This is a genomic window from Allobosea lathyri (genome assembly GCF_900108245.1).
GTDB classification, from domain to species: domain Bacteria; phylum Pseudomonadota; class Alphaproteobacteria; order Rhizobiales; family Beijerinckiaceae; genus Allobosea; species Allobosea lathyri.
Map to the genome: position 1 here is coordinate 113,259 of NZ_FNUY01000005.1, position 112,216 is coordinate 225,474.

Annotated in this window: 101 protein-coding genes, 1 tRNA gene and 1 riboswitch (2 of these 103 only partly in view); of the genes, 42 read left to right on the top strand and 60 right to left on the bottom strand. The window is 66.0% G+C overall.

What is annotated here, in order from left to right:
- The 3 genes from C4S73_RS28665 to thiC all read left to right on the top strand — a co-directional run.
- Positions 1-195: the end of an OmpA family protein gene (locus tag C4S73_RS28665; RefSeq protein ID WP_244595604.1), read on the top strand. Its footprint begins 960 nt before the window's first position; only the last 195 of its 1,155 coding nucleotides appear in the window; its start codon lies off the left edge, out of view; the stop codon is at positions 193-195.
- 116 nt (positions 196-311) lie between these two features.
- Positions 312-512, top strand: coding sequence for a hypothetical protein (locus tag C4S73_RS13470; protein WP_103873025.1), 201 nt, complete (start codon positions 312-314; stop codon positions 510-512).
- A 423-nt stretch (positions 513-935) separates the two neighbouring features.
- Positions 936-1,039, top strand: a riboswitch (TPP riboswitch).
- A 77-nt stretch (positions 1,040-1,116) separates the two neighbouring features.
- On the top strand, positions 1,117-2,979 hold the full coding sequence (gene thiC / locus C4S73_RS13475) for a phosphomethylpyrimidine synthase ThiC (RefSeq protein ID WP_103873026.1): 1,863 nt from the start codon (positions 1,117-1,119) through the stop codon (positions 2,977-2,979).
- 45 nt (positions 2,980-3,024) lie between these two features.
- Here thiC and C4S73_RS13480 read toward each other — a convergent pair whose 3' ends face one another.
- Positions 3,025-3,909, bottom strand: coding sequence for a hypothetical protein (locus C4S73_RS13480; RefSeq protein ID WP_146071349.1), 885 nt, complete (start codon positions 3,907-3,909; stop codon positions 3,025-3,027).
- A gap of 326 nt (positions 3,910-4,235) precedes the next feature.
- Here C4S73_RS13480 and dnaK point away from each other — a divergent pair, with 326 nt between their 5' ends.
- Both dnaK and dnaJ read left to right on the top strand, forming a co-directional pair.
- Entirely contained in the window at positions 4,236-6,167 is a 1,932-nt protein-coding gene (gene dnaK, locus C4S73_RS13485; protein ID WP_103873028.1) for a molecular chaperone DnaK, read from the top strand.
- Between the two features lie 154 nt (positions 6,168-6,321).
- On the top strand, positions 6,322-7,464 hold the full coding sequence (gene dnaJ / locus C4S73_RS13490) for a molecular chaperone DnaJ (RefSeq protein WP_103873029.1): 1,143 nt from the start codon (positions 6,322-6,324) through the stop codon (positions 7,462-7,464).
- 205 nt (positions 7,465-7,669) lie between these two features.
- Here dnaJ and C4S73_RS13495 read toward each other — a convergent pair whose 3' ends face one another.
- Positions 7,670-7,861 carry a CsbD family protein gene (locus C4S73_RS13495; RefSeq protein WP_103873030.1) on the bottom strand — a complete coding sequence of 64 codons (192 nt, stop codon included), beginning with the start codon at positions 7,859-7,861 and terminating at the stop codon, positions 7,670-7,672.
- A gap of 107 nt (positions 7,862-7,968) precedes the next feature.
- Positions 7,969-8,805, bottom strand: coding sequence for a helix-turn-helix domain-containing protein (locus tag C4S73_RS13500; RefSeq protein ID WP_103873031.1), 837 nt, complete (start codon positions 8,803-8,805; stop codon positions 7,969-7,971).
- 134 nt (positions 8,806-8,939) lie between these two features.
- On the opposite strand from C4S73_RS13500, the gene C4S73_RS13505 reads away from it, so the two are divergent.
- Together C4S73_RS13505 and C4S73_RS13510 are read left to right on the top strand one after the other, a co-directional pair.
- Positions 8,940-9,380, top strand: a complete 441-nt coding sequence (locus tag C4S73_RS13505; RefSeq protein ID WP_244595591.1) for a hypothetical protein — start codon at positions 8,940-8,942, stop codon at positions 9,378-9,380.
- A gap of 124 nt (positions 9,381-9,504) precedes the next feature.
- Positions 9,505-11,706, top strand: a complete 2,202-nt coding sequence (locus C4S73_RS13510) for an esterase-like activity of phytase family protein (RefSeq protein WP_103873033.1) — start codon at positions 9,505-9,507, stop codon at positions 11,704-11,706.
- A 212-nt stretch (positions 11,707-11,918) separates the two neighbouring features.
- Here the strand turns inward: C4S73_RS13510 and C4S73_RS13515 are convergent, their stop codons facing one another.
- The 5 genes from C4S73_RS13515 to C4S73_RS13535 are packed head-to-tail and all read right to left on the bottom strand — an operon-like array spanning position 11,919 to position 15,003.
- The gene (locus tag C4S73_RS13515) at positions 11,919-12,725 is read right to left on the bottom strand and encodes a MetQ/NlpA family ABC transporter substrate-binding protein (RefSeq protein WP_103873034.1); all 807 of its coding nucleotides are present in this window, start codon (positions 12,723-12,725) and stop codon (positions 11,919-11,921) included.
- A gap of 48 nt (positions 12,726-12,773) precedes the next feature.
- Positions 12,774-13,439 (bottom strand): methionine ABC transporter permease, encoded by a 666-nt coding sequence (locus C4S73_RS13520; RefSeq protein ID WP_103873035.1) that lies wholly within the window; start codon positions 13,437-13,439, stop codon positions 12,774-12,776.
- Positions 13,429-14,535 carry a methionine ABC transporter ATP-binding protein gene (locus C4S73_RS13525; RefSeq protein ID WP_103873275.1) on the bottom strand — a complete coding sequence of 369 codons (1,107 nt, stop codon included), beginning with the start codon at positions 14,533-14,535 and terminating at the stop codon, positions 13,429-13,431. The genes C4S73_RS13520 and C4S73_RS13525 overlap by 11 nt, the downstream gene beginning before the upstream one ends.
- Positions 14,536-14,542: 7 nt before the next feature.
- Positions 14,543-14,758, bottom strand: a complete 216-nt coding sequence (locus C4S73_RS13530; RefSeq protein ID WP_146071350.1) for a hypothetical protein — start codon at positions 14,756-14,758, stop codon at positions 14,543-14,545.
- Complete coding sequence (locus C4S73_RS13535; RefSeq protein WP_103873037.1) at positions 14,755-15,003, bottom strand: hypothetical protein; 249 nt, start codon at positions 15,001-15,003, stop codon at positions 14,755-14,757. Before C4S73_RS13535 ends, C4S73_RS13530 begins: the two co-directional genes overlap by 4 nt.
- Positions 15,004-15,486: 483 nt before the next feature.
- Between C4S73_RS13535 and C4S73_RS13540 the strand changes: the two genes are divergently transcribed.
- Positions 15,487-15,870 (top strand): hypothetical protein, encoded by a 384-nt coding sequence (locus C4S73_RS13540; protein WP_146071351.1) that lies wholly within the window; start codon positions 15,487-15,489, stop codon positions 15,868-15,870.
- Between the two features lie 102 nt (positions 15,871-15,972).
- Positions 15,973-16,458 (top strand): copper chaperone PCu(A)C, encoded by a 486-nt coding sequence (locus tag C4S73_RS13545; protein ID WP_103873276.1) that lies wholly within the window; start codon positions 15,973-15,975, stop codon positions 16,456-16,458.
- Between the two features lie 215 nt (positions 16,459-16,673).
- On the opposite strand, the gene C4S73_RS13550 is transcribed toward C4S73_RS13545, so the two are convergent.
- On the bottom strand, positions 16,674-17,603 hold the full coding sequence (locus C4S73_RS13550; protein WP_103873039.1) for a dihydrodipicolinate synthase family protein: 930 nt from the start codon (positions 17,601-17,603) through the stop codon (positions 16,674-16,676).
- Between the two features lie 159 nt (positions 17,604-17,762).
- Positions 17,763-18,449 carry a fumarylacetoacetate hydrolase family protein gene (locus tag C4S73_RS13555; RefSeq protein WP_103873040.1) on the bottom strand — a complete coding sequence of 229 codons (687 nt, stop codon included), beginning with the start codon at positions 18,447-18,449 and terminating at the stop codon, positions 17,763-17,765.
- A gap of 220 nt (positions 18,450-18,669) precedes the next feature.
- Between C4S73_RS13555 and C4S73_RS13560 the strand changes: the two genes are divergently transcribed.
- Entirely contained in the window at positions 18,670-18,879 is a 210-nt protein-coding gene (locus C4S73_RS13560; RefSeq protein WP_054210450.1) for a cold-shock protein, read from the top strand.
- Positions 18,880-19,061: 182 nt separating this feature from the next.
- Here the strand turns inward: C4S73_RS13560 and C4S73_RS13565 are convergent, their stop codons facing one another.
- Both C4S73_RS13565 and C4S73_RS13570 read right to left on the bottom strand, forming a co-directional pair.
- Entirely contained in the window at positions 19,062-20,300 is a 1,239-nt protein-coding gene (locus C4S73_RS13565; RefSeq protein ID WP_211200676.1) for a multidrug effflux MFS transporter, read from the bottom strand.
- Positions 20,301-20,446: 146 nt separating this feature from the next.
- On the bottom strand, positions 20,447-21,082 hold the full coding sequence (locus C4S73_RS13570) for a glutathione S-transferase family protein (protein ID WP_103873042.1): 636 nt from the start codon (positions 21,080-21,082) through the stop codon (positions 20,447-20,449).
- A 123-nt stretch (positions 21,083-21,205) separates the two neighbouring features.
- On the opposite strand from C4S73_RS13570, the gene C4S73_RS13575 reads away from it, so the two are divergent.
- Complete coding sequence (locus C4S73_RS13575) at positions 21,206-21,919, top strand: hypothetical protein (protein ID WP_146071352.1); 714 nt, start codon at positions 21,206-21,208, stop codon at positions 21,917-21,919.
- 182 nt (positions 21,920-22,101) lie between these two features.
- Here the strand turns inward: C4S73_RS13575 and C4S73_RS13580 are convergent, their stop codons facing one another.
- The 3 genes from C4S73_RS13580 to C4S73_RS13590 form a co-directional block, all read right to left on the bottom strand.
- Positions 22,102-23,067: a lysylphosphatidylglycerol synthase domain-containing protein gene (locus C4S73_RS13580; RefSeq protein ID WP_244595592.1), complete on the bottom strand. Its 966-nt coding sequence runs from the start codon at positions 23,065-23,067 to the stop codon at positions 22,102-22,104.
- A 295-nt stretch (positions 23,068-23,362) separates the two neighbouring features.
- Positions 23,363-23,929 (bottom strand): hypothetical protein, encoded by a 567-nt coding sequence (locus C4S73_RS13585; protein WP_200828015.1) that lies wholly within the window; start codon positions 23,927-23,929, stop codon positions 23,363-23,365.
- A 113-nt stretch (positions 23,930-24,042) separates the two neighbouring features.
- Complete coding sequence (locus C4S73_RS13590; protein WP_160115766.1) at positions 24,043-25,839, bottom strand: ABC transporter ATP-binding protein/permease; 1,797 nt, start codon at positions 25,837-25,839, stop codon at positions 24,043-24,045.
- A 197-nt stretch (positions 25,840-26,036) separates the two neighbouring features.
- Between C4S73_RS13590 and C4S73_RS13595 the strand changes: the two genes are divergently transcribed.
- Entirely contained in the window at positions 26,037-26,336 is a 300-nt protein-coding gene (locus C4S73_RS13595; RefSeq protein WP_103873046.1) for a plasmid stabilization protein, read from the top strand.
- Between the two features lie 95 nt (positions 26,337-26,431).
- Here C4S73_RS13595 and C4S73_RS13600 read toward each other — a convergent pair whose 3' ends face one another.
- The 3 genes from C4S73_RS13600 to C4S73_RS13610 form a co-directional block, all read right to left on the bottom strand.
- The gene (locus C4S73_RS13600) at positions 26,432-28,717 is read right to left on the bottom strand and encodes an NADP-dependent malic enzyme (protein ID WP_103873047.1); all 2,286 of its coding nucleotides are present in this window, start codon (positions 28,715-28,717) and stop codon (positions 26,432-26,434) included.
- A 141-nt stretch (positions 28,718-28,858) separates the two neighbouring features.
- A complete protein-coding gene (locus C4S73_RS13605) occupies positions 28,859-29,812 on the bottom strand; it encodes a methyl-accepting chemotaxis protein (RefSeq protein WP_103873048.1) in 954 nt (317 codons plus the stop codon).
- Entirely contained in the window at positions 29,739-30,692 is a 954-nt protein-coding gene (locus C4S73_RS13610) for a LytS/YhcK type 5TM receptor domain-containing protein (protein WP_103873049.1), read from the bottom strand. The genes C4S73_RS13605 and C4S73_RS13610 overlap by 74 nt, the downstream gene beginning before the upstream one ends.
- Positions 30,693-30,813: 121 nt before the next feature.
- Between C4S73_RS13610 and mutS the strand changes: the two genes are divergently transcribed.
- Positions 30,814-33,543, top strand: a complete 2,730-nt coding sequence (mutS, locus tag C4S73_RS13615; protein WP_103873050.1) for a DNA mismatch repair protein MutS — start codon at positions 30,814-30,816, stop codon at positions 33,541-33,543.
- A 3-nt stretch (positions 33,544-33,546) separates the two neighbouring features.
- On the opposite strand, the gene C4S73_RS13620 is transcribed toward mutS, so the two are convergent.
- The 5 genes from C4S73_RS13620 to C4S73_RS13640 all read right to left on the bottom strand — a co-directional run bounded on the left by C4S73_RS13620 (position 33,547) and on the right by C4S73_RS13640 (position 36,880).
- The gene (locus C4S73_RS13620) at positions 33,547-33,834 is read right to left on the bottom strand and encodes a type II toxin-antitoxin system RelE/ParE family toxin (RefSeq protein WP_103873051.1); all 288 of its coding nucleotides are present in this window, start codon (positions 33,832-33,834) and stop codon (positions 33,547-33,549) included.
- Positions 33,824-34,081 carry a type II toxin-antitoxin system ParD family antitoxin gene (locus C4S73_RS13625; protein ID WP_103873052.1) on the bottom strand — a complete coding sequence of 86 codons (258 nt, stop codon included), beginning with the start codon at positions 34,079-34,081 and terminating at the stop codon, positions 33,824-33,826. Before C4S73_RS13625 ends, C4S73_RS13620 begins: the two co-directional genes overlap by 11 nt.
- Positions 34,082-34,141: 60 nt before the next feature.
- The gene (locus C4S73_RS13630) at positions 34,142-35,014 is read right to left on the bottom strand and encodes a C40 family peptidase (protein WP_103873053.1); all 873 of its coding nucleotides are present in this window, start codon (positions 35,012-35,014) and stop codon (positions 34,142-34,144) included.
- Positions 35,015-35,060: 46 nt separating this feature from the next.
- Entirely contained in the window at positions 35,061-35,414 is a 354-nt protein-coding gene (locus C4S73_RS13635) for a MarR family transcriptional regulator (protein WP_103873054.1), read from the bottom strand.
- 80 nt (positions 35,415-35,494) lie between these two features.
- Positions 35,495-36,880, bottom strand: coding sequence for a leucyl aminopeptidase family protein (locus C4S73_RS13640; RefSeq protein ID WP_103873278.1), 1,386 nt, complete (start codon positions 36,878-36,880; stop codon positions 35,495-35,497).
- 114 nt (positions 36,881-36,994) lie between these two features.
- Here C4S73_RS13640 and C4S73_RS13645 point away from each other — a divergent pair, with 114 nt between their 5' ends.
- Positions 36,995-37,882 carry a tetratricopeptide repeat protein gene (locus C4S73_RS13645; RefSeq protein ID WP_146071353.1) on the top strand — a complete coding sequence of 296 codons (888 nt, stop codon included), beginning with the start codon at positions 36,995-36,997 and terminating at the stop codon, positions 37,880-37,882.
- A 133-nt stretch (positions 37,883-38,015) separates the two neighbouring features.
- Here the strand turns inward: C4S73_RS13645 and C4S73_RS13650 are convergent, their stop codons facing one another.
- The 9 genes from C4S73_RS13650 to C4S73_RS13690 form a co-directional block, all read right to left on the bottom strand.
- Positions 38,016-38,993 (bottom strand): type II secretion system F family protein, encoded by a 978-nt coding sequence (locus C4S73_RS13650; protein ID WP_103873055.1) that lies wholly within the window; start codon positions 38,991-38,993, stop codon positions 38,016-38,018.
- A 10-nt stretch (positions 38,994-39,003) separates the two neighbouring features.
- Positions 39,004-39,981 carry a type II secretion system F family protein gene (locus C4S73_RS13655; protein WP_103873056.1) on the bottom strand — a complete coding sequence of 326 codons (978 nt, stop codon included), beginning with the start codon at positions 39,979-39,981 and terminating at the stop codon, positions 39,004-39,006.
- A 27-nt stretch (positions 39,982-40,008) separates the two neighbouring features.
- Complete coding sequence (locus C4S73_RS13660) at positions 40,009-41,466, bottom strand: TadA family conjugal transfer-associated ATPase (RefSeq protein ID WP_103873057.1); 1,458 nt, start codon at positions 41,464-41,466, stop codon at positions 40,009-40,011.
- Positions 41,467-41,553: 87 nt separating this feature from the next.
- The gene (locus C4S73_RS13665; RefSeq protein ID WP_103873058.1) at positions 41,554-42,819 is read right to left on the bottom strand and encodes a CpaE/TadZ family protein; all 1,266 of its coding nucleotides are present in this window, start codon (positions 42,817-42,819) and stop codon (positions 41,554-41,556) included.
- Positions 42,819-43,562: a CpaD family pilus assembly protein gene (locus C4S73_RS13670; protein ID WP_103873280.1), complete on the bottom strand. Its 744-nt coding sequence runs from the start codon at positions 43,560-43,562 to the stop codon at positions 42,819-42,821. The genes C4S73_RS13665 and C4S73_RS13670 overlap by 1 nt, the downstream gene beginning before the upstream one ends.
- 34 nt (positions 43,563-43,596) lie before the next feature.
- Positions 43,597-45,027 carry a type II and III secretion system protein family protein gene (locus C4S73_RS13675; RefSeq protein ID WP_103873059.1) on the bottom strand — a complete coding sequence of 477 codons (1,431 nt, stop codon included), beginning with the start codon at positions 45,025-45,027 and terminating at the stop codon, positions 43,597-43,599.
- Positions 45,024-45,800 carry a Flp pilus assembly protein CpaB gene (gene cpaB / locus C4S73_RS13680; protein WP_103873060.1) on the bottom strand — a complete coding sequence of 259 codons (777 nt, stop codon included), beginning with the start codon at positions 45,798-45,800 and terminating at the stop codon, positions 45,024-45,026. The genes C4S73_RS13675 and cpaB overlap by 4 nt, the downstream gene beginning before the upstream one ends.
- A gap of 129 nt (positions 45,801-45,929) precedes the next feature.
- Complete coding sequence (locus C4S73_RS13685) at positions 45,930-46,442, bottom strand: A24 family peptidase (RefSeq protein ID WP_103873281.1); 513 nt, start codon at positions 46,440-46,442, stop codon at positions 45,930-45,932.
- Between the two features lie 154 nt (positions 46,443-46,596).
- Positions 46,597-46,770 (bottom strand): Flp family type IVb pilin, encoded by a 174-nt coding sequence (locus C4S73_RS13690; RefSeq protein WP_103873061.1) that lies wholly within the window; start codon positions 46,768-46,770, stop codon positions 46,597-46,599.
- Between the two features lie 414 nt (positions 46,771-47,184).
- On the opposite strand from C4S73_RS13690, the gene C4S73_RS13695 reads away from it, so the two are divergent.
- The 3 genes from C4S73_RS13695 to C4S73_RS13705 all read left to right on the top strand — a co-directional run bounded on the left by C4S73_RS13695 (position 47,185) and on the right by C4S73_RS13705 (position 49,235).
- Positions 47,185-47,718, top strand: a complete 534-nt coding sequence (locus C4S73_RS13695; protein WP_103873062.1) for a pilus assembly protein N-terminal domain-containing protein — start codon at positions 47,185-47,187, stop codon at positions 47,716-47,718.
- Between the two features lie 276 nt (positions 47,719-47,994).
- Complete coding sequence (locus tag C4S73_RS13700) at positions 47,995-48,606, top strand: TadE/TadG family type IV pilus assembly protein (RefSeq protein WP_160115767.1); 612 nt, start codon at positions 47,995-47,997, stop codon at positions 48,604-48,606.
- Positions 48,510-49,235: a TadE/TadG family type IV pilus assembly protein gene (locus C4S73_RS13705; protein WP_103873064.1), complete on the top strand. Its 726-nt coding sequence runs from the start codon at positions 48,510-48,512 to the stop codon at positions 49,233-49,235. Before C4S73_RS13700 ends, C4S73_RS13705 begins: the two co-directional genes overlap by 97 nt.
- 16 nt (positions 49,236-49,251) lie before the next feature.
- On the opposite strand, the gene C4S73_RS13710 is transcribed toward C4S73_RS13705, so the two are convergent.
- The 8 genes from C4S73_RS13710 to C4S73_RS13745 all read right to left on the bottom strand — a co-directional run bounded on the left by C4S73_RS13710 (position 49,252) and on the right by C4S73_RS13745 (position 56,603).
- On the bottom strand, positions 49,252-50,751 hold the full coding sequence (locus tag C4S73_RS13710; RefSeq protein WP_103873282.1) for a phosphomannomutase/phosphoglucomutase: 1,500 nt from the start codon (positions 50,749-50,751) through the stop codon (positions 49,252-49,254).
- Positions 50,752-50,886: 135 nt separating this feature from the next.
- Positions 50,887-51,411 carry a retropepsin-like aspartic protease family protein gene (locus tag C4S73_RS13715; RefSeq protein WP_103873065.1) on the bottom strand — a complete coding sequence of 175 codons (525 nt, stop codon included), beginning with the start codon at positions 51,409-51,411 and terminating at the stop codon, positions 50,887-50,889.
- A 140-nt stretch (positions 51,412-51,551) separates the two neighbouring features.
- The gene (locus C4S73_RS13720; RefSeq protein ID WP_103873066.1) at positions 51,552-52,460 is read right to left on the bottom strand and encodes a ribokinase; all 909 of its coding nucleotides are present in this window, start codon (positions 52,458-52,460) and stop codon (positions 51,552-51,554) included.
- Positions 52,457-53,353, bottom strand: a complete 897-nt coding sequence (locus C4S73_RS13725) for a 2-dehydro-3-deoxygalactonokinase (RefSeq protein ID WP_160115768.1) — start codon at positions 53,351-53,353, stop codon at positions 52,457-52,459. Before C4S73_RS13725 ends, C4S73_RS13720 begins: the two co-directional genes overlap by 4 nt.
- Positions 53,354-53,483: 130 nt before the next feature.
- Positions 53,484-54,071, bottom strand: a complete 588-nt coding sequence (gene pcaG, locus C4S73_RS13730) for a protocatechuate 3,4-dioxygenase subunit alpha (protein WP_103873068.1) — start codon at positions 54,069-54,071, stop codon at positions 53,484-53,486.
- Complete coding sequence (gene pcaH, locus C4S73_RS13735) at positions 54,061-54,771, bottom strand: protocatechuate 3,4-dioxygenase subunit beta (protein WP_103873069.1); 711 nt, start codon at positions 54,769-54,771, stop codon at positions 54,061-54,063. The genes pcaG and pcaH overlap by 11 nt, the downstream gene beginning before the upstream one ends.
- Positions 54,768-55,517 (bottom strand): CoA-transferase subunit beta, encoded by a 750-nt coding sequence (locus C4S73_RS13740; RefSeq protein WP_103873070.1) that lies wholly within the window; start codon positions 55,515-55,517, stop codon positions 54,768-54,770. The genes pcaH and C4S73_RS13740 overlap by 4 nt, the downstream gene beginning before the upstream one ends.
- A 213-nt stretch (positions 55,518-55,730) precedes the next feature.
- Positions 55,731-56,603 (bottom strand): CoA transferase subunit A, encoded by an 873-nt coding sequence (locus tag C4S73_RS13745; RefSeq protein WP_103873071.1) that lies wholly within the window; start codon positions 56,601-56,603, stop codon positions 55,731-55,733.
- A gap of 113 nt (positions 56,604-56,716) precedes the next feature.
- Here C4S73_RS13745 and C4S73_RS13750 point away from each other — a divergent pair, with 113 nt between their 5' ends.
- Together C4S73_RS13750 and C4S73_RS13755 are read left to right on the top strand one after the other, a co-directional pair.
- On the top strand, positions 56,717-57,454 hold the full coding sequence (locus C4S73_RS13750; RefSeq protein ID WP_210201404.1) for an IclR family transcriptional regulator domain-containing protein: 738 nt from the start codon (positions 56,717-56,719) through the stop codon (positions 57,452-57,454).
- Positions 57,455-57,469: 15 nt separating this feature from the next.
- Complete coding sequence (locus C4S73_RS13755; protein ID WP_103873073.1) at positions 57,470-58,354, top strand: aldose epimerase family protein; 885 nt, start codon at positions 57,470-57,472, stop codon at positions 58,352-58,354.
- Between the two features lie 184 nt (positions 58,355-58,538).
- On the opposite strand, the gene C4S73_RS13760 is transcribed toward C4S73_RS13755, so the two are convergent.
- From C4S73_RS13760 to trpA, 5 genes are all read right to left on the bottom strand, one after another.
- Complete coding sequence (locus C4S73_RS13760; RefSeq protein WP_103873283.1) at positions 58,539-59,189, bottom strand: L,D-transpeptidase; 651 nt, start codon at positions 59,187-59,189, stop codon at positions 58,539-58,541.
- 237 nt (positions 59,190-59,426) lie between these two features.
- Positions 59,427-60,272: an aldo/keto reductase gene (locus C4S73_RS13765; protein WP_103873074.1), complete on the bottom strand. Its 846-nt coding sequence runs from the start codon at positions 60,270-60,272 to the stop codon at positions 59,427-59,429.
- Positions 60,273-60,329: 57 nt separating this feature from the next.
- A complete protein-coding gene (locus C4S73_RS13770) occupies positions 60,330-61,652 on the bottom strand; it encodes a bifunctional folylpolyglutamate synthase/dihydrofolate synthase (RefSeq protein WP_103873075.1) in 1,323 nt (440 codons plus the stop codon).
- Positions 61,653-61,680: 28 nt separating this feature from the next.
- Positions 61,681-62,586 (bottom strand): acetyl-CoA carboxylase, carboxyltransferase subunit beta, encoded by a 906-nt coding sequence (accD, locus tag C4S73_RS13775; protein WP_103873076.1) that lies wholly within the window; start codon positions 62,584-62,586, stop codon positions 61,681-61,683.
- Between the two features lie 34 nt (positions 62,587-62,620).
- A complete protein-coding gene (gene trpA / locus C4S73_RS13780) occupies positions 62,621-63,469 on the bottom strand; it encodes a tryptophan synthase subunit alpha (RefSeq protein ID WP_103873077.1) in 849 nt (282 codons plus the stop codon).
- A 104-nt stretch (positions 63,470-63,573) separates the two neighbouring features.
- Here trpA and hrpB point away from each other — a divergent pair, with 104 nt between their 5' ends.
- On the top strand, positions 63,574-66,096 hold the full coding sequence (hrpB, locus tag C4S73_RS13785) for an ATP-dependent helicase HrpB (RefSeq protein ID WP_103873078.1): 2,523 nt from the start codon (positions 63,574-63,576) through the stop codon (positions 66,094-66,096).
- 6 nt (positions 66,097-66,102) lie between these two features.
- Here the strand turns inward: hrpB and C4S73_RS13790 are convergent, their stop codons facing one another.
- From C4S73_RS13790 to aroA, 3 genes are all read right to left on the bottom strand, one after another.
- A complete protein-coding gene (locus tag C4S73_RS13790) occupies positions 66,103-66,915 on the bottom strand; it encodes a DUF1194 domain-containing protein (protein WP_103873284.1) in 813 nt (270 codons plus the stop codon).
- Between the two features lie 139 nt (positions 66,916-67,054).
- The gene (gene cmk / locus C4S73_RS13795) at positions 67,055-67,708 is read right to left on the bottom strand and encodes a (d)CMP kinase (RefSeq protein ID WP_103873079.1); all 654 of its coding nucleotides are present in this window, start codon (positions 67,706-67,708) and stop codon (positions 67,055-67,057) included.
- Complete coding sequence (aroA, locus tag C4S73_RS13800; protein ID WP_425290345.1) at positions 67,705-69,075, bottom strand: 3-phosphoshikimate 1-carboxyvinyltransferase; 1,371 nt, start codon at positions 69,073-69,075, stop codon at positions 67,705-67,707. Before aroA ends, cmk begins: the two co-directional genes overlap by 4 nt.
- A gap of 244 nt (positions 69,076-69,319) precedes the next feature.
- Here aroA and C4S73_RS13805 point away from each other — a divergent pair, with 244 nt between their 5' ends.
- Together C4S73_RS13805 and C4S73_RS13810 are read left to right on the top strand one after the other, a co-directional pair.
- A complete protein-coding gene (locus C4S73_RS13805) occupies positions 69,320-69,712 on the top strand; it encodes a TIGR02300 family protein (protein ID WP_103873081.1) in 393 nt (130 codons plus the stop codon).
- A gap of 180 nt (positions 69,713-69,892) precedes the next feature.
- Positions 69,893-69,968: transfer RNA gene (locus C4S73_RS13810), tRNA-Ala, on the top strand.
- 712 nt (positions 69,969-70,680) lie between these two features.
- Here C4S73_RS13810 and C4S73_RS13815 read toward each other — a convergent pair.
- Positions 70,681-71,469 (bottom strand): class II glutamine amidotransferase, encoded by a 789-nt coding sequence (locus tag C4S73_RS13815; RefSeq protein WP_103873082.1) that lies wholly within the window; start codon positions 71,467-71,469, stop codon positions 70,681-70,683.
- 221 nt (positions 71,470-71,690) lie between these two features.
- On the opposite strand from C4S73_RS13815, the gene C4S73_RS13820 reads away from it, so the two are divergent.
- On the top strand, positions 71,691-73,112 hold the full coding sequence (locus tag C4S73_RS13820; protein ID WP_103873083.1) for a sodium:proton antiporter: 1,422 nt from the start codon (positions 71,691-71,693) through the stop codon (positions 73,110-73,112).
- A gap of 105 nt (positions 73,113-73,217) precedes the next feature.
- Here C4S73_RS13820 and C4S73_RS13825 read toward each other — a convergent pair whose 3' ends face one another.
- The 3 genes from C4S73_RS13825 to C4S73_RS13835 form a co-directional block, all read right to left on the bottom strand.
- Complete coding sequence (locus C4S73_RS13825; protein WP_103873084.1) at positions 73,218-74,228, bottom strand: Lnb N-terminal periplasmic domain-containing protein; 1,011 nt, start codon at positions 74,226-74,228, stop codon at positions 73,218-73,220.
- 37 nt (positions 74,229-74,265) lie between these two features.
- The gene (locus C4S73_RS13830; protein ID WP_103873085.1) at positions 74,266-75,876 is read right to left on the bottom strand and encodes a phosphoenolpyruvate carboxykinase; all 1,611 of its coding nucleotides are present in this window, start codon (positions 75,874-75,876) and stop codon (positions 74,266-74,268) included.
- 187 nt (positions 75,877-76,063) lie between these two features.
- The gene (locus C4S73_RS13835; protein WP_103873086.1) at positions 76,064-76,834 is read right to left on the bottom strand and encodes a HugZ family pyridoxamine 5'-phosphate oxidase; all 771 of its coding nucleotides are present in this window, start codon (positions 76,832-76,834) and stop codon (positions 76,064-76,066) included.
- Between the two features lie 141 nt (positions 76,835-76,975).
- Here C4S73_RS13835 and C4S73_RS13840 point away from each other — a divergent pair, with 141 nt between their 5' ends.
- The 13 genes from C4S73_RS13840 to trxA all read left to right on the top strand — a co-directional run bounded on the left by C4S73_RS13840 (position 76,976) and on the right by trxA (position 95,322).
- Entirely contained in the window at positions 76,976-77,677 is a 702-nt protein-coding gene (locus C4S73_RS13840) for a response regulator transcription factor (protein WP_103873087.1), read from the top strand.
- 118 nt (positions 77,678-77,795) lie between these two features.
- Positions 77,796-79,595, top strand: coding sequence for a sensor histidine kinase (locus C4S73_RS13845; RefSeq protein ID WP_103873088.1), 1,800 nt, complete (start codon positions 77,796-77,798; stop codon positions 79,593-79,595).
- 9 nt (positions 79,596-79,604) lie between these two features.
- Positions 79,605-80,072 (top strand): HPr kinase/phosphorylase, encoded by a 468-nt coding sequence (locus C4S73_RS13850; protein ID WP_103873089.1) that lies wholly within the window; start codon positions 79,605-79,607, stop codon positions 80,070-80,072.
- Positions 80,073-80,183: 111 nt separating this feature from the next.
- The gene (locus tag C4S73_RS13855; protein WP_103873090.1) at positions 80,184-80,585 is read left to right on the top strand and encodes a PTS sugar transporter subunit IIA; all 402 of its coding nucleotides are present in this window, start codon (positions 80,184-80,186) and stop codon (positions 80,583-80,585) included.
- A 24-nt stretch (positions 80,586-80,609) separates the two neighbouring features.
- Positions 80,610-80,939 carry an HPr family phosphocarrier protein gene (locus C4S73_RS13860; RefSeq protein ID WP_103873091.1) on the top strand — a complete coding sequence of 110 codons (330 nt, stop codon included), beginning with the start codon at positions 80,610-80,612 and terminating at the stop codon, positions 80,937-80,939.
- A gap of 77 nt (positions 80,940-81,016) precedes the next feature.
- Entirely contained in the window at positions 81,017-81,367 is a 351-nt protein-coding gene (locus C4S73_RS13865) for a hypothetical protein (RefSeq protein WP_103873092.1), read from the top strand.
- Positions 81,368-81,571: 204 nt separating this feature from the next.
- Positions 81,572-82,972 (top strand): adenosylhomocysteinase, encoded by a 1,401-nt coding sequence (gene ahcY / locus C4S73_RS13870; protein ID WP_103873093.1) that lies wholly within the window; start codon positions 81,572-81,574, stop codon positions 82,970-82,972.
- Positions 82,973-83,496: 524 nt separating this feature from the next.
- Positions 83,497-85,875, top strand: coding sequence for a sensor histidine kinase (locus C4S73_RS13875; RefSeq protein ID WP_200828016.1), 2,379 nt, complete (start codon positions 83,497-83,499; stop codon positions 85,873-85,875).
- On the top strand, positions 85,872-87,416 hold the full coding sequence (gene tsaE / locus C4S73_RS13880; protein ID WP_103873095.1) for a tRNA (adenosine(37)-N6)-threonylcarbamoyltransferase complex ATPase subunit type 1 TsaE: 1,545 nt from the start codon (positions 85,872-85,874) through the stop codon (positions 87,414-87,416). The genes C4S73_RS13875 and tsaE overlap by 4 nt, the downstream gene beginning before the upstream one ends.
- A gap of 175 nt (positions 87,417-87,591) precedes the next feature.
- The gene (locus C4S73_RS13885) at positions 87,592-88,335 is read left to right on the top strand and encodes a nucleotidyltransferase family protein (RefSeq protein ID WP_425290346.1); all 744 of its coding nucleotides are present in this window, start codon (positions 87,592-87,594) and stop codon (positions 88,333-88,335) included.
- Entirely contained in the window at positions 88,328-91,432 is a 3,105-nt protein-coding gene (gene addB, locus C4S73_RS13890; protein ID WP_103873097.1) for a double-strand break repair protein AddB, read from the top strand. Before C4S73_RS13885 ends, addB begins: the two co-directional genes overlap by 8 nt.
- Positions 91,429-94,893 (top strand): double-strand break repair helicase AddA, encoded by a 3,465-nt coding sequence (gene addA / locus C4S73_RS13895; protein ID WP_103873098.1) that lies wholly within the window; start codon positions 91,429-91,431, stop codon positions 94,891-94,893. The genes addB and addA overlap by 4 nt, the downstream gene beginning before the upstream one ends.
- 108 nt (positions 94,894-95,001) lie before the next feature.
- A complete protein-coding gene (gene trxA, locus C4S73_RS13900) occupies positions 95,002-95,322 on the top strand; it encodes a thioredoxin (protein WP_103873285.1) in 321 nt (106 codons plus the stop codon).
- Between the two features lie 87 nt (positions 95,323-95,409).
- On the opposite strand, the gene C4S73_RS13905 is transcribed toward trxA, so the two are convergent.
- The gene (locus C4S73_RS13905; protein ID WP_103873099.1) at positions 95,410-95,808 is read right to left on the bottom strand and encodes a DoxX family protein; all 399 of its coding nucleotides are present in this window, start codon (positions 95,806-95,808) and stop codon (positions 95,410-95,412) included.
- A 316-nt stretch (positions 95,809-96,124) separates the two neighbouring features.
- On the opposite strand from C4S73_RS13905, the gene C4S73_RS13915 reads away from it, so the two are divergent.
- Positions 96,125-98,296 carry a transglycosylase domain-containing protein gene (locus tag C4S73_RS13915; RefSeq protein WP_103873101.1) on the top strand — a complete coding sequence of 724 codons (2,172 nt, stop codon included), beginning with the start codon at positions 96,125-96,127 and terminating at the stop codon, positions 98,294-98,296.
- A 63-nt stretch (positions 98,297-98,359) separates the two neighbouring features.
- Here the strand turns inward: C4S73_RS13915 and C4S73_RS13920 are convergent, their stop codons facing one another.
- The 3 genes from C4S73_RS13920 to C4S73_RS13930 form a co-directional block, all read right to left on the bottom strand.
- Positions 98,360-99,556, bottom strand: a complete 1,197-nt coding sequence (locus C4S73_RS13920) for a multidrug effflux MFS transporter (protein WP_103873102.1) — start codon at positions 99,554-99,556, stop codon at positions 98,360-98,362.
- Between the two features lie 200 nt (positions 99,557-99,756).
- Positions 99,757-100,497: a M48 family metallopeptidase gene (locus tag C4S73_RS13925; RefSeq protein ID WP_103873103.1), complete on the bottom strand. Its 741-nt coding sequence runs from the start codon at positions 100,495-100,497 to the stop codon at positions 99,757-99,759.
- A 41-nt stretch (positions 100,498-100,538) separates the two neighbouring features.
- Complete coding sequence (locus C4S73_RS13930; RefSeq protein ID WP_425290347.1) at positions 100,539-101,855, bottom strand: polyhydroxyalkanoate depolymerase; 1,317 nt, start codon at positions 101,853-101,855, stop codon at positions 100,539-100,541.
- A 128-nt stretch (positions 101,856-101,983) separates the two neighbouring features.
- Between C4S73_RS13930 and C4S73_RS13935 the strand changes: the two genes are divergently transcribed.
- Positions 101,984-103,381 carry an ActS/PrrB/RegB family redox-sensitive histidine kinase gene (locus C4S73_RS13935; protein ID WP_103873105.1) on the top strand — a complete coding sequence of 466 codons (1,398 nt, stop codon included), beginning with the start codon at positions 101,984-101,986 and terminating at the stop codon, positions 103,379-103,381.
- Between the two features lie 80 nt (positions 103,382-103,461).
- Positions 103,462-104,028: an ActR/PrrA/RegA family redox response regulator transcription factor gene (locus C4S73_RS13940; RefSeq protein WP_146071354.1), complete on the top strand. Its 567-nt coding sequence runs from the start codon at positions 103,462-103,464 to the stop codon at positions 104,026-104,028.
- A 3-nt stretch (positions 104,029-104,031) separates the two neighbouring features.
- On the opposite strand, the gene C4S73_RS13945 is transcribed toward C4S73_RS13940, so the two are convergent.
- Positions 104,032-104,493 (bottom strand): MmcB family DNA repair protein, encoded by a 462-nt coding sequence (locus tag C4S73_RS13945; RefSeq protein ID WP_103873107.1) that lies wholly within the window; start codon positions 104,491-104,493, stop codon positions 104,032-104,034.
- A 124-nt stretch (positions 104,494-104,617) separates the two neighbouring features.
- Between C4S73_RS13945 and C4S73_RS13950 the strand changes: the two genes are divergently transcribed.
- Positions 104,618-105,643 carry an MraY family glycosyltransferase gene (locus C4S73_RS13950; RefSeq protein WP_103873286.1) on the top strand — a complete coding sequence of 342 codons (1,026 nt, stop codon included), beginning with the start codon at positions 104,618-104,620 and terminating at the stop codon, positions 105,641-105,643.
- Positions 105,636-106,595, top strand: coding sequence for an NAD-dependent epimerase/dehydratase family protein (locus C4S73_RS13955; RefSeq protein WP_103873108.1), 960 nt, complete (start codon positions 105,636-105,638; stop codon positions 106,593-106,595). The genes C4S73_RS13950 and C4S73_RS13955 overlap by 8 nt, the downstream gene beginning before the upstream one ends.
- On the opposite strand, the gene C4S73_RS13960 is transcribed toward C4S73_RS13955, so the two are convergent.
- The 3 genes from C4S73_RS13960 to C4S73_RS13970 are packed head-to-tail and all read right to left on the bottom strand — an operon-like array spanning position 106,489 to position 110,863.
- Entirely contained in the window at positions 106,489-108,483 is a 1,995-nt protein-coding gene (locus tag C4S73_RS13960) for a nucleoside-diphosphate sugar epimerase/dehydratase (RefSeq protein ID WP_244595593.1), read from the bottom strand. The two genes, C4S73_RS13955 and C4S73_RS13960, sit on opposite strands and share 107 nt — an antisense overlap.
- A gap of 60 nt (positions 108,484-108,543) precedes the next feature.
- Complete coding sequence (locus C4S73_RS29000; RefSeq protein WP_342210573.1) at positions 108,544-109,479, bottom strand: TetR/AcrR family transcriptional regulator; 936 nt, start codon at positions 109,477-109,479, stop codon at positions 108,544-108,546.
- A complete protein-coding gene (locus C4S73_RS13970) occupies positions 109,379-110,863 on the bottom strand; it encodes a cobyric acid synthase (protein ID WP_103873110.1) in 1,485 nt (494 codons plus the stop codon). Before C4S73_RS13970 ends, C4S73_RS29000 begins: the two co-directional genes overlap by 101 nt.
- 294 nt (positions 110,864-111,157) lie before the next feature.
- Between C4S73_RS13970 and C4S73_RS13975 the strand changes: the two genes are divergently transcribed.
- On the top strand, positions 111,158-112,216 hold the 5' portion of the coding sequence (locus tag C4S73_RS13975; RefSeq protein ID WP_103873111.1) for an aminotransferase. 93 nt of this gene lie beyond the right edge of the window; only the first 1,059 of its 1,152 coding nucleotides appear in the window; it begins with the start codon at positions 111,158-111,160; the stop codon falls past the right edge of the window.

Sequence of the window (112,216 nt, forward strand, 5' to 3'; positions counted from 1 at the left end):
TCGCTGTCGGACCGCCGGGCGCAGTCGGTCGGCGAGATCCTGACGCGCGACTTCGGTGTTCCCCCGGAGAACCTGACGACGCAGGGCTATGGTGAGCAGTATCTCAAGGTCGCGACTCAGGAGCCGGCCCGCGAGAACCGCCGTGTCACCCTGCGGCGCATCACGCCACTGCTTGCCGGGCAGAACGGCCAGTAAAAACCGGACGCTCCAGCGCGGCGGCAGCTCCGCCGCGCTGGAGCGCTTTTATCGTCAAGACGTTCAGGGATCGGTAGGGAACGCCGCCTAGTCTGTCCTCGCATGAGGAGACCGACATGAGCGATTCATCCATCGCCATCGCGCAGAGCCTTGCGACCAGCCAGGCGGCAGCGACGCAGCGCACCCTGCAAACCGAAATGCTGCGGCAGCAATCCCAGTCCGATCAGGCCGTGATCACCATGCTCCAGCAAAGCGCCGAACAGTCGAAGGCCACGCTGCCCGCAGGACAGGGCGAGAATCTCGACATCACCGCCTGAATCCATCTCTGCCGCGCGCCAGACTCGCTTGCCGTTTGCCTCTTTCAAGATCCGGCCCCGTTCCATCGACAACGCGGATTTTCGTCTCTTCCCACGACACGTCCAGTCCGGTATAATAGCTCTTGGCTGCTCCTTCCCGATGCTTGTGGCCGCTCAACACGGACCACGTTTCAGCATCCCGAACGGAGCAGCCGCCCTCCGGCCAAGCCTCCAATCAATCCATCTGTCTGAGAACTCGGCCCTCACTGAGGAGCTGCGAAGCAGCGTCTCGTTCGAGACGCCATTGACGAAATGGCTCCTGAGGATGAGGGCTGCAGGAATTTACCGAACAGTTTTTGGGACCGCCTGCTGGCTCCTCCCGATCTGACCGACAACTCCCGGCCTTTGCCGGTTGCGCGCGACATGCTTCCCGCCTAACCTCGATCCCGTTCCGAGGGGTGCTCGCAAGAGCTGAGATGGCCGCAAGGCTGAACCCATCGAACCTGATCCGGGTCATACCGGCGGAGGGACTGGAACGCGGCTTACGGCACCGCTGTATCCGCAGACAGCGACAAACCGTCTCGACACCCGGATCTCCTGAACCTTGGACCAAGGAGGAGATCCTATGAACGCCCCTACCAAACTCCCGAAAAACAGCATCAAGACCGCGCCGCAAAGCGTGACCACGGGCCCGATCATCGGCTCGCGCAAAATCTATGTCGCGCCGCCGGAAGACCCGACCATGCGCGTGCCCTTCCGCGAGGTGCAGCTCACCACGTATTCCGAACCGCCGGTGCGCATCTACGACCCGTCCGGGCCGTTCACGGAAACGGACGCCACGATCGACCTCAATGCCGGCCTGCCGCAGGTGCGCCGGGCCTGGCTCAATGCCCGCGGTTTCGAAACGGTTGCGGGCCGCGCCGTCACGGACGCCGATAACGGCCACATCTCTCCTGAGAATCTCGTTCCCGCCTGCCCGGCGCAGCGCCCCGTGCTGACGGCGCGCGACGGCCAGATGGCGACGCAGTTCGAGTTCGCCCGCGCCGGCATCATCACGCCCGAGATGATCTATGTCGCGCATCGCGAGAATCTCGGCCGCGCCGCCATGCTGGAGGGCGCCAGGGAGCGCCATGCCGACGGCGAGAGTTTTGGCGCCTCCGTACCGGAATTCGTCACGCCGGAATTCGTGCGCAGCGAGATCGCGCGCGGGCGCGCCATCATTCCCGCCAACATCAACCATCCCGAGCTGGAGCCGATGGCGATCGGCCGCAATTTCCTGGTCAAGATCAACGCCAATATCGGCAATTCGGCTGTGACCTCCGGCGCGGCCGAGGAGGTCGAGAAGCTGGTCTGGGCGATCCGCTGGGGCGCCGACACCGTCATGGACCTGTCGACGGGCCGCAATATCCACAACATCCGCTCCTGGATCCTGCGCAACTCGCCCGTGCCGATCGGCACCGTGCCGATCTACCAGGCGCTGGAGAAGGTCGGCGGCGACCCGATCAAGCTCGACTGGGAGGTGTTCAAGGACACGCTGATCGAGCAGGCCGAGCAGGGCGTCGACTACTTCACCATCCATGCCGGCGTAAGGCTTCCCTACGTGCCGCTGACCGCCAATCGCGTCACCGGCATCGTCTCGCGCGGCGGCTCGATCATGGCGCGCTGGTGTCTGGCGCATCACAAGGAGAGCTTCCTCTACGAGCGTTTCGAGGAGATCTGCGATCTCATGCGCAAATACGACGTCTCGTTCTCGCTGGGAGACGGCCTGCGTCCGGGTTCGATCGCCGATGCCAATGACCGCGCCCAGTTCGCCGAGCTGGAGACGCTGGGCGAACTCACCAAGGTCGCCTGGGACAAGGGCTGTCAGGTAATGATCGAGGGCCCCGGCCATGTGCCGATGCACAAGATCAAGGAGAACATGGACAAGCAGCTGCGCGAATGCGGCGAAGCGCCGTTCTATACGCTGGGACCGCTGACGACCGATATCGCGCCGGGCTACGACCATATCACCTCGGGGATAGGCGCGGCGATGATCGGCTGGTTCGGCTGCTCGATGCTCTGCTACGTTACGCCCAAGGAGCATCTCGGCCTGCCCAACCGCGACGACGTCAAGACCGGGGTTATAACCTACCGGATCGCGGCCCATGCGGCAGACCTCGCCAAGGGACATCCGGCGGCGAAGCTCAGGGACGATGCGGTCTCGCGGGCGCGCTTCGACTTCCGCTGGGAGGACCAGTTCAACCTGGCGCTCGATCCCGATACGGCGCGCGCCTATCACGACGAGACGCTGCCCAAGGACGTGCACAAGGTCGCGCATTTCTGCTCGATGTGCGGGCCGAAATTCTGCTCGATGAAGATCACGCAGGATCTGCGCGCCGAGGTTCTGGCGATGGGAGACAATGAGCGCCTGGCGCTGGAAGGCATGGCGGCCAAATCCAAGGAGTTCATGGACAAGGGCTCGCAGCTCTACCTGCCGGCGGCGGAATGAGCTGAACCAGCGGCAGGCCTTGGCGCGCTGCGTCCGGGCCTGCCCCTATTGCGGCGTCAGCGGCAATGGCGCGGGCTTGGCGACGGCGGGCCGGGCCGGCTTGGGGCGGGGCGGCTTCGGCTCGCTGGTGATGCCGAGCCTTGCCCGGATGGAGGCCGCCCTTGCCTCGGTGAGGCGCGCGCCGCAGAAGCCGAGCGAGCCTTCGCGCTGGAAATCCCTGCAGATGGTTTCGCGCTCGGCCGAGAAACCGGCCTGCTCGCGTGCGAGGCCACGTTGCTCGACAGCGTCATGCTTGGCGTTCAGCGCGCGGTAGCCTTCGCGGACCGCCCGCTCGGCCACGCCGCGCGCGGATTCGATTTCCTTGGCGCGACTGACGAGGGTCCGCGCATCCGGCCCCCAGAGGCCGCGCACATCGATCCGGCAGGCCGCCGCCTCGACCACGCAGGGCTGGGCGGGCTCCACGACCAGGAAAGCTCCGTCGAGCACATCGAAAACGATCGGGCAGATCGGGGCTTCCAGCCTGTAGCGCGGCACGCCGGCAGGGCGGCCGAGTGCCGTGACCGGCAGTGGCCCGTCCCCCAAGGAGACGGTGCAGGGCTCGACCAGATTGGCCGCCTGGAAACCTTCGGCATTGAGCTTGAGCCCATAGCCGGTCGCAGTCTTCTCGAAGGTCGCCTCGCCGAATCCGCCATTGCGCCGCAAGGTACGTCCGACGATCGCCTCCTCGCCGGCAACCTTGATCGCGGGCATGGTATGCACGCGCGGTGCGGCAGGCCCGCTGCTCGTGCCATGCGGGGCGGACTGCTGGGCGCCGGGCGCATTGAAGGGCTGCGCTCCCGGCAATTGCAGCGGCTGCGCGCGCGCAGAAACGCTTGCGCCGGCCAGAACCAGCAGCGCAAGGCAGAGGACAGGGGGCGTCAGTTGTCTCACAGGCGAACCATATTGGAACAATAACAGCCTGTTTGCATGAAATGTCATACGCCAGCGCGCAAGGGCACTTCCGCAACACCCGCCAGGAATGAGCACTCAACGCCATGCCAGCCAAGCCCGAGCGCCATTCTTAATCGGCTCGCCTGTCTTGCAAGGGCATGAACACCCTCACTATATACGCCCCCAAGAGGCGGTTTAACGACCGTCAAACGTGGAATGCCGGTTTGGTTCGCCGCAACAGGCGGGGGCGAGGCCGGTCCATGGGCCGAAAGACAGCGCCAAGCGTTGCCGGTCGGCGATCTGCTCAATCGAAAGGGATCCCATCCATGGGTAAAGTAATCGGTATCGACCTCGGCACGACCAACTCCTGCGTCGCGGTCATGGAAGGCTCTACGCCCAAGGTTATCGAGAATTCGGAAGGCGCGCGCACCACGCCCTCCATCGTCGCCATCACCGATGACGGCGAGCGTCTGGTCGGCCAGCCGGCCAAGCGCCAGGCCGTCACCAATCCGGAGCGCACGTTCTTCGCGATCAAGCGTCTCATCGGCCGGACATTCGACGATCCGATGACGCAGAAGGACATGAATCTCGTCCCCTACAAGATCAAGAAGGCGGCTGCAGGCGACGCCTGGGTCGAGGCCGACGGCACCGATTATTCGCCGTCGCAGATTTCCGCCTTCACCCTGACCAAGATGAAGGAGACGGCCGAAGCCTATCTCGGCCAGCCCGTCACGCAGGCGGTCATCACGGTCCCGGCCTATTTCAACGACGCCCAGCGTCAGGCGACCAAGGATGCCGGCCGCATCGCCGGCCTCGAAGTGCTGCGCATCATCAACGAGCCGACTGCTGCCGCGCTCGCCTATGGCCTCGACAAGAAGCAGGCCGGCACGATCGCGGTCTATGACCTCGGCGGCGGCACCTTCGACGTCTCGATCCTCGAGATCGGCGATGGCGTCTTCGAGGTGAAGTCGACCAATGGCGACACCTTCCTCGGCGGCGAGGACTTCGACATGCGCCTCGTCGAATATCTCGCGGACGAGTTCAAGCGCGAGCAGGGCATCGACCTGAAGAAGGACAAGCTCGCTCTGCAGCGTCTGAAGGAAGCTGCCGAAAAGGCCAAGATCGAACTCTCGACCACCGCCCAGACCGAGATCAACCTGCCCTACATCACGGCGGATGCCTCCGGGCCGAAGCACCTCGCCATCAAGCTTTCTCGCGCCAAGTTCGAGAGCCTGGTCGACGATCTCGTCCAGCGCACCATCGAGCCCTGCAGGAAGGCGCTCAAGGATGCCGGCCTGTCGGCGGGCCAGATCGACGAAGTGGTCCTCGTCGGCGGCATGACGCGCATGCCGAAGGTGCAGGAAGTCGTGAAGCAGTTCTTCGGCAAGGAGCCGCATAAGGGCGTGAACCCGGACGAGGTCGTCGCCATCGGCGCCGCGATCCAGGCCGGCGTGCTGCAGGGCGACGTCAAGGACGTGCTGCTGCTCGACGTGACCCCGCTTTCGCTGGGCATCGAGACGCTGGGCGGTGTCTTTACGCGTCTGATTGACCGCAACACCACGATCCCGACCAAGAAGAGCCAGGTCTTCTCCACTGCCGAGGACAATCAGCAGGCGGTGACGATCCGGGTCTTCCAGGGCGAGCGCGAGATGGCGGCCGACAACAAGATGCTCGGCCAGTTCGACCTGATGGGCATTCCGCCATCCCCGCGCGGCATGCCGCAGATCGAGGTGACCTTCGATATCGACGCCAACGGCATCGTCTCGGTGACGGCGAAGGACAAGGCCACCAACAAGGAGCAGCAGATCCGCATCCAGGCGTCTGGTGGCCTGTCGGAAGCCGACATCCAGAAGATGGTCAAGGATGCCGAGGCCAATGCCGGCGAGGACAAGAAGCGTCGCGAGCTGGTCGAGGCCAAGAACCAGGGCGAGAGCCTCGTGCACTCGACCGAGAAGTCGCTGAAGGACTATGGCGACAAGGTCACGGCCGCCGACAAGACGGCGATCGAGACCGCTCTCGACGCGCTCAAGGCGGCGCTGGCCGAGGACAATGCCGAGATGATCTCCTCGCGCACCACCGACCTGATGCAGGCCTCGATGAAGCTTGGCGAAGCCATGTATGCGGCGAGCCAGGCGGACGGTGGCGGCGCAGCCGATGGTGGCGGCGAAGAGCCGGCGGAAGCCAAGAAGGACGACGTCATCGACGCCGACTTCAAGGATGTCAGCGACGACAAGGGCGACAAGAAGAAAAGCGCCTGATTGCCAGACTCCTTTCACTGAACGTCATGGCCGGGCTTGACCCGGCCATCTCGTTCAGGAAAGGCGTCCCGAACGAACATTCTCGTTCTTCTGCAGGAGATGGCCGGGCAAGGCCCGACCACGATCCAAGGAAGAGCGAAGGGGCCGCCGTTTGATGTCCAAGCGCGATTACTACGAAATCCTGATGGTCACGAAGACCGCGAGCGAGGCGGAGCTGAAAAGCGCCTTCCGCAAGCTCGCCATGGGCTGCCATCCCGACCGCCACCCCGGCGACAAGGGGGCCGAAGCCAAGTTCAAGGAATTGAACGAGGCCTATCAGGTGCTCTCCGACGAGCAGAAGCGCGCGGCCTATGACCGTTTCGGCCATCAGGCTTTCGAGAATGGCGGCGGTGGCGGCGGCAACCCCGATTTCTCCGACTTCATGTCGGACATCTTCGATTCATTCTTCGGCGATGCGCGCGGCGGGCGTGCCGGTGGCGGAGCGCGCGCTGCCAATGGCCGCGAGCGCGGCGCCGATCTGCGCTACAATCTCGAGATCGGGCTCGAGGACGCGTTTACCGGCAAGAACGCCTCGATCCGCGTGCCGACCTCGATCGCCTGCGAATCCTGCGCCGGCACGGGCGCCAAGCCCGGCTCGAAATCGCGGGGATGCCCGACCTGCGGCGGCCATGGCCGGGTGCGGGCCAATCAGGGGTTCTTCTCGGTCGAGCGGACATGCCCGACCTGCGCAGGCCGCGGCGAGATCATCGACGACCCCTGCAAGAACTGCCAGGGCGCGGGCCGCGTCACGCGCGAGCGCTCGCTCTCGGTCAATATCCCGGCGGGTGTCGAGGATGGCACGCGCATCAGGCTTGCCGGCGAAGGCGAGGCCGGGCTGCGCGGCGGCCCGGCTGGCGACCTCTACATTTTCCTCTCGATCAAGCCGCACGCGATCTTCCAGCGCGACGGGGCCGATCTGTTCTGCCGCGTGCCGCTGGGCCTGACCTCGGCGGCGCTGGGCGGCGAGATCGAAGTGCCGACGCTGTCCGGCGAGCAGGCCCGCGTGAAAATCCCCGAGGGGACGCAGACCGGCAAGCAGTTCCGCCTCAAGGGCAAGGGCATGAGCGTATTGCGCTCGCGCGAAACCGGCGATCTGTACATCCAGGTTCTGGTCGAAACGCCGCAGAAGCTCACCGCGCGCCAGCGCGAGTTGCTGCTGGAATTCGAGCGCGAAAGCTCCGGCGCGACGCATCCCGAAGCCGCCGGCTTTTTCGGCCGGGTCAAGGAGTTCCTCGGCGGGCTCGGCGGAACGGCCTGATTTCCCGCGCACCCTGGCACGTCATCCCGGGCGTAGCGAAGCGGAGACCCGGGATCCATTCCTGAAGCTTCCATGCCAGCGTTCCGGCATAGATCCCGGATCGGCGCGGCGTCGCCGCTTGTCCGGGATGACGTAGAGGCTGTGCGCCAATAAAAAAGCGGGCCGCCTTTCGGCAGCCCGCTCTTTGATCGGGGTCTGATAGTAATCAGGCCTTGTCGATCACCTTCTTTACAGCATCCTTGCCCTTGCCGAGCGCCTGCTGGGCTTCGCCCTTGCGCTCCTGAGCGATGCCCTCGGCCTGCAGGCCGGGCTTGTCCATAGCTTTGCCGGCCGCCTGCTTGACGTTACCCGCAGCTTCGTTGGCCATGCCCTTGATCTTGTCAGCAGTGCTGCCCATGACTTTGATCCTTCTCGTGAATTTCTTGCCGCCCGTGCGGCTTGCGACGAAGAAACCAGCGGGCGCGAAGAAGGTTCCCGGAAAACTCCGATGCTTCGGCCAGCCGCTTACTCGGCGGCGGCAGTCTGCGCCGCGAGCGCCCGCAAGGCCTCGGCGGTTGCCGCATCGGCTGGGAAGAAGGTTTCCAGCGCCAGTTCCGACAAGGTGATGTCGACCGGCGTGCCGAACACCGTCGTGGTGGAGATCAGCGAGAGCACGCTGTCACCGACCCTGAGCTGCATGGGCACGACGATGGCGGCTTCGATCTCGGCCTCATGACCCTTGCGCGGCGCCTCCGCTGGGGCGGGGTAGCCGAGCAGCTCCGTCAGGAGATCGACGAGGATCGGGTCCGCCGTCGCCCTGATCTGCTGGCGCAGACGCGCGATGAGATGGGCCCGCCACTCGCCGAGATTGACGATGAAGGGGGCAAGGCCATCCGGATGCAGCGACAACCGCAGCACATTGACGGGCGGGCGAAGCAACTCGGCCTCAGCGACCATGCCGAGGAGTCCTGAGACCGCACCATTGGCGGCGAGCAGGGTCCAATGGCGGTCGACCGCGAGCGCCGGATAGGGCTCATGGCCCTTCAGCACGAGGTCGATCGCGGATTTGGCGGCTCGCAGGCCGGGGTCTTCCAGCGAGCGCTCCAGATAGACCGGTGCATAGCCGGCGGCGTTGAGCAGCGCGTTGCGCTCGCGCAGGGGCACGCCGAGATGTTCGGCCAGCAGCAGGACCATGTCGCGGCTGGGCTGCGAGCGGCCGCTTTCGACGAAGCTGAGATGCTTCTGCGAAATCTCGGCTTCGAGCGCGAGATCGAGCTGGCTGAACCGGCGCAACTGACGCCAGTCGCGGAGCAAATGGCCAATGCTGGGCTGATGATGCGTATTCAGCTGATGTGTGTTCATGGAAGTGAACCTAATCGGCGCAGAGGCCGGCTTTCAATTACCTCCCGCTTAATCGACCGGCCGACGCGATGCCGTCAGCATGGCCTCCATCGAAACCGGCCCGACGAGAACGGGTCGCAGCCAAGGAGACCGCCATGCCCATGATCCAGTCGCCCTCCATGATCCAGCCGTCCCGTTTCCTGCGCAATGCCCTTCTCCTCGACGCCATCGCCTGTGCTGCGACCGGCCTTCTGCTTGCCATGGCGGCCGGTCCCCTCGCGGGCCCGCTTGGCTTCCCGGCCGCCTTCCTGCGCGGAGCGGGCCTCGTTTTGCTGCCCTGCGCTGCGCTGCTGGCCTGGTTCTCCAGCCGCGAGACCCTAGCCCGTCTGGCCATCGTCGCAGTGATCGGCGTCAACGTCCTCTGGATCGCCGAGAGCATCGCGATCCTGCTCATGGGCTGGTTTGGGCCGACGGGCCTCGGCATCGCTTTCGTCCTGGCACAGGCAGCGGCCGTCGCGCTGGTCACCGAGCTCGAAATCGTCGGCCTGAAGCGGTCGGGCTCCGACAATCGCGCAGAAGCAGTCGCAGCACGGTGACTGCCGCTCGACGAGCATAACAGGAAACGGAGCGCCGGCCTGCCGGCGCTCCGTCACGCAACTGTCGCATGGGCTCACTAGCCGAAAGGTCCACTCATACCTCCCGGCAGAGCAGGATCGCCCCATGCGCCAAACCCTCGTTCTCGCAACACTCGGCTTCACGCTGATGAGCGGCACGGCCTTTGCCGAACCCATGTTCAACCGCGTGGCGACCTTCTCCGTGCCGCTCAACCTGCCAGCAGATCGCGACGCGTCCAAGAAGACCGTTGCTGAGATCATCGCCGCCAACGACGCCGGCACGCTGCTGGCCTATACCGATGGCGAGCAGCAAGCGGTCGGGCTGGTCGACATCACGACGGCCAATGCACCCAGGCCCGCCGGCTTCATCCCTGTGGGCGGCGAGACGACCTCGATCGTCATTCTCGGCGACAAGGCCTTTGCGGCAGTCGTCACCTCCGGCGACAATTTCAAGGAGCCGGCCGGGCATCTCGCCACCATCGACCTCAAGACCAAAGCGGTCGTGGCGACCTGCGATCTCGGCGGCCAGCCCGATTCGATCACGCTCAGCAAGGACAAGAGCAAGCTCGTCATCGTCATCGAGAACGAGCGCGACGAAAAGCTGAACAAGGGCGCGCTGCCGCAGCTGCCGGCCGGCAACCTCACCCTGATCGGCGTCAAGGATGGCGCAGCCGACTGCGCCTCGCGCCAGGTCGTCGACCTCACCGGCATCGCCGCCGTCGAGCCGACCGACCCCGAGCCGGAGTTCGTCGACGTCAACCAGGACGGGCTCGCGGTTGTGACGCTGCAGGAGAACAATCACCTCGCCATCGTCGACACCAAGACGGGCAAGCTCGTCACGCATTTCTCGGCCGGCACGGTCGACCTCAAGGGCATCGACAAGACCCGCGACGGCCAGATCAAGGCCACGGAGGAGCTGAAAGGCGTGGCGCGCGAGCCCGACGCGGTGCGCTGGCTCGACCATGACCGCTTCGTCACCGCCAATGAGGGCGATTGGAAGGGCGGCTCGCGCGGCTTCACCATCTTCCGCAAGGACGGCACGATCGAGTTCGACTCCGCGGCCAGCGTCGACCATATCGCGATGCGCCACGGGCATTATCCGGAGAGGCGCTCGGCCGCGAAGGGCAGCGAGCCCGAGGGGATCGAGGTCGCGACCTATGGCAACGACAAACTGATCTTCGTCGGGCTGGAGCGCGCCTCGCTGGTGCTGGTCTACAAGGACGAAGGCGCCGGCAAGGCGCCGCACTACCTGCAGGCGCTGCCCGGCGGCATCGGCCCCGAGGGTCTGCTGGCGATCCCGCAGCGCAATCTCTTCGTCTCGGCCTCCGAGACCGATGTCGGCGCCAAGGGCGGCGCCCGTTCGGCGGTGACGATCTATGAGCGCAGCGAAGCGCCGGCCGCCTATCCCAGCATCGTCTCGAGCGATGTCGACGGCGTTCCGCTCGGCTGGGGCGCGCTGTCGGGCCTCGCCGCCGATCGCGCCGCGCCGGGACGGCTCTTCGCGGTCACCGACAACGCCTATTCGCCCTCGCGCATCCTCGACATCGACGCCACCCAGAAGCCGGCCCGGATCATCGGCGCCCTGACCGTGACCAAGGACGGCAAGCCTGCCTCCTATGATCTGGAGGCGATCGCCACGCGGACCACGGGCGGCTTCTGGCTCGCCTCGGAAGGCAATCCCGAGGACAAGGACAAGCCGAGCCGCAACATGCTTCTGCGGGCATCCGCGAAAGGCGAGATCGAGGAGGAGATCCATCTCCCCGAGGAACTGGAAAAGCACGCGGTGCGCTTCGGTTTCGAGGGCGTCGCGGTCACCGGCGAGGGCGCCGACGAGACCGTGTGGCTCGCCGTCCAGCGCGAGTGGAAGGACGACCCCAAGGGCAAGACCAAGCTCCTGAGCTACAAGCCCGCCACCAAGCAGTGGGGCGTGCTGCACTATCCGCTGAGCACGCCTTCTAGCGGAGCCTGGATGGGACTGTCGGAGTTGGTCTTCCTGGGCAATGATCGCTTCGCCGTGATCGAGCGCGACAATCTGTTCGGCGCGAAGGCGGTCAAGACGCTGGCGACCTTCTCGGTCAAGGGCCTGACGCCGGCCGCGATCGGTTCGGCTGCGATCCCGACCGTCGAGAAGACCCTGCTGCGCGATCTCACGCCCGATTTGATGAAGCTCGGAGGCTATGGGCTCGACAAGGTCGAAGGCATGGCGCTGGACAAGGCCGGCAACCTCTTCGTGGTCACCGACAATGACGGCGTCGACGATTCCTCCGGCGAGACGCAGTTTTTTGCACTCGGCAAGATCGCGAACTGACGGACCGTCCGGGAGCAGCTCCTCCGTCATGCTCGCCCTTGTGGCGAGCATCCACGAGTTGAACAGAGCGAAGACGTGGCTGGTCGGGACAAGCCCGACCATGACGAGATGGCCTGCCCGCGATAAACAGGCGGCACATATTAAAAACCCCGGACGCTTTCGCATCCGGGGAGGTGCCTGACTGCGATTGAAGAGTCAGGTGAGGAGAAAGCTTACCAGCCGGCGAGCACCGAGCCCTTGAAGCGCTCGGCGACGAAGGCCTTGATCTCGGGCGTGTGGTAGGTGTCGACCAGCGTCTTGACCCAGGGCTTGTCCTTGTCGACGGCGCGAACCGCGATGATGTTGACGTAAGGGCCCTTGGGGTCTTCGCGCAGGATCGCCGAGGTCGGCTCGATCTTGGCATCAACCGCATAGTTGGTGTTGATGGCGGCGGCGGCGACATCGGCCAGCGAACGCGGCGTCTGGGCTGCCTCGATCTCGATGACCTTCAGCTTCTTCGGGTTGCTGACGATGTCGGCCGGGCTCGGCTTGAAGCCGACGCCGTCCTTGAGCTTGATCACGCCCTTGTCCTGGAGCAGCAGCAGCGAGCGGCCGCCATTGGTCGGGTCGTTCTGGATCGCAATGGTCGCGCCATCGGGCACCTGCGCCCAATCCTTGTACTTGGCCGAGTAGATGCCGAGCGGGAAGTTTACGGTAAGCCCGGCGCTGACCAGCTTGAAGCCGCGATCCTTCACCTGATTGTCGAGATAGGGCTGGTTCTGGAAGGAATTGGCTTCCAGCTCGCCAGCGTCGAGCGCCTGATTGGGCACGACATAGTCGGAGAATTCGATGATCTTGAGGTCGATGCCCTGCTTGGCCAGCAGCGGCTTCACCTTCTCGAGGATCTCGGCATGGGGGCCGGGCGAGACGCCGATGCGGACGACCTGGGTGGTCTGCGCCAGAGCGGGGGCGGCGAGACCGAAAGCGAGAGCGGCTGTCGCGGCAAGCGCGGCGCGGCGGGTAAGCTTGGAGGGTGTCATGGCAGGTTCCTTGGAGTGTGAATGTTCTGGAGCGTGAAATGAAAGGGATCAGGCGTGGCGCAGGCGCTTGTTCAGCCGGCGTGCCAGATGGTCCCCGATGCTCTGGACGGCCTGGACGAGGACGATCAGCACGGCGACGACAGCGGCCATCACATCGGGCATGAAGCGCTGGTAGCCGTAGCGGATGCCGAGATCGCCCAACCCGCCGCCACCGACGGCGCCAACCATGGCCGAGAAGCCGATCAGGCTGACGATGGCGAGCGTGAGCCCCAGCGCGATTGCCGGCAGGGCCTCGGGCACCAGCACCTTGCGCACGATCTGAAGCGGCGTCGCGCCCATGGAGCGGGCGGCCTCGACCAGACCTTGGTCGACCTCGCGGATCGCGCCTTCGATCAGCCTTGCGATGAAAGGCGTGGCCGCGACCGTCAGCGGCACGATCGCCGCATTGGTGCCGATCGAGGTTCCCGCGAGCAGCCTTGTGAAGGGGATGATCGCCACCACCAGGATGATGAAGGGCGTCGAGCGCGTGGCGTTGACCAGCGTGCCGAGCACCGCATTGACGACCGGGGCTGCAAACAATTCGCCGCGCTTGCTGGTCGCGAGGAAAACGCCGAGCGGCAGGCCCAGAAGCGTGCCGATACCGGCAGCGACCGCCACCATCAGCAAGGTGTCGGCCGTGGCGAGAGCGATCAGACGCAGGATTTCAGGAGACATAGCCGATCACCTCCGCCTTGAGTTCGAGAGTTTTGAGCGCGCCCAGCACGGCAGCGAGTTCGGGCTCCTGCGTCGGCACAGAGACGAGCAGGCTGCCGAAGGGCCTGCCGGCGATGGCGTCGATGCGCCCCGCCAGGATGTTGACGTCGACACCGATCGTCGAGCTCAACCGGCTGATGACCGGAGCCGTCGCGTTCTCGCCGGTGAAGGTGATGCGCAGCACCGTTTCGTCGCCGGGGCGGGCTTGTGTCCGGATACGGTCGGCGAGATAGGCCGGCAGCTCGACGCCGGTGACAGCCTCGACGAAGCGTGCCGTGGTCGGATGCTGCGGACGGGTCAGCACCGAGAAGACATCGCCCTCCTCGACGATGCGGCCGTCCTCGATCACCGCGACGCGGTCGCAGATTTCCTTGATCACGGGAATCTCATGGGTGATCAGCAGGATGGTGATGCCGAGCTCGCGATTGACCTTGCGCAGCAGGGCCAGGATCGACTGCGTCGTTTCCGGGTCGAGCGCCGAGGTCGCCTCGTCGCAGAGCAGCACCTTCGGCTCGGTCGCCAGCGCACGCGCGATGCCGACACGCTGCTTCTGCCCGCCGGAAAGCTCGGCCGGATAGCGCTCGCGCTTGTCGGCAAGACCGACCAGTTCGAGCAGGCGCGTGACCTGGCTTTCGATCTCGGCCTTGGGCGCGCCCGCGATTTCGAGCGGCAGCGCGACATTGTCGAAGACCGTGCGCGAGGACAGCAGGTTGAAGTGCTGGAAGATCATGCCGGTCTGGCGGCGCCTTGCGCGCCAGCCGGCTTCGGTGAGGCCCGTAACATCCTCGCCCTCGATCAGGATGCGGCCCGCAGTGGCGCGCTCCAGCCCGTTGACGAGGCGGATCAGCGTCGACTTTCCGGCGCCGGAACGCCCGATGACACCGACGATCGCGCCCTTGGGCACAGTGAGATCGATGCCGGAGAGCGCCGTCACCGCATTCTGGCCGCGACGACCCGGATAGCTCTTGCCGACCTGCTCGAAGCGGATGATCGGATCGGCAACCGGAATGGGTTGGGCTCCGACGCCAAAGGCGTCGGCTTTCAAAGGGGCGTTCATCATGGCCTCAGAAATGCGTGTGGCAGGACCAATGGGCAATACCCAACTGCTCGAGCGTCACGTCTTGAATGGATTTGCGGCGCGCCTCATCTACCTCGCGATCATCCAAATCGCCATCCGCATAAGCATCCACCGAACCGGGCTCGGCGGGCGCTGCCTGCGCGAACCAGTTCGCGAGGCGCTGCCACAGAGGCGTCAGGAGGCTCACGGCGACCACCGTCACGCCGCCCATCGTGTCGCGCTGTGGCGACGGGGGGCGGCAAGCTGGCGGGCGGCAAGCTCGGCAGCGCTCGGCGTGGCGAAGCGATGGCCTTCAAGCGCCCGGAAGGCCGATGACGCCGAGATGAAGGTGAAATAGCGCTCGTCATCGCGACGGTTGACGAGGCCGGCCTGGGTTTCGCCGATTTCGATGATGTAAGCCTGCTGGCTCTGGCTGTGCTGGATCGGGTTGTGCTGGATCTTGGACATGGCTCTGCCTCCGGCCGCTGGGCGGCGTGCTTGGACGTCTGATGGGGTCTTGCTGATGGGACTGATGGCGGCCGGGCGCTCGCACGGCCTTTCGGAACAGGTTCAGCGTCGACAACAGCAGGCGTCGCGACAGATGCGCGGCTGAGGCTGGCTAGGGATCGTGTGGGTCATGCCCGTCTCCTCGAATATGGAGCCCACGACCTCGTCGTGGCGCTTTAGCGTTTGGTGACGCGGCGCAAGCTGCTCGCTCAAATCTCCGCGGCCATCTGGCTTGGACCCGATGACGACGATCAATCTGATGCAATCCGTCCTCTTTGTCAATCTGATCGTTCTTTTAAAGAAACATGGACTGAGAGAAGAAATTTTTTCCCCGATACCGCCAGACAGCAGAACCGTCCCCGTCCGTGCTTCAACCTCAGCTCGGGAAAGGCTGCGACAGTCGGCGTCTTGACGCAGAGGACGCGGCAGGGCCTTCTGCCGCCCATGTCGGCACGTGCCACAGCTTTCACAAGATTGCGCCGCTCCGTGCTCGGGGCGTGGCTTGCCGTCGCCTATGCGCTGGCGGTCCTTGCCACAGGGCTTGCAACGGTCCCCGCTCTCGCCGCCCATCCTGCTCTGCAGGGCATCACGTTGTGCTCGGGCAGCGCCGTTCCCGGCGATGAGACGCCGGCGCCGCTTAGCGAACAGACCCATTGCATGGGCTGCCCGCTCAATCCGATTCTGCTCGTGCCAACCGCACCGCAGTTTCCGACGATCGCCCAAACGGTTGCGCCAGTCGCCCTGTCGCTGCCGCTGCAGCACGGGCTGCCGCGCGGCGCGACGCCGGGCCTGCCGCGATCGCGCGCGCCGCCAGCCGGCCTCGCCTGAGCCCTACACGCCATTCATTGGATACCGCCGCGATCTCGCAGAGACGGCGCTCCGAATTCAGGCCGCCGCCGCGCGGCCATGATCTGCGATCAGGATTTCCCCATGAACACGTCCAGCCTGTACCTGACGGCCCTAGCCCTGACTTTAACCAACGCCGCCGCTTTTGCCCATGACTACAAGGCCGGCCCGCTCAAGATCGTCCATCCCTGGTCGCGCGCCACGCCGGCGGGTGCGAAGGTCGGCGGTGGCTATCTCGGCATCGAAAACACCGGCACGACGCCCGACCGGCTGGTCTCGGTCTCGGTTCCCTTCGCCGCGCGTACCGAAATGCACGAAATGGCGACGACCAATGGCGTGATGACGATGCGCCCGCTCGAACAGGGCGTCGATGTCCCCGCCGGGGGCAAGGTCGAGTTCAAGCCCGGCGGCTACCACATCATGTTCATGGAGCTGAAGCAGCCCCTGAAGCAGGGTGAAGCGGTCAAGGGCACGCTGACCTTCGAGAAGGCCGGGACCGTCGAGGTTGAATTCAAGGTGGATGCCGTCGGCGCCAAGGGCGGCGAGCCGAGTGCACATACGGGTCATTGAGGGCCGGCGCGACCGTGAAAGGGAAAGCGCGGGGAACCCCTCTCCTGTAAGGAGAGGGGCAGGGGGTGAGGTGTAGGCCCCTCGACAAGTCGAGCATCAATTCCACGGGCGCCGCGGTGAGCTCCCAGCCGGGGCGTCCAACGGCCGACCCCTCACCCTGCCCTCTCCCTCCGGGAGAGGGTTCCCCGCGCCTTTCCGGCTAACGGCCTCAGCCTTTAAACCCTGGCGCGCGGATCGTGCTTGGCCAGGCGCGCCAGCAGGTAGTCGACCTCGGTCTTCCCCTTGGCGCTCAGTGCCGCGCCCGGCTTGCGCTGGGCATCACTGGCAAGGATGCCGCGCTTCATCAGCGTATACTTGCGCACGGCCAGGCCGACGCCCTGCTGCTGCTCATAGCGTAGCAGCGGCAGATGCGCGTCGAAGATGTCGTGAGCCGCATCGCGCTGCCCGGCTTTCTGGAAGCGGACCACGTCGATGAGCAATTCCGGAAAGGCGTAGCCGGTATTGGCGCCGTCGGCGCCGCGCTCCATCTCGAAATCGAGGAAGAGGCCGCCATTGCCGGTGACGATCGAGATCTTACGCAGGCTGCCTTCGGCCTCGAACTTGCGCAGCGTCGAAATCTTCTCCAGCCCCGGCCAGTCTTCATGCTTCAGCATCACGCAGGAGGGGTTGTCCATGACGATGCGGCGGATCACCGCCGGCGTCATCACCACCGACAGCGTCAGAGGGTAATCCTGGATGACGAAGGGGATGTCGGTCCCGATCGCCTCGACGGCCTGCGCGTAATAGCCGGTGATCTGGTCGTCGGTGCGCAGGGACGATGGCGGTGCGATCATCACGCCGGCCGCGCCCAGATCCATGACCTGCCGCGCCAGCGAGCGCATCGCCGCAAAGCCGGGCGCGGAGACGCCGACGATGATAGGCTTGCCCGGCATCCTGGCGGCGGCGCGCTTGACGATGCCGACCGATTCCTCCGGTTCGAGCTTGGGCGCCTCGCCCATGATGCCGAGCACGGTGATGCCGTCGGCACCGATGCCCTGATAGAAATCGAAGAGGCGGTCGGTCGAAGTCCAGTCGATGCTGCCATCGGCGTTGAAGGGCGTCGGCGCAATCGGGAAGACGCCACCGGCGTCGGGGGTAAGGTTCATAAGGTTATCCTTCCGAATTCAGCTCGAAGCTTTTCATCCTCAGCCCTCATCCTGAGGAGCCGCGCAGCGGCGTCTCGAAGGATGCTTCCAGCGCCCACTGGAACCATCCTTCGAGACGCGGGCGTTGCCCGCTCCTCAGGATGAGGGCTGCGGGAGCGGTTAGACGATGCGCGTGCGCACGCTGCCGACACCGGCGATCTCGCCTTCCAGCACATCGCCCTTGACCACGGCGGCGACACCTTCGGGCGTGCCGGTGAAGATCAGGTCCCCCGGAGCGAGCGCAACGAGGCCCGAAAGATAGGAGATCGTCTCGGGCACGCTCCAGATCATCTTGGCGAGGTCCGAGCTCTGGCGAACCGCACTGTTGACGGTAAGCTCGATCTTGCCGGCGCTTGGGTGGCCGGCATGGCTTGCGGGCGCGATCTCGCCGATCGGCCCCGAGAGATCGAAGCCCTTGCCCATGTCCCAGGGCTTCCCGGCCTTCTTGGCCGCGCCCTGCAGGTCGCGGCGGGTCATGTCGAGCCCGGCGGCATAGCCATAGACATGGTTCAGCGCCTCGGCCTCCGGGATGTCGCGGCCGCCGGTGCCGATCGCCACGACCAGTTCCATCTCGTGATGCAGGTCGCCGGTCTTGGGTGGATAGGGCATGTCGGCGCCATTGATCAGCAGGGCGTCGGCCGGCTTCATGAAGAAGAACGGCTCCTCGCGATCGGGGTCGCCGCCCATCTCGCGGGTGTGCTCGGCATAGTTGCGCCCGACGCAGAAGACCCGGCGCACCGGAAAGAGCCCGCCGCCAGCGACCGGGACAGCTGTCACGGCGGGCGGATCGATCACGTAATTCGTCATGGCGGACACTCCGTTGCGGCCTTCTCAGCCGTTCATGCGGGAGCCGCAGGCGCAGGGCAAGAGCCTCCTCGCCGGGGGCAGGGATGCGCGCGCCACATTGCCGCGGGAGGCGGTCGAAAACGCGTTTTGCGGCGCATCATTGCAACCTTGGCAGAATGCCTCTTACAGTAGTGCCGGGTCGGCATGAGCCGGCCTCAACTTGAGACCGAAGGAACAGCACGTGAGCACGGGTACCGTGAAGTGGTTCAATGAGACCAAGGGCTACGGATTCATCACGCCTGACCAGGGCGGCAGCGATGTTTTCGTGCATATCAGCGCAGTCGAGCGCTCAGGCATGCGTGGCCTGAACGAAGGCCAGAAGATCAGCTACGATCTCGAAGCCGATCGCAAGACCGGCAAGTCCTCGGCGGTCAACCTCAAGACTGCGTGAGATAACCCCTAGACGGGAGGCCGATCGGCGGCGTCGCTTCCCGAGCCAATGCGAATCTCTATCGATCTATTCGGACTGAAGACGATTCCCGGCATGCCCGTCGCCAAGGAGGCGGCGGTCGAAGGGCAAGGCCAGCCCCAATGGCCACTTTCCGAGACTCTCGTTTCCAAGATTCTCATGACTCAGGCTCTGCCCGGGGCCGGCTGAAACAACCGGCCCTTCTCTGCCACGAGCACGATGCCGAGCGCGACGAGGCCGCAGAGCGAGAAGCCGAGCGTCAGCGGCACCACCGTCCCATTGAAATGCTGGCCGATATAGAAGCCGAGCAGCGCCCCCACCACCGTGGTGACGAACCCTTGCACCGACGACGCCGTTCCCGCGACATGGCCAAGCGGGTCCATCGCCATCGCGCCGAAATTCGGGGCTAGCAGGCCGAAGCAGAACATCGCCCCGCCCTGGAAGGCAGCAAAGCTCCAAAGCGATTCATGGCCGGCCAGCGCGACCAGCGCGTGCGTGCCGGTCAGCGCGATATAGCCCAGCAGCGCCGTATGCGAGACGCGGCGCATGCCGAGGCGCACGACGATGCGCGAATTGAGCAGCGACGCGACTGCCATGAACATCGCGATCAGCGCGAAGATCGTCGTGAACCATTCCGGCGCGTGGAAGACATCGACGAAGACCTGCTGGGCCGAATTGATGAAGCCGAAGAGGCCGCCGAGCACGAAGGCCATGGCCAGCATGTAGCCGACCGCGATCCGGGTCGTCAGCGTCGTGCGGAAGGCGGCGAGCACGTTGTCGAACGCAATCGGCTTGCGATCCTCCTCATGCAGCGTCTCCGGCAGCTTGAGGATGACCCAGAGCATCACCGCGGCGCCGAATATCGTCAGGACGCCAAAAATCCAGCGCCAGGGCGCAACCCAGAGGATCGCCTGGCCGATCGAGGGGGCCAGGATCGGCACCGCCAAAAAGACGATCAGCGCCAGCGACATCACGCGCGCCATGTCGCGGCCGGAATAGCAGTCGCGCACGATCGAGACCACGAGCACGCGCGTCGCCGCAGCGCCGACGCCCTGCAGCACGCGCGCCAGCATCATCGTCTCAAAGGAGCCGGAGAACGCCGCCGCAATGCTGGCGAGGACATAGACGGTGAGACCGAAGAGCAGCACCGGACGCCGGCCGAAGCGGTCGGAAATCGTCCCGTAGACGATCTGCGCGACGCCGAAGCCGAGCAGATAGGCCGTGACGATCCATTGCCGGTCGTTGTCCTGGAGGATGCCGAGCGTCCGGGCCATGTCCGGCAAGGCCGGCAGCATGGAGTCGATCGCCAGCGCGTTCGTTGCCATCAATGCTGCGGCCAGGCCGACGAAAGCATGGAAGCTCATGCCATGGCGTGGCCGCGTAGCGTCGGAAATCTCGGTCATAGTACCTGCATGGAGGCGCGTTCCGCGCGACGGCGGATGCGAAAAAACCAGATGCCCCTGATGCTTCCGGTCTAGACCCTCCGCAAAAAGCAGACAACCCGGCTTCGTTGCGGCGGGTCATGCGCCGAGCGGGACGCGCCCGACGATCAACCGGCCTTCTGCTGCTCGGCGATCAGGGCGTCGTCGATGGCCTGCGACCTGACTGCTGCGGGACGCCCGGCAATGCGCTTGCCATAGGCCTCGAAGGCCGGGCGCTTCTCCATCGAGCCGAACTGCAGTCCCCAGAGAATCTGCGAGCCCAGATAGACGTCGACCGCGCTGAAGCGATCACCCAGAATGTATTCGCCCTGCGTCACCGCCGTTTCGAGCGTGTCCATCACATCCGCGAAGGAGCCATAACCGACCATGCGTGCGCGCTCGGGCGACACCTCGACGCCAAGCGCGCGATTGGTCACGGCAGCCTCGGTCGGCCCCGCCCCGAAGAAGAGCCAGCGGTAATAGGGTCCGCGCTCCCTGCTGGCGTGAGCGGGCGCAAGGCCGGCCCCGGGAAACGCGTCGGCCAGGTAGGCGCAGATGGCAGCGCATTCGGTGACCGTGGTCTCGCCATGCCTCAGCGTCGGCACCTTGCCCATAGGGTTCAGCGCCTTGTAATTCGGCCCCTTCATCTGCGGGCCGAAGCCGACGATCTCGGCGCGATAGGGCTGGCCGACCTCTTCCAGCATCCAGCGGGCGATCCGTCCACGTGACATCGGGTTGGTGTAGAGAACCAGTTCGTCGGACATGAGTTTTCTCCCTCTTCTCAGACTAGCCCGTCCAGATGGCATGGCAATGTCGGCGATATCGCGTCCGTCTGGCGCAGCGCGCGCGACCTGCTATCGTCCGCGCAGGGCATGGCTGGGGATCCTATGAACGAATCACGACCGATGCGCGGCGTCTCCGTCACTGACGGGCGGATGACGGTCGAGGGTGTCGCAGGGCGCTTCGTGCAGGGGATCGGCCGGCATCTCAGGCTCTCGGCCTCCGACCTCCGGCTGATCGGCGGCTTCGCCAGCCAGGACGGGCGGTTGCGCGAGGATGCGCGCATTGTCGGGCGCGCCCACTTGCTCTCGGACAGCCTGCGCCGGGCCGGCTTCGACGATGAGGCGGGTGCGATCGCCCTGACGATCCGGCCTTTGAGCGCGAGCAATGAGGCCCGGATGCTGCTGATGCTGGGTTTCCGGGAGGCTGACGATGCGGATGGCGAGTTCTTCGCCGATGCCTTCGTGGCACCGGTTGTCTTCGACGCCCTGAAAGGCGACATGCTGTCGGGCGCAGCGCAGCGGCTCTCTCTCAGCGCCACCACCAGCCTGTGGGTGCGCGAGGCCGAGCGCGAGGCTGCCTCGGGCGTGCCGCTGACCTGGCATCTCGGGCTAGACTCCGACGGGCAGACCAGCGCGCCGGCGCGCGGGCTGGTCGATACACTCGACTGGGACGCCGGCCCCATCGAGACGCTTGCCGCCGAGCCCGTTGCAGATGAGGAGCAGGACACGACCGCCGACCAGCTGGGCCGGATCAACTGGAGCCTGAAACAGCTTTTGCTGATCCTGGTCTTCCTGATGATCATCATCGCGCTGAAATAGCGAGACGCGTACCGCCTCAGAATCGGCCTGGAATTTCCTCAGCCCTCATTCTGAGAAGCCAATCCGACAGGAGTGGCGTCTCGAAGGATGGGTCAGGAGGCTCCGGAACCAACTGGAGCATCCTTCGAGACGCCGCGTTCCACGGCTCCTCAGGATGAGGACTCGAATTCTCAGGCGGTCTCTCAGAGATCGTGGCGCTTGATGCGCCTGACCATCTCGTTCAGCGCCAGCAGCACCAGCGCCAGGATGAAGGGCAGTAGGTAGTAGACGACGCGGAAGATCAGCAGCGCGCCGAGCACCTGCTCGTAGGGCAAACGGTTCAGCGCCACCAGCATCGTCGCCTCGAAGACGCCGAGCCCGCCTGGAGCATGGCTCGCAATCCCGATCAGGCAGGCGAAGACATAGGCTGCCAGGAATGTCGGGTAGTCGATATTGTGCCCGCCGGGCAGCAGGACGAAGAGCACGGCAGCAGCGGCGCAGACCTCGCAGGCGCCGAGCAGCATCTGGCCCAATGTGGTGCCCAGGCCGGGCAGCGGCAGGTTCCAGCCCCTGACCCGAATGGTGCGCTCCCCGGTCGCGACCCAGGCGAGATAGCCGATCGTGCCTGCTGCAACCGCCGCGCCGACGGCCTGCACGACGAGCGGCGAGGTCCGCGCCAGCGTGGCGACCGAGTCCGAGGCATAGAACAGACAGGCGCAGAGGATGGCACCCAGCCCCAACCAGAAGGTCAGGCCGGCGATCACGGTCAGGCTTGCAACCTCCGAGGCACGCACGCCCTTGGGCGAATAGATCCAGTAGCGCACCGTGCCGCCGGTCACGATCGGGAAGCCGAGAGTGAAGGAGACCGAATAGCTGGTGAAGGAGGCGAGCGCGGTCGTGCGATAGGGAATCGACAGGCCCAGCCGCTTCAAGGCGAGCGCGTCATAGCCCGTCAGCAGCAGGTAGCTCAGCGCCGTGAAGCCGAGCGCCAGACCGAGCTGGCGCAAGCTGGCATCGTTGAAGGCCCCGGCGAGCTGGCCGGGCTCCATCTCCGAGATGATGATCCAGAGCACCGCCAGCGAGGCGCAGAAGATGACGACGCTGGCGAGAGGACCGAGCCACCACCAGCGACCGCGTTTGCGCAGGGGCATCGCTGGACGCGTTGGCATTCCTGGCTCATGCGGGCCGAAAGACATGCGCACTCATGATCGGTTGCGCGCGGGGGCCAGGTCGCCATTCGCGCCGATTGCGGGCGGGAGGGCGCGGCACGCCCCGGCCCGACAGATAAAGCCTCGGCGCCAATGCACAAGCCGCAACGGCGCGGCGAATGCGCGCCATGAGCCCGGCGCAGTGCAGATCGGGTTACTCTTTGCGGCGATACCTTTGCGTCATCTCCGGCAATCTGCCCGATCAGCCGGAGATGGCAAAGCTGGTTCAGCTCTGCCGGATTCAGCTCGATTTGGTTCAGCCTGTCTTGCGGAAGACGCGCAACGTCTTGAACGTGGCGACCTCGTCAACCTGGGCCGTCTTCGCCCAGTCCGCGATGATCGGCTCGGCAACAGAATAGGCGAAGGAGCCGGTGTAGAAGAGCAGGTAGCCGCCGATATCGGTCTGCGCGGTGAAGAGATCGATGACCTCGCGGTCGGTCAGCGCGCCATAGGCATCATTGGCCTCCGTCCGGAACTCGCAGGCGTGGAACAGCGTGACGATGTCGAAGCGCGGCAGTAGCCGGGCGTTGCTGGTGTAGATATCGCCGAAATAGGCGCTGTAGGTCTTGGTGATCGTCGGATTCTCCGTCGCCAGCTTGACGAAGGAATCGTATTCCTTCGGCGAGGCCGTGATCCCCAGCACGGTATTGTCCAGCTCGGGCTCGGCGCAGCGGATGCCGACATAGTGATGCCCGCCGGTGCCGAAATGATAGATGCGCCTGCCGGTCTGGCCGTTTTCTTCCAGCCATTCGACGAAATGCACATCGCAGGGGCACTGATCGACCCGAAGGCCCCAATAGACGTCCCAGATATTCATCTGCATGGTGGTCGGCTCCGTGAAACATGACGCCGGCTGTCGCGCCGGCCTTCGGTGGCGATGCTGGATTTCCCCCGTGAATGGGGCTGATGCGGCCTGAATCTGCGCTGAACGGCGGTTCATGGCGGGGCGGGCTCGATGTGTCCGGCGCGCGCTTCGGCGCGGCCTCGTTCCGTGGTAGCCATGCGCACCACCCCGCCTGCCCGCTTCAGCAGCAGCCGGTGTGACGCCGCCTCGGCGAAGCCCGGGCTCTGGCCGAAGGCGAGAATGATGGCTCCGGGACGGGCGGCGCGAAGCTCGGCGAGGAGTTCGAGCGCCGCATCGACCTCGAGCGCGCTCGTCGCTTCGTCGAGCAGGACAACGTCCGGCTGCTCCAGTTCCGCGCGGGCCAGCGCCAGCCTCTGGCGGTCGCCGGTGGCGAGTTCCTTGTCCCAATCGCGGGTTTCGTCGAGCCGTGCAGCAAATCCCGACAGTCCATAGCGCCGCAGTGCGTCTTCCAGCCGTTCGGTAGGGAGCGCCAGCGCGGTGTCGACGACGGCGCGCAGGCTCCCCTCCGACAGATGCAGCTTCTGCGGCACCACCGTCACCCGTGCGCCGGGCGGCAGCACGATACCACCCCGCCCCCAGGGCCAGAGTCCCGCGATTGCCTGAATCAGCGCCGCCTTGCCGAGGCCGAGTTCGCCGGAGAGATGCAGCGTCGCGCCCGGCGGCAGGGACAGCCCGATATCGGCGATCAAAGTGCGCCCGTCCCGGTCGATCAACGTGACCTCGTCGAGATGCAGAAGCCCGTCGACACTCTGCGTCACCGCCAGATGCTCGCCCGGCGGGTCGCCATCGACGCGCTCCAGCGCATCGGCGAGTTCGTTGACGCGGCGAGCGGCCGCGAGCCACTCGGCGATGCGCATGAAATTGTCGAGCACCCAGTTGAAGGCGTTCTGCACGGCCACGAAAGCCGCCGCGACCTGCACGACGCCGCCGAGCGACATCTCGCCCGAGAGATATTTCGGCGCGGCCAGCAGCAGCGGCACCACCGGGACCAGCGCGCCGCTGCCATTGGTGATCCAGGTCAACCGGCCGCGCTGGCGGATCATGGCAAGCCAGCGCTGGACAAGGCTGTCATAGGTCCGCGCCACGGCGCGGCGCTCTCCAGCCTCGGTGCGGGCGAGCGCGATCGTCTCGTCATGATCGCGGATCCGCATAAGCGAAAAGCGCAGCCTCGCCTCGCCCTCGTTGCGCGCGGCGATCAGACGGGGCAGCCGGCGCCCGACGAAGGTGACGAGCAAGGACACCAGCACGGCGTAGATGATCGCCGCCAGCACCAGATAGGCCGGGATGACGATCGTGCCCCCGCCCGTTGCCAGCGTCAGGCCGCCTCCGATCTCCCAGAGAATTTCGATGAATGTGATGATGGTGATCACCGCCGAGAGCAGGCCGATGGCAAAATCGACCACCGGCTCCGTCGCCCAGCGGACATCGTCGGCAATGCGGTATTCCGGATTGGCCGGCTCATAGCCGGACAGGCTGAGGCGGAAGAAGCGGCGATGGCTGATCCAGCTATCGGCCAGTGTAGCCGTCACCCATTGGCGCCAATGCACCTGAAAGGTCTCGCGCGCGACCAGAATGACGACGCCAAGCCCCGCCGCGATCAGTACGAGCACCGGGAAGACCGCCATGGCGATCAGCGCGCTTTCGGCGTCCTTCTTTTCAAGGGCATCGAAAAACCAGCCATTCCAGCGGTTGATGGTAACACTGGCGAAGACGCCGAAGATGATCGCGCCCGCCAGCAGGAGCGACCAGAACCAGGCGCGACCGGCACTGTGTCCGCGCCAGAACCCGCCCGTCAGCTCCGCGAAGCGAAGCGCGACCTGCCGATCTCCCGGCGGCGCCATGCCCGGCATCTCGTCTGACGTCAGCACAGGCGACGGCTCCCCCCGGACCGAATCCCGGCTCCGCATGGCGGAACCCCCTCGACCGAGGTCGAAGCCTGCTTTTCCGGTTAGCCGGCGCTGAATGAACTTGAGGTGAATGGCGGATGAACGCCGGAAGGCAACTGCCGGAACCGGCCCGGCGCCTGTCGCGTTTGAGGCGGATCACGTCGAGACAGGAGGCTGCCATGCCACGTGGCGACAAATCCGCCTATACCGACAAGCAAAAGCGCAAGGCCGAGCATATCGAGGAGGGCTACGAGAAGAGCGGCGTCTCGCATGACGAGGCCGAAGCGCGGGCCTGGGCGACCGTCAACAAGGAAAGCGGTGGCGGCAACAAAAGCGGTTCAGGGCGGGGCAAGCCCGACACCAATGTTTCCGCCAAGCGGGGCGGCAAGATCGGCGGCAAGGCTGCCGCCGGAAGGCCGGCCGCCGAGCGATCCGCATCGGCGAAAAAGGCTGCAGAGACGCGCAAGAAGGCATCCTGAGCAGATCGTCATTCTCGGCCGAAGAGCCGAGAATATCAGGACGAGGAAGAGATGGTCGGGTCAAGCCCGACCATGTCGCCTTGGTTACGCCGCCATCAGCCGCCGATATTGAAGGCCGCCAGCGCAGCCATGTTGACGATATCGGAGTCCTTGGCGCCGAGCGGCACGATCTGGACCGGCTTGTCGAGACCGACGATCAACGGGCCGATCACGGTCGAGCCACCCAGTTCCTGCAGCATCTTTGTGGAGATCGAGGCGGAGTGGAAGGCCGGCATGACCAGCACGTTCGCCGGCCCGGTCAGGCGGCAGAACGGATACTGGCTCATCAGGTCGCGGTTGAGCGCGACATCGGCGGCCATCTCACCATCGTATTCGAAATCGACGCGCTGCCCGTCGAGGATCTTGACGGCCTCGCGCACCTTCTCCGAACGCTCGCCGGCGGGATGGCCGAAGGTCGAGAAGGCCAGCATCGCGACCTTCGGCTCGTAGCCGAGACGACGGGCGACGCCTGCGGCCTCGATCGCGATTTCGGACAGCTCCTGCGCGGTCGGCATCTCGGTGATCGCTGTATCGGCGACGAGCACGGTGCGCTCACGCGACAGCACGATCGAGACGCCGATGACACGATGGCCCGGCTTCGGGTCGATGACGCGGCGCACCTCTTCCAGCGCGATTGAATAGTTGCGGGTAACGCCGGTGACCAGCGCATCGGCATCGCCAAGCGCGACCATGGCGGCGGCGAAATGATTGCGGTCCTGGTTGATCAGGCGCTGGCAGTCGCGGAAAAGATAGCCGTGACGCTGTAGCCGCTCGTAGAGATATTGCGCATAGGCGCTGTTGCGGCGCGAGAGCCGCGCGTTCTGGACCGAGATGCCCTTGGCCTCGAGATCGATGCCGAGGAAGGTCGCGGTTTCGTAGACGCGCTCTTCACGCCCGACCAGGATGGCATGGCCCAGCCCCTGATTGACGAAGGACACCGCCGCGCGAATGACCTGCTCCTCCTCGCCTTCGGCGAAGACGACGCGCTTGGGATAACGCCGGACCCGTTCGAAGATGCGGTTCAGCGTGCCCGCGACAGGATCGCGGCGCGCCGAGAGCTGGGCCTTGTAGGCGGGAATGTCGACGATCGGCCTGCCCGCAACGCCGCTCTCCATCGCCGCCTTGGCGACAGCGACCGGCACGACATGGATCAGGCGGGGGTCGAACGGGACGGGGATGATGTATTCCTTGCCGTAGCGCGGACGCGCGCCCTGATAGGCGGCAGCGACTTCGTCGGGCACATCCTCGCGGGCGAGCGAGGCCAGCGCCTCGGCTGCCGCGATCTTCATCTCCATGTTGATCGTGGTGGCGCGGACATCGAGCGCACCGCGGAAGATGAAGGGGAAGCCCAGCACGTTATTGACCTGATTGGGATAGTCCGAGCGGCCGGTCGCCATGATCGCGTCGTCGCGGATGGCGTGAACCTCCTCGGGCGTGATCTCCGGATCGGGATTGGCCATCGCGAAGATGATGGGATTGGGGGCCATCGAGGCCACCATCTCGGGTGTCACAGCGCCCTTCTGGCTCAGGCCGAAGAAGGCGTCGGCGCCCTCCATCGCCTGCGCCAGCGTGCGCCGGTCGGTAATCGCCGCATGCGCCGATTTCCACTGGTTCATGCCCTCGGTGCGACCCTGGTAGATCACGCCCTTGGTATCGCAGAGGATGACGTTGTCGGGTTTGAAGCCCATCGCCTTGAGCAGTTCGGTGCAGGCGATCGAGGCCGCGCCGGCGCCGTTGATGACGAGGCGGGTCGTCTTGACGTCGCGGCCGGTGAGGTCGAGCGCGTTGATCAGGCCGGCGGCGGCGATGATCGCGGTGCCATGCTGGTCGTCATGGAAGACGGGGATGTCCATCAATTCGCGCAGGCGCTGCTCGATGATGAAGCATTCGGGCGCCTTGATGTCCTCGAGATTGATGCCGCCGAAAGAGGGGCCGAGATAGCGCACCGCATCGATGAACTTGTCGGCGTCCTCGGTATCAACTTCCAGATCGATCGAATCGACGTCGGCGAAACGCTTGAACAGGACCGCCTTGCCCTCCATCACCGGCTTGGAGGCGAGCGCGCCGAGATTGCCGAGCCCGAGGATCGCGGTGCCGTTGGAGATCACCGCGACGAGATTGGCCCGCGCGGTGTAGTCATAGGCCTTGGTCGGATCCTCAGCGATCGCCAGCACCGGCACGGCAACGCCCGGCGAATAGGCCAGCGACAGATCGCGCTGCGTCGCCATCGGCACGGTCGGAACGATCTCGAGCTTGCCCGGACGTCCTTCCGAGTGGAACAGCAACGCCTCCTGATCGGTAAAGGTCGGGCGGGCGCGTTTTATCGGCGGACGGTCGGTCATGGACTCAATCTTTTTTGTGAGCGTTTCCTGGAGAGAGGCGGACCATAAGGCAGCGCAACGCCGGACGACAAGCGCGCGCTGGGGATCAGGCCTCGTGAAGAAAAGGCGACAATCGGAGTCGCAGGCTGTGCCGCGACCGCCTCAGAGCCGACCACGCACATTGCGCGCGAAATCTCCGACATAGCGATCGAGCGCCACGGTCTGCTCGCTGACCTGCCGCGCGGCATCGACGACCTCGGCGGCTGCCTCGCCCGTGAGGCGGGCTTCATTGCCCACGCTGCCCACGCTTGCGGTCACGGCATGGGTGCTCCCGGCCATCGCCTGGGCATCGGCTGCGATCGTCGATGCGATGTCGGCCTGCCGGCTGACGACATTGGCGATGATGCCCGAGGTCTGCTCGATCGCCGTCATCGTGCCCTCGATATGGGCGACGGCTTCGGCTGCGGTCGCTGCCGCACCGCGGATGTCCTGCAGGGTCTCGGCGATGTCGCGGGTGGCCTTCTGCGTTTGCTCGGCCAGGTTCTTCACCTCGCCGGCCACGACGGCAAAGCCGCGTCCGGCCGCCCCCGCGCGGGCCGCCTCGATTGTCGCGTTCAACGCCAGGAGATTGGTCCGTGCGGCGATATCCTCGATGAAATCGAGCACGGCGCTGACCTTGTCGGCCGCGCCGGCGAGCTGGGCGACGTCGCTGCGCGTCGTCCGGACATAGCTCGCCGCATCGCGCGCCGTCTGATCGGCATGGGATGTCTGGCGCGTCAACTCGCGGATCGAGGCGTCGATTTCCTCCGCCGCCACGGCAACGCCGCCGACGCGCCTCGAGGCACTCTCGGCCTGCTGCATGACATCGACGGCGCGCAGGGTTGTCTTGTCGGCGCTTTCGGCCATCTGGCTCGCGGTTTCGTGCATGCTGCGCACCGAACGGCTGACCTTTTCCAGGGCCTTGCCGACCGTGACCTCCAGATCGGCCGCCAGCTCCGTCAGCGCAGTCTTGCGCTGCTCCTCGATCGTCTGCTGCCGCGCCTCAAGCGTCTTCTCGTCGGTGATATCCAGGAGAATGCCGTCCCAGACCATCGTCCCATCGGCAAGCCTGCGCATGGTCGCCTCGCTGCGCAGCCAGACGATCGCACCGCCGCGTCCGCGATAGCGGGCCTCGAAGCGCCAGGTATCCGCCAGAGCGGCAAGATCCGCCCTTGCGGCTTCGAAGCGGGGCCCGGTCCTCGGGCAGCATCTTGCCGATCCAGGTTTCCGGATCCCGCTCGACCTCCTCCTTCGTCACGTCGAGAACGCCATCGATCGCGAAGGACGCAAAATGATAGCTGGTCGAGCCATCGATGTGGACGATCCGCTGATAGAGCGTGCCGGGCGCCCGCTGGATCAGCGTCTTCAGCCGATAGGCGGTTTCGCGACGCTCGGCCTCGGCCACGATCATCAGCCCGGCCAGCGCCGCGCCGGTGACATTGACCAGCAGCGTGATCGGCAGGGCATTGACCAGCACCGAGCGCACCATCTCCCAGTTCGGCAGCATAAGGACCGGAGGAAGCAGCACGAACCCAGCCGCCAGAGCCAGCAGCCAGACATCCTGGAAAGCCAGTTCGCGCCCACGACGCTTGGCGTGGAGACGGATCGCAATACCGAACAGGGCGCTGAGCCCGATGCCGAGAATGCCCATCGGCATGCCAATGCCGCCATTCGCGTAGCGAAACAGCGCCAGCGGCACAGCAACCAGGATCGTCGCGAGAATGCCGCCGACCGGACCCGCCAGCAGGACCACGACATTGCGCGAGTCGATCGCTATGCCGGGAGCGAGCATGAAGGGCGCGACCATGCCGCAGAAGCCGGCCGCGACGAGCACGGCGGCGACCACGAGCGGGCGCAAGAGCGGGTGATGGTCGAGACGCGGCAGGATGATCGTGAGTGCAAGAGCCGCCAGCAAGACGAAGGACAGGCTCTTGATGAGGTCAACGATCAACGGCATCTGGGGCTTTCGGCCGAATTAAGAATTCGGTGACCCTGCTTTCAATTGTTGAAAGTCTTCCTAACGGATGGCGGGACGCGTGGATTTTGGTAGCGTCCGCGCCATGCGCCACGAGCCCTCAATGCCCATCGCCCCGCAAGATCAAAACGACGCCGCCACGGCACGCGCCAGCGCCGATCCGGGCCGCGTCACGCCGATGATGGCGCAATATGTCGAGATCAAAGCGGCCAACCCCGACAGCCTGCTGTTCTACCGGATGGGCGATTTCTACGAGCTGTTCTTCAGGGACGCCGAGATCGCCTCGCGGACGCTCGGGATCGTGCTGACCAAGCGCGGCAAGCATCAGGGCGAGGACATCCCGATGTGCGGCGTGCCGGTCGAGCGTGCCGACGACTATCTGCAGCGGCTGATCGGTGCCGGCCACCGCGTCGCGGTCTGCGAGCAGACGGAAGATCCGAGCGAGGCCAAGAAGCGCGGCCCGAAATCGGTCGTCCGTCGCGATGTGGTGCGGCTCGTCACGCCCGGCACAATCACCGAGGAGCGCCTGCTCGAACCTGGGCGCGCCAGCCTGCTGGTCGCGGTGGCCCGGCGCAAGCTCAGCGATGCCGGCGCGCTCTATGGGCTTGCGGCCATCGACATCTCGACCGGACGCTTCAGCGTGATGGAGACGCCGCAGGACCGGCTTGCGATCGAGTTCGCCCGGCTAGAACCACGCGAGATCGTCTGCCCCGACGCGATCCATGACGATCCGGAGCTGAAGGAGTTCTGGCGCGAGGTCAGCGTGCCCGTGACCCCCCTGGCGCGCGAGGGGTTGGATGCGGCCTCCGCCGAGCGCCGGTTGAAGGAGTTCTTCGGCGTTGCCACGCTCGATGCCTTCGGAGCCTTCAGCCGCGCCGAGATCGCGGCGGCAGGCGCGGCGCTAGCCTATGTCGAGCGTACGCAGTTCGGCGCGCGGCCGCCGCTGTCCCCGCCCGTGCGGGACGCGGGCGGGGCGACCATGCTGATCGATGCAGCGACGCGCGCCAATCTCGAACTGACACGCACGCTGTCAGGCGAGCGCACGGGCAGCCTGCTCGCCGCGATCGACCGGACGGTGACGCCCGGTGGCGCCCGCCTCCTGGCCGAGCGGCTGGCGGGACCGCTGACCGATGTCGCGATGATCGCGAGCCGGCACGATGCGGTCGAGGCGCTCGTCACGGACGGTGCCTTGCGCGAAGACCTCCAGCAGGCCCTTGCGCGTGTCCCCGATGTCGCCCGCGCATTGGCGCGGCTTTCGCTGGATCGCGGCGGCCCGCGTGACCTTGCGGCGCTTGGGATGGGCCTGAGTGCCTCTCGCGACATCGCGCGTTTCCTCGGGCAGCGGATCAACCTGCCCGTCGAGTTGTCCCGCGCCGCGCGCGCGCTCGCAGACACCGACCCTGCTCTGCCCACCCGGCTGAACGAAACGCTTGCCGACGAGCTGCCGCTCAACCGCCGCGACGGCCGCTTCGTGCGCGAGGGTTGCGATCCCGCGCTCGACGAATTGCGGCTGCTGCAGGTCGACTCCCGCAAAGTCATTGCCCAATTGCAGGCGCGCTACGCCAGCGAAACCGGCTGCCGGACGCTGCGGATCAAGCACAATTCCATGCTCGGCTATTTCGTCGAGGTGCCGCAGGCTGCCGGCGAGGATTTCCTCAGGGAGCCCTGGCGCGCGACCTTCGTGCATCGGCAGACGATGTCGGACGCGATGCGGTTCTCCTCGGTCGAACTTGGCGAGCTCGAAGCCAAGATCGCCTCGGCAGCAGACCGCGCCCTGAAGCTTGAACTCGGCGTTTTCGCTGATCTGTGCGAGGCAGTGCTGGCACAGGCCGAGCCGATCAAGGCGGCGGCGCTGGCGCTCGCGGAGATCGACGTCGCCGCCGGCCTTGCCGAACTCGCCAGCCGCGAGGCGTGGTGCCGCCCCATCATCGACGACAGCGCCGCTTTCACGATCGAGCGCGGTCGCCATGCGGTGGTGGAAGCGGCGCTGAAGCGCGACGGCAAGCCTTTCGTCGCCAACGATACCGAGCTCTCGCCGCCCGCGGCGAGCCAGCAGGGTGGCCGCATCTGCCTGATCACCGGCCCCAACATGGCCGGTAAATCGACATTCCTGCGCCAGAACGCGCTGATCGCCGTGCTCGCGCAGATGGGCGCCTTCGTGCCGGCGGCACACGCGCATATCGGGATCGTCGACCGGCTGTTCTCCCGCGTCGGCGCCGCCGACGACCTCGCGCGCGGGCGCTCGACCTTCATGGTCGAGATGGTCGAGACCGCCGCGATCCTGAACCAGGCCGGTCCGCGCGCGCTTGTCATCCTCGACGAGATCGGGCGGGGCACCGCGACCTTCGACGGGCTCTCGATCGCCTGGGCGGCGATCGAACACCTGCACGAGATCAACCGCTGCCGGAGCCTGTTCGCCACGCATTATCACGAGCTCACAGCACTGGGGGACCGGCTCGACCGCGTCACCAACGCGACCGTGCGTGTCACCGAATGGAATGGCGAGGTGGTGTTCCTGCATGAGGTCGTGGCAGGCGCCGCCGACCGCTCCTACGGCATCCAGGTCGCCAAGCTCGCCGGCCTGCCTCCCGCCGTGGTCGAGCGGGCCCGCGCCATTCTCAGCGAGCTGGAGAAGACGGAGCGGGAGAAACCTGTCGCCTCGCTGGTCGACGATCTCCCGTTGTTCGCCGTGCCGGCCAGACGCAACGCGCCGGTTATTTCAGCCCCGACGGAAATCGACGGCCTGCGGGACGCACTCGCCGCACTCGATCTCGACGAGATGACGCCGCGCGAGGCGCTGGAAGCGCTCTATCGGCTGAAGGGGCTGGGGTAGCATTCAGATCATCCCTTCCCAATCGCAGCGCTGGTGCAGGACGCGCAGAACCACGACATCGCCGCGCTCGATCTCATAGACAACGAGATGACTCCCGTGGGCGTGCACTCTCACCGACCCGGTTAATTCCGTTCGCTCGCGCGCCATGAAAGGATGTGTCGCAAGCAAGTTGAGACAAGCATCCAGGCTGTCGCCGTAGTGCGCGGCCTGGCGCAGGCCAAATTGGCCGGCGCTGTCGACATAGATGTCGTCGAGATCCTGTTCCGCCTGCCGCGTCAGCCTAAGCGCCATCGAGACCCAGGTCTTTGGCGCGTTTGCGTGCGCCTTGACGGATCTCAGCCAGGCTTCGTGTCCCGCTTCCGCTGGCGCGGCCTTCGTCGACCAGCCGCTGGAATTCACCGATCTTGTTCTGGCGTTCCTGATCGCGCCGAATCAGATCGCGCACGTAATCGCTGGCATTGCCGTATCGCCCGCCTTCAGCCTGCGTTTCGACCCACGCCTTCATCGGGGCCGGCAAGGACACATTCATCGTCGCCATGCGAAATCTCCGTTCAAGAGAACGAGTTTCACATATTTGGCAAAGTTTGCCAATATTGGGTCAGCTCAGCCGCTTGATGCTCGTGATCGCGCCGAAGCTCTTCGCCAGAATGCGGTCGCGGGCCGTGCGCAGGGGCTCGCTGTAGACGCTCATCGTATAGGCGGTGGCGTGGAGCAGGGTGTCCGGGTCTGTCAGAATGCCGACATGGCCCTTCCAAAACACGAGATCGCCGCGTTTCAGGTCCCGCAGGCTGTCATCGAAGGCCACGGGCTGACCAAGCGCTGCCTCCAGCATGTCGGAATCGCGTGGGGAGGCGATGCCGGCGGCCGCGAGCGCAAGCTGCGTCAGGCCGGAGCAGTCGAGCCCGAGGCTGGTCTTGCCGCCCCAGAGGTAGGGGACGTTCAGGAAACGCTCTGCAACGGCGACGAAATCGGTCTCGGCCGTGGCGAGCGGTGCGACGTGGCCAGCGAAGACATAGCCGGTCGAGAAACGGCCAAACTCCGACAGCACGGCGAAATCGCCCGCCTCGTGGGAGACGCTGACGCCCGCTCCCAGCGAGATTGCGGCAAGTGGAGGCAGCTTCATCGAGGGGCCGGGATAGACAAAGGTCCGCAGCGCGCTGACGCGATGCGTCGGTGCGGCTGCACCGGGGCGGAGCGCATCGTCGGGGAGATAGCCGACATAGCCGTCCGAACGGAGCTGGACCCAGGCCCAGCCCTCGAAACTCTCATAGAGGTCGACCTCCTCGCCACAGAGCGCCTCGGTGTCGAGCGGCGCGTCCGGGCGCGGTTCCCGGCGCAGCGGCGCCGAGGGCACGACGACGCGCATCGGTTTCGAATCGACGAAGGCTCGCGCCTCGACCTGACCGAGCAGGTGGCGGGCGGCGAGATCGGGGCGGGCCGGCGTGGTGCGGCGGTCGAGAATCGCTGTCATCGGGCCAATCTAGCCTGAGCGGGTTAACACCAGAAGCGCCGCCGCCTCACCCCCCGCCCAGCTCCCTCGCGCGCTCGGTGACGAGATCGGCCAGGCGCTCGACCGCGAGCGCGCCGGCGACCGTGCGCTGGATCACGACATTGCGGCGGTCGAACTCGTCGCGCTTGCGCGTGACGAGCCCGAGTTTGCCCATGGTGTCGAGCGCGCGCGTGATCACCGGCTTGGTGACGCCGAGCTGCTGGGCGAGCCCCCTCACCGTATGCGGCGGCAGCTCGAGATAGATCGTCAGCAGGATCGCGGTCTGGCGGGCGGAGAGGTCGGCCTGACCATCCCGCACCAGATCGAGATGCACCTGCCGCCAGAGCCTAAGCGCCTGCGAGGGCCTGATCTCCAAGGGCATGAATACGTGAATCCCGATCGTTACGGGTCCGTATCATTATCGCCCCGGCAGGTCAGCGCAATCGCCTTCGGCGAAGAGGCTTAACCGGCAGGGTAAAGCTGCCTGGCCAGGGCATAGGTCAGCCGGGCCGCCTGACACTCGCCGCCCTCTGGACGGCCGGGTTTGGCGGACGGGTTCCAGCCATAGATGTCGAAATGGGCGTAAGATCCCGCCTTCTCGACGAAGCGGTTCAGGAAGAGCGCAGCCGTGACCGAGCCGGCCATGCCGCCGCTGGAAACGTGGTTGAGGTCGGCGATCTTGGAGTCGAGCAACGCATCATAGGCCGGCCAGAGCGGCATGCGCCAGACGGGATCGTTCACCGCCATGCCAAGCCGGGCGATCTCGGCCGCCAGCCCCTCGTCATGGCTGTAGAAGGGCGGCAACTCCGGCCCCAGTGCGACGCGTGCGGCGCCGGTCAGGGTCGCGTAATCGATCAGCAGTTCGGGCGTATCTTCGTCGGCGAGTGCAAGCGCATCGGCCAGGATCAGGCGGCCTTCGGCGTCGGTGTTGCCGATCTCGACGCTGAAACCCTTGCGGCTGGCCAGCACATCACCCGGGCGGAAGGCCGAGCCCGAGACCGCGTTCTCCACCGCCGGCACCAGCAGGCGCAGGCGCACCGGCAGCTTCGCCAGCATGATCATGCGGGCGGCCGCAATCGCTGCGGCCGCGCCGCCCATGTCCTTCTTCATCAGCAGCATGGAGGCAGACGGCTTGAGGTCGAGCCCGCCGGTGTCGAAGGCGACGCCCTTGCCCACCAGCGTCACCCTGGGATGGCCGGGATCGCCCCAGACCAGATCGATCAGGCGCGGCGCACGCGGCGAGGCGCGGCCGACGGCATGGATCATCGGGAAATTCTGCGAGAGCAGGTCCTCCCCGACGATGCTCGTGACGGTCGCGTTGCACTCGACCGCAAGTTCGCGCATCGCGGCCTCGATCTCGGCAGGGCCCATATCGTTGGCCGGCGTATTGACCAGATCGCGCGCCATCGCGACCGAGCCGGCAATCGCGCTCAGCTCCTCGCCATCGGCACCTTCGGGCAGGACGAGCCGCGCCGTGGCGGGGCTATGTTTGCGATATCGATCGAAACGATAGCCCTGAAGCAGCCAGCCGAGCGCCGCTAGGCCGACATCGTCGATTTCGCCTGATAGCGCATAGTCTCCGGCAGGCAGCAGGGCCGCGAGCCGGCCGGGCGCGAAAGGATCGCGCCGACGCGCATCGCTAGTTTCGACGCCGAGCAGCACCGCCGCGACAGCCCCGGAGCCATCCGGCAGGACAAGATGCTGGCCCGGCCGCGCGCTGAAGCCCTGCGCCTGCGCAAAGCTGCGCCCCGGCGGCGCAAGCGCTTCCAGCAGCGTGGGCCATGAGGTCTTCGAGACGATGTGAACGGGAATGGCGGCGGTCGAGGGGGCGGCAAGGAGGCTGTGCACGGAGGGAAACACCCGATCTGGAAGGGAGACGGCGGCGGCCGGTTAAGGATCCATTAGGGTTAACGTTTTATCACCGAAGCAACCAGTTTCCATTGTGGCAAGGCAATTCGGCCCATGTCTTCAGCGCCTCTCCCGCACCTTGCGCCCTCGCTGCGCGCCCGCCGCTCCGGGTTGTGTCTCGCTGTCGGTATCGCTGCGCTCGCCTTGGCCGGTTGCCAGAGCCGCGCCGGTCCCGGCGACGTCACGGGCTCGATCAGCCGCAGCGCCGACCAGCCGCGCACGACCGCTCAATGGCACGCCGAAAGCGAGAGCTGGGGCAAGCGCTACGAGGCCAACTCCAAGGATCGCAACGCCGCATTCTACTATGCGCGCGCGCTGCGTGCGCTGGACCAGAACGCGCAGGCACTCGCTGTGCTCCAGGGCGCGGTGCTGGTCCATACCGAGGACCGCGAGATGCTTGGAGCCTATGGCCGCTCGCTGGCTGATAATGGCCGGCTGAAGGAGGCCGATGACGTGCTCTCGCGTGCCCATTCGCCGGAGCGGCCCGACTGGCGCATCCTGTCGGCACAAGGCACCGTAGCCGACCAGCTCGGCGAGCACGCCCGCGCCCAGCAACTCTACCAGACAGCGCTCAAGCTCGCACCGGGCGAGCCCACCGTGATGTCCAATCTCGGCCTGTCGCTCGCGCTCTCCAAACAACTCCCCGCAGCGGAGCGCGTGTTGAGCGAAGCCGTCACAGCAGGAAGCCGCGACCCGCGCGTACGCCAGAACCTCGTGCTGGTACTCGGCCTGCAAGGCCGCTTCGCCGAAGCGGAAACGCTGGCGCGGCAGGATCAGAGCCCGGCGGAAGCGGCCGCCACCATCGCCTATCTCAAGCGCAGCGTCAGCCAGCAGAATAGCTGGGACATGCTGAAGGGCGGCGCGCCCAAGGCCAAGCCGAAAGCATCCACCGCTGCCGCAAGGGTGCCCGAGGCTAATCCCGACGAACCTCCTCAGGGCTAAACGGGATTTCGGCGCGCGCTGACAGGTGCCGGATTGCCATGCCAAACCAGAAGGGCCGGAACACATGTTCCGGCCCTTCTGGTTTGGATGAACGTCACTGCCCCATTCCGGCGACGATGGTGGCGGCCTTACCTCATTCCCATTTGAAGACCTGAACCAGGGCGGGCGTCATGATGATCACGAACAGCACGGGCAGGAAGAACAGGATCATTGGCACCGTCAGCTTCGGCGGCAGGGATGCAGCCTTCTTCTCGGCCAGCATCATGCGCTGGTCACGGCTCTCCTGAGACAGCGTCCGGAGCGCCGTGCCAAGCGGCGTGCCGTAACGCTCGGCCTGGATCAGGGCCGTCGAGACCGATTTGACGCCTTCCAGGCCGGTGCGCTGCGTCAGGTTCTCATAGGCCTGCCTGCGCTCCGTGAGATAGGACAGCTCCGCCGTGCAGAGTGCGAACTCCTCCGCGAGCGGCACCGACTGGCCGCCGATCTCAGTCGAGACCTTGCGGAAGGCAAGCTCGATCGACATGCCGGATTCGACGCAGATCAGCAGCAGGTCGAGCGCATCGGGGAAAGCCAGCTTCATCGAAGCCTGACGCTTGCCGATCTGGTTGGACAGGAAGATTTCCGGTGCCTTGATGCCGAGATAGGCCGCAGCGATCGCCATCGCGATCCTGATCGTGACGGACTGGCCGAAATCATTGATCGTGAAGACGTAGAACGCGGTGAACAGCATGCAGGCGATCGGCGCCACCAGCCGGAAAAACAGAAAGCCAACCTCCGCCTGCTGGCCACGATAACCGGCCATGGCGAGTTGCTTCTTAGCGGTCTCCGTACCCAGCCAGTCGCCCAGCTTGAGCTGATCGACGATGCGGCGCATAAACTCCTTTGGCTCCTGGCGCAGCGAGACCCTGTCCTTTTGCCGGCCCAGACGCTCGCGTTCGCGCGCCCTGATTTTTTCGCGCTCGGTCGCAACGCTTTTCATGCGCTTGTGAAGGCTGTTTCCTTCGGTCAACGGGATTGCGATCGTCAGCACGGTCGCCGCTGCGGCAATGGCGACGAGCAAGGCCAGCAGAAACTGGCTGTCGGTCATTTTCTCGGCGATCAGACTGATCATGCGTGCCGCCTCAGATGCTGAAGTTGATCATCTTGCGCATGATCAGGACGCCGATCAGCATCCAGATGCCGCTGACGATGAGCGCGAACTTGCCGGCCTGTGAAATCCAGAGAATTTCGATGTATTTCGGGCTGGTCAACCAGACCAGCAGCGCCACGACCGGAGGCAGCGAACCGATGATGGCGGCGGAGGCCTTGGCTTCCATCGAAACAGCCTGGATCTTGTCGCGCATCTTGCGCCGTTCGCGGATGACGCGCGAGAGGTTGCCCAGTGTCTCCGAGAGGTTGCCGCCGGTCTTCTGCTGGATCGCGAGCACGATGCCGAAGAAATTGGATTCGGCGCAGGGCATGCGCTCGAACAACTTGGACGCCGCCTCGGTGAGCGGCAGACCCAATGCCTGACTTTCGATGATGAGGCGAAATTCGGTCTTGACCGGCTCGGCCGCTTCGCTGGCGATGATCCGCAAACAGTCGTTCAACGGCAGTCCGGCCCTGATGCCGCGCACGATGATGTCGATCGCGTTGGGAAACTCGATACCGAACTTCTTCAGGCGGCGCGTCTTGCAGCGTTTGAGGAACCAGGGCGGCATGCCGAGGCCGCCGATGACCAGCCCGGCGACGGCCATGATGGTGTTGCCGGTCGCCAGGAGCAGCAGAAGACCGGTGACGACTGACAGAATCGCGCTGATGACGAAGTATTTCTTCCGGCTCCAGCTCAGCCCAGCCTGCGCGATGCGCGTCTCCAGCGAGATCTTGTTGCGCGCGCTCTCGCGGTTCTCGATTTCCTTCAGACTCTGGGCGACCTGGCCGCGCTTGGCGCGTGCCTGGGCCTCGCGATCGATACCGCGCGCGGCGACCGGGCTGGCAAAATCCTTGCGGCGCTTCTCCGCCCGCGTCTGGCCACTGAGCAGCGGATAGAACAGCGCATAGGCAACGCCGCCCGCAGCAAGCGTTGCGAGCACGATGACGGCGATGACGCTCAGATCCATGATATCCGCTCCGCCGAGATCCAGCCGTTACGCCGCATGGACTTCTCCCTGCTCTTCGAGCAGATCGAGCGCGGCGGCGAGCCGCTGTTCCTCGCCGAAATAGCGGGCGCGCTCCCAGAAACGCGGCCTGCCGATACCGGTCGAGCGATGACGCCCGATCAGCTTGCCGGCCGCGTCCTCACCGAGAATCTCGTAGGTCATCAGGTCCTGCGTGATGATGACCTCGCCTTCCATGCCCATCACCTCCGTGATGTGGGTGATGCGACGTGAACCGTCACGCATGCGCTGGGCCTGGATGATGATGTCGATCGACGAGCAGATCATCTCCCGCAGGGTCTTTGACGGCAGCGTGAAGCCACCCATCGTGATCATCGATTCGATACGGCTGAGGCATTCGCGCGGGGTGTTGGCGTGCAGCGTGCCCATGGAGCCGTCATGGCCGGTGTTCATCGCCTGAAGCAGGTCGAACGCTTCGGGTCCGCGCACCTCGCCGACGATGATCCGCTCTGGACGCATCCGCAGGCAGTTCTTGACGAGATCGCGCATGGTGACCGCGCCGGTGCCCTCGAGGTTGGGCGGGCGCGTCTCGAGGCGCACGACATGGGGCTGCTGGAGCTGCAGCTCGGCTGCGTCCTCGCAAGTGATGACGCGCTCGTCATGCTCGATATAGTTGGTCAGGCAGTTCAGCAGCGTCGTCTTGCCGGAGCCGGTACCGCCGGAGATGACGATGTTGCAGCGAACCTTGCCGATGATCTTCAGGATTTCCGCGCCCGGCGGCGAGATCGCGCCGAATCTGGTGATCTGGTCGAGCGTCAGCTTGTCCTTCCTGAACTTACGAATGGTGAGCGCGGGACCGTCGATGGCGAGCGGGGGCGCGATGACGTTGACGCGCGAGCCATCGGCAAGGCGCGCGTCGCAGATCGGCGAGCTTTCGTCGACGCGACGGCCGACCTGGCTGACGATGCGCTGGCAGATGTTCATCAGCTGCGCATTGTCGCGGAAGCGGATGTTGGTGAGGGTGATCTTGCCGGCGACTTCGATGAAGGTGCGTGTTGCGCCATTGACCATGATGTCGGCGATGTCGTCGCGCGCCAGAAGCGGCTCGAGCGGGCCGTAACCGAGCACGTCGTTGCAGATGTCGTCGAGCAATTCCTCCTGCTCGGAGATCGACAGCACGACATTCTTGAGCGAGATGATCTCGTTGATGATGTCGCGGATTTCTTCCCGCGCGGATTCGCCGTCGAGCTTCGCGAGCTGAGAGAGGTCGATCGCCTCGATCAGAGCCCCGAAGATCATGCTCTTCATCTGATAGTATTCGTCGGACCGCGGCACCTCGACCGGAACGACCGGAGCCGCCTTGCGCGCTTCGTTCACGCCCGGATGCGGTTCGACCTGACGCGGCCGCGCGACAGCCGCATCCGCGGCTGGAGCCTTGAGGTTCAGGGCCGGGATCGCGCCCGCGCCGGAAGAACGCTTTCCGAACATTTCAACCCTCTTTCGCAGCCGCTCTCGCGGCCACAAGCCAACCAGCCTGGCAGTCCGCGCTGGTGCGGGTGCGAACTCGCTTCATCGCTAAGCCTTGCGGCGCTTCAGCTTCGCCACAAGCGGCTCGAAGAGGCTGCGCTTGCTCCGCTTGGCCTCGCCGCGGCCGGTCAAGGCGCTGGCGATCTGAACGAAGGCTTCGCTGACCTTGCCGTTGGCCTGCACCTCCGCGATCATCTGGCCATTATTGGCGGCCGTGCCGAAGAGCTGGGCGTCGAAGGGGATCGATGTCAGGACCTCGACCCCGAGCGCCTTGGCGAATTCGGCCGCGTCGATCTCGGGCCGCTTGGGCATGCCGACCTGGTTCAGGACGAGCCGCGCGCCGGAATCATTGGGGCGGTGCGCCCGGGCCAGATCGATCAGGTTCTTGGCGTTGCGCAGCGAGGCGAGCTCCGGGCCGGCCACGACGACGATCTCGTCGGCGCTGATCATGGTGCGCTTGACCCAGCCGCTCCAGATATGCGGCACATCGAGCACGACACAGGGCACGCTCTGGCGCAGGAGATCGAAGAGCTGTTCGAACGCCTCCTCCTGGAGGTCCAGCGTGCGGTCGAGCATCGCCGGAGCTGCCAGCAGCGCGAGATTGTCGCTGCAGCGCGAGAGCAGGCGGTCGAGCATGTTGGAGTCGAGGCGCTCGGGCGCGAAGACGGCTTCGGCAATGCCTTGCGGCGGGTCCTGATTGAAATCCAGCCCGGCCGTTCCGAAAGCGATGTCAAGATCGACGATCACGGTGGAGGCATCGAGATTGCGGGCGATCGCCCAGGCGACATTATGCGCCACGGTGGACGCGCCGACGCCGCCCTTGGCGCCCATGACCGCGATGATGCGGCCGAGATTGCGCGCGCTCGGGGCGACATAGAGTTCCGACAGTGTGCGCAGCACATCAAGCGTGCCGAGCGGCGCGATCAGATATTCGCTGACGCCGCGACGGATCAGGTCGCGATAGAGCTGGACATCGTTGACGTGGCCGATGATGACCACTTTCGTGCCGGCGTCGCAGCTCTCTGAGAGTGCATCGAGATGACTGATCAGCACGACCGGATCCGAGACGGTCTCGAGCACTATGATATTGGGCGTCGGTGCGGACCGGAACGCCTCCACGGCCGCGGCAGGGCCGCCCATTTGGACGCGTGCATGGGCCTTGTCCATGCGCCGGTCGGCAATGGCAGCCTGCATCGTTGCCGCAACGCCTGGCGTCTCGCAGAAGGCCTGCAAGGTGATGCGCGGAAGCGGCGCGATGACGTCCTCGCCGGCGATGTCGGCGGCACGCGTCTCGAAATCCTGTTCGGCGCCCATCACTGCGCCCCGCCGACGGCGGAATTGATCTGCGGCGTCGACTGCCGATACTGGGTCGACGGATCTTTGCCATCCCGGATCTTGGTGATCGCGGCCATGCGCTTCACGATATCGGGCCGCCCTTCGCTACGCGCCCTGACGAGATCGATCGGATCGGCCACCTGAGCCGCGAACGTCGCCTGGGTGGCGCAGCCGAAATTCCAGTAGGGCTCGTTGGAGGCGCTTTCCTTGAAGTCGGAAACACCGAGATCCTTTGGCCATTGGCCGCAGGAATGCGGCAGCACGGCCTGCAGGGATGCGAATGTCAGCCGGATCGGCGAGGCGAGATTGGGATCTGCAACGGGATAGGTCGTGACAGACAGCGAGCCCGGCGAAACGCCACCGCGAGCCAGCGCCGCACGGACACCGTTCAGCGTGTCGTGCGCCGCCATCTCGCGCCTGGCGCCCGACGGCACCTGCGCAACGAGACCGCCTCGGCCCGAGCGACGATATTCCTTGGCGAATTCCAGGACGTCCTCGGCCTGCCGGGAATCCAGGGAACCGCCGGCGCGCCCGACGAACACGTCGAGCGAGCGCGGCGCATCGCGCAGCACGATCGGATGGCGTTCACGCACATCGATTGGCGTCACCGACGCGGTGGTGTCGCCCTTGCCCGCGCAGGCGGCGAGCATGGTCCCCGTCATGAGGACGAGCGCCAGGCTTCCGAGCCCGGCTCTGCTCTTCTTGTGTGTGCGAGCTATCATCGTCCAGCCATCCCTCATGCGTGCACCGGCGCGATCAATCGGCGATGAAGCCGACGCGGCCCTTATAGGCCTGCGGCAGCGGCCCACTGCTGGTCCCGTAGATCTTGTTCAAACGACCCAGCAGGATGGCCTGGGCATCATGGGCATCGACGAAACCGTCGTCGGGCCGCTGGACCTGGTTCGGCTCCATGGGCTTGGCGATATAAGGCGTCGCCGTGATCACCAGCTCGGTTTCCTCGCGCTGATAGTCGCGCGAGCGAAAGAGCGTGCCGAAGATCGGAAGGTTCATCAGGCCGGGGAAGCCATTGATCGACTGCTTGGAAACACGCTGGATCAGGCCTGCTGTCGCCAGCGTGCCGCCGGAGGGCAGCTCGACCGTCGTATCGGACTTGCGGACGCGGAAGGCCGGCACCGATACGGTCTGGTTACCGAGGCCGCGCAGGACGATCTGATTCTCGAAATCGAGCTCCGTGACCTCGGTGGCGATGCGCATGCTTATCTTGTTGTCGGAGAGCACGATCGGCGTGAAGTTCAAGGCGACGCCGATCGGCTTGTACTGAATGCCAATCGTGCAGATGCGCGTCACCGGATCGCAATTATAGCCGGTCGGGACGGGCACCTCGCCACCCGCCGTGAACTTCGCGCTCTCGCCCGAGATCGCGGTCACGGTTGGCTCCGCCAGTACGCGGGACATGCCGGAGCGCTCCAGCGCCCGCAAGGTGAAGTTCGTCGAGTTACCGATCCCGGCCCCGATCGCCGTCGCCGACAGAGCCTGCGGCGACAGCGAGAGGGGATTGTCGATCGATGGCGTGATCGAGAAATTCCCGAGCTTCCACTCGCCGGTCGAATTTATGCCGAGCTGCTTGATCGCCCTACGTGCGACCTCGGAGACCACGACCTTGACCATGACCTGGTCGCGGCCGCGGATCGTCAGGGAGTTGATCACCGCGCCCTTGGTTTCGGTCTTGTCGGAAATGCCGACGAAGGCGTTGGCGATGTCGACGGCTTGGGTCGCCTCGGAAGCATTCGGCACGCTGCCGATGAGCAGGATCGAATTTCCTGCCGGCTTGATCTCGATCCTGGATTGGGGGAGTGCGGTGCGCAGGGTCTGGCGCAGGACATTCAGGTCTCGCCCGACCACGATCTCGAGCGCCGAGATCTGGCGGCCCTCGGCGTCCATGGCGAACATCGAGGTCGAGCCGTCGGCAATGCCGATGATGAAGAGCTTGCGCGCCGAGCGCACGACCGCATTCGCCACCTTTGGATTGGCGACGAAGACTTCCTTCGCATCGCGCGGCAGTTCGACGATCAGCGAACGCCCGATCGAGAGATCGAGCTTTCGGCTGATCGCATGATCGCTCGCCTCGACATTCAGAACCGGCGCGGGGCTGGTCGACTGGGCGAGCACCTCGCCGGTCAATGCCAGCGCAAAGGCCGCAGACAACAGGATTCGATCGACGGTCATGGTTTCGCGCTTCTGCTGGTGACGCCGAAGCGCACGAGGGTCAGGGAGCCTTCCTCGGAGGGCCGCCCGACCTGGGCGGCATCCTTCAGGCTGCGAAGCGCGAGCGAGAGCGTCCCCGTCCGCTGACCTTCGGTGACGACTTCGACCTGCCGCGGGTCGAGCTCCAGCGTCGCGGTCTCGCCGACGACGACCTTCTCGCCATTCCGCTCCTGCACGTTCTGGCCGATGGCGAGAATGCGGACATTCGAGAGGATCGTTTCGCTGACGTAGTTGGTAGCCTGACCGCCGTTGCTCTCCTCCTTGAAAGTGCGGATCACGTCGACACGGTCATTGGGCAGGATGAAGCCGCCAGCCGTATTCGCGCCGCGGCTGTCGGTGCTGATGGCGATGGCACGCATGCCGGCCGGCAGGACCGCCGACAGGAAGCCGGTGCCGTCGGTCCGGATCAGTTTCTCCCGGCGGATGGGCTCCGCGCCGAGAATGGCGTAGCGGGCGAGCTGGCCGATCAGCTCGTGTTCGGCTTCGGGCGTCTCATCCTTGCGCACGATACCCGCTGGCACGCTGGAGACCGGCCAGTCGAGCCAGCGCAGGTCATTGGCGGAAACCGTATTGCCGACAGGAATGTCGGCGGCTGCGACGAGGACGGGAACCGTCGGCGCGGCCTCGAACTTGGTGACGAGCGCAGGCGCATCGGACGGCCGCTGGGCAATCACCGCCGCCGCTATGCCGGCCACCAGCGCGACCAGAAGGATAATGATGCGGGCGGGACTCATTGCGACTGACCCTCAGCCAAACCCTGTTGGCTCTCGGAGAGGATCGTGCAGTCGGAATCGTCAACTTATGGTTAATCGGACGTATCTTTTTTTAGGCCTGAGCCCCGTCGCTTTCGGTCCGTCCGAGGTTCAGATCCCGATCGCGGCATGCCAGAGAGCTGTATCGGGCAGGACGAAGAGGGCAGAAAAAGCCAGGGCAATGCCATAGGGAACACCCTGGTTCGCCGCGTGAAGGCGGCGCGCCCAGCTCCAGTTCTGCGCCATGGCCGGCAGCGGCCCGGCGCGCAGCTGCAGTATGGCAAGCGTCAGCACGCCGCCGCCAATGCCGGCAAATGTGAGATAGGGCATCAGCTGGTCGAAGCCGAACCAGAGGGCCGTCGCGGCAGCGAGCTTGGCATCGCCGCCGCCGATCCAGCCGGCCGCGAAAAAGCCGAAACACACGACCAGGACGAGCCCTCCCGCCGCCAGATGCCAGCCGATCTCGGTCCAGCTCAGGCCCAGCAGAACGGCGCAGACCGCGAACGTCGCGATCAGGATCAGACAGACGCGGTTCGAGATCGTCATCGAGACGAGATCGCTGGCCGCCGCATAGGCCATGGCGGCCGGGAAAACGACAAGCAGGGCAATCAGCGAAAGGGACATCGGATCCATCCAGATTTGCACGGGAGCATCATGAACCACCCGCCTGACCAAAGCCTTACCGCGGCCATTCATGATCGATCGATCAAACGCAGAACGCCCCGGCCAGGCCGGGGCGTTCCTGGAAGGCCAGCCTTGCAGCTGTCCAATTACTCGATCACGCCGGGGCGGTCAGCTTGCCGGCGATGCCGGTGAAGAGCGCGCTCAGCTTGGTGCCCAGCGTGGTCATGCCGGTGATGGCGACGACGGCGACCAGGGCGGCGATCAGGCCGTACTCGATGGCGGTAGCACCGGACTCATCCTTGACGAAGCGAGCGAAAACGTTGGTCATGTCGATCTCCTGTTACATCACGGTTTGACGGCTGCCTTCGCTCTGAAGCGGCTTCGGTCAGCGACAAATGGACATTACCGCGCCCATCTTGCCGATCAGTTAAACGAATAGAAGAATTCGCCGGATTTCGCGAACATCGTTTCGATGGTTAACCGGGAATTTATGAAATCGAATAGAGAGCCTCTTCCCTTCCGCAGGGAATGGGACAAGTCGAAACCAATATAATATCGTGATCGTGAAGCTGATAAGCTTCTCGATAGCGCGAGGCGATCCGATCTTCGGCGCCCAGCGACCAGCATCTGCCTTGCAGGCTGCCACCTTGCACTCCGGACAAATCCCTCGATCCGACATGATTAGGGTTTGATTCATCATTTTGCGCTTACCTACGGGGATTAGAAATCTTGAGGCGTCGCCATGTTCACTCTCCAGGCTGCAGCACGGCATTGTCGCCCCCGCTCGCCATGGACGGCGCTCGCCATCTCGGCCGCCTCCGGACTGTTTCTGGCAGCTGGTGTCACGTTCGCGGGCGCGGCTCCACAGCCCGCCAATCCTGCGTCCAGCCCTGAGAGCGTCGTTGTCATGGTCGACCATGCGAAGGTCGTCCGTCTCCCGGAAAAGGCGCAGACAGTCATTGTCGGCAACCCCGCTATCGCCGACGTGTCGGTTCAGAAGAACGGCGTCATGGTCGTGACCGGCAAAAGCTTCGGCGTCACCAATCTGATCGCGCTCGATTCCAGCGGCGCTTTGCTGGCGGAGTCGCTCGTACGCGTGAGTGGCGCGTCCGATTCGATCCTGACGGTACAGCGCGGGCTCGAACGCGAAAGCTACTCCTGCACCCCCGTCTGCCAGCCGTCTGCCCAGCTCGGCGACGTCCAGCGCTATTTCGGCGAAGTCGGCGCACAGGCCGCAAGCCGCAACTCGCAGGCAACGGGCGGCTCGAGCCGATAGGGCGCGAAGCGCGCCTCGCGCGTACGGGATTCAAACCTGATACGGCGCAACTTCCTTGATAAGGCGCAACTTCGGAATTCGCCCCGAACAGCACGGGCCGGCGCTCTCGCGAGGTCCCGCCGAAAAGGTGAATCATCCGCTAACGCCCGCAATTCCCATGGGAATGCCGGCATAACGGATCGGAAATTCTTTTCCCCTATGAAAGGGCCTCCAACGGGCTGGCGCCGTGTCGATTGCGGCGCGCATCTGCGAAGCGACAACCGGAATTCTGACGGAATGACATCTTTCCCGGCCCAGGATGAGCTGGAACCGCCGCGCACCCGCCGCGCCATAGGCCGCTTGCTCGATCGATTCAAGCGCTCGCAGGATGGCGCGACCATCGTCGAATTCGCGCTCGTCCTGACGCCATTCCTGATGCTGATGTTCGCGATACTCGAGACGGCATTGATGTTCTGGACGAGCCAGATCCTCGAGGAGGCTCTGACGCAGGCTTCGCGCAGGCTGCTGACCGGCCAGGCCCTGACGCGCTACAAAGGGGACGGCGCGGCCAATTCCGCCGCCTTTCGCAACGACGTCTGCGCCCTGGCTCCAACAGGCCTGATCGATTGCAGCAAACTGACCATCGACTCGCGAGCCTATGCCTCTTTCGCCAATGCCAAAACCGGCACCAGCAGCAGCAATCCCGTCGCCGGCGGCGCCTTGAACACAACCGGCTTCGGTTACAACGCCGCACAGGCCGGCCAGGTCGTCGTCGTACGCGCGGTGCTCGACTACAAGCTGTTCTTCACCCAATGGAGCACGGCACTGGTCAATATCGGCGGTGGAAGACGTGGCATCATCGCGACGGCGGTATTCCGCGCCGAGCCTTTCGCAGCCCCGGCAACGTGAGGGCGGAGATGGCACGCGCATTCTCGCTTCGTCGCAACCGCGCCGCGCTCCGCCGCCTCGCGCAACGTTTTATCGGCAATCGCCGTGGCGTCGCCGTCGTCGAATTCGCCATGATCCTTCCGGCGATGGTGACGATTTACTTCGGCATCGTCGAAGTCGCACAAGGCATCATGATCGACCGCAAGGTCACGCAGTTGACCCGGGCGCTGGCCGACCTGACCGCCCAAGCGCCCTCGGTCACCGACGGCGAGGTCACCAACATCTTCGACGCGGCCCAGACTATCATGCTGCCGTTCACGGATGTGGCCGCTCGCATGTCGATCGCCAATGTCGTGGTCGACAACAGCGGTGTCGCGCGCGTCTGCTGGAGCGAGCAGCGCAACTCCACCGTGCCGGCGCGGGGCGCGGCGATCGACCTGCCAGCCGACCTGCGCATTCCCAACACCTCGATCGTCATGACGCGAGCCAGCTACGACTTCAAACCATTGGTCGGCTACATCATCACCGGCACGATCAAGATCGGCGACACGCCGATCTACATGCGCCCGCGCGTCGGCAAGATCGGCGGCACCGGCAATGTCGAGCAAGTGGAGCGAGTCGGTAAAGCCTTATGCCCCGGCTTCAACTGAGCAGCCGGGGGCGCGATCAGATCGTCTGATTGTAATCCCCGACTTCGGGGTTTTCACGCAGCACCCCGTCGATTGCGGCGAACATTTCGCGCATGCGGGCGTCCGAGACCGGGCTCTCGCAGACCACGACCAGCTCCGGCTTGTTCGATGAGGCCCGAACCAGCCCCCATGTCCCATCGGCATTGACGACGCGCACGCCGTTGACGGTGATCACGTCGCGGATCGGCTGTCCGGCGATCATCTCACCCTTGGCCCGCATCGCCTCGATGCGCTTCACGACGCGATCGCCGACCTGATACTTGATCTCGTCGGCGCATTTGGCCGCCATGGTCGGCGTGCCCCAGGTCTTGGGTACGGCGGCGTAAAGATCGGCCATCGACTTGGTGGGATTGCGGTCGAGCATGTCGATCACGGCGATCGCGGTGACGACGCCGTCGTCATAGCCGCGCCCGACCGGTGCATTGAAGAAGAAATGGCCTGATTTCTCGAAGCCGGCGAGCGCGTTGAGATCTCGCACCCGGCGCTTGATGTAGGAGTGGCCGGTTTTCCAGTAATCGGTCTTGACGCCCAGCCGCTGCAGTTCGGGATCAGTGTCGAACAGCCCGGTCGATTTCACATCGACCACGAACTGCGCGCCGGGATGCAGCTTGCCGAGGTCGCGGGCCAGCATGACGCCGATCTTGTCGGCGAAGATCTCCTCGCCATGATTGTCGACGACGCCGCAGCGATCGCCGTCGCCGTCGAAGCCGAGCGCGACATCGGCGCCGTGCTGCTTCACGGCATCGGCCATGGCGTGCAGCATCTTCATGTCTTCGGGATTGGGATTATAGCGCGGGAAGGTGTGGTCGAGCTCGGCATCCATCGGGATCACCTCGCAGCCCAGGGCTTCGAGGATCTGCGGCGCGAAGGCGCCGGCCGTGCCGTTGCCACAGGCGGCGATGACCTTGAGCTTGCGCTTGATCTTGGGCCGATCGGTCAGGTCCTTGATGTAGACTGCCGGGAAATCCGGCACGAACTGGTAGGAACCGCCGCCGACCAGCTCGAATTCGCCGGCCAGCACGATGTCGCGCAGCTGGCCCATCTCCCCGGGCCCGAATGTGACGGGACGCTGGGCGCCCATCTTGATCCCGGTCCAGCCATTGTCGTTATGCGAGGCGGTGACCATCGCGACGCAGGGCACATCGAGCGCGAACTGGGCGAAATAGGCCATCGGCGACATGCACAGGCCGATATCGTGAACCTTGCAGCCGGCCGCCATCAGCCCGGTCACCAGCGCCATCTTGATCGACGAGGAATAGCCTCGGAAGTCGTGGCCCGTGACGATCTCGGGCTTCACGCCCATGCGCCGGATCAGCGTGCCCAGCCCCATGCCGACGGCCTGGACGCCCATCAGATTGAGTTCCTTGCCGAAGAACCAGCGCGCATCGTACTCGCGGAAGCCCGTGGGCTTCACCATCGGCAGCGACTCGTAGTCGAAGGTGTTCGGGAAGAGTTCGGGCAGCGGCTTGGGGAACATAAAGCGATCCATGCGGGCTAGCGTGCTGAACGGGAAGGCGGCCATAGGAAACGTCGATCGCGACCTTGACGCGACATGTTCCACGCTTAACCGATCGTCATGCCGTTGGGAACGCCCGATGCTGCACCAGCGAGATCAGCCGCGCAGGACCATTCTCCCGGTCTGCACTTCGTAGCCTTGCAGCTTGCCGAGGAAGGAGGTGCCGAGCAGGCTCGTCTGGAGCGCGCCGGCCGGAAGCACCACGGCCTCGACATTGCGCACGACGATGTCTCCGAGCCGGATTTCGCGGAGCATGACGCTCGTTCCCGCCACGACGCCATTGGCCGTGCTGAGCATGATCTTGCGTCCGCCCGTATTGGCTCCGATTCCCAACGCGCGTGCATCGCTGGCCGTCAGCGCGACGATGCTTGCGCCGGTATCGACCATCATCTTGACGCGGTAGTTGTCGATCGTCGGGTGGACCATGTAGTGGCCACGATAGTCGGCAGCGACCGTGAGGGTGGGGCGTGCGGTCGAGGCCGGCTTGGCCGTGGTCGTCACGGATGCGACGCTCGGGCGCTCTTCGCCGAAGCCCTGCGCAAGCTGCTCGCTATAGGACAGCGCGCTGACGACGACCGTTGCGGCGATGCCTAGCGCCCAAATGATCGGTCTTTGCGCCATGCTGCCCGGTTTCCTCACCCCTGCGGATGCCGGCACGATGCGTGCCCTATCCTGACGAAGGGTGAAGATCGTCGCCAGAATCCAGCGTTTCGCCGCATGCGCGGGCGCTCCGACGGGAACAGGCTTAACGCCAGCTTGTCCTAAAGGAAGGATTCGCCGACCATCGCCTCGATCGCGTCATGGCTGGGCACGCTGGGCTGCGCGCCGGCACTGGTGCAGGCAAGCGACCCGGCGGCGAGCCCGCGCTGGAGTGCGCCTGACAGGCCAAACCCCGCGGCAAGCGCCGCGGCGAAGGCTCCGGTGAAACTATCCCCTGCCGCGACCGTATCGACGACCGCGACCTTGGGCGCCTCCAGGCGGCGCCGCATTCCGCCCTGCCAGCCGACCACGCCGGCCGCGCCGAGCGTGACGATGCAGATGACGCCGCATTCGGAATCGACCCGCCGCGCGATCTCGTCGGGCTCGCGCTCCGGCCAGCCCCGCGATTGAGCCAGGATCAGTGCCTCATGTTCGTTGACGACGAGCACGTCGACGCTGCCGAGCAAGGCCGGATCAGGCGGCCCCGCCGGCGCCAGATTGAGGATGACGCGGCCCCCCGCCCGCTTCATCAAGCGCGCTGCAGCAAGGCATTCCTGCTCTGGCACCTCGCGCTGGAGCAGCAGGATATCGTCGCCACCGAGCGCCATGCCTTCCAGCACATCGGCTTTCGCATGGGCATTCGCGCCGGCCGCGACGACGATCTGGTTGGCGCCATCAGCATCGACGGCGATGAAGGCCGCGCCCGTCGGCGCATCGACGGTGATGACATGGGTGAGATCGACCCCATCGGCCGCCAGCAGCGACAGCGCGGTGCGGGCGAAATCGTCACGCCCGGTGGCACCGACAAGCGCGACTTCGGCGCCGTAGCGCCGGGCGGCCAGCGCCTGGTTCGCGCCTTTTCCACCGGGATGAAGCGCATAGCTCGGACCGATCACGGTTTCGCCGGCACCTGGCAAGGTCTCGACCGGCGTGACCAGATCGACGTTGATCGAACCGAAGACGACGATCATGAGGCGAGCCCTGCGGCGAGACGGGTAACGCCGGCAATGAAGGCGGCTTCGGGTGTCGTGATCGCGATCGGCAGGCCGGCAGCCTCGAACGCAGCGGAATAGCTCTCCGCGAGCACACCGTCGGCGACGAGATGGACCGGTTGCTGCCGGCCAAACAGCGCCGCCGCAGAGGCGATCTCGTGAGCGACGAGCAAGGCCGAAAGATAGGGGCCGACCTCGCCGCCTTTCATACGCCCGCCCAGAACCTCCGTACGGGCGGAAAAGGCCGTGTTCAGCAACCCGCCGGGGCGGTTGGCTGCGGCGAGCCCCCGGCTTGCGCCGACAGCCGCATCATCGCCGGCCGGCTCCTCGGCGAGGCGCGCCAGAATCGAATGCTGCCGCAGCAGCCCGTAAACCTCCCCGGTCATGAAGCTGGCGAAGCGGACGATCCGGCCGTCCCTGATCTCAATCCATTTCGAATGCGTTCCGGGCAGGCAGGCGATGCCGTCCTCGAGCCCCAGCCCGACGATCAGCGTCTCCTCGCCGCGCATCACGTCGAAGGCGCCGTCATCGCAGCTCAGGCCCGGCAGCACGGTCGCAGATGTGCCGTCGGCAAGCGTGACCGGCAATCCCGCTGCGGCGATTTCGTCCGGCGATGCGGGGCAGGCGACATAGGCGGCCTCGACCCAGCCGTTGCGGCTGCCGACCATGCCGGCGAGAACAACAGCGGCATCGGGACGGGCGCGGCGAAAATCGCCTGCGAGCGCCTCGAACGCAGCCGGATAGCCGCCTGCTGGAACCGACTGGATGCCCTGATCGGCCACCCGGCGCTGAAGCACCTCGCCCGTCTCGGAAATCAGGAAGGCGCGGGCGCGGGTCGTGCCCCAGTCAAGTGCGATCAGGGGTTTAGGCATGGCAAAGCTCCGGCTCGCCGGCATCGTTCCGGCCGCGCGTAACCTAGAGCATGATGCCGAAAAGTGGGAACCGGTTTTCGGACGGGTCACTGCGAGAACAGAGGGGCTCTCACAGTGTCCCCGACAGCCTTCAAGCCTCGAAAAAGACCGTCTCGCTCTCGCCCTGCAGGCAGATATCGAAGCGGAAGACGCCATCGCCGCCACGCTGCGCGATCAACGTATCCCGGCGACCGGCCGGAACCAGCGCCAGCACGGGATCGCCGTCATTGGCCGCCTCGTCGGAGAAATAGATTCGCGTCGCCAGCCTGACCAGAACGCCGCGCGCGAAGACGGAGACCGTCAGATGCGGCGCCTGCCTGGCTCCACCCGGCCCGGGCAACCCGCCTGGACGCACGGTCTCGAAGAAGTAACGCCCCTCCGAGGTCGTCTCGGCGCGGCCGAAGCCGGTGAAGCCGGCATTGCCGGATGCGTGGAAGCGCCCTTGCGGATCGGCCTGCCAGATCTCGATCATGGCGTCGCCGACGGGGAGCCCATCGCCGTCATAGACAGTGCCCTCGACACGGATGCGCTCGCCGGCGATCCCGTCGGTCGCAACCTGCTCAGTGGCGAGTTCCGGCCCGCCATAGGCGCGCGGCGTCAGCGCATAGGCGAAGAAGGGGCCGATCGTCTGCGAGGGCGTGATGCCGAGGGTTGTCTCGGCCTTCGTCTCAATGGTCATGCGGCTCCTCCAGCGGCGTCGCGTTGCGGCCGCGCAGGACGATGTCGAACTGGTAGCCGAGCGCCCATTCCGGCTCGGTCGTGTCGATATCGAACCGCGAAACGAGGCGATCACGCGCCTTTTCATCGGTGACCGACTGGAAGATCGGATCGTATTTGAAGAGCGGATCGCCCGGAAAATACATCTGCGTGATCACGCGCGAGAGGAAGCTCGCGCCAAACAGCGAAAAGTGGATATGGGCGGGGCGCCAGGCATTGTGGTGGTTGCGCCAGGGATAGGCACCGGGCTTCACCGTGACGAAGCGATAACGCCCGTCCGCATCGGTGACGGCCCGGCCGGCGCCGGTGAAGTTCGGATCGAGCGGAGCCGGGTGCTGGTCGCGGACATGGACATAGCGCCCGGCCGCATTGGCCTGCCAGATCTCGACCAGCGTGTGGGGCACCGGCCGGCCATCCTCGTCCAGGACCCGACCGGTGACGATGATGCGCTCACCCAGCGGCTCGCCTTCATGCTGGCGGGTCAGGTCGGAATCGCCCTCGGCAACGCCGACATGACCGAAAACCGGCCCGGTCGTTTCCGACAGCGTATGCGGCAGCAGGATCAGCGGCTGCGATGGCGCGCGCTTCAGCGTGCTCTTGTATTCGGGCGAGGCGTTGAGCGGGTGAGCCTGCAGGCTCTGAGGCGGATAGATCAGGCTCATGCTGCCACTCCATGCGCTTGTTTGGTCCGGGCATGCAGGTCGCGCAGGACACTCAGCTCCTGCGCTGTCGCGGCCGGAGTTTCCGCCAGCCGGGCGGCAAAGCGCAAGGGCCAGGCGCAACCCGCCTGAACCTGCTCACGCGTCACGCCGGGATGCAGCGAGACCACAGTCAGTTCGGCCGTCTCCGGATCGGGTTCCATGACGCAGAGATCGGTCATGATCTTGGTCGGCCCTTTGGTCTTGAGGCCCAGGGCCGCGCGATCGCCCTTGCCCGTGCCGTGACCGAACGAGGTGATGAAGGGCAGTTTCTCGACGAAGGCACGCGTGCCCATCGCCATGGTGATGAAAATCTCGCCGCAATTGCTGGCGATTTCGGGCGCGCCGCCACCGCCGGGCAAACGCACCTTCGGAGCATCATAAGGGCCGACGACCGTGGTGTTGAGGTTGGCGAAACGGTCGATCTGCGCCCCGCCGAGGAAGCCGATGGTGATGCGCCCGCCCTGCAGCCAGTAGCGGAACATCTCGGGCACCGCGACGGTGGTCAGCGCGGTGTCGCAGAGTTCGCCATCGCCGATCGAGAGCGGCAGCACGCTCGGCCGGGTCGAGAGCGTGCCGGATTCGTAGATCAGCGTGATCTTCGGCGCATGCGTCAGCCGCGCGAGGTTGCAGGCGGCGGAGGGCGCTCCGATGCCCACGAAGCAGACATCAGTATTCGTCAGCAGCCTTGCGGCGGCAATGGTCATCATTTCAGTCGGGGTTGCGTTCACAGCGTGGCTCCCAAGCTCGACCTGCCCCCTCTGCCCTCGCGGGAGAGGGCTGGGGTGAGGGGGCGCCGTGCCCCCGATCGCTGGCACTCTTCCTCCGAGATCGCAGTCGGAACGGTCGAGCGCCCCCTCATCCGTCCCGGCTTCGCCGGGCCACCTTCTCCCGCGAGGGGAGAAGGGAGGAGCCCGGTCGTCTCAAGCGGAAAGCCCATCATGTGCCTCCCGCCTTGTGGTGGCGTATTGCGCGAAGGCATCCGGCCCCTTTTCCAGCACATTCGCCTTGATCCAGGCCAGGAAGGTGTCGCGCTCGCGGGAGATCTTGTCCCAGGCGATGTAGGAGTCGTTGGCGCGCTTGTAGTAGCCATGGGCGTAGGACGGAAACGCACCGCCCGGAACATGGGCGATCGCCGTGACGGTCCAGGACGGCAGGATCACCGCATTGGCATTGCGCGGGCCGAAATCGTCGACGATCTCCTCGACCGTGACGAGCGAACGCTTGGCCGCCAGCACCGCCTCCTTCTGCACACCGACAATGCCCTCCAGCAGGACATTGCCCTCGCGATCGGCCTTCAGCGCATGGATGATCGCGGCATCGGGCCGGATCGCGGGCACCGTCGCCAGAACCTCACCGGTATAGGGGCAGGTCACGGATCTGATGTTGGGATTGACCTTGGGCAGGTCGACGCCCTTGTAACCACGGAAGACCGCGAAGGGCAGGTTCGCCGCGCCGGCTTCATAAGCATTGGCGAGAGCGGCATGGCTGTGCTCCTCGGTTTCGAGGCGATGTGGCCAGCCATTCTCGACCGCGTCGCGGAACCGGTGCAACGAGCCGACGCCGGGATTTCCGCCCCAGGAGAAGATCAGCTTCTCGGCGCAGCCGGTGCCGATCAGCTGGTCGTAGATCAGGTCCGGCGTCATCCGGATCAGCGTCAGCCGCTTGCGGCCCTGCCGGATCGTCTCATGGCCCGCCGCATGCGGGATCAGATGGGTAAAGCCCTCCATCGCGACGGAGCAGCCATCGCTCAGAACCGCTTCGATTCCCTGCGCGAGGGAGACGAATTCAGCCACCTTGACATCTCCTCGAAATGTGCGTTAATCGCACAATGTTTTGATTATCGCACTTTATGATGCGCGCGAGGCATGGTCAAGCGATGGCAGGCGAGGCTCCAGACCGCGATCATATGGCAGCCCTCGAAAAGGGGCTGGCGGTGATCGAATGCTTCGATGCCGCCCATGACAAGCTCACCATCGCGGAGGTCGCGCGCGCGACCGACCTGTCACGGGCTGCGGCTCGCCGCTGCCTGCTGACGCTCACCCGCATCGGCTATGCCGAATTCGACGGCAAATTCTTCAGGCTGACGCCGCGCGTGCTGCGCCTTGGCCATGCCTGGCTCGCCTCGACCGCGCTGCCGCAACTGGTGCAGCCTTTCCTGGAGCGCCTTTCGGAGGAGATGCATGAATCCTCCTCGGCCTCGCTGCTGGACGGGCATGAGATCGTCTATATAGCCCGTTCGGCGCAGCGGCGGATCATGTCCGTCGGACTTTCGGTCGGCACGCATCTTCCCGCCTTCTGCACATCGATGGGCCGCGTCCTGCTGGCCTGGCGCGAGCCGCAGGACGCGCAGGCACGCATCCTCGCCGGCAAGCCGCGCGCGCTGACCCCCCACACCGTCACCGACATCGCCGCGCTGATGGCAATCCTCGCCAATATACGCCAGCAGGGCCATTGCATCGTCGATCAGGAGCTCGAACTCGGCCTGATCTCGCTTGCCGTGCCGCTGTTCAACGCACGCGGAGAGGCTGTCGCGGCCTTCAACATTTCGGGCCAAATCCAGCGGACATCGCCGCAGCAGATGGCCGAGCGCTTCCTGCCAAGAATGCTCGCCTTGCAGGCGATGCTTCGGCCACTGATCACGTGAAACAGGACCATCGCCATGCTTGAACTCGAAGCCGGGCCCCTGCGCGCGCGCGTTTTCCCCGAGATCGGCGGGATCGTCGCCGGGCTCGACTGGCGCGGGCCGGATGGGCGGGTACACAAGGTCCTCCACTCACCCGACGGCGCCACGCCCTCGATCGCGGCGCCCAATCTTTTCGGCAGCTGGGCGATGGCGCCCTTCGCCAATCGCGCCTTCGACTGCGTGGTCGATGATGGCGAGCAGCGTTTCACGGTGCCGAAGAACAGCCCTACCGGCAATATCCACGGCTTCGGCTGGCAGGCCGCCTGGAATGTCCTGCGGTATGACCGCGGCCATACCGTGCTCGAACACCGCCGAACGGAGGGGCCGGACCCGTATCGCTACCGGGTCGTGCAGGATATCCGCCTTGATGAGGCCGGTATGACCATCGCGCTTTCGATCACCAACGAGGCTGACCTGGCCCTACCCTATGGCCTGGGCCACCATCCCTGGTTCGGCTGTGCCGGCGACACCCGGCTGGGTATGACCGCTGAGGGCGCGCTCGTCTTCGGCGAGGCGTTTCGCGCCATCGGCTCGCAGCGGCTGGCGGAAGGCGGCCCCTTTGCGTCCGGCCCCGTCTTCGCAACCGGCCGCGAGACGGCCTGGAGCTTTCTGGACTGGGGCGGGACCGCGCGGATCGAAACGCCATCGACGGGGCTCGCGATCACGCTGACCGCGAGCGAGAGCCTGAACTGCCCGGTTGTCTGGGCTCCCGCCGGCGCGGACTTCCTCTGCGTCGAGCCGCAAAGCCATGCCATCGGCGCCCCCAGTGAGCCCGCCGCGCGCGCGGCCGCGCCGCTCAAGCGCCTGGAACCCGGCGAGACGCTGGAAGGCTGGCTGCGGATCGCGCCCGAAGCGATCTGACTGATCACATGTGAGGGAAAACCGCCGTCATTCCGGGCAGAGCGAAGCGCAGACCCGGAATCCATCATAGGGTGCAATGGCATTCGATGGATTCCGGATCAGCGCCGCTACGCGGCTTGTCCGGAATGACCACGTTGTCCGAGCGGCTTCTCCAGAGTTCGCTCTGTCGGCAAATAAGCCAGCTTTAGCGCCAGCGCGGGCCGGTCTCGTAATAGCGCTGGAGGTTGTAGGGCTGATAGCCAAAGGCGCTAGCCGGCAGGGCCGGGCGCAGCAGGATCTGCTCGCGGGCCGCATCCCAGTTCGGAGCCTTGCGCTGCTGGGCAATCGCGGCGCGCTGCTTCGCCTTGGCGTTGGCGATCTTGGCCTTCGAGCCGCCCGAGGCCTTCGCGAATTGCGAGAGCCCGTCATTGGCCGCGCCGTTCAAGGCGATGCGGGTCTGGCCGGCGCCGTGCTTCTTGACCAGCGCAAAGAGCTTCGCGGCATTGGCGGGATGCAGGCGGATGCAGCCATGCGAGGCCGGGCGGCCGAGCGCGCCAACCGCAGTGGTGCCGTGAATGGCGTAGCCGCCGCGGAAGAACACGGCATTGGGCATCGCTCCACCATATTTCCGAGAATACCAGTTCTTCTCCAGCCGTGTCGGCCGATAGACACCGTTGGGCGAACGAAAGCCCGAGCGGCCCGAGGAGATCGCCCAATTGTGGACCTCGCCATCGGAGGTGGTCACGGTCATGCGCTGGGCCGCGATATTGACGCGGACATCGACGCCGGCATGGGCCGAGGCGATGCCGGCGAGCGACAGGAAGGCGATAGCCAGAAGACTGAAAACGCGACGCATCACACCACTCCGGAAAGACGCAACCGTTGCAAGAACCGTGGCGTTGTCGGACATGAAAGCCGCCGCCATTACGCTCAGAAAACAGCGCTTGATGGTGGCTTGTAAAGCGCAAAGGCGAAATGTGGTTTAAGGGCGAACGGACGATGCGTTTGTGCAGCCCGTTTCAGCCTCTGGCGTACCGTCAAGGCAGCGTAGCAGGGCAGGCTGCCCTCTTACGCGCCGCGGGGTTTTGAGCTCCTAGATCATCGGCAGGGAACGCGGCTTCGGTCCACGCGGAAACGCGGCGTCGATGCGGGCGATCTCAGCATCGCTCAGGCGCAGGCCCAGAGCGCCGGCATTGTCCTCGACATGTGCGACGCGTGCCGCCTTGGGAATGGCGAAGACGGATGCGCGCCGCGTCAGGAAGGCGAGCGCCACCTGACGCACACTTGCGCCATGGGCGGCGGCGATCTCAGCCAGGAGCCGGCCGCCGGCACTGCCGGAATCGGGAAAATCATCATGCCCGAATGGGCTGTAGGCGGTGACCGCGACGCCATGGCGCTCGCACCAGGGGATCACCGCATGTTCGATCGCGCGCTCGCGCAGGTGATAAAGCACCTGATTGCAGGCGATCGCGCCGGTCCCAGCGACCGAGAGCGCCTCGTCGAGATCATCGACATCGAAATTGCTGACACCCCAGGACAGGATCTTGCCCTCGCTGCGCAGTGCCTCGAACGCGGCAAAAGTCTCTTCCAGCGGGTAGGAACCACGCCAGTGCAGGAGATAGCAGTCGAGCCTGTCGGTCTTCAGCTTGCGCAACGAGCGTTCGCAGGCCGTGCGGGCGCCCGCATGCGAGGCGTTGTGAGGCAGCACTTTCGACACCAGAAAAGTCTCGTCGCGACGGCCGGCAATGGCCTCGCCAATGATCTCCTCCGAGCGGCCATCGCCATACATCTCGGCGGTGTCGATATGGCTCAGGCCGAGATCGAGCCCGCGGCGAAAGGCAGCGATAGCCTCGCGCCGGTCGCCCTGCTCGATATACCAGCTGCCCTGACCGATGCTGGTGAGCTCCGGGCCGCCTGATCCAAATGGGTGCCGCGTCATGGCGTCTGCTCCGCTCTCAGGGCCAGGAAGGCTCGTAAGGCAAATAAGCTTCGCGGCTCACACCGGCGGCGTGCCGTTGGCCTGAAGCACCTCGCCCGCGAGGTAAAGCGAGCCGCAGATCAGGATGCGTGGCGGGCCCGACCAGCTGCGGCTCGCGATCTCGCGCAACGCCTGCTCGACGGAGCCGGCGGTCTCGGCATTAAGCCCCGCTTCGCGCGCCAATTGCGCGACCTCCTCGGCCGGCCGCGCGACCAGCGCATTCTGGATCGGCACCGCAAAGAGAACCTGCGCCAGGCCCTTGAAATGCGCCAGCGTCGCGCGTGCATCCTTGGTCGAGAGCAGGCCGGCGATCATCACCAGCGGAGCCGGGTTGCGATCGGCGAGATCGGCCATGGCCTGCGCCAGCACACGGCCGCCATCGGGATTATGGCCGCCGTCGAGCCAGAGCTCGGCGCCCGCCGGGATGAGTTCAGCGAGCTTGCCGCGCGCCAGCCTCTGCAACCGCGCCGGCCAGTCAGCGTCGAGCATGCCCCGCTCGAAGGCGTGTGTGGGCAGCCCGCCATAGCCGGCGGCGCGCAAGGCGGCGATCGCCGTGCCGGCATTGATATGCTGGTGGCGGCCGGACAGGCGCGGCAAAGGCAAATCGAGCAGGCCGTCGCCATCCTCGTAGACCAGGCGGCCACCATCCTCATGCACGTTGAAATCCTGCGCGCCGATGAGGATGCGCGAGGCGCCGACGCGCTCGGCAGTGGCTTCCAGCACAGCTGTCGGCTCAAGCTCCTGCGGGGCGATCACGGCCGGCGCGCCCCGCTTGAAGATACCGGCCTTCTCGCCCGCGATCTTGGTCACGGTGTCGCCGAGATATTCGGAATGGTCGAGCGAGACCGGCGTCACCACCGTGCAGGCGGGGTGGTCGATGACATTGGTGGTGTCGAAACGGCCGCCGAGCCCGACTTCGAGCAGGACGACATCCGCCGGATGCTCGGAAAAGAGCAGCAGCGCGGCCGAGGTGGTGATCTCGAAGAAAGTGATCTGGTCGCCGGCATTGGCGCGCTCGCAGCGCTCCAGCGCCTCGACCAGAACGGCCTCGTCGACGAAGCGGCCGCCGCCGGGGGCCCCAAGGCGAATGCGCTCATGGAAGCGCACCAGATGCGGCGAGGTATAGACGTGGACTTTCAGGCCGGCGGCTTCGAGGATCGCCCGCATGAAGGCGATGGTCGAGCCCTTGCCGTTGGTTCCGGCGACATGGATGACCGGCGGCAGACGCTTCTGCGGATCGCCCAGCCGTTCCAGCAGCGTCAGGATGCGCCCGAGCGAGAGGTCGATCAGCTTGGGATGCAGCGCGAGGAAGCGCGCCAGCAGCGTGTCGGACGACCCCATGATGCGTTGTGGCTCCGCCGATGCCGTCTCAGACCGCTTCGGCGACGGGCTGCGGGGCTGCAATGGGGGCTACATCCACAGCCGGCACGGGCTGCCTGGTCAGCAGGCGACCGAGCCGCGCCAGCGTGGCGGGAATCTCATGCCGGTGGACGACCATGTCGACCATGCCGTGATCCTTGAGATATTCGGCGCGCTGGAAACCGTCCGGCAGTTTCTCACGCACAGTCTGCTCGATCACGCGCGGGCCAGCGAAACCGATCAGCGCGCCGGGTTCGGCGATCTGGACGTCGCCCAGCATGGCGTAGGATGCGGTGACGCCGCCCGTGGTCGGGTCGGTCAGCACCACGAAATAGGGCAGGCCGGCCTTGCGCAGGCGCCGCACCGCGATAGTTGTGCGCGGCATCTGCATGAGCGAGAGGATACCCTCCTGCATGCGCATTCCACCCGAGGCGGCAAAGACGACATAGGGCGTCTTCTTCTCAATCGCGGTCTCGGCGCCCCTGATGAAGGCCTCGCCTGCCGCCGTGCCGATCGTGCCGCCGATGAAGTGGAAGTCCTGCACCGCAATCGTCATCGGCAGCCCCTTGACGCGGCCATAGCCGACCTTGAAGGCATCGGGCGCGCCGGTCTTGGCACGGGCGTCCTTGAGCCGGTCGATATAGCGCTTCTCGTCGCGAAACTTCAGCGGGTCGGCCGCGACCTCCGGCAAGGCGACATCGAGCCATTTGCCTTCGTCGAAGGTCAGCCGCAGCCGCTCCGGCGCCGTGACGCGCATGTGGTGTTCGGAGCCGGGAATGACGAAGCCATTGGCCTCGACATCCTTGTGGAAGACCATCTGCCCGGAATCGGGGCATTTGATCCAGAGGTTCTCCGGGCTCTCGCGCTTGAACAGCGTCTTGATGCGCGGCCGGACGACTTCGGAAATCCAGTTCATCGGATCATCCCTGAGTTTCGAGCAGGCAGCAGGCTCACGCTGCCGCTTTCGCGACGGAGCGAATCCCGGCCGCCAGTTCCGAGACGAGCGAGGTGACAGCCGAAACCGTCTTTTCCGTGGCCTTGCCGTCGGCATCGAGCGAAAACCTGACGCGCTCGACCAGGGCGGAGCCGACGACGACGCCGTCCGCGCCCTTGGCGATGGTGGCGGCATCGGCCGCGGTCTTGACGCCGAAACCGACGGCCACCGGCAGATCGGTATGGCGCTTGATGCGCGCCACGGCATCGCCGACCGCGTCATAATTCGCGATGGTGCCACCGGTGACGCCGGTCATCGAGACGTAATAGACGAAACCCGACGTGTTCTGCAGCACCTTGGGCAGGCGCTTGTCGTCCGTCGTCGGCGTGGCCAGGCGGATGAAGCTGAGGCCCGCGGCAAGCGCCGGCAGACAAAGCTCGACATCCTCCTCAGGCGGCAGGTCGACCACGATCAGCCCGTCGACGCCGGCCTTGCGCGCGTCCACCAGGAACCGGTCGACGCCATAGGCCCAGATCGGATTGTAGTAGCCCATCAGCACGATCGGCGTGTCGTGACCGGCAGCGCGGAAGCTTGCGACCATGGCCAGAGTCTTCTTCAAGCTCTGGCCGGCCTTCAGGGCACGCTGGCCGGCGAGCTGGACCGGGATGCCGTCAGCCATCGGATCGGTGAAGGGCACGCCGAGCTCGATGATGTCGGCGCCGGCCTGCGGCAGCGCATTCAGGATCGCGCTCGCAGTGTCGAAATCGGGGTCGCCAGCGGTGACGAAGGTCACGAGCGCGGCGCGGCCCTCCTTCGCGCAGGTCTGGAAACGGTTCTGGATACGGGTCTGGCCGGTCTCTGTCATGGGCTTGCGGTTAGCATGGCGAGGTTTCACTGACCAGAGTGCAGCAGCGGCCGAAACGCCACGGCGCTTGCGCGGCGCCGCCGGCTGCGTCACATCGCGCAGGCATGCGCGCCTTCGACAGCCCCCTTCCGATCGACGTCGTCCTCGACGACCTTGCCGCCGCATTGGGCGCCAGACCTAACGCCGTGCTCGTCGCACCGCCCGGCGCCGGCAAGACGACGCGCGTGCCGCTCGCACTTCTCGACGAGCCCTGGACGAAGGGCGGCAAGCTGATCGTGCTGGAGCCGCGCCGGCTCGCGGCGCGCGGCGCAGCCAACCGCATGGCGCAGAGTTTGGGCGAGCGTGTCGGCGACACTGTCGGCCTGCGGGTCCGGCTCGGCTCCAAGATCGGGCCGAAGACCCGCATCGAGGTCGTCACTGAGGGCGTCTTCGCCCGCATGATCCTCGACGATCCCGCATTGGAGGGCATTGCCGCCGTGCTGTTCGACGAATTCCACGAGCGTTCGCTGGATGCTGATTTCGGGCTGGCGCTGGCGCTCGACGCGCAATCGGGCCTGCGCGAGGATCTGCGCATCCTGGTGATGTCGGCGACGCTCGACGGCGCACGTGTCGCCAAGCTGCTCGGCGAGGCGCCTGTCATCGAGAGTCAGGGGCGCGCCTTCCCGGTCGAAACGCGCTATCGCGGCCGCGATCCGCTGAAACGCATCGAGGATCAGGTCACCGATGCGGTGCTGCTGGCGCTGAACGAGCAGAGCGGCTCGTTGCTCGTCTTCCTGCCCGGCCAGGGCGAGATCAGGCGCGTCGAGGAGCGTCTGCGCGAGCGCCTGCGCGATCCGGCCGTTGAAATTGCGCCGCTCTATGGCGCGCTCGACCAGTCGGAGCAGGATCGCGCCGTGCTGCCCGCTGCCAAGGGCCGGCGCAAGGTCGTGCTCGCGACCGCCATCGCCGAAACCTCGCTGACGATCGAGGGCGTGCGGGTGGTGATCGATTGCGGCCTCGCCCGCGTGCCGGTCTACGAGCCCGATATCGGCGTCACCCGGCTGGAGACGCGCCGCGTCAGCCGCGCGGCGGCAGACCAGCGCCGCGGCCGCGCCGGGCGAACCGAGCCCGGCATCTGCTACCGGCTCTGGGACGAAGCTGGGACCGGCGCGCTGGAAGCCTTCGCGCGGCCCGAAATCCTCTCCGCCGATCTCGCTCCCCTGCTGCTCGATTGCGCCGCCTGGGGCGTGAACGACCCGACGCAGCTGGCTTTCCTCGATTCCCCACCTGCGCCCGCTCTGAAGGAAGGACGGGCGCTGCTGGCGAGCATCGGCGCGCTCGACGATGACGGCCGGATCACGCCGGACGGACGCGCGCTCCAGAACCTGCCGCTGCCGCCCCGTCTCGCACGCATGGTCACCAGCGCGGCCCGCTTCGGACAGGCTGGAGCCGCGGCCCTGCTTGCCGCCATATTGGTCGAGCGTGGGCTGGGTGGCGATGCGACCGATCTCTCCGAGCGCCTCGAACGCCTCGACCGCGAACGACTTGGCCGCGAACGCGGTGGCCGCGCCGCCGATATGCGCCGGCTGGCAGAGGGCTGGGCGCGGGCGGCCGAAAGGACGGGTCGGCCGGACAAGGATGCCGCCCTCACCACCGGCCTGCTGCTGGCATTCGCCTATCCCGACCGCGTGGCGAAATCGCGCAGTGTCGGCTCGGGGCAATTCCTGCTCGCCAACGGACGCGGAGCCGTAATCGAGCCCTCCCAGCGGCTGGCGCGCGAAAGCTACATCGTCGTGGCGGAGATGACCGGCGCGGCCCAGCAGTCCCGCGTCACCGCCGCAGCCGCGATCACGGAAGCCGATATCGCGATGCTCGTCGCCAACGGACTCGCGCCCTTCGGCATCGAGGAGCGCAGCGAGGTCAGCTTCGACCGCGCCGCCCGCGCCTTGCGTGCCCGCGCGGTACGGCGCTATGGCGCGCTCAGCCTGTCGGAGCGACCGCTGCCGGCGCTGCCATCCGCCGAGAATGCGGAGACGCTAGCGCAAGGCATCGCGGCGCTTGGCGTCGGCCTGCTGCCCTGGACGCGCGCGCAGCAGCAATTGCGCGAGCGCGCCGGCTTCCTCCGGCAGGCCTTTGCAGTCGGAGCGACCGACAATCCCTGGCCCGATCTGTCGGATGCCGGTCTGGCAATGGACGCACAAACGTGGCTGGCGCCGCATATTGTCGGCCGCGCCTCCCTGGCGGCAATCGAGCCCGCCGACCTCGACTCCGCTTTGGCCGGGCTGTTGCCATGGGACCTGAAGCGCCGGCTCGACAGCGAGGCCCCCACGCATTTCACGGCCCCGACCGGCTCGAACCTCACTGTGGACTATGCCGCCGAGGCCGGACCGACGATCTCGGTGCGCGTGCAGGAACTTTACGGCCTCTCCGTGCATCCGGCGCTGGCGGGCGGCCGCGTGCCGCTGGTGCTCGAGCTGTTGTCACCTGGACACAAGCCGGTCCAGATCACGCGCGACCTGCCGGGCTTCTGGCGCGGCTCCTGGGCTGCGGTAAAATCGGAGATGAAAGGCCGCTATCCCCGCCACCCATGGCCGGACGACCCCGCCGCCGCGCCGCCGACGACCCGCGCCAAGCCGCGCGGGACGTAAGCGCGCTCAGTTTCCCATCCGGTCCCGCCACTGGCGCTCGCCCGAGAGGCAATTGGCGTTCTGGTTCGTCGCCTGGGCCTTCTGGACCCGCGCCTCTCCGGCCGGCAGGTCCGCGATCTCGCGCAGCAGCTTGGTGCGCGTCGCATCGACGAATTGGTGGCGCTCGCGGATCGGGATCACGAAGGCGCCGATGCCGGTGATGACGCAGTCGCGATAGTAGATGTCGAGGTCGTCGATATCGAAATAGCTCGCCTGTTTCAGCATTACCGGCAGGCCGTTGATGCTGATGCCCTTGGCGGCGGCCTCGTCGCGCGCCGCAGTGACCGGCCGGCCATCATTATTGGCGCCGTCGCCGGAGATATCGATCACCCGGCGCATGGCCGTGACGTTGGACTGTTCGAGCAGGGACATGCTGAGATCGATCGCGCCCGAGATCGAAGTCCGCCGGCCGCGCCGTGTCTGCGCCTCGCCGAGTTCCTCGGCAAAGGCGATCGCCGATTGTGGCGTCTCGATGATCGTCCAAGGCTTGACGATGTGCTGGAAGTTGCCCCCCGCCCATTCGAAATAGGTCACGGCGATCTTGCCGATCGCGCCCTTCGCGATCGCCTCATGCAGCTGCTTGGAGCGGAAGGCCTCGATATAACCGTTGCGCTGCAAGGCGAGTTCGTCGAGATCCATCGAAAAGGACACATCGACGGCCAGCACGAGCGCGACATCGACCTCCTCGGGCGGAGCAGTCGTCGACTGGGCATTGGGCGCAGCGCCGGTCCAAAGACCCGCCGCCGCAAGACTCAAGAGACCGCACAGCAAACGCCGCATCGCCACCTCCGTCTTCATGTCGCGACAGGAGTGTGCGCCGGCTTTGGGTTTCCGCCAAGGCCGAAAGCTGGGCAGGCAGAGCCTTCTGGATCACCATCTCGTCGAAAGGCCGCTGGCGAGCCCGCGGGGCCTCAAGCAGTCAGCCGGCGCGGCGTGCATCCACGATGGCAATGGCCTTTGCCACGGCCTCCTCGATGGTCAGGGCTGAAGTGTCGAGGATGACGGCGTCGTCCGCCGCCTTGAGCGGGGCGTCGCTGCGGCCGGAATCGCGCGCATCGCGTCGGCGAATATCGGCCAGGATGCCCTCGAAAGTGGCGGCCTCCCCGCGCCCCGCGAGCTCCTTATGACGGCGCGCGGCGCGCACCTCGGGCGTGGCGGTGACGAAAAGCTTGGCCCGCGCCTGCGGGCAGATCACCGTGCCGATATCGCGTCCGTCGAGCACCGCCCCGCCGGATTGCGCCGCGAACCGGCGCTGGCGCGCGATCAGCCCGCTGCGCACGGCCGGCATCGCCGCGACGACGGAGGCGGCTTCGCCGATTTCCCGGCCGCGCAGGCTGTCCTCGGCGAAAGCGCTCTCGTCGAAGGTCGAGACGATCGCACCTGCCGCCTCGGCATCACGGATATCGTGCCCCGCTTCGAGGACTGCGCGCGCGACCATGCGGTAGAGCAGGCCGGTGTCGAGATAGGGCATGGCGTAATGCGCTGCCAGCCGGCGCGCCAGCGTGCCCTTGCCCGAGGCCGCCGGCCCATCGACCGCGATGACGAGCCGTCCCTTGCTTGCGTCGGTCGTCATGCGATGTCGCCCCCCAGCTCATTCATCAGCGCGATGAAGCCCGGGAAGCTGGTCGCGATCATGGCTCCGTCATCGATCTGCACCGGCTTTCGCGTGGCAAGCCCCATCACCAGGAAGCTCATGGCGATGCGGTGATCGAGATGGGTCGCGGCCGTGCCGCCGCCCGCAACCTCCCCGCCTGTGCCATGCACAACGAGATCGTCGCCCTCGATCGTGCAGGTGACACCTGCCGCCTTCAGCCCGGCTTCCACCGCGGCAAGACGATCCGATTCCTTGACCCGCAATTCCTGCAACCCGCGCATGCGGGTGGTACCCGCGGCAAAGGCGGCCGCGACCGCCAGCACCGGGTATTCGTCGATCATCGAGGGCGCGCGCTCGGGCGGCACGTCGACGCCCTGCAGGCCGGACGCCCGGACCCGCAGCGTCGCGACGGCCTCGCCGCCCTCATTGCCCTCGTTTTCGACGGTGATATCGGCGCCCATCTCGCGCAATGTCGTCAAAAACCCGCTGCGAAGCGGGTTGGTCATCACGCTTTCGATCAGGATCTCGGAGCCCGGCACGATCAGCGCCGCGACCAAGGGAAAAGCTGCCGAGGACGGGTCGGCCGGCACGGCGACCGGCGCAGCCTGCAATTCGGGCTGGCCCTTCAGCACGATGCGGCGGCCATGCGCGCCCTCCTTGGTAACATCAACCTGCGCGCCAAAATGGCGCAGCATCGTTTCGGTATGGTCGCGGGTCGCCTCGGTTTCGATCACGGTCGTCTCGCCCGGTGCTGCCAGCCCCGCCAGCAGCACCGCCGATTTGATCTGCGCCGAGGCCACCGGCGTGCGGTAGATGATCGGCACCGGCTCCCTCGGCCCGCGCAGCGTCAGCGGCACGCGGCCGCCCTCCTGCGCCGAGACGATCGTCGTGCCCATCAGTTCGAGCGGATCGAGAATGCGCCGCATCGGCCGTTTGCGCAGCGAGGCGTCGCCATCGAAGGTCGTCGTGATCGGATGGGCGCCGCAGACGCCCATCATCAGGCGCGAGCCCGTGCCGGCATTGCCGAAATCGAGCACCCCGGCGGGTTCGCGCAGACCGCCGATGCCGACGCCCCGAACCCGCCAGGCGCCCGGGCCGTCGTGATGCACGATCGCGCCGAGCGCGCGGGCGGCATCAGCCGTGCGCATGACGTCCTCGCCCTCCAGCAGGCCGCTGACCTTCGTCTCGCCGATGGCGAGCAGGCCGAAGATCAGCGCGCGATGCGACATGGATTTGTCGCCGGGCACGCGGACGCGGCCCGATAGCGGACCGCCGGCGCGCGCCGTGACGGGAACGGGGTGCTGAGCGTGGGCCAAAGAGCTCTGCCGGCTTGGTCGATCGGGCATTCTGGCTGCCTAGCACGCCCTCCCGTCACGCGTCACGTGCCCGCCACAGCTCCCACCCGGTCCATATTCATCGCGCCGGCTGCGGCTGGTTTGCCCTGCACGGTGAGGCCGATGCAGCCCAAAAACGCCGCCGCCTCTCTTTGGCATCGCGCCCCGACACGCAATCAGTATTTGACAGCGCCGCTCGCCACGACTAACGGACGCGCCTGCTTTTCAGAACATGAATGATTGAAGGTCCGACGCAGTGGCGAAACCGGAACTTGGAACAAAACGCGTTTGCCCGACAACGGGCCGCAAATTCTATGATCTCAACAAGGACCCGATCGTCTCGCCCTATACGGGCCAGTCGTTCCCGCGCTCGACCTTCGAGCCGCAGGCGAAGGCTGCTGCCGCTGCTGCAAAGCCGGCCGAGGACGAGGAAGAGGCCGAGGTTGCCGACGGCGCGGTCGAGCTCGTCTCGCTCGACGAGGCGGATGCCGAGACCAGCGAGAAGGAAGCTGTCGTCACCAGCGAGGACGACATCGAAGTCGAGGACGACATCGCCCCCGAGGACGACACGTTCCTGGAGGAAGAGGAAGGCGATGACGACGTTGCCGACCTGATCGACAGCGATATCGAGGGCGACGAGGACGTCTGAGGACATCCTGAAAAAGAATGACGATTGCGCAACAATAGGCGCTTGAGTCTTCGGCCGCAGCCGCCTATAGAGCGCTTCGTCGCCGCTGCGGCGACGAAGATCAGAGGGTTCGCCCCGCCGCAATGCCGGCAGCGCAGCCCTCGGAAGTTTACCGGTTGACCCCCAAATCAACCGGCTAGTGGGGCCATAGCTCAGTTGGGAGAGCGCTTGAATGGCATTCAAGAGGTCGGCGGTTCGATTCCGCCTGGCTCCACCAAATTCTCTTCCCCGGCATTTGAGGTTATGCGGGCGTTCGCGCTATCGCGCGAAGATCCCCCGCATTTGACGCGGCAGCCTGCGAATAGGCGAAATGCCGCGCGCTCGGGCTTTGATCAGCGTCTTCGCACAATCATCTTACGACAGCGCCCCGCGCGCGACCGCCGCTTGGCAATCGGCAAGAGCAACCCGTATTGACCGGCGCCGGATCTGTGAGAACGCAGATTCTCCGTGGCGTCTGGCAATGACGGCCATTGGCCCTGCTTACCGGCCGGTCGCTGGATCGATACCCCGCCCCGAAGCCAGCATCGCTCAAAGGCTGCGCGCGCCCGTATCCGCGTCCATACCCCCCGCCGTAGTTGATAGGCGGCCCTGCACCCGGGATACCCCCTCCGTCCGAGCGCAACCGGAGATCCGGCACATTGTCACTCAGCGACGGCGGCCCGAGACCACGTCTGGGGCCGTCGGGCGTGAGCGGGCCGTTGCCGGGCGTGCCGACAAGCTGCGCACCTGCGGGCAATGCGAGAAGAAGGGTGGGCATCAAAGCCAACGCCGCGAGGACATTGCGCGTCACTGCTGGGCACTCCCATAACTGGCTGCTTAAGCCGGCGAGATAACGGGTTCATCCTGCCACGACTTCCCGAATTAGGCGGCACAAATTGATCATCGGCCGTTTTCGTCGGCATGCCCGCGCCGCGAGCCTCCGCAAGCCGTCACGCCGCCTGTCTGAGACCGACCTCGAACGGCGACAAGACCACCGTGCCGGCCGTGATCGAGGCCAGGGTATTGCAGGGCAAGGCCTGCCAGCATTCGCGCGCCGCATCGACCGGCTCGGAGGCGATGATGACGCTGTCGCCACGGTCGCAGAGATACAGGCTCGGCGGCTTGGCGTCGGAAGACCAGCGTACGGCGTGGATGGTCTCACCATCGGCAAGCGCGGCCGCACAGCGCAGCGGCTCGCGAATGCCGGCCTGGTGCATCAACGACAGAGCATCGGCCAATGCAGCGGCAAGCGCCTCGCCGGGCCCGAAACCCTCAGCGATCCGGGCCAGCGTGAGCAGGAAGATCGCCTCCGAATCAGTCGTGCCGACGCGGGCGTCGTAGAGCAGATCGGGAATCAGCGCCTCGAGCCGGCGCCGGATCAGGGCGTAACCGCCGATCTGGCCGTTATGCATGAAGAGGTGGCGACCATGGACGAAGGGGTGGCAGTTGGCCCGCGTCGTCGCCGTGCCGGTCGCCGCCCGGACATGGGCGAAGAACAGATGCGAGCGGACCTGACGGGCGATCGAGAGCAGGTTCTCGTCAGACCAGGCCGGGCGCACCTCGCGATACTGGCCGGGCTCCGCCTTTTCACCATACCAGCCGACGCCGAAACCGTCGCCATTGGTTCCCGTCTTGGCCTCCTCGGCGTGGAGCGATTGATGGATCAGGGAATGGCAGGGCGCCGCGACAAGGTCCTCCAGAAAGACCGGAGCGCCGGAATAGGCAAGGAAACGGCACATGATCGGTCCCGAATCAGCCGCGGGCACGATGCCGCGAAGAGGAGATTATTCTCCGAAAAATGAATGTCCGCATAATGGCCTGATCAGGTACTTCCACCCTCGGCGCCGCGGCGCTCGCACCAACTGCCTGCAGAAAGTCGTCACACGACCCCCGCGCCTTGCAGCGGTTGCTAGCCTCAGATGCCTCGTCTAACCAGAACCCCGAGATCACGGGCGGGGGAATGGCTTTGACGAAGATTGCGATTCGGGGCGCAGTCGCCCTCGCGCTGTGCCTGGCCTCGACTGCCGCCTTCGCCGCGGGCGATATCGGCGGCGCGACGCTGGGGGCGGCCTGGGCCCTGCCCTTCGCCGGCATGCTGCTCTCGATTGCGCTGGGGCCGGTGCTGTTCCCGCATCTCTGGGAACATCATTACGGCAAGTTCGCCGCCTTCTGGGCGGTCCTCGTGCTGGTCCCGCTCGTGCTGTGGCGCGGCTTTGACCCGGCGCTCGGCGCGCTGCTGCACACTGCGCTGCTCGAATACATCCCCTTCATCATCCTGCTGTTTGCGCTCTTCACCATCGCCGGCGGCATCCTGATCATGGGCAATCTGCACGGCTCGCCGGCAACCAACACGACCTTGCTGGCAATCGGCACGCTGATGGCGAGCGTGGTGGGCACGACGGGGGCCTCGATCATCATGATCCGCCCGCTGCTGCGCGCCAACGACAACCGCCGCCACAATGTCCATGTCGTGGTGTTCTTCATTTTCCTGGTCTCGAATATCGGCGGGTCGCTGACGCCGCTGGGCGATCCCCCGCTGTTCCTCGGCTTCCTGCGCGGCGTCTCGTTCTTCTGGACGACGACACATCTGCTGCCAGCCACGAGCTTTGCCGTGATCGTGCTGCTGGCGCTGTTCTTCGCGCTCGACAGCTGGTTCTTCCGCAAGGAGGGCAAGCCCGTCCTGAAGGACCCGACGCCCGACCGCGCGATCAAGCTCTACGGCAAGGTCAATTTTCTTCTGCTCGGAGGCGTCATCGCGACGATCCTGATGTCCGCCTCCTGGAAACCGGGCATCGCCTTCGACCTCCATGGCGTTCGCATCGAACTGCAGAATCTCGCACGCGACCTGATCCTCCTGGGGCTGGCGGGACTGTCCCTCAAGCTGACGCCGGGTCCGGTGCGCGCCGGAAACGAGTTCAGTTGGGGGCCGATCAAGGAGGTCGCGAAGCTTTTCGCCGGCATCTTCATCTGCATCATCCCCGTCCTGGCGATGCTGCAGGCGGGCAAGGACGGCGCGTTTGCGCCGCTCGTGGCGCTGGTCAGTCACCCCGACGGATCGCCGAACAATTTCGCCTATTTCTGGCTGACGGGCGCACTCTCCTCCTTCCTCGACAATGCCCCGACCTATCTGGTCTTCTTCGAACTGGCCGGCGGCGACGCCAAGGCACTGATGACGACCGGAGCATTGACGCTGACGGCGATCTCGGCCGGCGCGGTCTTCATGGGAGCCAACAGCTATATCGGCAACGCCCCGAACTTCATGGTCTACGCCATCGCCAAGGACCGGAAGGTCGCGATGCCCAGCTTCTTCGGCTATATGCTCTGGTCGGGCGCGATCCTGATTCCGCTGTTTCTTGTGCAGACGTTTGTGTTCTTCAGGTAGCCAGCCCCGCCATTGGCGGGCGTAGCGCAGCGCAGACCTGCAAATCTCAGGGCCAGAGAGCACTGGTTGCCCGATGGTCGGGTCAGGCCCGCCGTGACGACTGGCTTACGGACGCCCGGTCGGCACGCCTTCCCGGATCTTCGCGGAGAACTGGGGATCGTCGAGCGACAGGCCGCGCGCCTTCTCGCCGATATGTGCCTGCCGGACGAGTTCGTCGAGCGGGATATCCTGCCTGACCGCGCCGATGCGCTGGAGATAACCCGGCAGATAGCCAGAGAGCAGCACGCGCGGGTCTAGCGGCAGCGAGAAGGTCCAGCCGGGCGCGACCGAACCGACGAGGTGATAGACCACGGTGGTGCAGTTGGTGGTGAGCGTGTTGTACCAGCGCGGCTGTTTCGCCAGCCGGTTCACGTCCTGGGCATAGGCGAGCAGGACGTCACGCGCCTGGGCCGGCGTCGTAGCCAGCCGAAACAGCCGCACGTCTTCCTTGCGCGCATTGCTGCGCAGGCCGACGAGATCGCGCTCGTCGGCGGCGACATAGGCCATCTCATAGGAGCGGAAGAAGCCGGCGAGCGCCGACCATTCCTCGCCCTTCTCGCGCCTGACCTCGATCGAGAAGGTCAGCGGCAGGGCGTCCTTGAAGGTGAAGCTGACCAGGAGATGGGCGATGGCCTCGCCCGACCAATAGGACAGGAACAGGTCGGCACCCTCGATCTGCGTGAGATCGTAGCTGCGCGTCTCCCAGTGCTGATCGTAATCAGCCTCGGTCCGCCAGCGGAAATGGCGCAGATTGGTGACGGTGAGCCTGTCCCCCTCGCGCGCGATTTCGGGCAGCCGGGCAAGCTCGGGAATCCAGTCGCGATCATGCGACGGCACCATGCCGTTCCACCAGCCGAGCAGGCCGATGAACACGGCGGCAAAGCCCAGCGGCAGCCGCAATGCGCCGGTCCAGATCCCGACAAGGCCGGCCAGCGCAGCCAGGCCGAAGCCGATGGCGCCGACAATCGCGACTGTGCCGTTGAGGCGAAACAGCAGGAGACCGATGCCCCATAATCCCGCGCCAAGGATGACGAAGGTGGTCAGAAGCTTCAGCAAAACGAAAAAGAGGCGGCTCATGGCCGCCTCTCGTAACACAGAACTGCGATTCGCTTGGTCACGCCGCCAGAGAATTGGTCGGCGCCGCCGCCTTCACGGCGTCGTCGACATGGTCCTCGAAGCGCTTGAAGTTCTCGCGGAACATCGCGATCAGATGCTTCGCCGTCTCGGCGAAGGCGGCTTTGTCCTGCCAGGTCTTGACGGGATAGAGGATGTGCGGCTCGACGCCGGGCACCGAAGTGGGCACGGCAAAGCCGAAATACGGGTCGCGACGGAAATCGGCGCGGTTGAGCGAACCATCCAGCGCCGAGGTCAGCAGGCGGCGGGTGACGCGGATCGGCATGCGCCGGCCGACGCCATATTTGCCGCCGGTCCAGCCGGTGTTGACCAGCCAGCAATCGACATGGTGCTTGGCGATGAAGTCGCGCAGCAGGTTGGCGTATTCCGACGGGTGACGCGGCAGGAAGGGCGAGCCGAAGCAGGTCGAGAATTCGGGCTCGACGCCGACGAGGCCACGTTCGGTGCCGGCGACCTTGGCGGTGTAGCCGGAGAGGAAGTGATACATCGCCTCCGCCGGCGTCAGCTTGGCGATCGGCGGCATGACGCCGAAAGCGTCGGCGGTCAGCATCACGATATTCTTGGGGATGCCGGCGCGGCCGGTGCGCGAGGCGTTCGGGATGAAGTCGAGCGGATAGGCCGAGCGGGTGTTTTCGGTCTTGGTCTGGTCGTCGAAATCGACGGCGCGGCTGATGGGATCCAGCACCACATTCTCGAGAACCGTGCCGAAACGCAGCGACGCGGCATGGATCTGCGGCTCGGCCTCGGCCGAGAGCTTGATCGTCTTGGCGTAGCAGCCGCCCTCGAAGTTGAAGATGCCGTTCTTCGACCAGCCATGCTCGTCATCGCCGATCAGGGTGCGGCCGGGATCGGCCGAGAGCGTCGTCTTGCCTGTGCCGGACAGGCCGAAGAAGATCGCGGAATCGTCGCTGGAACCGACATTGGCCGAGCAGTGCATCGGCACGACGCCCTTCGCGGGCAGGGTGTAGTTGAGATAGGTGAAGACCGATTTCTTCATCTCGCCGGCATAGGCCGAGCCGCCGATCAGCACGATCTTGCGGGTGAAATCGATCGCGATCACCGTCTCGGAACGGCAGCCATGGCGCTTGGGATCGGCCTTGAAGCTCGGCAGGTCGACGATCGTCAGCTCCGGAACATAGGCGGCGATATCCTCCTCGTCGGGCCGGATCAGCAGGTTGCGGATGAAAAGCGAGTGCCAGGCCATCTCGGTGAAGACGCGCGCCTTGACGCGATGGGCCGGGTCGGCGCCGCCATAGAGATCCTGCGCGAAAAGCTCCTTGCCCTCGGCATGGCCGATGAAATCGGCCAGCAGCGCCTCGAAATGCTCCGGCGACATCGCGGCGTTGTTGTCCCACCAGACCGTGCCGTCGGTCAGCGCGTCGCGCACGACGAACTTGTCCTTGGGCGAGCGGCCGGTATGGCTGCCGGTGTCGGCGACGAGCGCGCCGCCCTTGGCGAGTTCGGATTCGCCGCGCTTAAGGGATTCCTCATAGAGCCGGGGGGCTTCGAGGTTCCAGTAGACGGTCTTCAGCTTGCGGAAGCCGAATTCGTCGGCGCCATGCTTGGTGTTGAACTGACCGATGGTGTCCACAGGTGTCTCCCGAGGGGCAGTCCGCTGTACGCGGACGCTTGATCTTCAGAGGCGCGCAGTCAAGGCAGGACGGCGCGCAGGCGAGGCCATTTAAAAGAGTGGGAGGTCTTTAAGGCGATGATGCCGCCGGCTCAAGCCTTTGGGAACTCCTGATTTCAAGATTTAAATCTAAATCGGTTGAATCAAATCAATGTGGTAAATCGGGATGCCGGATCGCCGCCCGCGCCTGGCCGGCGAGCTCGACCAGGGCCTTGCGCAAGGCGCCGGGACCGTCGACCGGGGCCGGAAAGGCCAGCCGCAGCACGCTATCGCCCAAAGCGAGATCGGCGCCGTCGGGATCGAGACCGATCACGCGCCAGGCGCCATCGCGCGCACCGAGCAGGCCGGTGGCGTAGAGCCTGATCGCATCGGCATGGTCCTGGTTCATATGCGCGACGGCCGCCTCCTCGATCTCCGCCAGGGCGGCCGCGCCGGCGGCGTCGCTGAGGAGATCGGCGGGCGTCAGCTCATAGGCCCGGCCGAAGCCGCCATTCAGGCTGGCGGCCTCGATATCCAGGGCAAAGAACGAAAAATCCGGAAAATCGGCGTATAGCGCCGCTTTTGGCTGGTGCGCCAGAAAGCGGCGGCGGATGCGAATACCGTCGGGCGCCTCACGCTCTATCTGCCTTGCACGCAGCTTCAACGTGACGCGTGCATGCGCCAGCGGATCGCCTTTGCCACCCGGCGAAACCAGCAGCGACGCGCGCGGATCGGCGAGCAGGTTTCCGGTATGGGCGGAGAGTGCCGAGATCAGGATCACGGGCGCGCCGTCGATGTCGGTGGCAACGCTGACAAGGCTCGCGGCGGGGTGGCCGTCGCGCCCGAGCGTCGCCAGCGAGGCCGAGCGTGCGCTGCGTATCAGCTCGCGTCCGAGGCTGCGGGCTGAGTCATCAGTCGGCCTGATCGGGTCTTTCGCCATGGAACCTGTCCGTCTTTCCAGTCATTATCAGGGGGGTCATAGGCAAAGCGCCACGCGACCGCTAGATTGCGGCCACGGTTTGGCCGCTCTCCCGCGAGAGTGGACCCTTGTATTGCAACACGGCCAAGAGACCTCAAACTCATGCCAACCATTGCGCTGGTCGATGACGACCGCAACATTCTGACTTCCGTCTCCATCGCGCTGGAGGCCGAAGGCTATCGCATCATGACCTATACGGACGGTGCGTCCGCGCTCGACGGGCTGAAGCAGAACCCGCCGGATCTGGCGATCTTTGACATCAAGATGCCCCGTATGGACGGCATGGAGCTGCTGCGCCGTCTGCGTCAGAAGTCCGATCTGCCGGTGATCTTCCTGACCTCGAAGGACGAGGAAATCGACGAGCTCTTCGGTTTGAAGATGGGCGCCGACGATTTCATCCGCAAACCCTTCTCGCAGCGCCTCCTGGTCGAGCGCGTCAAGGCGATCCTGCGCCGGGCCGGCGCGAAGGATCCCACGGCCGCCCCCCGCAGCGAGGACGCCAAGGCCCTGGAGCGCGGCTTGCTGCGCATGGACCCCGAGCGCCACACCTGCACGTGGAAGGGCGAGCCGGTGACGCTCACCGTGACCGAGTTCCTGATCCTGCAGTCGCTGGCGCAGCGCCCGGGCGTGGTGAAAAGCCGCAACGCCTTGATGGATGCGGCCTATGACGACGAGGTCTATGTCGACGACCGCACCATCGACAGCCACATCAAGCGCCTGCGCAAGAAGTTCAATCAGGTCGATGTCGACTTCGACATGATCGAGACGCTTTACGGCGTGGGCTATCGATTCAAGGAAATCTGAGGCATTAGAGGGCGTCGATCCGGGATGCGGAAGCTACTGATGCTCCTGCCCGGACTGACGGCCCACCTCAGGAACCTGCCGGATACCGGCGGATCGAACAGCGAGACGCGCCACAGTCATGGCCACCGTCGATAACGAGGCTCGCGCTTCCTCGACCGGCTCCCGCTGGGGCGTCGCTTTGCGCCGCCGCGTGCTTTTGACCGGGCACAGGTTCCTGCGGGCGATCTCGTCGCGAGCGGCATCGAGCCTGACCCGACGCATCGTCGTCCTCAACCTCGCCGGGCTCGTCGCGCTCCTTCTCGGCTTCCTCTACCTCAACCAGTTCCGCGAGGGGCTGATCGAATCGAGAGTGCAGAGCCTGCTGACGCAGGGCGAGATCATCGCGGGCGCGATCTCCGCCTCCGCGACGGTCGACACCGATACGATCACGATCGATCCCGACAAGCTGCTCCAGCTTCAGGCCGGCGAAAGCGCCGGCATACCCGAAGACCCGCTCGACTTCTCTATCAACCCCGAAAAGGTCGCGCCGCTGCTGCGCCGGCTCGTCACCCCGACCAAGACGCGGGCGCGCGTCTACGACCGGGACGGCCTGCTGACCCTCGATTCGCGCAGCCTTTACTCGCGCGGCGACGTGCTCCGGCTCGATCTGCCCCGCGTCGGCGAGCCCGATGAGCCGCCCTTGCTGGAGCGCACCTGGAACTTGCTGCGCAACCGGCTCGGCCGGGCCGATGTTCCCACCTATGACGATTTCGAGAACGCCAATGGCAAATCCTATCCGGAGGTCGCGCGCGCCCTGAACGGCACCCCGGCCAGCGTCGTGCGCGTCAACACGCGCGGGCAGACGATCGTCTCGGTCGCGGTACCCGTGCAGCGCTTCCGGGCGGTGAAGGGCGTGCTGCTGCTCTCGACGCAGGGCGGCGATATCGACGCCATCATCGCCTCCGAACGTTATGCGATCTTCCAGGTTTTCGCGGTGGCGGCCGGCGTGATGATCGTGCTGTCGGTCCTGCTTGCCGGCACCATCGCGGAGCCGATCCGCAAGCTCGCCGACGCTGCCCAGCGCGTGCGCAAGGGCGTGAAATCGCGCGAGCAGATTCCCGATTTCGCCAGCCGCCATGACGAGATCGGCCATTTGTCCGGCTCGCTGCGCGAGATGACGAAGGCGCTCTACAGCCGGATCGAGGCGATCGAGAGCTTTGCCGCCGATGTGGCCCATGAATTGAAGAACCCTCTGACCTCGCTGCGCAGCGCGGTGGAGACCCTGCCGCTTGCGAAGTCCGAGGATTCGCGCGGGCGCCTGCTGGCGGTGATCCAGCACGACGTCCGGCGCCTCGACCGCCTGATCTCCGATATTTCCGACGCGTCGCGCCTCGATGCGGAACTCGCCCGCGACGATTCAGCCCCGGTCGACATGGCTCAGGTTCTCGAGGCCGTAGTCTCCGTCCAGAACGAAATCCGCCGCGAAGGACGCCCCCGAATCGAGCTCATGATCGAACGGCGCGGCCTGAGGGCCGGCGGCCGCGACGGGTTCCTCGTCATGGGACATGATTCCCGGCTCGGGCAGGTCATGGTCAACCTGATCGACAATGCCCGCTCCTTCTCCGCCCTGGACAAGCCGGTGCGCGTCATGCTGTCGCGGGTCGCCAACGATGTGCTGGTCACCGTCGAGGATGACGGGCCGGGCATCGAGCCCCATGCGCTGGAGCGCGTCTTCGAGCGCTTCTACACCGACCGTCCCAATGAGGGCTTTGGCCAGAATTCGGGATTGGGCCTGTCGATCTCGCGCCAGATCGTCGAGGCACATCGCGGCTCGATCCGGGCTGAAAACCGGCTCGGCCCTCCCGGCCCCGATGGCGAGGAGACGCGGCTTGGCGCGCGCTTCATCGTCTGCCTGCCGGCCGCGCAACTGGCTGCCTGAGTACAACTGATGAACAATGCGGAAGCCGGCGGCAGCGACAGCCGTATCCACGCGAGCACGATCGCGATCGGCGAGGCCGGCGTGCTGATCCGGGGCAAATCCGGCGCCGGCAAGTCGGTTCTGGCGCTGGCGCTGATCACGCTGGCGAAGCAGGAAGGCCTGTTCGCCCGGCTGGTGGCGGATGACCGCACCGCCCTGAGTGTGCGGGGCGGGCGGCTTCTCGCCCGGCCGGTCGCGCCGCTCGAAGGCCTCGTGGAGCGGCGCGGTTTTGGCCTGACGCCGGAGCCTCATATACCCGCAATCGTCGTCCGGCTGATTGTGGACGTCTCCGGCGAGGAACCGCCGCGCATGCCGGAAGCCGAGGATCTCGTTGCGCAACTGGTGGGTATCGATCTGCCGCGTTTGACCGCAATGGGACGCCCTGGAGACGAGCGGCTGGTGCTGGCGGCACTGAAATTGTTCATAGACAGTGGATGAAACCACGATTTTGACAAGTTTCAGGGAAGGCGGCTTGCGCATATCTCGCACCTGCCGCATAAACCGCGACCTTGTCCGGGCGCCTTCAAGCGCTCTCCGGTGCCATAGTGAATGATCGGACTGGTCCTTGTGACGCATGGGCATCTGGCGACGGAGTTCCGCTCCGCGCTCGAACATGTCGTCGGCCCTCAGCAGAACCTCGCCACCATCGCCATCGCCCCCGATGACGACATGGAAGGTCGTCGCCGTGACATCATCGCGGCGGTCGAGCAGGTCGAGACCGGCAAGGGCGTGATCGTGCTGACCGACATGTTCGGCGGGACGCCCTCCAATCTCGCCATTTCGGTGATGGAGCCCGGCCGCATCGACGTCGTCGCCGGCGTCAACCTGCCGATGCTGATCAAGCTCGCCAGCGTGCGCGAGGAGAAGACCCTCGACGAAGCCGTGACCAGCGCGCAGGATGCGGGCCGCAAATACATCACCGTCGCCAGCCGTGTCCTGGCCGGCAAGTAAGACGGGCGGATAAGGGCGAGCGCGGTGGACGACAGGCAGGACATCGAGGATTGCGACTGCCCCGAGGTCGAAGTGCCGGCAGGCGCGATCTATGGCGAGTTCCAGATCGTCAATAAAAAGGGCCTGCACGCCCGGGCCACTGCCAAATTCGTGCAATGCGCCTCAGGTTTCGATGCCGACATCAATGTGACCCGCTGCGGCGAGACTGTCGGCGCGACCTCGATCATGGGCATCCTGACGCTGGGTGCCGGCATCGGCTCGACGATCACTGTGGTGGCGAAAGGCCGCGAGGCCAGGGAAGCGCTGCAGGCGCTGGAAACCCTGGTCGCCGACAAGTTCGGCGAGGGCGAATAGGCGGCTAGCCGGAGAGAGCGGCCAGATTGCCCATCGACCCTCTGCCTCGCCTTCACATAGAGCCCAGCGATAACGGCATGATGCATTCGACGAGATTCATCGCCGCCACCCCGATCCTGCTGGTCATTGCGGCCGCAAGTGCGGCTTCGCCCGCCCTCGCCCAGGGCTCCCGCGCCCCAAGCTGGCCCGAGGTGAAATGCGCGCGTTACACGAAATCCTGGGCCGAGGCGCTTGCCCGGCGCGGGACGCAGGGGCTGAGCCCGCAATTCCTCGCCAGCCATGAAGCCTTTCTCGCCTCGGGCTGTACCGCACAGGCCGATGTTTGCGCACGCTCGCCGCAGGAACTCGAACTCGCGAACATCATGGTGATCCAAGCGATGAACGCGGGAACGGCGAGCACCTTCCTGCCCTTCTCCTGCCGGAAGTAAGCGACCGACCGCTTGTCATTCCGCCTTCCCCGGCGCGGTGCAGGGCATGGCATGGCATGGCGCTGCACGTGCCATTTGGCGGGTCGGCCGCAACACATAAAGACATCTTTATATCTTTGATTGCGCTCTAGCGCTGCCGCTGCTAAAGACCCGCCCGTCATTCAATTACGACCCTTTTCAAGAACGAGCAGTGGAGCAGCCCCCGTGTCGAAGACCGATTACATCGTCAAGGACATCAGCCTCGCGGATTACGGCCGCAAGGAAATCAACATGGCCCAGGACGAGATGCCCGGCCTGATGGCGATCCGCGCCGAGCACAAGGGCAAGAACCCGCTCAAGGGCGCGCGCATCGCCGGCTGCCTGCACATGACCATCCAGACCGCCGTGCTGATCGAGACGCTGACGGAACTCGGCGCCGATGTGCGCTGGTCCTCCTGCAACATCTTCTCGACCCAGGACCATGCCGCCGCCGCGATCGCCGCGACCGGCGTGCCGGTCTTCGCCATCAAGGGCGAGACGCTCGAAGAGTATTGGGAATATGTCCTGCGCACCGCGACCTGGGGCGATGGCGGCACGCCCAACATGATCCTCGACGACGGCGGCGACCTGACCATGCTGATCATCCTCGGCGCCGAGGCTGAAGCCGGCAAGGCCGAGTTCCTGGACAAGCCCGGCAATGAGGAAGAGACCATCTTCTTCAAGCTGATCAAGCGCGAGCTCAAGGCCAATCCGGGCTGGTTCACCAAGACGCGCGCCGCGATCAAGGGCGTTTCGGAAGAGACCACCACCGGCGTGCATCGCCTGTACGAGCTGGCCAAGGCCGGCCGCATGCCCTTCCCGGCGATCAACGTCAACGATAGCGTCACCAAGTCGAAATTCGACAACCTCTATGGCTGCCGTGAATCGCTGGTCGACGCCATCCGCCGCGGCACCGACGTCATGATGTCGGGCAAGGTCGCCTGCGTCGCCGGCTATGGCGATGTCGGCAAGGGTTCGGCCGCCTCGCTGCGCCAGGCCGGCTGCCGCGTGCTCGTCACCGAAATCGATCCGATCTGCGCCCTGCAGGCTGCGATGGAGGGCTACGAGGTCGTCACCATGGAGGACGCCGCTCCCCGTGCGGACATCTTCGTGACCGCCACCGGCAACCTCGACGTCATCACCGTCGACCACATGCGCGCGATGAAGCACCGCGCCATCGTCTGCAATATCGGCCATTTCGACTCGGAGATTCAGGTCGCCGGCCTGAAGAACTTCAAGTGGGACAACGTCAAGCCGCAGGTCGACGAGGTCGAGTTCCCCGACGGCAAGCGCATCATCCTGCTCTCGGAAGGCCGCCTGGTGAATCTCGGCAACGCTACGGGACACCCGTCCTTCGTGATGTCCTGCTCGTTCTCGAACCAAACGCTGGCCCAGGTCGAGCTCTGGAACCACCACGCCAAATACGAGAACAAGGTCTACACGCTGCCCAAGCATCTCGACGAGAAGGTCGCAGCGCTCCACCTCGCCAAGGTCGGTGCCAAGCTCACCGTGCTGAACGATGCGCAGGCCAAATATCTCGGCCTCGCCCCGACCGGTCCGTTCAAGCCCGAGCTTTATCGCTACTGAGTTACGCCGCCGCGATCGCGCTACTGACATCGCGACAGCAAAAAATTGGAAAAGGCCCGGCCGCAAGCCGGGCCTTTTTCTTGTGTCATTGTCGCGGCGATCAATGAAAGACCACTACTAATAGCCCCTGCTCAAAGCCGAACCTCTACTTGTTGATGATCTCTACCGAAGATGGGAGCGCTCGAAAAAAACTCGGCATTTACCAGCGATTAAGCACTTCCTGCCGGACTCTGCGGATGATTACAGTGGGGCTGATTCGGGCACCCCGCCTTAGATTGCGGACCGGATCGACGCTCTGATGTGATCGGCGTGGTGGCGAGCGTGCGTGGGGTCCAGTCGGCTTGCACCGGGCTCCGCAGCCTGATTCGAGTGTGCCCGGACGACCAGGCGGTCTTCAAGCATCGCCCTTAGAACATGACGGACGCAGGATGAGACGGTCAAGGCGACAGGAACGACGTAGCGGAGGCTGGGGCCAGCGCGCGCTTCTCCCAGCCCTTGCCGCCGCCCATGCCCCCTCGACCGCGATGGCTCAGGCCGATTGGCTGGCGCGGCCCGAGATCCTGAACACCGGCGCATTGTCGCTGATCCTGACCGGGCTCACGGTTTTCGCCGCGACCACCTCCTTCGTCTATGTGCGCGAGCGCTCGCGCTGGCAACGCCGCGAGGCCGAGCTCGCGGGCGAACTCGAAGCCGCGCGCGGCCATCAGGACCGGCTCGCGATCCTCCTCGCGGCCGATCCGCAGGTCGTGGTGAGCTGGAATGGGCGCGACGCGGAGCCGGCCTTCGAGGGCGATAGCGGATTTCTTGGCGCGCCCGGCGCTTCACTCGCACTCGCCTATGGCACCTGGGCCCCTCCCGTAGACGCCAAGAAGCTCGAATTGGCGACCGATGCGCTGAAGGACCGCGGCGAAGCCTTCGGCTTCACGCTGCGAAGCAGGGCCGGGCCGTTCATCGATGTCGAAGGTCGCCCGGTCGCCGGGCGCGCCGTCATCCGGTTTCGCGAGGTCACCGGCGAACGCGCCGAGGTGATGAGGCTGCGCAGCGAGCTGGAACGCGTGACGGCGGATCATTCGGCGCTCGCCAGCCTGCTCTCGGGCTTGCCGCAGCCGGCCTGGACCCGCACCCCCGATGGCCGCCTGAGCTGGTCCAACGCAGCCTATGCACGCGCGGTCGAAGCCGCCGACGGCACCACCGCGGTAAAGAACGGGCTCGAACTTCTCGATCGCAGCGAGCGCGACCGCGCCGCCAAGGCAAGACAGGACGGGCTCGCCTTCTCGGTACGTGCGCCCGCCATCGTCACGGGCCAGCGCCGGACTCTCGATATCATCGAGCTGCCGACACCGACGGGCTTTGCCGGTATCGCCACCGATATGAGCGAGCTGGAGGCGGTGCGCGCCGACCTGCAGCACCAGATGGATGCGCATGTGCGCACGCTCGACCGGCTCAAGACGGCCGTGGCGGCCTTCGACGCCTCGCAGCGCCTCGTCTACCGCAATTCGGGTTTCGACACGCTCTGGTCGCTCGACGCTGCCTTCCTCGACGGCCACCCGACCGATGGCGAGATCCTCGACCGCCTGCGGGCGGAACGGCGCCTGCCGGAGCTTGGCGATTATCGCAGCTGGAAGGCCAGCGTGCAGGCCGCCTACACCTCGACGCGGGCACATGAGGATTGGTGGTATCTGCCGGACGGGCGCACCATCCATGTCGTCGCCAGCCCCAACCCGCAGGGCGGCGTGACCTATCTGCTCGATGATGTCACCGAGCGCTTCACGCTGGAATCGCGCTTCAACGCCTTGTCCCGCACGCAGCGCGAGACGCTCGACTCGTTGCGCGAGGGTGTCGCCGTGTTCGGCTCGGACGGGCGGCTCAAGCTCTCGAACCCCGCTTTCGCGCAGTCCTGGAAGATCCAGGTCGATCTTGCCAGCGCCGCGCCCCATATCGACGAGGTCGTCCGGCTGTGCCGGCCGCTCTTCCCGCAGGACGAGGTCTGGAGCGAATTGCACAGCGTCGTCACCGGCGTGCGCGATGCGCGCGAGGATTATGGCTGCCGGATGGAGCGCCGCGACGGCACCGTGCTCGATTGCGCGGCCGCGCCGCTGCCCGACGGCGCGACGCTGATATCCTTTGCCGACGTCACAGCCTCGGTGAATGTCGAGCGCGCCCTGACCGAGAAGAACGACGCGCTGGAGAAGGTCTCGCGGCTGCGCGAGGATTTCGTCCACCACGTCTCCTACGAATTGCGCTCGCCGCTGACCAATATCATCGGTTTCGCGCAGCTGCTGGGGACCGAGACCGTCGGGGCTCTCAACGAGAAGCAGCGCGACTACACCTCGCATATCATGCGCTCTTCGGGCGCCCTGCTCGCCATCATCAACGACATCCTCGACCTCGCCACGATAGACAATGGCGCGCTGACGCTCGAACTGAAGGATGTCGATGTCGCCGAGACCATCGCCGAGGCGACTGCAGGACTGCATGACCGGCTGACCGACAGCAAGATGAAGCTGCAGGTTGAGATCGCCCCGCAGACCGGCCCCTTGCGCGCCGATGGCAAGCGCCTGCGCCAGGTGTTGTTCAACCTGATCTCCAATGCGATCGGCTTCTCGTCGCCGGGCCAGACGATCACGGTCAGCGCCGGGCGCGCCGGTGGCGACGTCCGTATCACCGTCGCCGACCAGGGCCGCGGCATTCCAGCCGAGGTCAAGGAGAAGGTGTTCGACCGGTTCGAGAGCCATTCGCTGGGCTCCAACCATCGCGGCGTCGGGCTTGGCCTCTCGATCGTGCGCTCCATCGTCGAGCTGCATGGCGGCCGCGTCGAGCTCGACTCGGCGCCCGGGCGCGGCACCAAGGTTACCGCAGTGTTCCCATCGCAGGGCGTGCCGCTGTCGGATGCCGCCGAATGAGCGACGATATCCGCAGAGCCGGCGTGCACCGGCTCGTGCTGACGGATGAGGCGGCCACGCTCCGCCTTGCCGCCGATCTCGCCGCGATCCTGAAGCCGGGCGACATCGTCGCGCTGTCGGGCCATCTCGGCGCCGGCAAGTCGATGCTGGCGCGCGCCATCCTGCGCGAACTGGCCGATGATCCGGAGCTCGAGGCGCCAAGCCCCACCTTCACGCTGGTGCAAAGCTACGAGACGCCGCGCGGCACGGTGCTGCATGCCGACCTCTACCGCGTCCGCTCGCCCGACGAGCTCGACGATATCGGCCTGATCGAGGATATCGAGCGGCTGGTCACACTGGTCGAATGGCCCGACCGTGCCGGGACGCGGCTGCCGGCAGGCCGGCGGCTCGACATCGTGCTCGATGTCGACCCGCAAAATCCCGAGACCGGGCGGATCGCAAACCTTTCGGGCGGGGTACTCTGGCGGCAGCGGCTCGCCATCGCGATCGCGACCCGCCAAATGCTCGACGAGGCCGGTTGGGGCGACGCGACGCGCGACTACATGCAAGGCGATGCGTCGAGCCGCGCCTATGAGCGGCTGACGCAAAGCGACGGAACGAGCGCCGTGCTGATGATCTCGCCGCCGCGGCCGGACGGCCCGGCGATCCGGCTCGGAAAGCCCTATAGCGCGATCGCGCATCTGGCGGAGACGATCGACGCCTTCGTCGCGATGGATAAGGGGCTGCGCTCGCTCGACTATTCGGCCCCGCAAATACTCGCTCAGGACCTCTCCACCGGCCTTCTCCTCATCGAGGACCTCGGCCATGACGGCGTCATCGGCCCGGACGGGCCGATCCCCGAGCGCTATGAAGCAGCGGCGCGACTGCTGGCGGACCTGCACCGGCATACCCTGCCGACGATCCTCCCGGTTGCGGAAGCCCGCGACCATGTCGTGCCCGAATATGATCGCGGCGCTATGGCGATCGAGACAGAGCTGATCCTCGAATGGTATGCCCCTCATATCGCCGGCGTGACCCTGCCGGCCGTGACGCAGGCCGAATTCTCGCGGATCTGGGGCCGGCTGTTCGACGAGATCCTGGCAGCGCCCAACACCTGGACGCTGCGCGACTTCCATTCGCCCAACCTGATCTGGCTCCCGCAGCGCGAGGGCCATGGCAAGGTCGGGCTGATCGATTTCCAGGACGCGGTGCTCGGGCACCCAGCCTATGATCTGGTCTCGCTTGGGCAGGATGCGCGTGTCGACGTTCCCGCCGCGCTCGAACTCAGGCTGCTCGCGGCCTATGGTTCGGCCCGACGCGGCGATGACGAGCAATTCGATCTCGCCGGCTTCGCCCGCGCCTATGCGATCCTCGGCGCGCAGCGCAACACCAAGATCGCCGGCATCTTCGCCCGCCTCGACAAGCGCGACGGCAAGCCGATCTACCTGACGCATCTGCCGCGTATCGAAGCCTATCTGCGCCGCAACCTCGAGCACCCCGCCCTGGCCGAGCTGAAGGCCTGGTACGAGGCGCATCTGCCGAACCTGTTCGAGACGGGCTGAGTTCACGCTCACTCCGGCGGCCGCTTATCCTCGACGTCATCCCGGACAAGCGGCGCCAGCCGCGCCGATCCGGGATGACGGTGCGGGTGAACTTTCGCCCGAGCCTGACGCGGGTCGGTAGCCCGCCCGCTCGCGTTTCTGGTAGCGTCGAGCACGTGACAATCAGGAGATTCGGGTGAGCCACGCCGCAACACTGCCGATCCGACGGGCCATGGTGCTCGCGGCCGGCCTGGGCCAGCGCATGCGCCCGATTACCGACACGCTGCCGAAGCCTCTGGTGGCGATCGGCGGGAAGTCGATGCTCGACCATGCGCTCGACCGGCTCGCCGAGGCCGGCGTCGAAGAGGCCGTGGTCAATGTCCACCATCTGCCGGCGCTGATCGAGACGCATGTCGCGGGGCGCACCCACCCCCGCGTGACCATCTCCGACGAGCGCTCGCAACTGCTGGAGACCGGGGGCGGCGTGAAGAAGGCGCTGCCGCTGCTCGGCCACGCGCCGTTCTTTCACGTCAACTCGGACTCGCTCTGGAGCGAAACCGGCGCCTCCAATGTCGTGGCGATGGCCCGGGCTTGGGACCCGGCGCGTATGGACATGCTGCTGCTGCTCGCAGAGCGCGAAACCAGCATCGGGTTCGACGGCGCTGGCGACTTCTTCCTCGACGAGGATGGCCGCCTGGCGCGGCGCGGCACCGCTGCAAGCGCACCTTACGTCTATGCCGGCGTCGCGATCATGAAGCCCGAGCTTTTCGCGGATACGCCGGAGGGGCCGTTCTCGCTCAACCTGCTGTTCGACCGCGCGATCGCGGCCGGCCGGCTCCATGGCCTCGTGCTGCAAGGACAATGGCTTCATGTCGGCACGCCCGGAGCCATAGCGCCCGCCGAGGCTGCTTTCGCGGCCGCGCAGGCGCTCGATGCCTGAACTCAACCTCTTCACCATCCCGGAAGCCGCGCCTTTTCTCGACGTGCTCGCCCAGGCGATGCTGGAGGGCCGCTTCGGCAAGATCCATGACGCCGATGACCCGACCGCCATGGCGCGTGCGACGCTCTACCTGCCGACGCGGCGCGCGGCGCGTGCCTTCACCGCCTGCCTATCGGACAAGCTCGGTGGCAAGCCGCTGCTGCTGCCGCGCATCGTGCCGCTCGGCGATGTCGACGAGGCAGAAACGGCGCTGATCGGAGCCGGCGCCTGGGCCGGCGAACGCATCGGGCCGATCGATCCGCTCGCGCGGCGGATGGTGCTGACGCAGCTGGTCGATGCCTGGGGCAGGACCGCCAACCGCAGCCATCTCAGGCTCGATCCATCCGAGCCCTCGCTGGTGCCGGCGACGCTGGCCGAGGCCTATGGACTTGCCGCAGACCTCGCCGCGCTGCTCGACCAGATGCAGACGGAGAGCGTGCCGATCGAGCGGCTGGCGACGCTGGACGCAGCTCGCTTCGACACGATCTGGCAGCTCAACGCCAGCTTCCTCGCCATTCTCGGCGATATCTGGCCAAAAATCCTGGAGGAGCGCGGCGCCTGCGATCCCGCCGCCTTCCGCAACCGCATGCTCGCGGCGGAACGCGAAAGACTGCTTGCGGGCGATGTCAGTGGGCCGATCATCGCGGCGGGCTCGACCGGCACGATTCCCGCCACTGCCCGCCTGCTTGCGGCGATTGCCCGCCTGCCACAAGGCGCCGTCGTGCTGCCGGGTCTCGATCTCGAGCTTGCCGAGCCGGCCTGGAACGCAATTACAAGAGAGCCGGCCCCCTCGCATCCTCAAGCGGCCCTCCATCATCTGCTCGGCACCTTGCGGGCGACACGCGCGGATGTCCGCCATCTCGCCAGCCCGGACGCGCCCCGAACCGCGCGCTCCGCCCTGCTTCGCGAAGCGATGCTGCCGGCTTCGGTGACCGAATTATGGGCCGGACTCGGCGAGCGGCTCGGCGATGCCGAGATCGGCTTCCATGATCTGCGCATCGTCGAGGCCTCCGACGAGCGTGAGGAGGCGCTCGCGGTCGCCGTAGCGCTTCGCGAGACGCTCGAGGAGCCCGGCCAGCAGGCGGCATTGATCACGCCCGACCGCGGGCTTGCCGAACGCGTCGCGGTGGAACTGCGCCGCTGGGGCATCGAGGTCGACGATTCCGCCGGGCTGCCGCTGGCGCGCTGGCCGGCCGGCGCGCTGTTGCGGCTCATTCTCGAAGCCGCATTGGCCGAACTGACGCCGGCCAGCCTCGTGCCACTGTTGGCGCACCCGCTCTGCCGGCTCGGCATGAGCAGCGAGATCGTTGCGCGAGGCGCGGCGGCGCTCGAAATCGGGGCCTGGCGCGGCATGCCCATCGGCAAGGGCGTCAGAGGCCTGCGCGACAGCCTGGCCGCTCTGCCGACGCTCAAGGCCGCGACGCATGCGCCGGGGCCGCGCCGACGGCTCACGCCCGAGGACGATGCGGCGGCGACGCTGCTGCTCGATGCGCTGATCGCCGCCATCGCGCCCCTGCTCGACGCCCTGCATGCTCCGGCCACCTCGCTTGCCATCGTCGTCGGCGCGGCGCGCTCGGCGCTGGAAGCCTTCGGCCGCACGCCGGAGGAGACCTCGCTTGTCTTCTCCGGCCCCGATGGCGAAGCGCTCGCGGCTCTGTTCGACGATCTCGGCAATGCCGAAAGCGACATGCCGCAGGGCGGCCGGGCACCGGATTTCGTCGCCATTCTCGGCGGCCTTCTGGCTGAGCGCGTGGTCCGGCGGACCGGCGGCGGCCATCCGCGCATCAAGATCTGGGGCCTGCTGGAGGCACGCCTGCTGCAGGCCGACCATGTCGTTCTCGGCGGGCTGAACGAGGCGGTCTGGCCGCCCGACACGAAGACCGACGCCTTCATCAACCGGCCGATGCGGGCCGAGCTTGGCCTGTCGGCCCCGGAACGGCGCATCGGTCAGACCGCGCATGATTTCAGCCAGGCCCTGATGGCGCCGCGCGTGACCCTGACCCGTGCCCGCAAGGCCGGCGAGGCCGAGACCATCGCCTCGCGCTTCTGGCAGCGCCTGCAGGCAGTGACGCCGAAACCGGTCTGGAAGCGGGCCTTTGTCGAAGGCTCCAGGCTGACGGCGCTTGCCGCGGCATTGAGCGCGCCAGCCGATGCCCGCCCCGTTGGCCGCCCGGCTCCGAAACCGGCGCGCCATCTCCAGCCCTTGTCGCTCAGCGTCACCGATGTCGAGACGCTCTATCGCGATCCCTATCAGATCCATGCGCGCAAGATCCTGAAGCTCGATGGGCTCGACGCCCTGATCGAAGACCCGACAGCGGCCGATCGCGGCAGTCTCCTGCACGATATCGTCGCCGAATTCGCGCTGACCTATCCCGAGCATCTGCCGGCCGATGCGCTCGGACGATTGATTGCGATTGGCGACAGGCTGTTTGCCGCTTTCGACGATGCGCCGGAGGTGCGAGCGTTCTGGTGGCCGCGCTTCGTGATCACGGCCGGGCATTTCATCGGCTGGGAACAGCGGCGGCGCGAGGGCGTGGCCCTGATCGGGGTGGAGCTCGGCACCGGAGCGAGCTTTCCGCTCGCCGACGGCGCGCAATTGCGCCTCAGCGGGCGCGCCGACCGGATCGAGGTGACGCGCGAGCCGGCCCTGCGGATCATCGACTTCAAGACGGGCGCGCCACCCAGCAAGGCCCAGGTCGAGAAGGGCTTTGCGCCGCAATTGACGCTGGAGGCGGAGCTCGCGGCCCGCGCGGGCTTCAAGGGCTTCGTCGGCCCGACCCCGGTCGAGGCGCTGCTTTACCTCAAGCTGCATCACGATCCGAAGGGCTGGGCCAAGGACAAGCCGCTCGATTTCGGCGGCGAGGCGCTGGCCGATGTCGCCGCTCGCCATCTCGAACGGCTGCTTGAACATATGGATGCGCTACGCAGCGGGCGCGAGGCTTTCGTCTCCCGGCGCGCACCGGACTACATCAAATATGCCTCGGCCTACGACCAGCTGGCCCGGGTCAAGGAGTGGTCGGCGGCGCCCGGCGGTGGCGATGAAGGGGGCGAGCCGTGAAGCCGGGCTGGAGCGTTCCCGAACTGACCAATCAGCGCCAGGCGCTAGCGGCCGATCCCCGCCTCAGCGCTTGGGTTTCCGCCAATGCCGGCTCGGGCAAAACCCATGTGCTGGTCAATCGCGTGCTCCGGCTCCTGCTCGACGATGTCGCGCCGAGCCGCATGCTCTGCATCACCTATACCAAGGCCGCCGCCGCCAATATGGCGAACCGCATCTTCAAGGCGCTGGGCGCCTGGGCGACGATGCCCGACGCGGAACTCACGGCGACGCTGACGGCGTTGACCGGCAAGATGCCGCCGGCGGAGCAGCGCGCCGCGGCAAGGCGGCTATTCGCGCAGGCGCTCGAGACGCCCGGCGGCCTGAAGATCGAGACGATCCACGCCTTCTGCACGCGCGTGCTGCAATCGGCCCCTTTCGAGGCCAATGTCCCGCCGCGCTTCGAGGTGGCGGATGATCTGGCCCAGGCCGAGATGCTGCGCGAGGCGAGGCGGGAGCTGCTGGCGACGGTCGCCGCCGATCCCGACGGTCCGGAGGCCCAGGCGCTCGACCTGCTCGCGCGTCAGGCCGCGCAGGACACGTTTGACGCGATGATGCAGGAGGCGCTGCGTCAGCGCGCCTTGTTCAGCGATGCCAATGGACGCGCCCGCGACGCCGGCGAGATGCGCGAGGGCATGTCGAAGGTTCTCGGCATCTTGCCCGAACTGACCGCCGAAGACGTGAAATCCGGCTTCAGGCACGATCTCGCTGCAATGGCGGGGCTGCCGACACTGATCGAGGCCCTGCAGGCCGGCAGCGCCACGCGACAGAATTTCGCGACGACCCTGCGCGCGCTCCAGTTGGGGCAGGACGAGGGCGACCCGGTCGCATTCTGCCGGCGCGGCTTCCTCACCGAAGCCGGCGCGATCAACAGCAATGTCAGCGGCCGCGGCAAGTCGCAGTTCGAAGCCGGACTGCTGGACACGCTGGAGACCCTGGCGGCGCGCTTGCTTGCGGCCGCCGACCAGCTCAACGCGATTGCGATCCGCGAGCGCAGCCACGCGCTGGCCCTGCTGGTGACGCGGATGCTCGCCTCCTATCAGCGGCTGAAGAGCCAGCGTTCGCTGCTCGACTACGACGATCTGATCGCGAAGACGCGCTCGCTGCTCTCGCGGGTGGAGGCCGCCTGGGTGCTCTACAAGCTCGACGCCGGCATCGACCACATCCTGCTCGACGAGGCCCAAGACACCAGCGAGGCGCAATGGGCCATCCTCGGCAAGCTCGCCGAGGAGTTCACCGGCGGCGGCGAAGGCTCGCGCGAGGACAATCCCAGGCCGCGCACGATCTTCGTCGTCGGCGACGAGAAGCAGTCGATCTACGGCTTCCAGGGCGCGGCGCCGGGCGCCTTCGGCGAGGAGCGGCGGCGGCTGGGCCAGCGCATCACGCAGGCCGACCAGCGTTTCGAGCCGGTCAGCCTCAACACCTCCTTCCGCTCGGCGCGCGACATCATGCAGGCGGTCGACGCCGTCTTCGCCGTGCCGGAGCACGCGCGCGGCCTCGTCTTCGACGGTGCCGAGCGGCCGGAGATGCATGACACGGTGCGTCGCATCGATCCCGGCTGCGTCGATCTCTGGCCGCTCAGCGCCAACGACACCGGCGAGCCGCCCGACGCCTGGACAACGCCGGTCGACGCGCCCGAGCGGCGCAGCGGCACGGTGAAACTCGCACACCGTATCGCGGCGACGCTGGGGCAATGGACGCGCACGGGCCGGGACGATCTCGGCAATGCCTTCACGCCAGGCGATGTGATGATCCTGCTGCGCCAGCGCGGGGCGCTGTTCGAGGCGATCGTCAAGGCGCTGAAGGATGCCGGCGTGCCGGTTACAGGCCGCGACCGGCTGACGCTGGCCGACCACCCTGCCGTCGAGGATCTCGTCGTGCTCGGCCGCACCCTGCTGCTGCCCGATGACGATCTGACGCTGGCGACAGCATTGAAGACGCCATTGATCGGGCTCGACGACGACGATCTGCTGCGGTTCGCGCCGGAGCGCAAGGGTTCCTTGCGCGAGGCGCTGCGGCAGGCGGCCGAAACCGACCTGCGCTATGCGGCGGTCGAACGACAGCTCGTCGCTTTGGCCGATGAAGCCGGGCGCTGCGGGCCGTTCCGCTTCTTTGCGGGCATTCTGGGGCCGGGCGGTGGTCGCAATCTCGCTCTGGCGCGGCTGGGAGCGGAGGCAGGCGACGCGCTCGATGCCTTCCTCAACGCGGCGCTCGACCATGAGAGGCGTTACGGCCCCTCGCTAGCGAGCTTCCTGCACCATATTTCCAGTTCCGCGACCGATGTGAAGCGCGATCTCTCGGCCAGCGCCGGCGAAGTGCGCGTCATGACCGTGCATGGCGCCAAGGGCTTGGAAGCGAAGATCGTGATCCTCGCCGATCTCGCGCCACAGCCCGGCGCCAAGCGCCTGCCGAAGATTCTGGCGGTCGCGCCGCCGCGCCGCCCGGCCGTGCCGCTCTGGCCGCCCGCCAGCGCCGAGGATGCGACCGCGACCGCCATCGCCAAGGCACGTGTGATCGACCAGATGGTCGAGGAGCACCACCGGCTGCTCTATGTGGCGATGACGCGCGCCGAAGACCGGCTGATCGTATGCGGCGCGCAGGCCAAGGGCGAGGCGCCCGAGGGCAGCTGGTATGCGATGATCGCGGCGGGGCTCGCAGCCTCGGAATCGGGGCTTCAGGAAATCACGGACAGCCAAGGGGGCACGACCCTGCGCTTCATGACGTCGATGCCGCGTCCACAACTCGTGCCGGAACCGCAGCCGCCACAGGACGTCGTCATGGCGCCCGCCTGGCTGCACAAACATGCGCCTGGCGAGCACGAACCGGCGCCGCCACTGAAGCCCTCCAGCGCCCTTGCTGCGGCCGATGGCGACCCACGCCCGGGCGACGGGCCTTTCCTGGCGGAGGCTGCCGCTGCCGGCCGCTTCGCACATCTGCTGCTCCAGATCCTGCCCGGCATCGCCCCCGAACAGCGCGAGGCGACTGCGGAGGCACTGGCGGCGGCGCGCGGCGGCGCTCTGCCGGCTGCACGCCGCGCCCGCATCATCGCCGATGCGCTGGCGCTGCTCGCCGAGCCGGCTCTCGCCAGCCTGTTTGCTGGGGGATCGCTGGCCGAGGTGCCGATTTCAGGGGATATCGTCCTGCCGGACGGCAGCGCGCGCCGGGTTGCCGGCCAGATCGACCGGCTCGCGGTGACGGAAGACGGCGTCATCATCGCCGACTTCAAGACGGCGGCGCGGCCCCCGATCGATGCGGCGGCGATTTCGCCGACGACGCTGGCCCAGCTTGCGGTCTATCGCAGGCTCGTCAGTGCGATCTATCCGGGGCGGGAGGTCCGCACGCTGGTGATCTACACCGCGACACTGGCGCGTTTCGAGCTGCCACCGGCCGTTCTCGACGCCACCCTCGCCAAAATGGCAGGTTAGCCCTGCTTCAACGGGACCACCGCGCGCCTTGACCCCGGCCATGCGCATTCATAGCTTCGCAACTGAAATGCAGCGCTGCTGCCAACGCATATGAAAGGCGACCAAGCCATGGCGACGAGCAAAGTGACCGATGCGAGCTTCGAGGCCGACGTCCTCAAATCCGCCGAGCCGGTCGTGGTGGATTTCTGGGCCGAGTGGTGCGGTCCCTGCCGCATGATCGGCCCGGCGCTAGAGGAAATCGCCGGCGAGATGGGCGGCAAGGTCAAGATCGTGAAGATGAATGTCGATGAGAACCAGGCGATCCCCGCCCAGTTCGGCATCCGTTCGATCCCGACCCTGATGCTGTTCAAGGACGGCAAGCTGGCCTCGCAGAAGGTCGGCGCCGCCCCCAAGAGCGATCTTTCACGCTGGATCGCCAGCGCCGTCTGAGATCGCGGCTGTTACAACAAAAAGGCCCGCCATCCCGGGGATGGCGGGCCTTTTTTCGATTCCTGCGTGCCGTCAGACGGCTGAAACTCAGACGTTCTTGCGGTTGTCGATGCTGAAGGCGCCAGCGCCGGCAAAGACGAGGTAGAGGAAGATGAAGCAGTAGAGGATCGCCGCATCGCCATTGTTGAGATTGGGGAAGAAACTCTGCTTCGCGTGGATCATCCAATATGCATAGGCCATCTCGCCGGCCAGGATGAAAGCGACGGGGCGGGTGAAGACGCCGAGCAGGATCGCGAGGCCACCGAAGGCCTCGAGAATGGCTCCAAACCAGAACAGCGAGAAGAGCGGCGGCAGGTTGAAGCCGGCAGGCGCAGGGAAACCGAAGAGCTTCTGGGTGCCGTGGGCAATGAAGATCAGCGCCACGACGATGCGCAGGATACCCAGCGCGTAGGGAGAATAGCGATCGAGGAAGTTGAAAGTCGGCATCGGGTCTCTTCTCTTCAGTGCTTGTTGCAGGGCGGAATGCTCATTCGGCCCGAGGGCCGACACGTCATGGCGTTTCCCGTCGTTATCGGCCTTTTTAAGCATCGGCTCTTGAAGCCTGATGACGGATTGTCGCAGGCTTCGCAATACGAGCAGGCTGCAGAGCAGCCTTTGCAGGATTACAACACCTTCACGTTGCCGCGAGCAATTCGGGCGACCGGGCCGGCGCACCCTTAACCACCCCTTAAAAGCGCCATGTTTCACTCCTGTTTGAGCCGGGCCGTACCTTGTAGGGGTACGCAGCACTGAACGGGACAGAATGAACGACCGGACGAGACGGGCTGAGCGGCGCGAGCCGTCCTTCGAACGCGATCGAGGCGACAGCCGCGACGATTTCGACATGCGCCTGTCAGCCGATGACCGGCCGACGCGGGGTCAACGCCCCCAACCGCGCCAGGAGGAGCACCGCGAAGTGCCAAGACGCGACAAACGCAGTGGCGGCGGCAAGGGCGGCGCAGGCAATGGCGGCGGACGCCGACGCGGGCGCCGGGGACGCTCCCTGCTGGGCGGGCTGTTCTACTGGACGATGGTGCTCGGCCTGTGGTGCGCGATCGGGCTTGGCGGGCTCATCGCCTATCACGCCGCGCAATTGCCGCCGATCAACCAGCTGACCGTGCCCAAACGCCCGCCCAATATCGCGATCCTCGCGGCTGACGGGACGCTTCTGGCCAATCGCGGCGAAACCGGCGGGCGCACCGTCACCATCGGCGAGATCCCGCCCTATCTGCCCAAGGCCTTTGTGGCGATCGAGGACCGGCGCTTCTACGAGCATTTCGGCATCGACCCGATCGGGCTCAGCCGCGCCGTCGTGAACAATCTGCGCGGGCGCGGTGGCCTGCAGGGCGGCTCGACGCTGACGCAGCAGCTCGCCAAGAACCTGTTCCTGACCCAGGAACGCACTGCCGCCCGCAAGATCCAGGAGGCGATCCTGGCGCTCTGGCTGGAGCGGACCTACTCCAAGGACCAGATCCTCGAGCTCTATCTGAACCGGGTCTATTTCGGCTCCGGCGCCTATGGCGTCGAGGCAGCCGCCCAGCGTTATTTCAACAAATCGGCGCGTTCGGTGACTGTCGCGGAGGCGGCGATGCTGGCCGGCCTCGTGCAGGCGCCCTCGCGCCTTGCGCCCAATCGCAATCCCGATGCAGCCGAAAAGCGTGCCCAGCTCGTCATCGCCGCCATGGCCGACCAGGGGCTGATTTCGCAGTCGACGGCCAAGACGGCGATCGTCGCACCGGCCGAGGCCGCTGAACGCGTCGGTGCCGGCTCCGTCAACTACGCCGCCGACTATGTAATGGATGTGCTCGACGACTTCATCGGCGCGGTCGAAGGCGACGTCACCGTGCTGACGACGATCGATCCGAAACTACAGGCCTCTGCCGAGACGGTTCTGGTCGAATCCCTGGCCGCGCAGGGCGCAAAGCAGGGCGTCTCGCAGGGTGCCGTGGTCTCGATGACGCCCGACGGCTCGATCCGCGCCCTGATCGGCGGGCGCGACTACACCAAGAGCCAGTTCAACCGCGCCACCGCGGCCAAGCGCCAGCCCGGTTCGGCCTTCAAGCCCTTCGTTTACCTGACCGCGCTTGAAAAAGGCCTGACGCCCGACACGATCCGCGACGATTCGCCGGTCTCGATCAAGGGCTGGCAGCCGGAGAACAACAGCCGGACCTATCGCGGCCCGGTGACGTTGCAGACCGCCTTCGCGCATTCGCTGAACACCATCGCGGTGAAGCTGAACCAGGAGGTGACGCCGCGCGAGGTCGTGCGCACCGCCCAGAGGCTCGGCATCTCGTCGGCGCTCCAGGCCAATCCGTCGCTGGCGCTGGGCACGTCCGAGGTGACCCCGGTCGAGCTCACGGCGGCCTATGCGACCTTCGCCAATGGCGGCCAGTCGGTGTTGCCCTATGTGATCCGCGAGGTGAAGTCGCTCAACGGCAAGGTGATCTATGCGCGCAAGGGCTCGGGCTTCGGCCCCGTAATCCAGCCGCAGACGCTGTCGATGATCAATTCGATGTTCCACGAGACCATGGTCAGCGGCACCGGCAGCAGGTTCAACATCCCCGGCTGGGAGGTTGGCGGCAAATCGGGAACGACGCAGGATTTCCGCGATGCCTGGTTCGTCGGCTTCACCTCGAAGCTGGTGACCTCGGTCTGGCTCGGCAATGACGACAACAGCGCCATGAAGCGCGTCTATGGCAGCGGCCTGCCCGCCGATGTCTGGGGCAAATACATGAAGGCCGCCCATGCCGGCATGCAGCCCAGCCCGCTGCCCGGCGGCCTCTGGCATGGCGCGCCCAAGACGATCTTCGACAATGGCGCGCCGGTCGCCGGTGTCAGGCCGCCGGCCAATACGCAGACGGCCGACAGCGATCGCGCCTGGGTTCCGCCGGCACCGCAGGAGCGGAATTTCCTGGAACGGCTGTTCGGCGGATAGAGCATCGGCCGGAAAAGTGGAACGCGGTTTTCGGGAAAGTCGATGCTAAAACAATGAGCCCCTTCAGGATTTCGCGGCGCGAATGCTGCGGCTCGCCTGGAACAGGATGAAGGCCGCCACGCCCAGCGTCGACATCACCGCGGGCAAAGGCAAAGCCGAGCCTTTGAGCAGGTGGCCGACCAGAAGTCCGACGCAGGCCGAGAGCAGCATCTGGCAGAGCCCGTTGAAAGACGAGGCCGCGCCGGCTCGATCGGGAAACGGCATCATCGCGGAGGCCTGTGCCTGCGGCATGGTCAGGCCGACGCCACAGGCATAGAGCGCCATCGGGACGACGACGCCCAGCGGCCCGGCAAAGGCCGTGGCGACGCCGCCGAGCATGGCGAGGCCGCCCAAGGCGAGGCAGGTCACGCCGATCGAAATCACTCCGTCCATGCCGAGGCGGCCGACGAGGCGCTGGGCGATAATGGTGCCGAGGATGTAACCGAGCACGGCAAAGCCGAAGGAAAAGCCGTATTCGACCGGCGACAGGCCGTAGATGCCGATCAGCACGAAGGAGGAGCCCGAAATGAAGGCGAAGAGGCCGGCATAGGCAAGCGCGGTCAGCGCGACATAGACCCGGAAGGCGCGATTGCGCAGCAACGTGCCGAAGCCGCGAAAGATCGAGACGAGCGAGAGCTTGTCGGGCGAGCGGGCACGCAACGTCTCGGGCATGATCAGGAGGATGACCGCGCCCAGCGCCACGGCGAAGAGCAGCGAGGCGATGAAGGTCGAGCGCCAGCCGAACGCCATCTGCAGGACGCCGCCGATCACCGGCGCCACCGCAGGCACCAGCCCCATGATCATGCCCATCCGCGCCAGTTCCCGACCGGCGCGCGGCCCCTCATAGAGATCGCGCACCATGGCACGCCCGAGCACGATGGGTCCCGACGCGCCGATCGCCTGAAAGGCACGCCCGAGCGTCAGCATCTCGATCGAGGGCGCAAACGCGCAGGCGAAGGTCGCGACGAAGAAGATGCCGAGTCCGGCCAGCAGGACGGGCCTGCGGCCGAGCCGGTCCGACAACGGCCCCCAGACGATCTGCCCGGCCGCAAAGCCGAACAGAAACGAGGACAGCGTCGCCTGGGCGCCGGCCACATCCGTGCCCATCACGCGCACGATCTCGGGCAGCGAGGGCAGATAGAAATCCGTCGAGAGCGGGCCAAGCGCCGTCAGCATGGCGAGCACGGCGGTCATCGCCAGGGTATCGGGGCGCAGTTTCATCGTTGTCGCGGCCTGTGTTGGCTCAAAACCACGCCGTCATCCTGGCCGCAGCGAAGCGGAGCGCCGGGATCCATCATGGGGCGTCGTCGAATTCCATGTTGGATTCCGGATCAGCGCGGCTTCGCCGCTTGTCCAGTATGACGGCTTGGCTTCGTGGATAAGCCGCATCCCTCTAGGCTTCGAGCGAGGGGGTGTCGAGTTCAGCCGTAGCCGTGCAGGCCCGCCCCGTGCCGCTTCAGCCAGCTCTCCGCCTCTTCCGTGCGCGGGCAGAGCTTGTGGGTCAGCGCCCAGAAGCGATGCGAATGGTTCATCTCCTTGAGATGAGCCACCTCATGGGCCGCGAGATAGTCCAGCACCAGCGGCGGCGCGAGGATCAGCCGCCAGGAGAAGTTCAAATGCCCCTGCGACGAGCAGGAGCCCCAGCGGCTGGTGGTGTCGCGGATGGTGATCTTGCGGGCGGGAATGCCAAGCGCCGCCGTGTGCCTGCGGACAGCCAGCTCGAGCTCCTCCAGCGCCGCGCGGCGCAGGAAATCCTTGATCCGGCGCGCGACATGAGCGGTCTCGCCGGCCACCGCGATGATCGGGGCGCCGTCCTTGTCGGTGGTCGCATGGGTGACGCCGCGCGCTTTCGACCAGTGCACGATGCGGTGCGGCACGCCGCGAAAGGGCACGGTTTCGCCGGGTTCGAACGGCACTGCCAGCGGCCGCTTGGCCACGCGCGCCGCGATCCAGCCGCCATGATTCTCGGCGAATTGCTTGCCAGCGTCGAAATCGGCGCGCTCGGGCAGCGTCAGCGTGATCTCGCCCGTCGCCTGCGACACGCGCAGCGTCATGCGGCGCGCGCTCGCCCGTCGCTTGACCGCGACGGGATAGAGCATGCCGGCATGGGGAACCTCGATCCGCTCGGGATCGGGCTTGCGCTTGAACAGGGAGACCCGCATCGCCTGCGATTGTGCGAGATTCGCAGGCGATACGGAAGGGGTCAGCCCGCGATCTTCAACGCGTTGCGGGCGTCGGTCACGCCGGCATCGCGGCGACCCTTGGCGGCCTCCATGTCGAGGCTGACCATGAAGTCGGAGATGCGCGGCGCGATCTCGGAGCGGAAGCGCGAGCCGTTGAAGACGCCATAATGGCCGACGCCCTTCTGCAGATAGTGGACGCGCTTGTCGGCGGGGATGTTGGGGCAGAGATCATGGGCGGCCTGCGTCTGGCCGACGCCGGAGATGTCGTCGTTCTCGCCCTCGACAGTCATCAGCGCGACGCGCCTGACCGCCTTGAGGTCAACAGGCTTGTCGCGATGCATCATCGTGCCCTTGGGCAGGGAGTGCTCGACGAAGACGGTCTCGACCGTCTGGAGGTAGAACTCGGCGGTCAGGTCCATCACCGCCATGTACTCGTCGTAGAAATCGCGGTGCTTCTCGGCGGAATCGCCGTCGCCTCGGACGAGATGCTTGAACATATCGTAATGGGCGGTGACGTGGCGGTCGAGATTCATCGCCATGAAGCCCGACAGCTGCAGGAAGCCGGGATAGACCTCGCGGAAGAAACCCTGATGCGGGAAGGGCACCTTGGTGATGCAGTTGGCGCGGAACCAGTCGATGCCGCGATCCTGGGCCAGCTTGTTGACCTCGGTCGGCGAGCGGCGGGTGTCGATCGGGCCGCCCATCAGCGTCATCGACCGCGGCGCGGAAGGGTCGTTCTCGGCTTCCATGCGGGCTATCGCCGCGATCACCGGCACCGCCGGCTGGCAGACTGCCATGACATGGGTGTCGGGGCCGAGCGTGTGCAGCATGGCGATGACGTAGTCGATATAGTCGTCGAGATCGAAGCGGCCGGCCGAGAGCGGCACGAGGCGGGCATCTGTCCAGTCGGTGATGTAGACTTCATGACCGGGCAGGAAGGCCTCGACCGTGCCGCGCAGCAGCGTGGCATAGTGGCCCGACATCGGCGCAACCAGCAACACTTTTGGCTGCGGCTTGCGGCGCCCCTCGATCTTGCGGTCGAAATAGACCAGCCGGCCGAAGGGACGCTCCCAGACGACACGCTCCTCGACGGCAACCTTGATGCCGTTGATCGTGGTCTCCGGCAGATCGAAGGCGGGCTTGCCATAGCGCCGCGTAGTCCGCTCGAACAGCTCGCAGGAAGCCGCAACAGTGCGGCCGAAGGGCGTGTAAGTCAGCGGGTTGGCGGGATTCTTGAAGGCGAGTTGCATGGCATCGGACAGACCCCGTGCGGGGCTGACCATCATATGAACCGCTTCATAGGCATGATAGGCGAACGACATGGGAGCCCCGTACATGCAATCGTGATCCTTCCGGCGGCGCAACATATGATGACGCACCGCAACAGGTAACGCACCGTACGTTGATTTTGTTCTCATTCAATCCGGCGAAAGACTAAGATTTCGCTTTGATGCCGATCTGCCACATGAAATTTCCCTCAGAGGCGTTCCCGCCAGAAGCGAGCCGCGTCGTGCTACCGCCTGATTTCTCCGCTCCGGCGCTCGCGCGCTCGAACCGGCATATCCGCCTGGACACACTGGTGCGGCTGCGCTGGCTCGCCATCGCCGGCCAGAGCCTGGCGGTGACCGGCGTCCATTTCGGCCTCGGTTTCGGGTTGCCTTTCGGCTGGTGCTTCAGCGTCATCGCGGTGTCGGCCTGGCTCAATATCGCGCTGCGCATCCGCTTTCCGCTCAGCCACCGGCTCAAGGCGGGCGCGGCCACCGCACTGCTCGGCTTCGACATCGCCCAGCTTGCGGCGCTGCTCTATCTCACCGGCGGGCTGCAGAACCCGTTCTCGATCCTGTTCCTGGCGCCGGTGATGATCTCGGCGACGGCGCTGCCGCCGCAGCGCACGCTGCTGCTCGGCGTGCTGGCGATCGCGCTGGCCACGCTGCTCAGCACCTTCTACCTGCCGCTGCCGTGGTCGGGGCCCAATCGGCCGGTGCTCCCGCCGTTCTACCAACTCGGGAACTGGGTCGCGCTCGTGCTCGGGCTCAGCTTCACCGGCATTTATGCCTGGCGCGTCGCCAAGGAAGCGCGCGACCTCTCCGATGCGCTTGCCGCCACGGAGCTCGTTCTGGCGCGCGAACAGCACCTGTCCCAGCTCGACGGCCTTGCGGCCGCCGCCGCCCATGAGCTCGGCACGCCGCTCGGCACGATCGCGCTCGTCGCCCGCGAACTGACGCGGCTTGCCCCCGCCGAGGGCGAGATGGCCGAGGACATCACGTTGCTGCGAGAACAGGTCGAACGCTGCCGGGGCATCCTGGCAAAGCTCTCGAACCTGCAGGACGACAATGCCGGCCCGCTCGACCAGCTCTCGCTGCGCCTGCTGATCGAGGAAGCGGCCGGGCCGCAAAGGCCGTTCGGCGTGCCGTTCGAGATCACGATGAACGGCGAGAAGCCCGAACCCGTCTGCCGGCGTAATCCCGGCATGATCTACGGACTCGGCAATATCGTCGACAATGCCGTCGACTTCGCCCGTTCGGGCGTGGCGATCAGGGCCGATTGGACGCAAAGTCATGTCACGCTGACGATTGCCGATGACGGGCCGGGTTTCCCGCCCGACGTGCTGCTGCGAGCCGGCGAGCCCTATCTGTCGCGCGGGACGAGCGAGAGCCGCGCCGGCGGCGGCCTCGGGCTTGGACTGTTCATCGCAAAAACCCTGCTGGAACGCGGCGGCGGCGCGATCGAATTCTCCAACCTGCCCGCTCCCGCCAGCGGCGCTTCGATCAAGATCGTCTGGCCCCGCGCCGTGTTCGAGGCCGATCTACCGTCGATGGGGGGTACAAACCCGGAAGTTTCGGGACTACATGGGGTTAGCTGACCCGCATCCACATCCGTGATGCGCTGCGCGCCGAGCCGCGCTACAATTCCGCCGGGAAAGCCCGGCGGACGGAGAATATGATGCAGGATACGCTGAGCGAGACCGACCCCGCCGTGCCCGCGACGGACATGTCCCTGTTGCTGGTCGATGACGACAGGCCGTTCCTGACCCGGCTCGCCCGCGCCATGGAAGGGCGCGGCTACACCGTGCGGATAGCGGATAGCGTTTCTGCCGGCCTTGCGGCCGTCGAAGAGGACGCCCCGGCCTTCGCCGTGATCGATCTGCGATTGGGCGACGGCAACGGCCTGGATGTCATCGCACGGCTGAAGGAGCGGCGCCCGGATGCGCGCGGCGTCGTGCTCACCGGCTATGGCAACATCGCCACCGCCGTCAGCGCCGTTAAGCTCGGCGCCTTCGATTTCCTGGCCAAGCCGGCCGATGCCGACGAAATCCATGCGGCGCTGGCCGCTGCGCGCGATTCGCGCCCGATGCCACCGGAAAACCCGATGTCGGCCGATCGCGTGCGCTGGGAGCACATTCAGCGCGTCTACGAACTCTGCAACCGCAATGTTTCGGAGACCGCCAGACGGCTCGGCATGCACCGCCGCACGCTGCAGCGCATCCTGGCCAAGCGCGCGCCGCGCTAAATCCTAGACGCCGGGATCCTCGAGCAGCGCCAGCCGTCCCGCCGCCAGCTTCGCGAAGGCGATGGTCAGCGCCTTGCGACGCGCCGGGGCCAGTGGGTGCCTTGGCGGCTCGCGCAGAAGCTGCCCGCCATAGGCGTCGGCCACGATCAGCCCGACATCCTCGGGCAGGATCTCGGCGGGAAACTCCGGCGCGACCGCGAACAGGAAGCCATCGCAATAGTCGCGGTAATCGGGCCATTTGCCGTCGACGCGGTAATCTGCGATGCCGGATTTGACCTCGACGACCAGAAGCTCGCCCGAGGGCGAGAGCGCCACGATGTCGCCGCGCCGGCCATTGGCAAAGGTCATCTCCTTGACAATCGCATAGCCGCGCTCGCGCAGATGGCGGCCGGCGCCACGGCAGACTGCGCGGGTGATGTCGGGCCGCGCAGGGGGCGGATTGAGAACGGAATCGGCGAGGGACATGGCTCCATGTTCTCTCTTTGTGCTCGCACTGGCAAGTCCCGCTACGCTGGAAATCCGATCACGCGACCCATAACATGGCCTTCCCCCTAGGCTTTTGCGCGGGCTCGACTATGGTGCCGCCGCCTTGGAAACCGCTCTCGCCCCCCTTCTGATCGCGATTGTCGCCGCCGCTGCCGCGGCGTGCCTTTGCGTGCTGCTGCGCCCGTTGCTGGTGCGCTACGCGCTGGCGCGTCCCAATGCGCGCTCGAGCCATCGCGTGCCGACGCCGCAGGGCGGAGGCATCGCGGTGCTTGCCGGCGCCTTCCTGGCGCTCGGGCTGGCCGTTCTGCTGGTCCCGATGCCGGCACCCGAGCGCAACGGCCTGCTGCTGGTGGCGTCGGCCGCGACGCTGCTGGCCATGGTCGGCGCCTGGGACGATATCCGCCCCCTGCCCGCCAGCACCAGGCTCGCCCTGCAGGCTGCCTGCGTCGGGCTCGTGCTGTTCTATGCCAGCCCGGAACTGCGGCTGTTCCCCGAACTGATGCCGCTGGCCATCGAGCGGGCCCTCGCTCTGCTGGCCGGTGTCTGGTTCGTCAATCTCGTCAACTTCATCGATGGCATCGACTGGATCACCATCGCCGGCATCGTGCCGCTGACGGCGGCGCTCGCGCTTGCGGGACTGTACGGCGCCCTCGATCCCGCCAGCGCCCTGCTGGCAGCGGCGCTCTGTGGCGGGTTGCTCGGCTTCGCGCCGTTCAACAAGCCGGTGGCGCGGCTATTCCTGGGCGATGTCGGCTCGCTGCCGATCGGCCTGCTGACGGCCTATCTGCTCTACCGGCTCGCCGGCACGGGGGCGCTGACGGCGGCTCTGATCCTGCCGCTCTATTCCATCGCTGACGCCACGATCACGCTGCTGCGTCGGCTGGCGCGCCGCGAAAAGGTCTGGGAGGCGCATCGGTCGCATTTCTATCAGCAGGCGACGGTCAACGGCTTCAGCGTCAGGGAGGTCGTGGCGCAGGTCGCGCTGCTCAATCTCGGCCTCGTGGTTTTGGCCGCGCTCAGCATTCGGGTAAGCGGTCTTCCGGCTCAACTCGGCTGTCTCGGCGTGGCGATACTGTTGACCGCGATCCTGCTGCGCCGCTTCTCGCGGAGGCGCCTCGGCCTTGGCTAACGCTCGCGTCCTCGTCACCGGAGCCAGCGGCTTCATCGGCCCGCATGTGGTCGCGGCGCTGCTGGCGGCGGGCTATCGCGTCCGCGTGGCCCAGCGCCACCCTGCGCCCCCGCCAGCAGGCGTGGAGGCCGTCCTGGTGGGTGACCTCGCAACGCCCGTCGACTGGGGCGCAGCAGTCGAAGGCATCCGCCATGTCGTCCATCTCGCCGGCCTCGCCCATGCCGGCCCCGGCCTCGACGACGCACTCTACCGCCGCATCAACACGCAAGCGACGCTCGAGCTCGCGGAAGCGGCAAAACGCGCCGGCATCGCGCGCTTCGTCTACATGTCCTCCATCAAGGCCCAGACCGGCGCCTTCGACGGGCCTCCGATCCGCGAGACCGACCCGCCTGCGCCCGAGGACGCCTATGGCCGCTCGAAGCTCGCTGCCGAACAGGGTCTCGCCGCGCTCGATCTGGACTGGCTGTCGCTGCGCCCTGTTCTGGTCTACGGGCCGGGCGTGAAAGCCAATATGGCCGCACTGCTCCGGCTCGCGAAGCTTCCTGTGCCTTTGCCGCTGGGTGGGCTGACCGCGCCGCGCTCTCTGCTGGCGGTCGAGAACCTGGCCGAGGCGGTCGTCTTCGCCCTGACGCCCGACTGCCCTACCAGACAGGCTTTCATCGTGTCGGATCCGGAACCGGTCAGCGTCGCGCAGATGCTGACGGCGATGCGCGCCGGTCTTCAGCGACGACCCGGGCTCATTCCTATTCCCGCCGGCTGGCTCCGGGTTGCCGCACGCCTCACCGGCAAGGAAGAGGCTTTCACAAAGCTCAGCGGCAGTCTCGTCGCGCTGCCGGACGGCCTGCTCAGGGCCGGGTGGCAGCCACGGGTAGAGGTCCGGACGGCGCTGGCGCGATTTGCGGCTGCGCAACTTGGGACTGCGCAACTTGCGGCGTCCGCTGACGCAGGCTGAAATCGGGGATCGCCTCGTCCAGCACCGCATCGGCCGCAATGCGGTCATCCGCCTTCACGGCCGCATCGAGCCGCGCGAGCCAGCCCTGGATTTTGGTGCGCCCGGCAAAGACGGGCTTGGCCGCCATGACGCCGTCGAGCCCGGTCTCCGCCATCGGCTCATCGCGCGCGAACAGGATCTCGTTGAGGCGTTCGCCCGGGCGGACACCGGTGACCGCGATCTCGATATCCTCGCCCGGCTCGAAGCCGGCGAGCCGGATCATGCGCTCGGCCAGATCCATGATCTTCACCGGCTGGCCCATCTTGAGGACATAGACGGCGGCACGCTCGGCTTCCGGCCCGTCGGAGCGGGCATGGGAGGCCGCCGTCAGCACGAGGTCGCAGGCTTCGCGGATCGTCATGAAATAGCGGATCATGTCGGGGCTGGTGACGGTGATCGGCCCGCCCCGCGCGATCTGCGCCTTGAATTTCGGCACGACCGAGCCGGCTGAGCCCAGCACATTGCCGAAGCGCACGGCGACGAGCCGCATGCCGGCTGCCGCCGAAACGAACTCGGCATCGCGCGATTGCGCATACATTTCGGCGAAACGCTTGGTCGCACCGAGCATGGAGACCGGCTCGATCGCCTTGTCGGTCGAGATCAGCACGAAGGTTCTGGCATTGGCCGCGATCGCCGCATCGGTGACGACGACCGAGCCGAAGATGTTGGTCTTGATGCCTTCGCTCCAGTCGGCTTCCAGGTAAGGCACATGCTTCAGCGCGGCGGCGTGGACCACGATATCAGGGGCAAAGTCGCGAAAAAGCGGCACGATGCGCGCCTGATCGCGGACATCGGCCAGCGCGCCGGAGACGCGGGTCTCATGCGCCTGCGCGATCAGTTCTTCGGTAATCTGGAAGAGCGCCGGCTCCGAACTCTCGACGATCAGCAGCTCGGACGCGCCGAAGGCGGCGCAGCGCAGGCAGATCTCGGAGCCGATCGAGCCGCCGCCACCGGTGACGATGACGCGCTTGCCTTTCAGAAACGAGCCGAGCCGGTCGCGATCGATCTTGATGGTCGAGCGGACCAGCAGGTCCTCGATTTCGAGCGGCGCGATTTCGGTGTCGCGCGCACCCTCTCCAAGCGAATCGACGCGCGAGATCGGCAGAGCGAGCTTGCGCGTACGGGCCAGCCATTTATCCGGCTCGACCTCGGGCAGGAGCGCGCTCGGCGTGGCAACGATGCGGCGGAAGGCCTCGCCGCGCTCGGCAGCGTCAATGGCCACCGTTTCGATATCGGAGAGCAGCCCAAGCACGGGCACGCCGCGGATCGACTGGCCGAGATCGTCGGCACGTGGCGACAGGATGCCCGCCGGCCGAAGCTTGCGCATGGTGCCGGCCTCCATGGCGCGGATCACCATCTCGATCTCGACGCCGCGACCGAGCAGCAGCGCCGGCAGGCTGGCATCGCGTTTCGCACTGGTCTTCGAGCGAGAATATTTGAAATAGCGGTAGGCGAGGCGCGGACCGCCGAGCAGCGCGTTCTGCAACAGCCAGTAGAGCGCGATGCTGATCTTGCCGAAATAGAAGGCGCCGTAGAAATCCGGCGCGACCAGCACATAGTCGACCACCAGCAGCGTCAACGTCAGGATCGAGACCGCTTTGACGATGTTCGACAGGTCGGGCAGCGAGGCGAAGCGCCATTTCGAGCGGTAGAGCGAGAAAAACCAGTAAACCAGCCCGGCATAAGCGACGAAAAAGGGCAGGAAGCGCGGCAGATAGCGCAGATGCTCCGTGAGCTGGAAGCCCTCGAAGCGGACAACGAAGACAAGCCAGATCGCCAGCGCCGTGACCACGAGATCGTGGAGAACGACGGCGATCTTCTTGATATTCTGTTTGGGCAAAAGGGCCATGCAGGCGGGGTATCCCGCTCCCTCAGTGGCTTGTCAACGCACGCGCCGCGATCGGCGCGCTCATTCGGCCGGCGGACGCTCGAGTCCGCACATGATGAAGGCGATCATCTGCTCGGCACTGGGGCCGGGCATCTTTTCGCATTGAGCCATCAGCAGCGGGTGATGGAAGCGAATCATGGCAGTCCGGATACAACGCGTGGCCGCGACGGGGTCGATATCGCGAAACTCGCCATTGGCAATGCCCTGAACAACGACGCCGCGCAGGATACTGTCCAGCCGCTCGATATGCCCGAGGATCGCGTCCCAGCTTTCCTCCATCGCGGCGCAGACCATTTCCTGCATGCGATGCTGGTCGGTGAAGCGCGCCTGATTGATGCGGTGGACAGCCAGCAGCATGTCGCGCAGCCGGCTGCCAGCGGAGCGCGGCTCGGCCTCGATCGCCGAGAGAACCTCCTCGAGTTCGCCCTTGAAACGCGCGAGAACCGCCTCGTTGATCGACTTCTTGGAATCGAAGAAGCGATAGACATTGGCGGGGCTCATCCGCAACGATTTGGCGATGTCGGCGACAGTGGTCTTCTGGTAGCCGATGTCGCGGAAGAAGCGCTCGGCCGTGTCGACGATGCTTTGCCGTGTGTCGCGCTCGGGATGACTCAATACGGTGCCCGCTCGGTTGATGATGACTGCTAATAGATCGCTATGACGAATTCTGTCATTCGTCAACGTCATGACAGATAAAGCTTTTAGCCAGAACACCCTGCCATCAGCTGCCTTTCTCATGCGATCGCGGCGACTATGCGGAGATGTTGCGGCGCACATATGCGCCCTTCGACCAGCGGCCATGCATCCATGCCGGGTTATGCGCGCGATATCGGCGGCGTCTTGCGTCGCTCGGATGTCAGGACGCGGTGCAGCCCTGCCTGGCCAAGGCCAGAAACGCTTGGATATCGAGATGGGCAGCGAGATGCGCAGCGAGCCGATCCAGCGTCGCCTCGACATCGTCCTCATAAGCCAATCCGAAGGGCAGATCCCTGCCGGCAATCGCCGCCAGACAGGCCCCGCGGACCGTGTCGGACGCGAAGGCTCCATGCAGATAGCTGCCGACGACGCGCCCGTCGGCGCTGGCTGCGCCTTCAGGCCGCCCTTCGATACGGAATGGCGCGCGCGCCGTATCGGCACCCTCGGTGCGTCCGAGATGGATTTCATAGGCGCGGCCGGACGCGGTGCTGGCCGCATGGACGAAACCGACTTCCCGCACGGTCTTGCTCGCATCCAGCACCGTCTCGACATCGAGCAAGCCCAGCCCCGGCGCTTCGCCCGCTGGGCCTTCGAGGCCAAGCGGATCGCGCACCACGCGGCCGAGCATCTGATATCCCCCGCAGAGACCCAGAATGTGGCCGCCGCGCCGGCGATGGGCGGCGATGTCGATGTCCCAGCCCTCTTTGCGCAGCGCGGCAAGATCGCGAAGGGTCGTCTTCGAACCCGGCAGGATCAGCAGGTCCGCATCACCCGGCAGCGGCCGACCGGGCGGTATCATCACGAGATCGACCGCATCTTCGAGCTTCAGCGGGTCGAGATCGTCGAAATTCGCGATACCGGGCAGGACGGGCACTGCGATCCTGAGGGCTCCGCCTGCCCTTTTGATGCCGGAGCGCAGATCAAGGCCATCTTCCGCCGGCAGGCGAGACGCCTCGGCAAACCAGGGCACGACACCCAGACAAGGCCAGCCCGTGGCGCTTTCGATCGTATCGACGCCGGCCTGAAACAAGCGGGCGTCACCGCGAAAGCGGTTCACCGCAAAGGCGCGGATCATCGTGCGATCGGCTTCATCCAGAACGGCATGGGTGCCGACCAGGCTGGCAATGACGCCGCCACGATCGATGTCGCCGATCAGGATGGCGGGCACGCCGGCGGCCCGCGCGAAGCCGAGATTGGCGATGTCGCGCGCCCGTAAATTGGTCTCGGCCGGAGAGCCGGCGCCCTCGACGATGACCAGATCGGCATCGGCGGCCAGACGACCGAAACTTTCGAGCACTTTTGGCAGGAAATCGCCGCGCCGGGTGAAATCTCCCGAGGAGAGATGACCGGCGACCCGGCCCTGGAGGATGATCTGGCTGCCGGTGTCGCTCTCGGGTTTCAGCAGCACGGGATTCATGTCGACGCTCGCAGCGACCCGCGCCGCGCGCGCCTGCAACGCCTGCGCGCGCCCGATCTCGCCGCCGGGGGTCGCCGCGGCATTGTTCGACATGTTCTGCGGCTTGAACGGCCTGACCTTCAGCCCGCGATCGGCGAAGAGCCGGCAGAGACCAGCCACGATCAGCGATTTGCCGACATTGGAGCCGGTGCCGAGAACCATGATGGCGGGTATGCGGGGGGAAGCCATGCTGCCTGCTTAGGCGGCGGCTCAGCGCAGGGCAACCGGACCACGAAGCAAAGAGGAGCCTGAAAATGCGTTCGCCGGTTCACGCCAGTACCCGCTACGCCAAAGGGGCGAAGTCGCAGCAGGTGTCCGGCGTGAACCGGCTGAAGCCAATAGACCCTGACCTCTGATGAATGTCAATATTCATCATTCGGTATTTTTCGACCTGAATCCCATAGCCGGCCAAGCCGCGTGCGTGCCGCCGCGTGGCATGGTAGAGGCGTTGCCATCCGTGACCGCAGGCGACGAAACCAACCGATGAACCCGATCTTCTCCGCCCTCCAGACCAGCGTCTTCGAGGTGATGTCGCAACTCGCGCGCGAGACTGGCGCGGTCAATCTCGGCCAGGGCTTTCCCGACGATCCCGGACCGGAGGATGTCAGGCGCAAGGCCGCCGAGGCGGTGATCTCGGGCTGGAACCAGTATCCGCCGATGATGGGGCTGCCTGAACTGCGCCACGCCACCGCCGCGCATTACAAGCGCTGGCAGGGTCTCGATCTCGACGCTGAGACCGAGATCATGGTGACCTCGGGGGCGACGGAGGCCATCGCCGGCGCATTGATGGCGCTGATCACTCCCGGGGACGAGGTCGTGCTGTTCGAGCCGATGTATGACGCCTATGTCCCGCTGGTGCGCCGGGCCGGCGGCATACCCAAATTCGTGACGCTGACGCCGCCTGCCTTCGGCCTGACGGAGGCAGCGCTCGCGGCGGCCTTCTCGCCGAAGACCAGGGTGGTGCTGTTCAACAATCCGCTCAACCCGACGGCGACGATCTTCAGCGACGCCGATCTCGACCTCCTCGCCGACTTCTGTATCCGCCATGACGCCGTCGCGATCTGCGACGAGGTCTGGGAGCATGTCGTGTTCGACGGCCGCAGGCATGTCCCGATGCTGAGCCGCCCCGGCATGCGCGAGCGTACGGTCAAGATCTCGTCGGCCGGCAAGATCTTTTCGCTGACGGGCTGGAAGGTCGGTCTGGTGATGGCCGCGCCGCCGCTGATGCGGGTTCTCGCCAAGGCGCATCAATACATCACCTTCACCACGCCGCCGAACCTGCAGGCGGCCGTGGCCTACGGGCTTGGCAAGGATGACAGCTATTTCGAGGGCATGCGGAGCGACTTCCAGCGCTCGCGCGACCGCTTCACCGAGGGTCTGCGAGGCCTCGGCTTCAGCGTTCTGCCCAGCGTCGGCACCTATTTCCTGAACGTCTATATCGCCCCGCTCGGCGAGCTGGACGATGTCGATTTCTGCCGGCGGCTGGTGATGGAAAACGGTGTCGCCGCCATTCCGGTCAGCGCCTTCTATGCGCAAGGCGCC

What these genes read in the sequence shown, in the direction of transcription:
- C4S73_RS13600 (WP_103873047.1), bottom strand. Translation starts at nt 28,717, where the DNA reads ATGACCGACCGTCCGCCGATAAAACGCGCCCGCCCGACCTTTACCGAT.
- C4S73_RS13500 (WP_103873031.1), bottom strand. Translation starts at nt 8,805, where the DNA reads ATGAACACACATCAGCTGAATACGCATCATCAGCCCAGCATTGGCCAT.
- C4S73_RS13645 (WP_146071353.1), top strand. Translation starts at nt 36,995, where the DNA reads ATGTCTTCAGCGCCTCTCCCGCACCTTGCGCCCTCGCTGCGCGCCCGC.
- C4S73_RS13720 (WP_103873066.1), bottom strand. Translation starts at nt 52,460, where the DNA reads ATGATCGTCGTCTTCGGTTCGATCAACGTCGATCTGGTCACGCCGGTC.
- C4S73_RS13875 (WP_200828016.1), top strand. Translation starts at nt 83,497, where the DNA reads ATGGCTCAGGCCGATTGGCTGGCGCGGCCCGAGATCCTGAACACCGGC.
- accD (WP_103873076.1), bottom strand. Translation starts at nt 62,586, where the DNA reads ATGAACTGGATTTCCGAAGTCGTCCGGCCGCGCATCAAGACGCTGTTC.
- C4S73_RS13555 (WP_103873040.1), bottom strand. Translation starts at nt 18,449, where the DNA reads ATGACGAATTACGTGATCGATCCGCCCGCCGTGACAGCTGTCCCGGTC.
- C4S73_RS13605 (WP_103873048.1), bottom strand. Translation starts at nt 29,812, where the DNA reads ATGCGCAGGCTTGCCGATGGGACGATGGTCTGGGACGGCATTCTCCTG.
- C4S73_RS13740 (WP_103873070.1), bottom strand. Translation starts at nt 55,517, where the DNA reads ATGATGACCATTGCCGCCGCAAGGCTGCTGACGAATACTGATGTCTGC.
- C4S73_RS13970 (WP_103873110.1), bottom strand. Translation starts at nt 110,863, where the DNA reads ATGGCTTCCCCCCGCATACCCGCCATCATGGTTCTCGGCACCGGCTCC.
- C4S73_RS13665 (WP_103873058.1), bottom strand. Translation starts at nt 42,819, where the DNA reads ATGGGCGCCGAACAGGATTTCGAGACGCGTGCCGCCGACATCGCCGGC.
- aroA (WP_425290345.1), bottom strand. Translation starts at nt 69,075, where the DNA reads ATGCCCGATCGACCAAGCCGGCAGAGCTCTTTGGCCCACGCTCAGCAC.
- C4S73_RS13520 (WP_103873035.1), bottom strand. Translation starts at nt 13,439, where the DNA reads ATGTCTCCTGAAATCCTGCGTCTGATCGCTCTCGCCACGGCCGACACC.
- C4S73_RS13815 (WP_103873082.1), bottom strand. Translation starts at nt 71,469, where the DNA reads ATGTGCCGTTTCCTTGCCTATTCCGGCGCTCCGGTCTTTCTGGAGGAC.
- trpA (WP_103873077.1), bottom strand. Translation starts at nt 63,469, where the DNA reads ATGACAGAGACCGGCCAGACCCGTATCCAGAACCGTTTCCAGACCTGC.
- C4S73_RS13470 (WP_103873025.1), top strand. Translation starts at nt 312, where the DNA reads ATGAGCGATTCATCCATCGCCATCGCGCAGAGCCTTGCGACCAGCCAG.
- addB (WP_103873097.1), top strand. Translation starts at nt 88,328, where the DNA reads ATGCCTGAACTCAACCTCTTCACCATCCCGGAAGCCGCGCCTTTTCTC.
- C4S73_RS13620 (WP_103873051.1), bottom strand. Translation starts at nt 33,834, where the DNA reads ATGGCGCTTAGGCTGACGCGGCAGGCGGAACAGGATCTCGACGACATC.
- C4S73_RS13945 (WP_103873107.1), bottom strand. Translation starts at nt 104,493, where the DNA reads ATGTCCCTCGCCGATTCCGTTCTCAATCCGCCCCCTGCGCGGCCCGAC.
- C4S73_RS13580 (WP_244595592.1), bottom strand. Translation starts at nt 23,067, where the DNA reads ATGCCAACGCGTCCAGCGATGCCCCTGCGCAAACGCGGTCGCTGGTGG.
- C4S73_RS13515 (WP_103873034.1), bottom strand. Translation starts at nt 12,725, where the DNA reads ATGACACCCTCCAAGCTTACCCGCCGCGCCGCGCTTGCCGCGACAGCC.
- C4S73_RS13650 (WP_103873055.1), bottom strand. Translation starts at nt 38,993, where the DNA reads ATGATCAGTCTGATCGCCGAGAAAATGACCGACAGCCAGTTTCTGCTG.
- C4S73_RS13535 (WP_103873037.1), bottom strand. Translation starts at nt 15,003, where the DNA reads ATGTCCAAGATCCAGCACAACCCGATCCAGCACAGCCAGAGCCAGCAG.
- C4S73_RS13675 (WP_103873059.1), bottom strand. Translation starts at nt 45,027, where the DNA reads ATGACCGTCGATCGAATCCTGTTGTCTGCGGCCTTTGCGCTGGCATTG.
- C4S73_RS13820 (WP_103873083.1), top strand. Translation starts at nt 71,691, where the DNA reads ATGGCTTTGACGAAGATTGCGATTCGGGGCGCAGTCGCCCTCGCGCTG.
- C4S73_RS13770 (WP_103873075.1), bottom strand. Translation starts at nt 61,652, where the DNA reads ATGGGGTCGTCCGACACGCTGCTGGCGCGCTTCCTCGCGCTGCATCCC.
- C4S73_RS13825 (WP_103873084.1), bottom strand. Translation starts at nt 74,228, where the DNA reads ATGAGCCGCCTCTTTTTCGTTTTGCTGAAGCTTCTGACCACCTTCGTC.
- C4S73_RS13725 (WP_160115768.1), bottom strand. Translation starts at nt 53,353, where the DNA reads ATGCCTAAACCCCTGATCGCACTTGACTGGGGCACGACCCGCGCCCGC.
- C4S73_RS13495 (WP_103873030.1), bottom strand. Translation starts at nt 7,861, where the DNA reads ATGGGCAGCACTGCTGACAAGATCAAGGGCATGGCCAACGAAGCTGCG.
- C4S73_RS13575 (WP_146071352.1), top strand. Translation starts at nt 21,206, where the DNA reads ATGAACGAATCACGACCGATGCGCGGCGTCTCCGTCACTGACGGGCGG.
- C4S73_RS13940 (WP_146071354.1), top strand. Translation starts at nt 103,462, where the DNA reads ATGCAGGATACGCTGAGCGAGACCGACCCCGCCGTGCCCGCGACGGAC.
- C4S73_RS13670 (WP_103873280.1), bottom strand. Translation starts at nt 43,562, where the DNA reads ATGATAGCTCGCACACACAAGAAGAGCAGAGCCGGGCTCGGAAGCCTG.
- dnaK (WP_103873028.1), top strand. Translation starts at nt 4,236, where the DNA reads ATGGGTAAAGTAATCGGTATCGACCTCGGCACGACCAACTCCTGCGTC.
- C4S73_RS13695 (WP_103873062.1), top strand. Translation starts at nt 47,185, where the DNA reads ATGTTCACTCTCCAGGCTGCAGCACGGCATTGTCGCCCCCGCTCGCCA.
- tsaE (WP_103873095.1), top strand. Translation starts at nt 85,872, where the DNA reads ATGAGCGACGATATCCGCAGAGCCGGCGTGCACCGGCTCGTGCTGACG.
- C4S73_RS13835 (WP_103873086.1), bottom strand. Translation starts at nt 76,834, where the DNA reads ATGGCGAAAGACCCGATCAGGCCGACTGATGACTCAGCCCGCAGCCTC.
- cpaB (WP_103873060.1), bottom strand. Translation starts at nt 45,800, where the DNA reads ATGAGTCCCGCCCGCATCATTATCCTTCTGGTCGCGCTGGTGGCCGGC.
- C4S73_RS13840 (WP_103873087.1), top strand. Translation starts at nt 76,976, where the DNA reads ATGCCAACCATTGCGCTGGTCGATGACGACCGCAACATTCTGACTTCC.
- thiC (WP_103873026.1), top strand. Translation starts at nt 1,117, where the DNA reads ATGAACGCCCCTACCAAACTCCCGAAAAACAGCATCAAGACCGCGCCG.
- C4S73_RS13715 (WP_103873065.1), bottom strand. Translation starts at nt 51,411, where the DNA reads ATGGCGCAAAGACCGATCATTTGGGCGCTAGGCATCGCCGCAACGGTC.
- C4S73_RS13630 (WP_103873053.1), bottom strand. Translation starts at nt 35,014, where the DNA reads ATGACAGCGATTCTCGACCGCCGCACCACGCCGGCCCGCCCCGATCTC.
- C4S73_RS13710 (WP_103873282.1), bottom strand. Translation starts at nt 50,751, where the DNA reads ATGTTCCCCAAGCCGCTGCCCGAACTCTTCCCGAACACCTTCGACTAC.
- C4S73_RS13550 (WP_103873039.1), bottom strand. Translation starts at nt 17,603, where the DNA reads ATGAACCTTACCCCCGACGCCGGTGGCGTCTTCCCGATTGCGCCGACG.
- C4S73_RS13525 (WP_103873275.1), bottom strand. Translation starts at nt 14,535, where the DNA reads ATGAACGCCCCTTTGAAAGCCGACGCCTTTGGCGTCGGAGCCCAACCC.
- C4S73_RS13850 (WP_103873089.1), top strand. Translation starts at nt 79,605, where the DNA reads ATGAACAATGCGGAAGCCGGCGGCAGCGACAGCCGTATCCACGCGAGC.
- C4S73_RS29000 (WP_342210573.1), bottom strand. Translation starts at nt 109,479, where the DNA reads ATGTCGAGGCGACGCTGGATCGGCTCGCTGCGCATCTCGCTGCCCATC.
- C4S73_RS13760 (WP_103873283.1), bottom strand. Translation starts at nt 59,189, where the DNA reads ATGCGTCGCGTTTTCAGTCTTCTGGCTATCGCCTTCCTGTCGCTCGCC.
- C4S73_RS13655 (WP_103873056.1), bottom strand. Translation starts at nt 39,981, where the DNA reads ATGGATCTGAGCGTCATCGCCGTCATCGTGCTCGCAACGCTTGCTGCG.
- trxA (WP_103873285.1), top strand. Translation starts at nt 95,002, where the DNA reads ATGGCGACGAGCAAAGTGACCGATGCGAGCTTCGAGGCCGACGTCCTC.
- C4S73_RS13750 (WP_210201404.1), top strand. Translation starts at nt 56,717, where the DNA reads ATGGCAGCCCTCGAAAAGGGGCTGGCGGTGATCGAATGCTTCGATGCC.
- C4S73_RS13565 (WP_211200676.1), bottom strand. Translation starts at nt 20,300, where the DNA reads ATGACCGAGATTTCCGACGCTACGCGGCCACGCCATGGCATGAGCTTC.
- cmk (WP_103873079.1), bottom strand. Translation starts at nt 67,708, where the DNA reads ATGACGACCGACGCAAGCAAGGGACGGCTCGTCATCGCGGTCGATGGG.
- pcaH (WP_103873069.1), bottom strand. Translation starts at nt 54,771, where the DNA reads ATGAGCCTGATCTATCCGCCTCAGAGCCTGCAGGCTCACCCGCTCAAC.
- C4S73_RS13540 (WP_146071351.1), top strand. Translation starts at nt 15,487, where the DNA reads ATGTCGGCACGTGCCACAGCTTTCACAAGATTGCGCCGCTCCGTGCTC.
- C4S73_RS13570 (WP_103873042.1), bottom strand. Translation starts at nt 21,082, where the DNA reads ATGTCCGACGAACTGGTTCTCTACACCAACCCGATGTCACGTGGACGG.
- C4S73_RS13635 (WP_103873054.1), bottom strand. Translation starts at nt 35,414, where the DNA reads ATGCCCTTGGAGATCAGGCCCTCGCAGGCGCTTAGGCTCTGGCGGCAG.
- C4S73_RS13625 (WP_103873052.1), bottom strand. Translation starts at nt 34,081, where the DNA reads ATGGCGACGATGAATGTGTCCTTGCCGGCCCCGATGAAGGCGTGGGTC.
- pcaG (WP_103873068.1), bottom strand. Translation starts at nt 54,071, where the DNA reads ATGACCATTGAGACGAAGGCCGAGACAACCCTCGGCATCACGCCCTCG.
- C4S73_RS13855 (WP_103873090.1), top strand. Translation starts at nt 80,184, where the DNA reads ATGATCGGACTGGTCCTTGTGACGCATGGGCATCTGGCGACGGAGTTC.
- C4S73_RS13545 (WP_103873276.1), top strand. Translation starts at nt 15,973, where the DNA reads ATGAACACGTCCAGCCTGTACCTGACGGCCCTAGCCCTGACTTTAACC.
- C4S73_RS13755 (WP_103873073.1), top strand. Translation starts at nt 57,470, where the DNA reads ATGCTTGAACTCGAAGCCGGGCCCCTGCGCGCGCGCGTTTTCCCCGAG.
- C4S73_RS13510 (WP_103873033.1), top strand. Translation starts at nt 9,505, where the DNA reads ATGCGCCAAACCCTCGTTCTCGCAACACTCGGCTTCACGCTGATGAGC.
- C4S73_RS13935 (WP_103873105.1), top strand. Translation starts at nt 101,984, where the DNA reads ATGAAATTTCCCTCAGAGGCGTTCCCGCCAGAAGCGAGCCGCGTCGTG.
- C4S73_RS13690 (WP_103873061.1), bottom strand. Translation starts at nt 46,770, where the DNA reads ATGACCAACGTTTTCGCTCGCTTCGTCAAGGATGAGTCCGGTGCTACC.
- C4S73_RS13660 (WP_103873057.1), bottom strand. Translation starts at nt 41,466, where the DNA reads ATGTTCGGAAAGCGTTCTTCCGGCGCGGGCGCGATCCCGGCCCTGAAC.
- hrpB (WP_103873078.1), top strand. Translation starts at nt 63,574, where the DNA reads ATGCGCGCCTTCGACAGCCCCCTTCCGATCGACGTCGTCCTCGACGAC.
- C4S73_RS13920 (WP_103873102.1), bottom strand. Translation starts at nt 99,556, where the DNA reads ATGAAACTGCGCCCCGATACCCTGGCGATGACCGCCGTGCTCGCCATG.
- C4S73_RS13905 (WP_103873099.1), bottom strand. Translation starts at nt 95,808, where the DNA reads ATGCCGACTTTCAACTTCCTCGATCGCTATTCTCCCTACGCGCTGGGT.
- C4S73_RS13915 (WP_103873101.1), top strand. Translation starts at nt 96,125, where the DNA reads ATGAACGACCGGACGAGACGGGCTGAGCGGCGCGAGCCGTCCTTCGAA.
- C4S73_RS13765 (WP_103873074.1), bottom strand. Translation starts at nt 60,272, where the DNA reads ATGACGCGGCACCCATTTGGATCAGGCGGCCCGGAGCTCACCAGCATC.
- C4S73_RS13865 (WP_103873092.1), top strand. Translation starts at nt 81,017, where the DNA reads ATGATGCATTCGACGAGATTCATCGCCGCCACCCCGATCCTGCTGGTC.
- C4S73_RS13705 (WP_103873064.1), top strand. Translation starts at nt 48,510, where the DNA reads ATGGAGCACGGCACTGGTCAATATCGGCGGTGGAAGACGTGGCATCAT.
- mutS (WP_103873050.1), top strand. Translation starts at nt 30,814, where the DNA reads ATGCCCATCGCCCCGCAAGATCAAAACGACGCCGCCACGGCACGCGCC.
- C4S73_RS13595 (WP_103873046.1), top strand. Translation starts at nt 26,037, where the DNA reads ATGCCACGTGGCGACAAATCCGCCTATACCGACAAGCAAAAGCGCAAG.
- C4S73_RS13585 (WP_200828015.1), bottom strand. Translation starts at nt 23,929, where the DNA reads ATGCAGATGAATATCTGGGACGTCTATTGGGGCCTTCGGGTCGATCAG.
- C4S73_RS13685 (WP_103873281.1), bottom strand. Translation starts at nt 46,442, where the DNA reads ATGTCCCTTTCGCTGATTGCCCTGCTTGTCGTTTTCCCGGCCGCCATG.
- C4S73_RS13960 (WP_244595593.1), bottom strand. Translation starts at nt 108,483, where the DNA reads ATGGCCCTTTTGCCCAAACAGAATATCAAGAAGATCGCCGTCGTTCTC.
- C4S73_RS13930 (WP_425290347.1), bottom strand. Translation starts at nt 101,855, where the DNA reads ATGTACGGGGCTCCCATGTCGTTCGCCTATCATGCCTATGAAGCGGTT.
- dnaJ (WP_103873029.1), top strand. Translation starts at nt 6,322, where the DNA reads ATGTCCAAGCGCGATTACTACGAAATCCTGATGGTCACGAAGACCGCG.
- C4S73_RS13790 (WP_103873284.1), bottom strand. Translation starts at nt 66,915, where the DNA reads ATGCGGCGTTTGCTGTGCGGTCTCTTGAGTCTTGCGGCGGCGGGTCTT.
- C4S73_RS13505 (WP_244595591.1), top strand. Translation starts at nt 8,940, where the DNA reads ATGCCCATGATCCAGTCGCCCTCCATGATCCAGCCGTCCCGTTTCCTG.
- C4S73_RS13700 (WP_160115767.1), top strand. Translation starts at nt 47,995, where the DNA reads ATGACATCTTTCCCGGCCCAGGATGAGCTGGAACCGCCGCGCACCCGC.
- C4S73_RS13610 (WP_103873049.1), bottom strand. Translation starts at nt 30,692, where the DNA reads ATGCCGTTGATCGTTGACCTCATCAAGAGCCTGTCCTTCGTCTTGCTG.
- C4S73_RS13845 (WP_103873088.1), top strand. Translation starts at nt 77,796, where the DNA reads ATGGCCACCGTCGATAACGAGGCTCGCGCTTCCTCGACCGGCTCCCGC.
- C4S73_RS13925 (WP_103873103.1), bottom strand. Translation starts at nt 100,497, where the DNA reads ATGCGGGTCTCCCTGTTCAAGCGCAAGCCCGATCCCGAGCGGATCGAG.